This is a genomic window from Gramella sp. Hel_I_59, from assembly GCF_006714895.1.
In the GTDB taxonomy this organism is placed as follows: Bacteria; Bacteroidota; Bacteroidia; order Flavobacteriales; family Flavobacteriaceae; genus Christiangramia.
In genome coordinates this window covers 1499461-1614803 of record NZ_VFME01000001.1, presented here as the reverse complement: position 1 = coordinate 1614803, position 115343 = coordinate 1499461, and the positions used below count along the sequence as shown (strand labels likewise).

Here is a 115343-nt window from a genome sequence, read left to right as displayed (position 1 = left end):
CGCAATTTTTTGAATCGGCTTGCAGCACAGGCATTGAGAAATCCTTCTCCTTTAGGATTCTTTAGACAATTTTTAGTAGAGCATGATGGTGAGAAAAAAGATCTTTTCGATATTAAAAAACGTGGAATCATGCCACTTACAGATGCCGCAAGACTTCTAATTCTGGAACACAGAGTTAAGAACATAAGTAATACTGCGGAAAGATTTGAAAAGCTTGCTCAGCTGGAACCAAATAATAAGGAGATTTACCAGGCTTGCGCCTATTCTTCCAAAGCACTTATTAAATTTAGAACGAAACAAGGTCTTAAAAATAAGGATAATGGCCGATTCATAAATCTTGAGGATCTTGGAAAAGAGGATAAGATCAAATTAAAGCGCTGTTTCAAATCCATTAAAGAAATCCAGGAACTTATCAAAATCCGTTTTGAAACTACTTATTATTCATGATTCGAGAATGGTTTAAAAAAGATCAGCAACCTGAAGATCTGCCAGATTATTTTACCAGGTATCTTTCTTTATTTGATAAGGATAAAGCTGAAGATGTAGCAGACCAACGTTTTGTTGTTTTTGATACCGAAACTACCGGATTCGATATAAACGAAGATCGAATTTTGAGCATTGGCGCAATCGCTATTAAGAATAATAAGCTTAAAGTGAGAGATCATTTTGAAGTTTACCTGAAGCAGGACACCTTTAATCCTGAAACCGTGAAGATCCACGGGATAATCAAAAATGAGCGTTTTGCTCAGTTACAGGAAGCTGAAGCTTTGGAACAATTCATCAAATATATCGGCAATTCCATTCTTGTTGCCCATCACGCCGGTTTTGATAAAAACATGATCAATAAAGCATTAGAAAGAAACGGTTTGCCACGGCTACAGAATAAATTTTTAGATACCGCAATTCTTTATAAGAAGACCAGAATAGCAACAAACTTTATAGATAAGAATAAAGTGTATTCACTGGATGAGATCGCTGAAGATTATAACATCGATCTTACCGATAGGCACACTGCTTCTGGTGATGCATTTATTACAGCGCTCATATTTATGAAATTGATAGCTAAAATTGACGCGAAAAATATCAAGATTCGGAAATTACTTAGGTATAGATATTAAAAAAAGCCCCGTTCTGGGGCTTTATACTTATAATTTTCCTTCAATAATTTCTTCAACAACTTCAGGGTTTAGTAATGTTGAAGTATCCCCGAGATCAGAGGTATCATTGCTTGCGATCTTTCGTAAAATTCTACGCATGATCTTACCGCTTCTTGTTTTCGGTAAACCTTCCACAAACTGAATTTTGTCGGGTTTTGCTATTGGCCCTATCTTATCTGCGATTTGTTGATTGATTTCTTTTCTTAAATTATCGTGATTTCTGGATTCTCCAGATTCTTTCAGAATAACGAATCCGTATAGAGCATTGCCTTTTACTTCATGTGGGAATCCAACTATGGCAGATTCAGCTACCGCAGGATGTTCATTGATGGCATCCTCGATTGGTGCAGTCCCTAAATTATGTCCTGAAACTATAATAACATCATCTACTCTACCGGTAATTCGGTAATAACCAACCTCATCACGCATCGCTCCGTCACCAGTAAAATATTTATTTTCAAAAGCCGAAAAATAAGTATCTCTATATCTATCGTGGTTTCCCCATATAGTTCTTGCCATAGATGGCCACGGGAATTTTATACACAACCTGCCATCAACCTGATTTCCTTTTAATTCATTTCCATGCTCATCCATTAAAGCAGGCTGAATTCCGGGGAAGGGTAAAGTTGCAAAGGTTGGTTTTGTAGGAGTTGCAAAAGGTATTGGAGAGATCATGATTCCGCCGGTCTCCGTTTGCCACCAGGTATCCACGATAGGACTTTTATTCTTACCTATATTATTATCGTACCAGTGCCATGCTTCCTCATTAATTGGCTCGCCTACCGTTCCCAGCACTTTTAATGAAGAAAGATCATATTTATTGACAAAATCGAGTTTCTTCTTCGCTAGAGCCCTAATTGCTGTTGGTGCAGTATAGAATTGATTCACTTTATGTTTCTCAACGATCTCCCAGAATCTACCGTAATCTGGATATGAAGGAACACCTTCGAACATAAGGGTGGTCGCACCATTTAAAAGCGGTCCATAAACTATATACGAATGCCCTGTAATCCATCCAATATCGGCAGTACACCAGTACACATCGTCATCCTGATAATTAAATATATTCTTAAAGGTGTATGCTGAATAAACCATGTAACCTGCAGTTGTGTGCAACATACCTTTTGGTTTTCCTGTAGATCCCGAGGTATACAATATAAAGAGTGGATCTTCTGCATCCATGATCTCAGGAGTACAGGAATCAGCAGCTTTAGACATTTCATCATCCAGCCAGATATCTCTTCCTGCTTCCATATGTACATTTGCTCCGGTTCTCTTAGCAACCAGTACTTTTTCTACATCAGGACAGTTATCAAGTGCCTTATCAACGATACCTTTAAGATCAATCGTTTTATCTCCGCGGAAAGAACCATCGGAAGTGATCATCATCTTGCAGTCGGCATCCTGAGTTCTGGCGGCCAATGCTGAAGCTGAAAAACCTGCGAACACGACAGAATGTATTGCTCCAATTCTTGCACACGCTAAAACTGAATAAGCCAGTTCCGGAATCATAGGAAGATAAATGCATACCCTATCCCCTTTTTCGATTCCGTTCGCTTTTAGAACATTAGCAAACTCACTTACTTTTTTATGTAATTCATTATAGCTGATCTTCAAAGTTTCTTCTGAAGGATCATTGGGCTCCCAGATAATAGCGGTTTTATCTCCCCTGGCGAGTAGATGTCTATCTATACAATTTTCAGTAATATTCAGCTTGGCATTTTCAAACCATTTTACTTCGGGCTTACTAAAATCCCAGCTAAGTACATTGTCCCATTTTTGTCTCCACGTAAAATGTTCTTCAGCAACTTCCTGCCAGAAATTTTCAGGTTCACGGATGGATTTTCGGTATACCTGAAAATATTCCTCCAGGTTCTTTATATGGTAGTTACTCATAAATAATATCGTTTATAAAAGAAGAAAACCGGAATTACCGGTTTTCACTAAAAATATTAAATACTGAGCAATCAGAAAAAGGAACTGCTAAAAAATGATGGTATCAATTACATAATTAATAGAAATGTTCATATTATGAACCTATTAGTTGTGAGATTCAAGATAATCTAGCACATTCTGTTCGATTCTTGCGTCGATATCACTAATATCAGCCTTCTTAAAAGTTTCTCCGGTAATATTCTCGTAAAGCTCAATATATCTTTCAGAAACCGTTTCGATGTACTCATCGCTCATCAAAGGTACTTCCTGACCTTCAAGTCCTTGAAAGCCTTCTGCTATGAGCCATTGCCGAACGAACTCTTTAGAGAGTTGTTTTTGTGCTTCGCCCTTCGCCTGTCTTTCTTCGTAGCCGTCCTTATAGAAATATCTTGAAGAATCTGGCGTATGTATTTCGTCAATCAATACTATTTTTCCTTCGGAAGTTTTCCCGAATTCGTACTTTGTATCTACCAGGATCAGGTTTTGTTGATCAGCAATTTCAGATCCTCTTTGGAATAACTTACGAGTGTAATCTTCAAGCTGAAGGTAATCGTCCTTTGAAACTATATTTTTTGCTATAATGTCTTCTCTGGAAATATCCTCATCATGATCTCCCATTTCTGCTTTCGTAGCCGGAGTGATTATAGGTTTAGGAAATTTATCATTTTCCTTCATTCCTTCAGGCATCTCAACTCCACACAATTCTCTCTTCCCTGCTTTATACTCTCTGGCAGCGTGACCAGATAGATAACCACGAATAACCATTTCAACTTTAAATGGCTCGCAGTTTTTACCGATTGCCACATTAGGGTCTGGTGTTGCTTCCAACCAGTTTGGGACGATATCCGCAGTCTTTTCCATCATTTTAGTAGCGATCTGGTTAAGGATTTGACCTTTAAACGGAATCCCTTTAGGCATCACTACATCAAAAGCTGAAAGCCTATCTGACGCGATCATTAACAACCTGTCATCTTCCAGAGTATATACATCTCTGACTTTTCCTTTGTAGACAGATTTTTGTCCCGGAAATTGAAAGTCTGTTTTTATGATTGTTTTACTCTTCACGAGTTGAAAATTTAGTCGTTGTGTTCAATAGTTTTATAAGCAGATATGATCTTTTTGACCAGTCGGTGTCTAATAACATCTTTATCATCAAGGTAAACCATACCAACACCTTTCACATCTTTTAGCACCAGTAATGCTTCCTTAAGACCAGAAATAGTTCTTCTAGGCAGATCAATCTGTCCAGGATCACCCGTGATCATAAATTTCGCATGTTTTCCCATTCTGGTTAAGAACATCTTCATTTGAGCGTGCGTAGTGTTCTGTGCTTCATCAAGGATCACAAAAGCATCATCCAGAGTCCTCCCACGCATAAATGCTAAGGGTGCAATTTGGATAACACCTTTTTCAATAAACAATTCGAGCTTTTCATGTGGGATCATATCTCTTAATGCGTCATATAATGGCTGCATGTAAGGATCCAGTTTTTCTTTAAGATCACCCGGCAGAAATCCAAGATTTTCACCTGCTTCTACGGCGGGTCTGGTAAGAATGATCCTTTTGACCTGCTTCTCCTTAAGAGCTTTTACCGCCAGTGCTACGCCGGTATAAGTCTTTCCGGTACCAGCCGGTCCAATAGCAAAAACAAGGTCGTTCTTTTTAGTAAGTTCTACCATCCTGCGTTGATTCGCAGTTTGAGCTTTGATCACCTTTCCGCTTAAACCATGAACGATCGTCTCGCCACTTTCTTTAGTAGTTTGATAATCCTCTTCACTTTCGCTGGTGAGAACTCTTTCAATAGTATTTTCGTCCAGTTTATTATACTTTCCAAAATGATCCATTAACATGGAAAAGCGCTTATCGAACTCCTCCAGCATTTCCTCATCGCCAAAAACTTTTATTTTATTACCTCTGGCAACTATTTTGAGCTTGGGAAAGTATTTTTTGAGTAGTTCGATATGTTCGTTCTGTTGCCCGAAGAATTCGCGTGGGCTTATTTCTGAGAGTTCAATAAGAAGTTCGTTCAAAAGCTAGAATTTTAGATGAAGCATTGTGAATTTTTCAGTTAGAATTTATTTGTCCTTCGTATTTGTATGTTCTAATTTTGGGCTGAGAAAAGCGTTACTTTTGACTGCTGTCCTCGAGCGAATCACTAAAATAAAATTTATATTCGCTACCTATACAAACTTAAGGAAAATTACCTGTTTCAGGTTAAAAAAATATTAACAATCGCCTATGGCAATCATCACTTTAACGACCGATTTTGGGGAGAAGGATTATTTCGCTGGAGCGGTTAAAGGTGCTATCTACAATGAGCTAAGTGATGTTAGAATTGTTGATATTTCACATTCGGTTTCACCCTTTCATATTAGTGAAGCTTCCTATATCATCAAGAACGCCTATAGAAGTTTTCCGAAGGGAAGTATTCACATTATTGGGATCGATTCAGAACTTACACCAGAGAACAAACATCTCGCAGTAAAACTGGATGACCACTATTTTATTTGTGCCAACAACGGGATACTTTCTTTATTAGCTTCAGAAATTAGACCGGAGAAAATCGTGGAAATCAATATACATGATAAGATCCAAACCAATTTTCCTGTACTGGACGTTTTTGTAAAAGTAGCCTGTCATATCTCCCGGGGTGGAACGCTGGAAGTAATTGGTAAAAATATCGAGCAAATTAAACACCTCAAACAGTTCGAACCCATTATTAATAGCGAACAGAACCAGATACTGGGACACGTGATCTATATTGATAACTACGGAAATGTAATCACAAATATTTCTAGAAAATTGTTTGAAAGTACTGGCAAAGGCCGGGCCTTTAAAATTAGTGCGCGCAGACATAATTTCGATGCTATTTATGAAACCTACAGTCATGCCATTAATTTTGAAGTAGAGAAGGAAAACAGGAAAGAAGAAGATGGTAAGAAACTGGCAGTGTTCAATTCTGCCGGCTATATAGAACTTGCGATCTATAAAAGTAATCCCAATACAGTGGGTGGTGCGGCCAGTTTATTTGGCCTGGAATATCTCGACACTGTAACCATAAATTTTGAATAGATGTTCGTGAGAATTGTAAAAATGGGCTTTAAGGAAGATAAGATCGAAGAATTTCTGAACAACTTTGAACAGGTAAAATCCAAGATCAGAAATTTTGAAGGTTGTCAATTTCTGGAACTATACCGTGATAAAAACAATAGGAATACATTTTTTACTTATAGTTACTGGGAAGATGAAGATGCCTTGGAGAACTATCGGCATTCAGATCTATTTAAAAAGGTTTGGGCAGAAACGAAAGTTCATTTTAATGCAAAACCCGAAGCCTGGAGTGTTGATAAACTTGTAAGCCTGGACTAAATGTTCGCGATCTTTAAAAAAGAAATACAATCATTTTTTGCAAACCTTACCGGTTATCTGGTTATTGGTGTCTTTCTGTTGGTTAGCGGACTGTTCCTTTTTGTCTTTAATGGAGGTTACAATATTCTGGATAGCGGTTTTGCAGATCTAAAACCATTTTTTGATCTCGCACCCTGGATCTTTATTTTCCTGATTCCTGCGATAAGTATGCGCAGCTATTCCGAAGAAAAGCGCATGGGAACCATGGAGATTTTGCAAACCCGCCCCATTAGTAACTGGGATCTTGTATTCGGTAAATATTTTGGCGGACTAATTTTAGTACTTCTTGCGATCATTCCTAGCTTGATTTACTTGTTAGCCATTGGAGAACTGGGACAGACAGCTTATAATTTTGATACCGGCGCAACTATTGGATCTTACCTTGGTTTGATCTTTCTTGCAGCAAGTTATACCGCGATTGGCACCTACGCCTCCAGTATCACATCTAATCAAATTGTGGCCTTTTTACTCGGCGTTTTCCTTTGTTTTGCCATCTACTATGCATTCGAAGCACTCGCCACCATCAACATTTTTGGAGAATTCACCTATTTGTTGGAATACTTCGGAATAAGTTATCATTATCGTAGTATTAGCCGGGGTGTACTGGATACTCGTGATCTAATATATTTTGTTAGTGTGATAGCTTTATTTCTGAAGTTTACGCAGGTAAATATTTCATCAGCAAAAAACCGAAGATGATCCGTAATAAGAACATATCAAGTTTATTGATTTTCTTGATCATTTTGATCGTGCTTAACATTGTTGCTGCCAATTTTTTTACAAGACTGGATCTTACAGAAGACCAGCGGTACAGTCTGTCTTCAGCAGCCAAAGAGATCGTGGACGATGTCGATTCTCCTATAATCATAGATGTATTTCTTGAAGGCAGTTTTCCTTCGGAATTCAGACGGTTAAAAGAAGAAACAAGGCAAATGCTTGAAGAGTTTGCTGCGTATAATTCGAATATAAAATTCAATTTTATCGATCCTTTAGCTGAAGGTGATGATGCCAATGCCATTGCTGAAGAGTTCTATAAATTAGGGATGACTCCCGCCCGACTCAATGTTCAGGAAAACGGAAAAAACAGCGAAACCATTATTTTTCCGTGGGCTATTGCTAATTTCGAAGATAAAACGGTCAAAATTCCTTTGCTAAAAAATCAGATTGGCGCAAGTGACGAGGAGCGAGTAAATTCTTCCGTACAGCAATTAGAATATGCTTTTGCCGATGGTTTGAACAAACTTATCTACCCAAGAGAGAAAAAGATAGCGGTAATGCGCGGGAATGGAGAACTTCCAGACGCGAGAATAGCCGACTTTATCAAAACCGTGCAGGAATATTATTTCCTGGCACCTTTTACGCTGGATTCGGTTACCAGCAATCCGCAGAAAACTCTGGAAGACTTAAAGTCTTATGACCTGGTGATCGAAGCGAAACCCATAATACCTTATTCTGAAAAGGAGAAGTATGTACTCGATCAATATTTGATGAACGGCGGCAAAATGCTCTGGCTTGCAGAAATGACCAGTATGGAGAATGACAGCCTTTTTAATGAACGAGGTTCAGCACTTGCCCTACCGAGAAATCTAAACCTTGGCGACTATTTCTTCTCTTATGGCCTGCGCATAAATTCAGAACTGGTAAATGACCTTTATTCTGCTCCTATCATTCTTGCGAGTGGAACAGGAAATGAAACACGTTTTAATCCATATCCATGGTATTATAGTCCGCTTACAAGTTCTACAGCCAATCATCCAATAGTCAACAATATTGAAGCCGTAAAATTTAATTACGCCAACCCAATCGATCTTTTGGAGAATGACCTTGAGAAAACTGTTTTACTTAGCAGTTCTCCTAAAACAAAGCTTGAAGGCGTACCGCTGCAAATAGGACTGGATATCATAGGTTCAAAGCCAGTAATGGAAAGTTATAATGCAGGTGAACAACCTTTGGCAGTATTACTGGAAGGCAGTTTTAAATCTGTTTACAGTAATCGATTGAAGCCTTTTGAAACAGCGCATCTGGATAACAGCGAGAACACCAAAATGGTGGTAATCTCTGATGGTGATGTGATCAAAAACGACCTGCAGCAAGGAAAACCACTTGAACTTGGTTTTGAACGTTACACTGGGATGACCTACGGCAATAAAGAGTTTTTGCTAAATACGGTCAACTATTTGCTGGATGATTCTGGACTTGTGGATGTAAGGACAAAAGAGATTAAACTGGCATTTCTAAACAAGGACAAAGTTGCCACGCAACGCGAAATGTGGCAGATCATTGCTATTGCCGCACCATTGTTATTGCTTGCACTGCTTGGTGCTGCCCTTAACTACTTCCGTAAACGAAGATATATACGCTAAACTTCGATAGAAGGCTACAGCTTATTCAATTTGAACATATTAACAATTATTACTGAATAAAAATCTGTAACAATATATTTTACAGCAACTTATCTATGTAAACCAGATAATTTCTGTTAATAAAAACTACAGGTTTAAAGGGTCAATTTATACATATTGAAATATATTTGTAATTGATTCAAAATAAATCAATAAAAGCCGATGAAATTTATTGTATCCAGCAATTACCTGCTGAAACAGCTACAAATACTTGGAGGGGTAATCAATAATAGCAATACGCTACCAATTTTAGATAATTTTCTTTTTGACCTTCAGAATGACGAATTAACTGTATCTGCTTCAGATCTTGAGACTACCATGTCTGCAAAGCTTAAAGTAGAGTCAGATTCAGAAGGAAAGATCGCAGTTCCTGCAAAACTACTTCTGGATACCTTGAAGACCTTTCCGGAGCAGCCTCTAACTTTTGTAGTTGAAGACAATAACACGATAGAATTAAGTTCGAACCATGGTAAATATGCACTTGCATATGCCGATGGTGAAGAGTTCCCGAATCCGGTTGCTCTTGACGAACCTAGTAGCACGATCGTGGAAGCCGATATTCTTTCTTCAGCAATTAGCAAAACAATTTTTGCTTCCGGAAATGACGATCTCAGACCAGTAATGAGTGGTGTCTTTTTCCAGTTTAAGGAAGACGGATTAACTTTTGTAGCGACAGATGCTCACAAGCTTGTAAAATATTCACGTGAAGACATTCAGGCGAATGAAGCAGCAGAATTTATCATGCCGAAGAAACCTTTGAATCTTTTAAAAGGAATTCTGGCAGGAAGTGAATCTGAAGTTTTAATCGAGTACAATGATTCGAACGCTAAATTTACTTTCGATGATACTCAGTTGATCTGTAGGTTGATCGACGGAAAATATCCTAACTACGAAGCAGTAATTCCTAAAGAGAATCCGAACAAACTTACTATTCAAAGAAATCAATTCTTGAGTTCTGTAAGAAGGGTTTCGATTTTCTCTAATAAGACTACGCACCAGGTAAGACTTAAGATCGCCGGAGCTGAATTAAATATTTCAGCAGAAGATGTGGATTATAGCAATAAAGCTGAAGAACGTTTGACCTGTGATTACCAGGGCGACGATATGCAAATTGGTTTTAATTCGCGCTTTCTTATTGAGATGTTAGGAAATCTTACAGCAGACGAGGTGATGCTGGAAATGAGCTTGCCAAACAGAGCTGGAATTCTAACTCCTGTAGATGGGCTTGACCCGGGAGAAAAAATTACCATGCTGGTTATGCCGGTAATGCTTAATAGCTAAACAAAATTCTCAAATCATAGAAAAAGGCTCGTTCGATCGAACGGGCTTTTTTATTCTTATACTTCAGCAATACTATTTTAAAAACTGAATGGTAAGAGGATAATATGGCATTTCTCCATTGCTTACTTTGATCGCATTCAGAATAGGCAGAACAAGCGCCAGCAAACCAACAAGAATTAGTAAAATGATTCCGAGGCCAAACAAGATGATAAGCGGAATACAGATAATACTGTATATAAAAATGCTGATCTGGAAGTTGATGATCATTTTGCCATGCATATCCATCCCTGCTACTTTATCTTTTTGGGTAGCCCATATAATTAACGGAACGATAAATCCCCCTATGCCGGTCACCAGGTCAAGTAACTGACTTAGATGTGTGATGACCAGTAATTGATTGTCTTCTCTCATTTTTTGATTTTTGATGGTTAGTGATGTATTCTACTTAAAAGACGGTAAAAACCTATGTTTGTTACAGAATTTGCTACAGCAATGAATTCTTTCATAAATTTGCCGCATGAAATTGACTGATACTATCGTTGCTCTCGCGACACCTTCAGGAGCCGGTGCCATCGCTGTAATTAGAGTTTCCGGCCCCGATGCCATTAATATAGTAACCCCATTATTCAAAGCTAAAAGCAAGAAGGAACTCTCATCGCAGCCTACTCATACCATTCATCTTGGAAATGTGGTGGATGGAGAGAGAACGATCGATGAAGTACTAGCTTCGGTTTTTCGTGCTCCAAAATCCTATACCGGTGAGGAAACCGTGGAACTATCCTGTCACGGGAGTCCCTATATTCAGCAGGAGATCATTCAGTTACTAATTAGAAAAGGCTGCCGTTCTGCGGAAGCTGGGGAATTTACCTTACGCGCGTTCCTAAATGCAAAAATGGATCTTAGCCAGGCAGAGGCTGTAGCTGATCTTATTAATTCTGAAAATGCCGCTTCTCACCAGATGGCTATGCAACAAATGCGTGGCGGATTTTCAAATGAGATTCAGAAATTGCGTGAAGAACTCATGAACTTTGCATCACTTATTGAACTTGAACTTGATTTTGCCGAAGAAGACGTAGAATTTGCAAACAGAGATCAATTCAAATCCCTCGTTGCAAAGATACAGACTGTTCTTAAAAGACTAATAGATTCCTTTGCCACTGGAAATGTTCTTAAAAACGGAATCCCGGTTGCCATCGTTGGTGAACCAAATGTTGGTAAATCTACATTGCTCAACGCACTTCTAAACGAAGAAAGAGCCATCGTATCAGATATTGCCGGAACCACTCGTGATACGATCGAAGATGAACTAAGTATTGGCGGTGTGGGATTCAGGTTTATAGATACTGCCGGGATCAGAGAAACCCAGGATGTAGTGGAAAGCATTGGGATCAAGAAAACATTTGAAAAAATTGGTCAGGCACAGGTTGTGGTCTACCTGGTGGATAGTTCCCGCATAGAAAATGATGAAGAAAGGTTGAAGCAGGTTTTAATTGAAATTGAGAAGATCAAGAACAAATTTCCTCAAAAACCAATTATAATTATCGCAAATAAAACCGATCGACTGACTTCTGAAGAGCTTGATCATCTCAAGGCCCATTTAGGTTTTATTTCGAATACAAGTTTCCAGCCTTTGTCTGCTAAAACAGGGACTGGTGTGGAAGAACTAAAAGAAAGATTACGGGAATTTGTAAATACCGGAGCACTTAGAAATAGTGATACTATTGTAACTAATAGTAGACATTACGCTGCCTTATTAAAAGCCCTGGAAGAGATCAATAAAGTAGAAGATGGATTGAACGCAGACCTTTCCGGAGATCTTTTAGCCATAGATATAAGACAGGCCTTACATCATTTTGGTGAGATCACCGGGGAAATCACAAATGACGATCTGCTGGGTAATATTTTCGCAAATTTCTGTATTGGGAAATAAACAGAAGATTTTATTTGACCTCAATTATTGACAAATCACATCAAAATCAATGTTAACAATACTTTAAAGTGTTTTAAATACTCTACTCATTTTCCCTTATTTATCTATTGTGCACCTATTTATGCACCTTAAGTGCACCTCGTTGTTAAAACTTATTTACAAGAAGCACAAAGTGCACCTCGTAAACATTTTTGTGCTATCTTTATAGTAAAGACAGTGATATAAAAATTAATCTTAGAAAAAAGAAATTAGCTACCGGCAAGTACAGTCTTTATATTGACTACTATAAGGGCAAAATCCTAGATGAGAACGGAAAATCAAAAAATAATAGGGAATTCGAATATTTAAAAGAATATCTCATTATCCATCCTAAAAGTGCCTTCGAAAAAAAGCAAAATGAAGAAACTCTTTTAAGAGCTGAACAGATTCTTTCCATTCGCCGGGCTGAATATGCCCAGGGGAAATATGGCATCAAAGATAGATCAAAGGATAAATTGTTGTTCCTTACTTATTACGACAAGTTAAAGGAAGAGCGTTATGAGAGTAAAGGCAATTATGACAATTGGGATGCTGCTCAAAATCATATTGAAGACTATTGTAAAAAAAGAAATATAATCTTTGAAGACATAGATGAAGATTTTGTTTTGGGATTCAAAAAACATTTGAATAAAACAGCCAGAACAAAATCAAACACTCCCCTATCTCAAAATTCAAAATATACCTATTATAATAAATTTAAAGCCGCCTTACGTAATGCCTTCGACGATGGCTATATCAGCAGAAATTTTGCCTCTACAGTAAAAGGATTTGCCCAAGGAGAAACTTCAAGAGAATATTTAACTCACATAGAATTACAGGCTTTGGCCAAAGCAAAATGCAAACATCAGGTTTTAAAAAATGCATTTCTATTTAGCTGTTTGACCGGTTTAAGATGGAGTGATATCAATAAGTTAAACTGGAGCGAGGTGCGTGATGAAGATGAAGGCTTTAGACTGATTTTTAGACAAAAAAAGACATCTGGGCAAGAATATCAATATATTTCGGATCAAGCCAGAAATTTATTAGGCAAAAAAAGGAAAGGAAGTGACAGAGTTTTCCAGGGTTTAAAATATGGAGCCCACTTTAATGCTGAAATTCTTAGATGGTGTATGCGAGCTGATATCACTAAGCATATAACCTTCCACAGTGCCAGACATACTCATGCTGTTCTTGTACTTGAAAATGGCGCAGATATTTATACTGTTTCAAAAGTGCTCGGCCATAAGGAAATAAGAACCACTCAGGTTTATGCTAATATTGTAGACAAAAAGAAAAAAGAAGCTGCCTATTTAATACCTGAGCTTCAGATGGATTATGAATTTTGATTTATTTACATACTTAACTAGCCTAGCATTTATTTTTATCTATAGCCGACTGGCTATTCATTATGCACCAGCTATCTTTTTTTACTTTATTAATTCAAATTCCCGCACAACCGGGTATCTGGAGAAACCTCGAATACTTTTTCATCTTATCGGCCTTAGTTTAATGCACCTGATGTTTTCTTTTCATCAATCGTATAGAGGATCAGACATACCAATTCAGTTATTAGCCTTTCTCGTGTTTTCATTAGGTTTATTTTTTTTTGTCATTTCTTGGGGAGAAAAATTTAAATATTCTTTTTCAGAAAAGTTAAAAATCAAAACTGTAAGACCATTCAATAATTTCAACTTATCCATTTCAGATTTTCAAATAAATCATTTGTATAATGATATGGTAAGATTTGATCTACTTGATCAGGAAAAAACTTCTATTGAAGATTTTAGAAATGTTTTTCTTAAAGGCTGGAATAGCCATAGTTCAAAATTGCATTTAAAAATGGATGGTCCTAGTTGTAGGGAATTCTTTAATTATCTAGTTAAAACATTTCCTAATAATTCGATAACGCTTAAAAATCTATTTATAAACTCTGGATTGGTTCTTAGACCTGATGCTAAAAGATATCATTATAACACTCTAAAAAATGCTCCTACTCGAACACCAAATTCTGAACATCACGAAACCTTATTAAAAATTTTTTCAAAGCTAAATTGATTGAATAGACTTTTCAATAATTCGAAACTTCATAATTATCTTATAAATCTCCATTATTAATTTTATATTTCGAAAGTTAAAAAGTGTTAACAATTTTATCTAAAGGCCCTTCACCAATAAATTTAAACAACTACGTGACTTTCAACCGATCTAAAATGCTATTTACGGTAATAGCAACTCTTTACACAGTTTTTGTATTTTCTCAAGACCAAAACATAAGATTCAATGGAAATTCTCCTAGCGCTTTTCGTAAAAATTTAGGGCAGGTACTTGATCAGATAGGGTTACCCAATTCAGATGTGCTTTACCTTCTTCCTACGCCTGGTCTGAATGTTCAGTTAAAAAAAACAGGCTTTTCTTATGATGTTTACGAAAAGGAGCAGTCAAAGGTAAGTAATGATCAGAGGATTAAAAAAGCATATCCCAAACAGATTAAACCCCAGATGGAAAAAAATTCAATGCTTTTCATTCATAGGATTGACGTTAACTTTCTAAATTCAAATCCAGATGTTCAACTGCTTGAGAAATTTCCTACCTCTAACAAGGTGAACTATTATAATTTACCAGGAATCGAGGACGGTATTACTAACGTACCCTCATTTGGTAAGGTTATTTATAGAGAGCTTTATCCAGATATCGACCTGGAATTTTTTACTCCAAAAGACAGGACAAAACCGGTGGAATATAATTTTATTCTTAGGCCGGGAAGCAATATTGAGGATATAAAAATGCAATTTACAGGTGCTGACGTTAGTCTAGAAAATAATATCCTCGAATTCAGAACAAGACACGGCAAGATGAAAGAGATCCTTCCAGCAAGTTGGTTTGGAACTGATAAGAATAAAATACCAGTAAAGATCAATTTTATTCAAATTACGGATTCTGTTTTTGGGTTTAAAATGCCTCAAAGATATAAAGGTGTAGACGACACTCTAACCATTGACCCTACCCCGGTAAGGGAATGGGCTACTTATTTTGGAGGAGAGGAAGATGAATCTTACTTCATAGGAGATGTCAAAACAGATTTAGACGGTAATCCTATTATTACTGGATTTAGTTCAAGCTCTTCTAACATTGCGACAACTGGTCCTCCGGAAAGCCTTTTTGAAAATATGAGATTCGCATTTCTTGCCAAATTTAATCCCTCAGGAACCCTTCTTTGGTCATCCTACAATGGAGGTTTTCAAGGTGCGTATTTTAATAGTATCGCCATAGATAATAGCAATAATATAATTTGCACAGGGGAATCATCAAGTAAAGATAATATTGCCACTACAAATGCCCATCAAACCTCATTGAACGATTCTGAAAACAATGAAAACCATGGTGATGGAATCATTGTAAAATTTAATTCAGCTGGAATTAGGTTATGGGGAACCTATTTTGGCGGAGAGACCATGGATTACCTGACTAGTGTGATCACCGATGAACAGGACAACATTTATACTGTAGGCTCTACCGCAAGTCATCAAAATATATCTACTCCAGGAAGTTTTAAAGAAATCGGTGATGCGTATGTTCACGGCCATTGGAATGGTATCCTTGCTAAATTTGATAAGGATGGAAATCGAATATGGGCTACTTTTTATGCAGGAGAAGAAATTAATGAAGTGACTCTGGACAAACAAGGGAATGTCTATTTTGTTGGTGCAACCTATTCATTTGAAGAGATTTCTACTCCTGGAGCCTATCAGGAAAATCTTAATTATGACGGAATGTCCTGGCCTGATGCATTCATTGCAAAATTTAATTCATCAGGTGAAAGAATCTGGGGTACCTACTATGGGGGTACAGATTATGATTTTGCACAGGGGATAGCAATAGATAGTAATAACGATGTAATAATCTCAGGGGATACACGTAGTGCCACAGATATAGCCACTCCCGGAGCTTATAAGGAAACAAAAAAGTTTGTTGCCGAATGGGACAGCTTTCTTGCAAAATTCGATTCTTCGGGCCAAATCATCTGGAGTACTTTTTATGGTGGAAATGATACTGAATCATGGGGCTACAACAAAGTAGATGTAGATTTGAATAATAACATTTTTTTACTGGGGGATACCAATAGTTCTAATGGTATTTCAACGCCTGATGGATTCCAATCTCAATGGGTGGAAGGCTCAATGGATTTATATCTTACGAAATTCAGCGAAGACGGAGAAAGAATTTGGGGAACCTACTATGGAGGAAATAGTTCCGAATCTTCGTTGAATTTAGACATCACAGATAAAGGAGAAATTTATCTATTAGGCTGGACTTATAGTGATACAGGTATTTCAACCCCCGGCGCACATCAAATTAATCACGGCGGGAAAAGAGATGCTTTTCTAGTAAAATTTAAAGATTGCTTATCTTCCTTTACCACTAATGCTCCCAGCGGAGTTTGCGAAGGAGAGGATTTAAATTTAGAAGCTTCTGGCGCAATATCTTACTCCTGGACCGGACCTAACAATTTTACAAGTACAAAGGCCAACCCTGTTATTTCGAATGCATCAGCAATTAATTCTGGTACCTACTATCTCACTCTTAGCTCCGGTAACGGATGTGATGATGTAAGAGAATTTGAAATTTTTATCACACCCAAACCAGTAATACAGCAACTGACTGATTTAGTTGCTTGTGAAGGAAAGTTTAGTACAGGAATTGCTACTGGTTTTGATCTTTCTGCTGTAACGCAACAAGTAATTGGAAGTCAGACGAATTTGATCGTTTCATATTTAAATGGTAAAGGTGAGGAAATCGAGAAAGATCAACTAAATAATTACATAAACGTTATTCAAGGGCAGGAGACCATAACCGTGAAAGTCGCTAACGAACTTAATCCAGATTGTTTTGACGAAACGAGTTTTAACCTCTTCATTGAACCTATACCAGATAGTTTTATCGTAGAAGATGTTACTATTTGTGACTCGAATAGTGATGGTATTGCTGAAACCAATCTCCAAAAAATTTCAGAGAAACTTACAGTGGGTAATAACAACTTTAAAGTAACTTTTTTTGATGCTAATAATAATGTTATTTCACTTTCACCTAGCGGAATATTCACTAATTCTATTCCCTTCAGAGAAATCATTACCGCACGAATGATAAATATCTCTACAGAATGTTATTCTGAAACAAGTTTTAATATCATTATTGGTCCGGCTCCAGTTGCTAATCCCGTTGAGGATCTAATAGGATGTGATGAGAATGCCGACGGAATTTCAGAGTATTTTGATATTTCTCAAGTGGCCAACAGAGTTGTTCAGGATCAAACCGGTCTAGAGTTAACATATTTTAGCGATGACGGAACTGAAATACTAGATTTTTCATCACCATACACTAATGATCAACCTTTTCAACAAACGGTAATTGTGCGGGTTACCAATCCGGAAACCATGTGTTTTTCTGAAACAACATTAACCTTAAAAACTTCGGAAGCACCAGAAATAAATACTCCCATCACAATTTACGCGTGTGATGAAGGAGGAGGAATTGCAAATTTTAGTACTGCAACTTGGACACAGCAGATCGTTGGAAACCAAACAGGATTAAAAATTTCTTGGTATGATAGCAATGGAAATGCCCTTTCTAATCCTCTTCCTGAGTTTTACCATAATAAAGTGGCTCAATCTGAAACATTAACGGTTAAAGTAGAAGATGAACTAAATCCTTTATGTTCTTCTGAAACGCAGCTTCACCTGGTTGTAAATAAAAAACAGGAATTAAATCTTCAGGATATATATAGCATTTGTGGCCTGGAACCTTCTCTGAAATTAAAAATTCCAGAAAATTTTGACATGTGGGAATGGACCACTGAGGATGGAGAAGTTCTTTCAACTACTTCTGAGGTTGTACTTGAGCAAGAAAGCAATTATGTTCTTAGAGTTGGAACTTTTCAAAATGGTATTTTATGCGAAGAAACCCGCGTTTTTAAGTTAACAAGGTCGGCATTACCTCAAATTAGAGAAATAAACTTCAGAGAGTGGTCGGCTGATAATTATATAGAAATTATTGCCAGTGGAGAAGCTGATCTGGAATATTCCATTGATGGGATCAATTACACTGATAGTAATTATTTCGAAGATCTTACAGGTGGATCATATACTGTTTTCGCTCGAGACAAAAAAGGTTGTGGAATAGCCTCAAAGGAGGTGACTTTATTAGATTACCCCAAATATTTCACGCCTAATAATGATGGATATAACGATTTATGGCAAATTACGGGTATTAACCAGGGCACTGAAGTCCAGATTTTCATCTACGACCGCTATGGAAAACTTCTTAAACAGCTCTCCTCTATCTCGAAAGGATGGGATGGAACCTATAATGGTAAATCTATGCCAGCAGATGATTATTGGTTTAGTGCTCAATTACCCAACGGAAAACTTTACAAAAATCACTTTAGTCTGATTCGTTGAGCCATTTGTTGATTTAAATGGGATGATTCAACACACGAGAAATTCTTTGATCATTTAGTTAATACATTTATTAATAATTCAAAAAACCAGTTTTGGGGTAGATAGCAAAGAATTCCAAAACTATTATCGCGATTTAGCAAAACGGGTAAAGAATCAAGATATAGATTTTTTAATTGTGGTAGGCATGTTCTTAACCGGTTTTGATACACCTACATTAAATACCTTATTCGTTGATAAAAACCTACGTTATCACGGCTTAATACAGGCTTTTTCACGTACCAATCGTATTTACGATGCAACGAAAACTTTTGGAAATATTGTAACCTTTAGAGACTTAGAAAAAGCGACGGTAGATGCGATTACTCTTTTTGGAGATAGTAAAACAAAGAATGTCGTTTTAGAAAAAAGTTATAAAGAATATTTAGAAGGTTTTGCTGATATAACAACAGGTAAAGCGCGTCGCGGTTACGTGGAAATTGTAAACGAGCTAAATGAAAAATTTCCGAATCCTGATGAAATAGAAACAGAAAAAAGAATTTTCTAAGCTTTTTGGGGAATACCTGCGTGTCGAAAACATCTTGCAGAATTATGATGAATTCACCCATCTAAAAGCTCTTCAAGAAATAGATAAAAATGACACAGAGGCTATTGAAGAGTTTAAAGAGGTCAACTTCTTAACTGATGCAGATATTGAAAATATGCAAGGCATTGAGGTGCTTAAAGAAAGAACAGTTCAGGACTATCGCTCTACCTATAATGATATTCGCGATTGGTTTAGAAGAGAAAAGCAAGGGAAGGAAGCCGAAAAATCTAGTATTGATTGGGATGATGTAGTTTTTGAAATAGATTTACCAAAATCACAAGAAATAAACTTAGATTATATTCTTGAATTGATTTTTGAAAATAATAAGAAAACAAAAAACAAAGCCGAATTAGTAGAAGAGATAAGGCGTGTAATACGTTCTAGCATAGGAAATAGAGCGAAAGAAAGTTTAGTAGTGGATTTCATAAATTCCACTGAATTAGATGAAATTAAGGACAAATCTACTATTATAGATGCTTTCTTTGAATATGCACAGAAGAGACAAAAGAAAGAAGCCGAAGAATTAATTGAGGAAGACAAATTAAATGAAGATGCAGCCAAACGCTACATTTTATCTTCATTGAAACGCGAATATGCTAGTGAAAACGGTACAGAGTTAAATTCTATTCTGCCCAAAATGAGTCCTTTAAATCCACAATATTTAACCAAAAAACAAAGTGTTTTTCAGAAAATTTCATCCTTCGTAGAAAAGTTTAAAGGCGTAGGTGGGAAGATTTGAATAGTCTTATAAAGGTTTGTTCATGATTGGATGAATGAAGAATTCTAAAATCAACCTTGTTTAAAACTTACTTTTCTTCAATTTGACGGTAAAGGTACTTCCATGGAAGATTACGATTTGAATCCCAAATATGATTGCCTCTTTACATCTATCGAAGTATGCCTATTTTGTTTTTATTGAGTCAGGCTGGGAAAGCAATTGTTTCCCTTCTATTGCTTTTAAAAAAAATTCATCGACCTTTGTCATTACCTTTAGAAAAATTTATACATACTCTTTTATATTTTTCTAAAGGTAATGATCGCTAGTAATTTTCCGGCATATTTCAACTATTTCTTCACACTAGCACATCCAAAATACACTCTGCAACCCTCATTATAATGTGGATTATAGTAAATTTTCCATATAATTCAGCATAAAAGTATCAAATTACTCATTAAAGTATGGATTTTAATGTATTTTTGAATCCAACCGGTATTTTGACTTATAAATGCTCGATATACTATGGGTTTTAGCATTTAAAATATGGAAGCAATCGTACACATCGGAAAGCTTATTCAACAACGACGTGATCACATGCGTATCACTCAGGAACAATTAGCCGAGATGGCCGATATTGGGATCATTACTTTGTATAAGATCGAGACCGGACAGGCCAATCCTACCTTAAAATCCCTGCAAAAGATCACTGATGTATTAGGTCTAGAGATTACCCTTCAGGTTAAAAAAATATAGCTTAAATGAGACAAGCCGCTATTTTATATAAAGGAACAGAGGCCGGTATGCTCCAACAGAACGATGACGGCGGCTTTACTTTCCGCTATCTGGACAACTGGCTGGCCGATCCGGACAATCCCCCTATTAGTCTTACCCTACCCCGGTCCCAACAGGAATACCATTCCAGATATTTATTTCCATTCTTTTATAATATGATTCCGGAAGGAACGAATCGACAAGCTGTTTGCAAGGCAGAACGCCTGGATGCAGATGACTATTTTGGGATCCTGATGTCTACGGCCCGTTATGATACTGTTGGGGCCATCACCGTTAAAAAACTTAAAGCCTCCGTATGATACCAAAACTTACGCATTGTCCCGGAACCCTGGCCCCAGGTTTTGAGACCTATAGCCGAACCAGCCTAAAACGGGTGTTCGATGGACGCAAGGTGTCCCACATCCTGCCTTATGAGGCCCCAAATTCAGACGCTCCTACGGATAAGTTATTTGAAGAGAATCAAAAGCGGATCTCCATATCTGGGGTCCAGGAGAAATTTTCAGTATTGCTGGAAAAGAACAAGCTACGCCTGATTAAAAAAGGAGAGCGGGGTACCTATATTCTAAAACCAATTCCTAATTCCGGAAAAAAAAGGGACCAGATGCCAGCCAATGAGCATTTGACTATGCAGATAGCGCGGCAGGTATACGGAATCGAGACCGCCGAAAATGCGCTCATCTTTTTTAAAAACGGCGCCCCGGCCTACATCACCAATCGATTTGATGTACAGGCGGATGGTAGCAAAAAGGCCAAAGAGGATTTTGCTTCACTAGCCGGTAAAACCCCACAGACCCATGGGGACCATTATAAATATGGAGGGAATTATCTGGAATTATTTGAACTGATGAAGAAATACCTTCCCGCCTACCGCGTGGAAACACCCAAATTATTTAAACTTCTATTATTCAATTATTTGTTTTCCAACGGAGATGCGCACCTGAAGAATTTTGCGATCTTGGAAACCCCTATGGGAGATCATCGATTAAGTCCTGCTTATGACCTGCTGAATACTCGCATTCATATTGAGGATAGTGATTTTGCATTGGATAGTGGTCTGCTACCGGCCAACCTGGCCCAAACCCATGTCGCCGGACAGTTTAAAGTCCTGGCCGAGCAGGTAGGCTTATCCTCGAAGCAGTTTAATACTATCATGGCTTCCATGCTCAACGGTTCCGATCAGGTAGACACCCTAACTATGACTTCCTTTTTAGATGATAAAACAAAAAGATACTATTTGCAGGCCTATAAGACCCGATTAAAAAAACTAACCAAAGAGTAATTATAAGAGATAATTTGAATTCTGTAAGTGAATGAAATGATATCTCTGTGATTTAAAAGCCTCAAATTAGCTTTTGACCGACGAATATATTTTCTACATTAATAAGGGAGAAATTACCGGTAAAATCATCAATGATTACATTTTTGGTAATATTTTGTGACTTCTTTTCAATATGTTGCAATGGCCATGTACCTAGATTACACCTCGTTTTTCGCTAAGCCCAGTAAAACAGGGAACTGATAACTTATTTGTTGGGAAGTAAATTTACCAGAGGAATTATTAAAACTCTATAAACCCTTATCTATTAATTTTAAATAACATTCTTCTGCTATACAAATGCAAAGAATACAAACTAAATTAGAGTTTGTATGTCGACTCTATTTCATATAGATTTTGTGATAATAAAAAAAGAGGTGCCAAATACAGGCACCTCCTTTCTACTTAGTAAACCAAACAATCTAAGTAATACTCTGTATTAATTATTCATCATCATGATCATCGTGGTCATCGTCGTCGTGATCATGATCATCATGGTCATGATCACCTTCGTGACCTAGCATGATTTCTACAAATGCTTCTTCCTGGTTTCCGGCAGCATCTACAACTATGACTCCTAAATGGTATTCCCCTTCAGCAATTCCTTCAAGAATAGCGATGTGTTCGTGAGCTTCGAAACTTGTTGGATTCCCATCAATTTGAAATGTTTGCTGATAAGACCAAGGCTCTTCTGTTTCCTGCTTCACAACAGAGTGCGTATGTCCATCAAAATTATTGTGAATATCTACTTTATAGGAAGCGAGACCGTCATTATCAGTAAGGTCGATATCAAAATGCAGCTCTCCGCCAATTTCGAAGGCTTCACCATCTTCCGGTTCACTCATCACAATTGTTGGTTTTTGACTATCTAAAGCGTCGTCATCATCACTACATGCGGTGAATGCGGTTACAGTAAGTAGTACGGCTAAAATTTTAAAATAATGTTTCATTTCTTTAATTTTTATAATTTATTCGTTTTGTCTTTATGTGTTTAATGCAATTCTTAATACTTCGTGTTTACTGGTGGTCCCCGAATATCAAAGCTGAATTTTGTTGCTACAACCTGGCTAATTCTAACATCAAATAATTTTTTTTCCTTTTCTGAAACTTTTCTGAAAAGATCCGGCCTATCATAACCCGGCAGCAGACCTTTATATTCAGCATGTATAAAATGCTCACACCAATGACGGATATTTTGCTGCTCAATTTTGAACTTACCTACTTCATGAAAATCTGAATGATCATCCAGAACAAAGTGGGCAGTACGCAATAATGGTCCAGCAATAAGCAGAAGAATTAATAATCGGCTGATATGTGTAATAGTAGAAATCATTAACTGCCAAACGGTATTTTAATGTTCAGCTGAATATTTCTACCCATTTCTGGAATCTGGAGTCTTCTGTAGAAACTGGTATGATTGAAATACTGTTCGTTTAAAAAATTGTCTACTCTAAAATTAATATTAGCTCTAAAACCATTCAAATTTATCTCATTCTGCCATTCCAGTCCCCAAAGAGAATAACCTGGAGTGACCAGCTCACCTTGAGCAATGCGATCCTGTTCCATGACCAGTCTGTTATTGATGCTGATCTCAGAAAAATTAAAAATTTCTGAATCCAGGAATAACTCGTAACCTACTTCGGTAAAAAGATTATTTGCCGGTGTAAATGGAAGCGGAAAATTTCTGGATTTATCTGAAGTTAGTTGCCTATTATGTAAATATTCTCCAGCCAGGTTGAAATGCCAGCGACCAATCTCTTTGATGATGGCTACTTCTATTCCGCTAAGCAACGCTTCAAATTGGGTATATTGAAATAACTGTCCTGAATGAGGAAGAACGGAAAATGTTCCAGTTGGTCTTAAGAAGATATAATTATTGAAGAAATAGGCATACGGACTCAAACTGATATTCCAGGAATTTTTAGAATAATTAAGGTTTAAATCGGCCATAAAACCTTGTTCCGGTTTAAGATCTGGATCTCCCTGCTCATGCCTGAAAGAACCGTGGTGGATTCCATTGGCTCCAAGCTCGATGGCCGTAGGTAAACGAAAGGCTGTACCAAGGTTTATTTTTGAGCTCCAACTTTCATCGAAAGTATGATCCCAACCCATTCTAGCGTTAAAACTGCTAAAATTCCGTTTGACTCCTTCACTACGTTGAGCGTAAGAATTCGCAAGTTGTTCAGTTTGACCATTTCTTATCAGAAATTCATAAAGGTTCGGGTCATAATTGCTTTGCATATCGATTGTTCCGTAATCGAACCTGAGACCTAAAGTCCATAGATTGCGGGCAGAAGGTTCGTATTCATGAATACCGAAAATGGCGTAATTCCCGGCTTGATACTCCGGTAACAGAAAATTAAACCCACTAATTTCATTATCCTTCCAGTTTAGATCAACTCCCAACTGCGTCTCATTTTGACGATTAAAGCTATGATGATAAATGGCTCTGGTTGTATAAGTTTTCAGGTTAAAATCCAGTTCAAGATTTGGATCAACTTCTGGAGGTTCCTGTCCGCCATAATGCGTATGGAATAAGCTCCATTCCTGCCTGTGGTTTTTCTGGTAGGAAAGATCCAAATCCAACTGACCATTTTCATAGAAAAACTTTGTGTTGTTGATGACTTTGAAATGGGTTACACGTTGAAAAGGTTCTTCAATATTTCTTAGATCTCCATCAGGTTGAACGCGGCTTATATCAGGAATTCCGTGAGAACCGGGAAAAAAACCTGATTTTTGATACACTTTGCTAATACTTATCGTAGTTGAAAAATCATCTTCGACAATTCCGGCCTGTGCATACCAATCCAGCTCTTTTCCTGCAGTATTCTTCAGCTTCTCATCAAATATCGGAATGTTGAAATTAAGATATGAAATCTCTTCCGTAGGAAGACTATAGTCTCCGAAGGATATTCCCGTAAACTTGGCTTTGAAAAACCAATCGTTTTCAGAATAGGCTAGTTTCGCTGAAGTTCCAAGGCTATTATTTACACTTTGAGCAAAACTGTAAATGCTTCCTGAGAAACCTTCCGAAGGAATTGAGTTGTTATTGATTCGAACTACTCCGCCAATCGCATCACTTCCGTAGGCAATAGAACCTACGCCTTTTACGATCTCCAGGTTTTCCACATTCAACGCGTCGATCTCAAGACCGTGATCTGCTCCCCATTGCTGACCTTTCTGTTTAATTCCGTTTTCTGCCACTGCAACGCGGTTAAGGCCTAAACCACGAATGATAGGCTTGGATGCCCCTGAACCTATTTGCATAGCATTAAATCCAGGTATTCTTTCAAGGCTCGAGGCTAAAGAACCATTAAATTGCTTCTCGAGATAATCATTATCTACATATACAACCTGCTGACTGGTCTTTTTATGCACGTGACCTTCTAATAAAACTTCATCAAGGCCAGTAACAGATTCAGCTAAACTCAAACTAAGAATGAGATTCTCGTCCAGATCTATAATAGTATCAAAATCCCTGTAACCGACCATAGAAACATGGACTTCATAGTTACCGCTCTTTAATTTTGTATTGTACTCCCCCTCTTTCGAAGTCCAGAAGTACTTTCCGTTAATTTTAACGTAAGCGCCATCCAACGCATCCCCTGTTCTATTCTTAACTGTACCAGAAAGCCTATAATCATTGGCATTCTGAGCAAACAAGTTGAAAGTAAACAGGGATAAGATCAATCCTATCCAGAAAAGTTTCATTTAGTAAAACCGTAAATAATTAATGTGAAAAAGCCTGAAGCAAAAATTCTTCAGAAATTAAAAATCACTAGTTAAACACGGAAGTATGGTGGGGCCCTTAAGGAAAAATAGGGATCTGGAGAATTCCAGACAGTTTGAGTAAGAGATAGAGAATATACAGTCTCTTTCAAAGGAATAAAAAGCTCAAAAGAAAGAAATTCAGGATTATCGAAACCTGAAAAATGAAAATCGCAAATTTTACAATCCATTCCAGAAGTCACAATATTCTTGTCAGTTTTCACAAGATGCTGGTGATCTTCTAAATTTGAGTTATTAGATATAGAATGCTCAAAGATGTGAACATATGGAGATACCAGCGCAAAAATAACTAGTAGCGCAGTTAGTATTGAAATATGTCCAGTTGCTTTTTGCATGGTTGACAAATATACACACTACTATATTCTGACAAAATGTAATTGCTTAAAAATTATTCTGATAAGAGCATAACAAGTCTGGCACCTCCTATCTGATTAAATCGTTATAGAGTTCAAAACTCACTTGGAATATGAAATATGAATTTTTGAAAAGGTTTTAGAACATTGATCACTGAATTCTTTATAAAAAAAAAGCCGCTGATAAACAATCAGCGGCTTTATGTATTGATCTCTGTAAATTAACTAGAAGTATTCGAGCTATTTAATTTTTCAATAATAGTCTCGTGTTCCTTTTCCATTTCCTTATGATCTTCTTCCATACTACTATGTTCATCCATTAATTTAGTATGGGTCTTAATCATTTCATCGATCTGGGTTTTCTTCTCAGAATCTGACTTTCCATTGAAATTTGCCTTCATTTCCTGATGATCTTCAATGATTTGATCATGACTTTTAATAATTGCGTCGTGCTGTTCCAGTATTGTGCTATGTCGCGCTACCTCATCGAATACAGTAGAATCCTGGATGTTTGCAGATCCCAATCGCTCGTTTACTTCCTGATACTTCATTCTCATTTCATCATGATTATTCTTGAAATCAGAATGTACCTTTGAAATACTGTCGTGTTGACGATTTAGTTTGTCGAATTGTTCTGAAAGTTCTTTGTTGTTGCTGTTTTCGCATCCTATTACTACTAAGAGGAGAGCGAAAAGACCGATTAATTTTTTCATAACATTTTAAGCTTTTGATCAAAACTACTAAAACATTAATATTTAAGGTATTAAAGGAATGGTAACATTAATTAAAGGTTTCAAAAGATACATTGTCTGAGAAAGCAACCAGACCTCCTAAATTCAGTTTTCAATAATACTGTAGAAAGCTTTTTAAGCCTATCTCATAAAGATTCATTTAACTTAGATTTTATCGTGATGTAATCTTTATGAGTTCTAATGTCCTGGAAGAAATTATTTTTGAACTTTTTCTTTCAGTTAAGTGAATTCTCCGACGAAAGAACACAAACAAAAATGGTGAGATTTTTATTGCTATTTTTTGTGTTAATTTCTTGTACCTTTTTTGTACCTCGTAATTTTACCTAGCAATAGCAAGGGTTCAATATTTCTGTATTGGGAAATAAAAAGAAGATTTGATATGGAATGTAGTTTACGAACTTCTTTTTTCTATGATTACCCCTTGCTTTCTTCAATTTCTCCTTCCCATTCTGAAGAAATAATATCGTCTTTTTTGATCAGATTTCCTGAAGTCGTAATTTTATATTGATCGCCATCAATATTTTTAAGTTCCCAGATAATATGTTCTGCTTCCGGAAATTCTTTTTCTCCCTTCAATTGATCTTCAAATAATCTCCTAACGATATTCCTTTCAGATAGTCCATTATTGAGTAACCTTAATACCATCTCCTCTGTTAAGGAGGTTTCATTATCATTATTTAGTGATTCTATGGAGCACTCTATAATTGTTGCACTAGAGCTTGGAAATTTGCCGTTATAAGCTTTAAAAAGTAATTGGTTAATATGAAACAAAGTTGATTGCAGTTCAATTTCCGGATATTCCTCGCAAACTGTATCTACTAACATATCATTAGAGATCTGGTCTATTTGGCCTTCAGACAGATGCTCTCCAAGTTTATATTCCAGAACTAATTTTGCTGCTTCAGCAGGTTCAAAATCTGTGATGGCCATAAACAGTAACTCCCTTAAATTTTCATTTTTAGAATCATCCGCATTAGGATAATCAAACCTTTCCAGCAATTGAACATAATTTTCATTAGTCCAATATTCTCTAATCTCATCGACCATCTGAACGTTCTTCACCTCTATTTTATACTTCATCTTAAAATTTTTCAGTCTTTATATTTACTTATTCTCCATGATACTCATTTTTTAATGTGAATAGAGTATTAAAGAATAATTTCTTTAGAAATAATCAATAATAATTAAAGTCAAATAGATATTATATAAACACCTAATATCTATTTCAAGGAGCAGTTGTCAGAATATTTTCTTTACCACTCCAACTTCAGGAGGTTCAGAAGTATTTATAATCACAAAATCTACAACACCCAGTACCAGTTCCTCTTCAGTAATCACATCAACTTTCCATTTACCTTCTCTAAGGTTCTTTTTATAAGTATAGCCACGAAAACCACTATCACGACCACCGGCAACTTCAAAGCCAAGATCATCAGTTACTTGCCATGTTTCGGTTTCGGGATCAAAATGTTGCCAACTATGGAATATGGGCTTTTTTAAATCTGTAGGTGCAAAAACGGAAGTAAATACATAAACTCGTTGACCTTCGTTCCGATGAAAATTAATGTCATGTTTACGCCAGAATACATACCATTGATTCCTCTGGTAAGTAACTATGTACTCATTATTTATTTTTCGCACATTATGAGCCACCAACCCTGTATCTAATGCCAGCGGAACTGGTGGAATAAGATTGAAATAGTAAAAAACATTGATTGATATATAAATTGAAAGGATAAGACTAATCAGTCTTCGTAAACTTAACTCCGTTCGTGTAGCTGAGCTTGAACTATAAATAAACATGATAAGAGCTAAAGTACACCCCAAACTTACAAGTCCAGAAATGATAAAAATAAATGTATTCATTTCCCTGATGAGTGTGGGAATCATAAAGGCAAAAAAGATGAAACTTATAAAAAAATAAACACTAAACTGAAGGTATTTATTCGATATTTTCTTTTTAAGAAACTCGTTTGCAAATAAGAGCAGAACCAGCAATATGAAGAAAAACATAGTTTTTGACAGAGAAACACTCCTGAAAAAATAGATAACAAAAGCACTTGAAAGTGCGCCAAAGAAAAACTGTATAGCTAGCGGAAAATATTCGTGATAACGCCTGATAAATGAACCTTCCCACCTTTCCTCATCTACGACATTATATAAATAAAGAGTGATTGTGACTAAGGTCATGTGCGAACAAAGAACCAATGTATCGTACATACGGTCTATTCTCCCTAATGTTAGGGTATCAAAGATAAAACCACCCATAAAAAAAATAATGGGAGCATACTTTTGATTGCGAGTAATGTACCTTCCAAAAGCACTTTTCTTATATTTTACTAGAGCTCTTTTCATAAAATTTTAAGTAGCGGCAAATTTAGCGTAAAACTCAATCGGGATATTAGCTTTAACTTTAATAACAAGCATTCTTATTGCTTTCAGGGTTAATTCTTGCACATATTTGGCGTTGGAAGAAGTCTATTAATTATAATTGATAAGTGTTCTGTTATTTACTATTGTATAATCTAGTTTTAACATGCTAATTTCAGTAGATTCCAGTATCATGCTTATTCTTCCAAAAATCTTAGGTTTTTATATAAATAGGGGTGCCAATAACCTGTACATCCTTTCAGCCTGGACAATCAAACAATCTAAGAAATACTGTATACTATTCTACTAATACTTATTGTCATCATCACCTAATGGCCTAGAACGATCTTTATGAAAGCTTCTTCCAGTTTTCCGGCAGCATCTCTATAGCGATGACTCCTAAGTGGTATTCTCCATTCCGCAAAACAATCAGGAATAGTGATGTGTTCTTGAGCTTCGAAACTTTTATAAAATATATTAATCCCAAAATTTTGTTGGAAAGACTACCACTCTTCTGGTTCCTGCTAAACGACAGAATACCTATGCCCATCAAAGTAATTATGAATCTCCGTTTTGTAGGATGTGAGACTTTTATTTTCAGTTAGGTCGATATCAAAATGCAGCTCTCCGTCATTTTAGATTTAGAAAGCTTTAGAATAATATATATAATCAGATATTTAATTCCTTGATATCTGCACTCCTAAGTGATTTCACCAACGAAGAAATAGAAACAAAAATGGATAAATGCTAATTAGAATTTTCAGGTTGTATTCTAGCACATTTTTTTTTCGTCGGAACTTTTACAGCAATCGCATTGTCTAATAGACCAAGTTTAAGACTTATAATAACTATTCTCCATCTGTTTCTGTATTTTCAGCGGCTTTTAACTGTTCTTGAGTATTTAAATTCTGTAGAACCTCTGTATTCTCTAGTGCGTTTAGATCTAACATAACATGGGATTGCCGGGTTATAAAATCCTGCATTTTTAATTCATCAGCTAAAATAGCTTTCTCGACTTTTTCTTTCAAAGATTTCGGGTAGCAGGCAAATAGCGGAGTAATTCGCTCGGAATCTGTAGCCACAGTTATTTTTCCAGCTTCAGCTAAGGTCATCAAACTCTGAATTGCTTCTTCGTTGATGGAAGGCATATCGCAAGCCAGCAATAGAACCATTGAAGCATTAGAATATTCAAGAGCAGTATATAATCCCCCTAGTGGTCCTTTCTTCGGAATAATATCGGTATACAGAGGTTTACCGAATTTTAAATATTCCTGATTACTACTAATAATACTAGTTTTCAAGTCTAATTTATTGAGAAGCTTTATAATATGCAGGATCATGGGCGTTCCTTTAAAATTGAGCAGACCTTTATCTGTTCCCATTCTTCTGCTTTCTCCTCCAGCAAGTATAAAAACCTCGATCGCTTTTTTTCTTATCACTTTCAAATAAATTTCAGAATATAAAAATAAGCTAATTCAGAATTGACAAACTTCAGTTTCCATGTCTGGTTTTCTATTACTGAACAAATTTCTAGATCACCATATTCAGGTTAAAACCCAGGTTATGCTAATCGATTATTGTTCCTCATCATTCATAAGTGACCACTAAACCATAAAAGCATCTTAAAACCTATATTTCCATGATTGTTCCTAATATAAATTTAAATCTTTAAGCTTAACTTTAAATGATTGCTGAAAACAGTCCATACCAAATAAAATTAGATTAAGATGAAAATAAGGATTCGAGGAAATTCTGTGAGATATAGATTAACGAAAGATGAAGTGGAGCTTTTATGCAGAGAAAAATCTATTGAAGAAAGAACTAATTTCTCAAAACTGGATTTCATATACGAAGTAAAGGTTACTGATACTGAGCAACTGGATATTCATTTTTCTGATAATAAGATCACTTTAAAAATTTCAGATTCACTGATACAAAATTGGGAAACTAACAACCGGGTTGGATTTTCTCATTCCGTAGTAACTTCAAATGGCAAAACTATAGATGTCTTACTCGAAAAAGATTTTACCTGTCTGGAAGATCGTGGTGAAGACGAATCTAATAATTACCCTAACCCTAAATCTCTTGCACTCTAGATGGAAAAGAAAATTGATAGAAACGTAAATCACAGAGGACCGGTTAATTTTCAGGAACTTGAATTTAAAGATCCAGTTACCCATGCTGCAGGAAAACTGGGGATTAGAGAAACCGTAAAGCATACCTTCAAAGAAATGGGCGTGGTAGATTCTATGCGGGCTCTCTTCACCATCAATCAGCAGGATGGTTTTGATTGTCCTAGCTGTGCCTGGCCAGATCCTGAACATCCTTCCAAAATCGGAGAATATTGCGAGAACGGAGCAAAAGCGCTGGCAGATGAAGCGACGCATAGTCATATTGATGCCGCTTTCTTTCAGAAATATTCAGTTGAAGAACTTTCAGAATTAAGTGATTTTCAGTTAAATAAATTCGGCCGACTTATAGAACCACTGGTTTTACGTGAAGGCAGCATTCATTACGAAAGCATTTCCTGGCAGGATGCCTTTGAATTAATTTCCGAAGAATTGCGCGGTTTAGATTCTCCAAACGAAGCTATTTTCTATACTTCTGGTCGTTCCAGTAATGAAGCTGCCTTTCTATACGGAATGTTTGTTCGAGCTTACGGAACTAACAATATGCCAGATTGCAGCAATATGTGCCATGAATCTAGCGGAGTCGCCCTTGACGAAACCTTGGGGATTGGAAAAGGAAGTACCAAACTAGAAGATTTTTATGAAGCCGAAGTGGTGATGATCGCGGGGCAAAATCCTGGAACCAATCATCCAAGAATGTTGTCTGCACTGGAAAAGTGCAAAGAAAACGGAGGTTATATAATTGCTATAAATCCATTAGAAGAGACAGGACTGGTTAATTTTAAAAATCCCAAAAACGTAAAAGGATTGATTGGCGGCGGAGAAGATATTGCCGACTTGCATTTAGCGGTAAATATCAACCAGGATATTCCTTTGGTAAAGTTGATACTCAAACGTCTTGCTGAAAAAGATGCTTTAGACCATACAGTTTTTGATCATGAATTTTTAAAGGAATACACCCAGGGATATGCTGAATTAATAAACGACCTGAAATCTTTTAATGAAGATGAATTACTGGCATTAACGGGAGTTTCTAATGAAAAAATTAATCAAGCCGTAGAGGTGCTTGCAAAGAAGACCAAAATTATTGTCTGTTGGGCCATGGGACTTACTCAACATAAAAATGGAGTGGAGACCATTCGGGAATACGTGAACCTATTGCTTCTAAAAGGGGCTATTGGGAAAGAAAATGCCGGTACCTGTCCCGTGCGCGGGCATAGTAATGTACAGGGAGATAGAAGTGTGGGGATAATGCACTTTGTAGATGAAGATCTCAACGAGCGCATTAAGGAACATATGGGATTCAATCCGCCAACAGAAAAAGGGATCGATGTTGTAGAATCTATGGAGGCAATGCACGACGGAAAGGCCAGTGTTTTCATCGCTTTGGGAGGTAATTTCTTGATGGCCGCTTCAGATACTGATTATACCGCACAGGCACTCAATAATTGTAAGCTAACAGTCCAAATTAGTACGAAGTTAAACCGCTCGCATTTAGTTACAGGGAAAAAAGCATTGATTCTGCCTACTTTCGGAAGGTCTGAAAAAGACGAGAAAAATGGTAATCCTCGTTTCCTGACTATGGAAAGTAGTATGGGGAGAATTAGACAATCTAAAGGGCTTTTAAAACCTGCGTCCAGCAATATTATGAGCGAGCCTGAAATTATCGGGAATCTAGGTCATACTTTCTTCAAAGGAAATCATCCGGTAGAATGGAAAGCAATGGGAGAAGATTACGAACTTATTCGGGAAAAAATCGATCTGGTAGCAAAAGGATTTGAGAAGACCAGTGAGCGATCTAAAGGTTTTGGATATTACCTTCCTAACAATGCGCGGCACAGAGATTTTAGTATGTTGCCGAATGGCAAAGCACAGATCACCTTAAACAAACTTCCAGACCACCAGTTACAGGAAGATGAATTGATGTTGATGACCATTAGAAGTCATGACCAGTTTAATACCACTATTTATGGCTTAGACGATAGGTATCGCGGAGTATATAATGAGCGCCGGGTTATATTTATAAATGAAAAGGATATGGAGAAGCGCAATTTGAAGAAATTCGAAATTGTGAACTTAACCAGCACCTATGACGGCAAGAAAAGAACCGCCTACAAATTTAAGGTGCTGCCTTATAAGATCCCAGCTGGTAATATCGCAGCATATTTCCCTGAAACCAATCCTTTAGTTCCTTACAACCATTTTGCAGAGCGTAGTAATACGCCCATTAGCAAATCTGTAAAGATTCGAATTGAAAAGGATAGTTAATAATCAGCGTAGACAACATATTAATTATTGTCTATAGAACTAACTTTAGTATCCAAATCTAATTGGTATAAGGAAGCTATTTAAAAACGGGAATAAAATCATAATCTTCAGAGTTCAGCTCGAACCTGAAGCCTGAATGTTATGAAAATTAATCATGTCCTTCGGAAGTAAAATTACACTGATAGATATTTCCGAAGTGATGGAACTTTTAAAGTTTATTAAAATTGAACTATTTTAGAGATAGAACCACCTGTTTCCAGATGCTTACTGTCTTTTCAGGCAACTAAAAGTTTACATAATTCTCTGGTCATAAAACTAAATTCATAATGATAAGCAACAATTATAATTATATCCTGAGTACGATCTTCTTTCTTAGTTCCATCACCTTCAGTTATGCTCAGAAAGTTCCTGATTTTATCAATCCCAAAGATCTGAAAAATGTAAAATTTAAATGCCTGGAAGAATCTGAAGTGTATTCCGAAGAGGAACAAAAGTATATCGATATTTTATGGGATGAATCCCTGCAATATCTTAAAGCCTATGCGGTGGCTTTAACGACCTCTCCAAATGGAAGTTCGTGTATTGACTCAGACGTGGCAACTTATGAAACTGTAGATGGAATTAGTCAGTTATGTGTGATGGAGCGTCGCGATATGCAATTAATGGTCAAAAACATCTACCAAATCCTGCACAATTCTGAAGCTGCAAAAGCATGCTTCGCTGCCAGAGGAAATGTTGACTGGCTCTATAGTCCCGGCGGTAAACTGGAGGCAAGGTCTGAAGTCGCAAAATGGCTTGACAGGACTACTTTTCAAGAATTTTTTGAAACTAAAGTTAGCGATCCAGATGTGAAAGCTAAAGGTTATACCTTCTCTGAGAATTTCTACAAAATGGTGACCGGTGAAAAGGTGAAGACTCCTCGAAATTTCCCTTATGATGTAAGTGCCAGATCACTACCAAATCTTTGGGCATCTGTAGGCTGGTTCCCAATGTATGCTGAAGAAAGTGACAGGAATCAAAAAAATTCCGCAAATGTAAGAGGTGGATATGCTTATGCTGAAATTCTGGGACATTGGGGATTGTTACGTATTGAAGAGATTAACGGACAAAAAGTTGGTGCAGAGGTTGGAATGACCGTTCAGGCTGTAAACACTCTATATCCATACCATAACCACGCTACTTCTGAATTGTATTATACGATGCGCCAGCCATCCTGTGTAAATCAATTTAAAACTTTTGCCATCAGGGATACTAACGAAAAGTTGACAACCATTTCAGAAAATGAAAATGAACGAGTTGTTCAGTTTGATACGGGAATGCCTGATGAATTCAGGATGTGGACCACTTCATCGTATGATCGGGATCCCTTAGTTTACTTTTACGAAAACACTATTCATGCATTCGAAATTGACGGGGACTGTGAAGAAGATCCGGAAGAAAATGCGCTGGTATCCATATGGGCACGTTCTGATGCTCATGAAAAGCTCAATGACTACGGAACTACAAAGTTGTGTGAATGTGCTGAAGAACCTGGCAAACCAGCCGCCAGAGGTGAAAAAATACAATGTCAGCTAACAAAGCTGAAGTATTAGATAATTTTTATTGAACCTTAAGAAATAGAGCGCAACATTTGTTTTAAACGATATAAAAGAACGCCGTGCCATAACCGGATAATTAAGACTTTAGCCTATATTTAAAGAAAAAGTTATGTTCGGTTTATTTAAAAAGAAATCTGAAGTTGAAAAATTAAATTTAAAGTACAAACAACTTCTTGAGGAAGCTCATCGCTTATCTACTAGTAATAGAAAATTGAGTGACGATAAAATGCATGAAGCGAATGAAATTTTGAAAGAAATTGATAAGATAAAATCAGCAGAAAAAGGTAACTGAGAGGTTCATATCAGTAAGAACTGTACTGTATGATAAAAAGATTTTTACAGGCAAATTTGGTTTGGGAAATTGGTCAGCTGGCACTCGCAGTTTTTCTGGCCAGCCTTGGACTAAAAGCTTTTTTGCTTCCTAACGGCTTTCTTGATGGCGGAGTAACCGGAATTTCAATTCTACTAAGCAAACTCACAGGGATAGAAATTTCTATTATTCTGCCAATCATTAGTATCCCATTCTTTGTGATAGGCTGGTTTACCATCTCACGAAAAACTGTGATACGGTCAATCATTTCAGTACTTGTACTTTCCCTCATCATTCATTTCGAGAACTTTCAATCCATAACAGATGACAAATTGCTTATTTCCATATTCGGCGGTTTATTTCTGGGTGCAGGAATTGGCCTGGCTATAAAGAATGGCTCTGTTCTGGACGGGAGCGAGATCCTGGGTATTTTCCTCAATGAAAAAACAGGAATTTCCATTGGTCTTATCATTTTCTGGTTCAATGTGGTGCTTTTTTTACTGGCTAGTTTACTATTCTCGATCGAGGTCGCCATGTACTCTGTGTTAACCTATATTATTACTGCAAAAACTATAGACCTAATTCTGGAAGGCTTCGAGGATTATGTCGGACTCATGATCGTTACTGAAAAATCTAAAGAAATGCAGATCGCTTTGCTTAAGAATATAGGTCAGGGATTAACGATCTATAACGGTAGTAAAGGTTACGGAAGTCAGGGAGAAAAGCAGGATCTAAAGATTATCCATACGGTTGTAAACAGGATAGACACCAAAAAAGCATACAGAATTTTGCATGAGGTGGATACGGATGCTTTTGTTATAGAATTTGATGTAAATAGGGTTTCTGGAGGCGTTCTTCGGAAATATTTAACCAGAAGTAAACAAAGAGAGCTCTCCCCTACTTTGTTTAGGAATAATGAGATCGATATTTGATATTATTTATTTCTGAAGCTGGCCCGATAAATTTCAGAAGAACTGAATATTAAAATATTCCGAAGTATAAGTGATCATTTATATTAGAAACAGTTAGAATTTTATTGTGATTTATCAACTTCAGAATTTGCTCCGTCCCGTGACATCATATCCCCTAATAAAATCTTCGGCATTCGTCTGCAAAAGCTGGATTGGCTTGAATTCTTACTATTTCTTAAACTTTCTAATTAAGTATTCTGGGATCCTCAGTTTTTATATATTTTCGCTAAATGCAAATTTCAAAGTATTTTCTGATCTACCTCTGTATTTGTCTAAGCCTGACCGCTTGTGACCAGGCTTCTGATAACAGTTCAGAAGAAATCGAACCTGGCAGCGGAGAATATTATTTTCAGCAAGGATTAAAATCAAAGTTGCCAGCAGAAATGCTTGCTAATTTTAAATATGGTCTGACCTCTTCCAGGATCGACAATGATACAGTGCATCTCAAGTTATTGGATGGCGTTATCTATAGCTTTAATCAATTAAGGTATTATGACAGCTCTCTGGTCTATTCCTCAAAAATGATCGATCAATCCAGGATCTATGAAAATATTCATTTTGAAGCCACAGGTTTTTACCGTAAAGCTATTATTCATCGCTCTCTAAACGATTATAAAGAATATTTTAGAAATGCATTTATCTCCAGAAAATTACACCTTATGGATGGAGATTCTGCGAAGGCAGGGCGCAGAACTATAGAAATGGCTGATGCACAAAGCAGATTAACAGATTATACCGGAGCTCAACAAACTGCTGCTGAAGCCCTCAAACTACTGGATCCCATTGACTCCACTTACTTTAGTACCGCTTACAACATTATTGCAACAGCATATCGTAACCAGGGTTTCCAAAGTGATGCCATACGTGAATGGAGAAACGCTCTTGCATTTGCTGCTAATATCAAAGACAGCTTAAGTAATCTTAACAATATTGCACTTTCTCTTCAGGATCAAAAGAATTACGATGAAGCCATAGCTGTTTTTAAAAGCATCCTGCGTAGATCTGATTCAACGAATATTCTCTCTAAGGCCAGATTCTTAGATAATCTGGCTTACACCAGGTGGTTGCAGGATTCTACCGCTAATATGGAAGTTGAATTGCTGGAAGCAAGGAATATAAGGCTTCTAAATAATGGCAAAAATGGCCTGCTCGCCAGTTATGATCATCTGGCGAATTATTACCGGAATAGTGATGAGAATATTTCAAAACTCTATGCAGATAGCCTGCTTCTTACTGCGAGGGAACTCAATAGTAAATCGGCTCAATTAAATGCCATAGAAAAATTGATCCAGCTATCGCCGTTGGAATCGATCAAAGAACTATCAACACGCTATATTCAGCTGAGTGATAGCATACGTACGGAAAGTATTCAGGCAAAAAATATGTTCGCTAAAATTACATTTGACGAAGAACAGAAAGAATTAGAGATCGATCAATTACAGGATCAAACTGCTCTACAGGCTATAGAGAAAGAGCAACTGCAGGACCAGATTATCATATTATCATTAGGAAGTTTACTGGTCTTAGTTAGTGGTGGATTCGGCTTCTATTACTTAAGACAAAGACATACCAGGGATAAAATTCGCGAAGCGCATCGTACAGAATCCAGGATTTCCAAAAAAATCCACGATGAACTGGCAAACGATGTCTACAATGTTATGAGCAGTATGGATACGATTGCAACCAATATGCTCATGGATAAGCTGGAAAATATCTATAACCGGACACGTAATATTTCCAGGGAAAATAGCAGTATTCCAACAGGACCAGATTTCCTTCCCCATTTACTCTCCACGCTTAGTTCCAGTTTACCAGCAGATGCCAGACTAATTCTTCGTGGGGAAAACAGCATCAACTGGAAAAGCTTAAGCCCGGAGAAAAAGATCATTCTTTACCGTGTTCTTCAGGAGATCATGATTAATATGAACAAGCATAGTGAAGCCAGTTTGGTAGCTATTGTATTTTCCGAAGAAAACAAAAATTTACAGGTTCAATATTCTGATAATGGAATAGGTACTTCACGTCAAAGTCTGAAAGCCGGTAATGGTTTTCTTAATATGGAAAACCGTATTCTTTCTATCAAAGGAAAACTTAATTTTGAAACTGAACAGGAAAAAGGATTGAAGGTTTTAATCCAGGTTCCCATATAATTTTCACATGTTTAAAAAAGTTCTGGTTGCTGAAGATATGGACAGTATAAATCATGCTGTCGCTTTTATTTTGAAAGATTTGAAAATTGCACAGGTAGATCACGCGCAATATTGTGATAAAGCTTGGCTTCTGGCAAAAAAAGCCATTCAGGAAGGCAAACCTTATGATCTTCTAATTTGTGATCTTTCCTTCAAACCAGATTACCGGGAAGAAAAACTGACTTCCGGAAAAGAACTGATCTCGGCATTAAAACTCGAAGATCCTCAACTTAAAGTTATCGTGAACTCGATAGAAGACCATCCTCAAACGGTCAGAGAACTCTGGGCAAGCGGAAATATAGATGCCTATGTTTGCAAAGACCGTAGTGGATTAAAAGAATTGAAAGAGGCGATTCTGAATTTGAATGAAGGTGAAAATTATAATTCTCCGTCAATCGAAAAGATCCTTAACCAGAATAATGTGCTTACTTTAAATGATTTCGAGATAAATATTGTGAAATATCTGGCAAATGGTTTTACCCAGGACGAAATTCAAAAGGAATTAAAAGATAAGAATATCAGGCCAAGTAGTAAAAGTGCGATCGAAAAAAGGCTGAAGGAATTAAGGGATGAATTTAGAGCGAATACGAATCCGCATTTAATATCTATCATGAAGGATCTACAATTAATCTAATAGTGGTGCCTTATAAAAAACATGGAACGTCCCGCATGATTAATTTGTTCTTCTAATAATACAATCCTGCTACAATTTACTATTGGAAGTGAAATAATACTGAAAAGAAATTATAGCTATTTATTTTCAATTTCGTACAACAACCTATCGTGCACTGCGAATTCTCTAAGTCTACTTTAAGCAAGCGATAAATATTTAAAAAAAGTTTAACGCCGCACAGCCTGAATTTCAGGTACATCTTCCTAAATTCTGCTCATAAACTAAAATTTAATTACGTCCACCATTTTCCTTTTAACTCCCTTTGCTTTTAGAATGTTGAGAATCAAATCTTATCTACTCCATTTTCCAAGTTTGGCATGTTCAGAATGAACTTCAGAAGAAAAATATTGACGTTCTTATTTTAATTCATTTCAAAACTTCAAAACATTCAGTATGAAAGACATGGATAATCCAGACAATCTAGCAAAATGTCCATTTAGAGGAACAAGGGTTGGCGGAGCAATTGGCTCGAAGCCGCAGCTAGATGATTGGTGGCCCAACCGACTACAGGTTGAATTATTACATCAGGAATCGGCGGTTGCGAATCCTTTAAGCGATTTCGATTACAAAGAAGCCTTCAATAAAATTGACCTCGAACAGCTTAAAAACGAAATAAAGCAATTATTGGTAGAATCCAAAGACTGGTGGCCTGCAGATTATAATAACTATGGGCCTCAAATGATACGAATGGCCTGGCACTCTGCCGGTACTTATCGTATTGCCGACGGTCGCGGTGGAGCTGGACAGGCTTTACAACGCTTCGGCCCTATCAATTCCTGGTGGGATAACGGGAATATTGATAAATCAAGAAGACTTATCTGGCCAATCAAACAAAAATATGGCGCATCTATTTCCTGGGCAGATCTTATCGTTCTTACCGGGAACTGCGCACTGGAAATTATGAACTTCCCCACATTTGGTTATGCCGGTGGTAGACGCGATGCCTGGGAGCCAGATCGTAGTACCTACTGGGGACCAGAATTCTGGAATGGCAAACCATTTAAAGAATCTAAAGTTGGTGAGTACTATGATGGACATCCTGAAGAGATGGTAACCCAGAAGCTTCGTTGGAAAGGAGAACCTTCAGATCCAAACCGTGATCTGGAAAATCCTCTGGCAGCCACACATCAGGCCTTAATATATGTAAATCCTGAAGGTCCGGGAGGAAATGGGGAGCCTATGGATTCTGCGATGGCAATTCGGGAATCATTTAAGCGTATGGCTATGAATGATGAAGAAACCGTCGCTCTTATTGCTGGTGGACATGCCTTCGGAAAAAGTCACGGTATGGTTAGCGCAGATAAAATTGGACCTTCCCCGGAAGCTGCTCCTTTGCAGGCTATGGGAATGGGATGGCAGAATCCAGAAGGTACAGGTTTTGGGAAATATACGATGACCAATGGAATTGAAGGTTCGTGGACACCAGATCCAACCAACTGGGATAATGACTATTTGATAAATCTCTTCAAATTCGATTGGAAAAAGACCGAAAGTCCCGCAGGTGCTGTGCAATGGACTCCGGTGGATGAAAATGCTCCAAAAACACCAGATGCTCATGAAGCAGGGAAATCGAATGATTTGATGATGATGACTTCCGATATCGCATTAAAGGTAGATCCAGAGTATCGCAAGGTGTGCAACAAATTCCTGAATGATTTTGAGTATTTTACTGATGCTTTTTCAAGAGCATGGTACAAACTTACCCATAGAGACATGGGACCTAAAGATCGTTATCTAGGGCCTGAAGTTCCGGAAGAAGACTTGCTGTGGCAGGATCCGATCCCGAAGATAGATTATGATCTCATTGATAATAGTGATATAGCTGATTTAAAACGAAAAATCCTTGATACCGGTTTAAGCGTGTCTGCTTTGGTTTCAGCAGCATGGTCCTCTGCAGCCATCTATCGTAATAGTGATAAACGTGGTGGTGCCAATGGAGCACGTATAGCCCTGGAACCTCAGAACAACTGGGACCTTAACAGGCCAGATGAATTGAACAAAGTTCTTGAAGCATACAAAGGCCTGAAATCTGATTTTGATAACAACCAGAGTGGAAATAAAAAAGTTTCACTAGCAGATCTTGTGGTTCTTGGTGGTTGCGCCGCCATAGAGAAAGCGGCAAAAGATGCTGGATTTGATATTCAAGTGCCTTTTACGCCGGGTCGTAATGATGCAACCCAGGAACAAACCGATGAGGAAAGTTTTGACTGGTTAAAACCGGTTTCAGACGGATTCAAAAATTATCACAATGATAAAGTTGGATACAATGTGCCGCCGGAAAGAATTTTCCTGGACAGAGCGCAATTGCTCACGTTAAGCGCACCAGAATGGACCGTGCTTACAGGTGGATTGCGTGTCTTAGAACAAAACTTTGATCGTTCCAGACATGGTTTATTTACAGACCGTCCAGGTGTTCTTACCAACGACTTCTTCAAGGTACTTCTAAGTATGGACTATGAATGGGTGCCACAAAATGACGAGGAAATGATTTTTGATATTAAAGATCGGGGAAATAGAAATGTGAAATACACCGCTACTCGTTGTGATCTTATTTTTGGATCTAATGCTCAGCTAAGAAATATTGCTGAAGTTTATGGTGCTGAAGATGGAAAAGAAAGATTTGTTCGTGACTTTGTAAAAGCCTGGGATAAAGTTATGATGCTGGACAGATACGATGTTAAAGACGATTAAGTAGAAATATTTAAATAATAAGATGCCCGATTACTTAAGTTTTCGGGCATTTTTTATGTAATCGTGATAAATCCGCATAATAAATGGCCATTTCTATTCCGTACTCGTCTTTTTCTGGTTGTATCGGTATGCGCTTTTCATAATTTTCTGAAAGTTCAGCCGTAATAGCCAGGCACATTGCATCTAACAAATCATCTTTTGCTACCTCCTTGCGTCGATATTCCTTTAAACCAAGTTTGTATAATTTTTCAGCTTCGGGTTTAAATTGCGATAATATGTGCAGCCTTTCAAAAATTCCGTTTTCAGTTTTCTTCGTGTATTTTAAAGGCTTTCCATCGTTTAAGAACTGAAAGGAAATTTCTGGATGTGATTCTTTAATATTATTTCGTTCTTGTTTATTCTGAACCAAAAACTGATCTATTTCTTTGATCTTAGAAATAATGAACCAGGTCTGCTTTGAAATACCTTTGCCTAAAATGGCTTTATTAATATGTGAAGCTTCCGAATATGTTTCGGCTTGGAGACTTTCTCTGCAAGGCACAGGAAAAATGCTTGATTTCCTGTTCTTCGGAAGGAACTGTCGGGCCAGTTCCTCGCAATTTCGCAACTTATTTTTTTCGCTCTTCAGGCCAATTGGAATATCAATAAAGATTAAAGCCTGAGCTGGATAGAAAGATATAAGGTTCTCTAAATTTTCTACCGCAGTAATCTCTTCCGTAGAAAAACAAACTGAAACCCAGCCAAATTTACAACCGTCCACACCTATATATCTCATATTTCAACAACTTATAACATGACAGCTACAAATTCAGTATAAATATGACCTTTTTTAAATACATTAGAGCCTTAAGAAGAAAAACATCATAATTTTTAAAAGAAATAGATAATTATGAGTCAATATGACCTGGAAATTAAAAATGCAAGAATAGAAGGTCATGAAGATCTTGTGAACATTAGAATTCTGGATGGAGAAATCGCTAAGATTGTTTCAGTATTCGAAAATTCTTCAGAAGATATTACTACCATAAATAGTTATGATGCCAGAGGTCATTTCGTTTCTCCGGGCTTTTTTGAGAGCCATATTCATCTCGATAAAGCGTGTATTCTGGACCGTTGCACTATTGAAGAAGGAACTTTAGAAGAAGCAGTAGAACAGACCGGTAAAGCCAAAAAATCATTTACAGAAGAAGACGTATATCAACGCGCCGCGAAAGTAGTTGAAATGGCAATCAAAAAGGGAACTATGGGAATGCGAACCTTCGTAGAAACCGATCCCAAAACGGAACTTCGATCTCTAAAGGCTATTCAAAAAGTCAGGCATCAATATGCATTTGCTATCGATATGGAAATCTGTGCTTTCGCCCAGGAAGGACTTACCGGGAGGAGTGCTACCCAACAGCTTATCAAACAGGCACTGGTAAATGGCGCAGATTTGATAGGCGGCTGCCCTTATAAGGATGAAGATCCTTCAGCACATATAGAAATGATCTTTGATATTGCCCAGGAATATGATGTAGATGTTGACTTTCATCTTGATTTTGATCTGGATCCTGAAAATTCCAGTATTCCGAAGATTGCAGAGGAAGTGAGAAAACGAGCGTATCAAGGTCGAGTTTCAATTGGTCATATCACTAAAATATCAGCAATGACCGCGGAGCAAAAAAAGAGAATGTTCAGTTTATTATTGGAAGCTAAAATTACTCTCACCGTTTTACCGGCAACCGATATTTTCCTGAATGGAAGAGATTACGAGAAATTAATCCCACGCGGAATGGTAAATGCCAATGAACTCGCTAATTTCGGGATAAGAACTACCATTTCCAGCAATAATATTTTAAATGCTTTTACACCATTTGGAGACGCTTCACTTCTTCGCATGGGTAATATGTATGCGAATATTGCTCAGATTGCCAAAGATGATGAACTGGAAGAAGTTTACAGGATGATAGGCGAAAATGCCGCGCTTTTAATGGGTATGTATAAGCCTATAAAAGAAGGTTCACCGGCAACTTTACTCATACTGGAAACTAATTCTTCTATCGATGCCGTACGAAGTATTGCCCAGCCAATTGCAGGTTTTAAAAATGGTAAGCAAACATTTACCAACGAACCTGCGATAATCTTAAAAACTGAATAACAACGAATATTACAGAATGATCCCAGATTATTAATCGGGATTTATTTTTTTTAAATAGTAATAGTAATGATAAAAGTAGTCATCATCGACGATGAATTAAGTGCTCAAAATGTACTTGAAAAAACACTTCTAAGGCATTTCCCCAACAAATTTAATATTGTAGCTAAATGCCATTCTGTTGACTCTGGCGTTATTGCTATCAATAACTACGCACCTGAATTGGTTTTTCTTGATATTCAGATGCCGGAAAAGAGCGGTTTTGAATTATTCAAGCAGTTCGAACTTATTAATTTTGAAGTGATCTTTACCACCGCACATAATCGTTTCGCCGTTCAGGCTATAAGGCAAAGCGCTCTAGATTATATCCTGAAACCCATCAATCATATTGACCTGGGAGATGCGATCAAACGTTTTGAGGAACGCAAAAGAAAATTATCTACTAAAGATAAACTGACGTTACTACTCGAGAACCTGAATGTAAATGATCAAAATATAGCAAAACTGGCCTTCCCAACGCTGGAAGGTTTTGAGCTGATTCATTCCAACCAGATCCTACATTGTAAGGCTGAGAGTAATTATTGTTCGATCAAAGGTATTGATGGAACTACAAAAACTGCCACAAAAACACTTAAGTTTGTAGAGGAAATCCTCCCTTCAGCATTTCTAAGAATACATAAAAGTTATGTTATCAACCTGAACTTTGTTGTGCGCTATCATAAAGCGAACAAGGAAGTTGAGTTAACCAACGGGGAGAAACTTCCGGTTTCCTTCCGTAAAGAAGAGGAATTCATCAATGCTATCTTACAAAATCAATAGAAGCTTTATAGGCCTTCTTTTTTGTGTCCAGTTCATCTGGGCCCAGAACTTTCCCTCCAGAAACTATTCTGCTGCGAATGAATTACCGAATAATGCAGTCCGCGCATTGTTCGTTGATAGCAATAATGTGCTATGGATAGGTACCGAGAATGGAATTGTAAGTAAGCAAAATAATATTTTTCAAAGCTATTTCGAAGAAGATGGTCTCGCCCTGAATAGCTGCTGGGCGATCACTGAAGATATGCAGAACAGGATCTGGTTTGGAAGTTATGGTGGCGGGATCAGTGTTTTCGATGGTGATGATTTCAAGAATCTCTCCACAAAAGACGGTCTAGTTCATGATGAGATCGTCCATCTTTTCCCATACGAAGACTACATCTACGTTGGAACCAGTGATGGTGTCTCAAGAATTGATATAAATACATTCGACATTCAGTCCTGGAAAAATGAAGGATCTGAGGCTCTACTAAGAGTTTCCGGATTTTTCGAATTTGAAAAGGAACTATATGTTACAACCTATAGAACTGGAGTTTTTAAAGTTACTTCGGAAGGGTCTTTCAGCTTAAAACAGGCAAACGATCAAAAGTATATATATGCTGCTTTCGTTGACAATAACAGCATATTCAGTAGCAATAAGGGGCATTATATAAAATCTGAAATTTCAGAATATATCCAACCGGGGAAGCTTACTTCAAAAGAATTTGGAAGTTCAATAATCTGGGACTATGTAAAAACGAGGGACTCTATTATCTATGCCGCAGCCTGGGGAATTTATGATAGTAACGGAGGTATATTTGAGCTGAACGAAAATTTCAGTAATCGCTCAAAATCTTTTGGGATAACGGGAAAAGACGCATTTTCGCTTGCTTACGACGCGTCTTTTGAAAGATTATACGTAGGAACATTGAACTCTGGACTTTACGAGATCCAGTTAAAGCCTTTGGTAAGATTCCTCGAACAGAGCGGCCATCATTATCAAGCTTTTGCTGCGATCAATGGAACTTCAGCTTATATGATGAACGAGGGGATTCAGTTAAAGTCTGCAAATGAACAGATCAATATTCCTTTGAGAAAGTTCAAGAATTGGCAGCAGAATTATATTAATACCACCTCGACAGTCCTTCCGAAGCATGAAGATCAATTTTACGAACTGGATCATTCTACCGTGGCCAGCGATATTCAGTTCTATGATATCAAAACTTCAAATAACCTTTATTGGATAAATTCTAATATTGGCTTATTTGCAATTAATACTGATGGATTACTGCACTCCTATTTACCATTGCATTCAGAAGAGATCAATTTCACGAATGATGGGAAATTGATCGAAACCAATCCGTATGGAGGTGTTCGAATTTACGACGATCCGATAAAACTGTCCTACAAATATTATGCACAAGACCACAAGGATACACCAACTATGGTGGTAAGCAGTTTGCAAACTGAAAATAAAACCTATTTCACATCAGTATTTTCTGGTCTTTATAAATATGAAAATGGCCGATTCCAATCTTTTCTGAATTCTAAAATCTGGAAGGAAAAAAATCTTCGCCATATTGTATCTCACAACGACAACCTGGCTGTTTCCAGTGAATTTGGTGATGTATACATTATCCGGGATAGGCCTAAAGCCTTTGAAATAGTACGCAAAATACCCCGAGCCAGTATTCAGGGAAACACCATTTCGTTTCTAAACTCTTATGGCACAACTCTAATTATTGGGACCGAACGTGGTATAACGCTGGTCGAGAAGGACAGATTCATCATTCTGGACGAAGAACAAGGCCTGGAACAGCCGTTTTTCAGCAGTAAAATCGAAAACGATGAATTGCATATTGGAAGTGAAAATGGGATTTTCAGGGTTAATATCGAAGAAATTCTTGCTTCGTCAAATCGTGTAACCGGCATTCAGCTAAAAGATCTATTTGTTAATAACAGTGAATACAATCTACCTGAAAATACTTTAAATGATCTCGATCTTGATTACGATGAGAATACAGTGCTGCTCAGCTTTTCTACTAATGCTCATCCATATCCTAAGAAATTACAATATCAATACAGGCTAAATCAGGATGAAGAATGGAGTACTCCAACCTCCAATTCTGAAATTTTATTGCCATACCTTCCAGCTAATAAATATGAGGTCCAGGTTCGTGTTCTGGATTCCAGTACAGGATTAAGATACTCTCAGAACGTTCTCAACTTCAACATTAAACCACCATTCTGGAAAACCTGGTGGTTCTTTACCTATATTTTTCTAGCACTAATGGCGATCGTTTACGCGATCTATAAATACGAACTTGCTAAGAACAAACGATTCGAACGGCAAAAGCGTGCTATCCAAAGGAGGTTTGAAGAAACTAAAATGGAAGCTTTACTCGCTCAAATGAATCCGCATTTTATCTTCAATGCTATGAATTCCATTCAGAATTATATTATGGATAGCGATATTGATAACGCCACGATATTCCTGGGTGATTTTGCCAAACTCATTCGCCTTAACCTTGATCACTGTACCAAACCTACGATTTTACTGGTTGAAGAGATCGAATATTTACAATCTTACATACGGGTTGAAAACACTCGGATGAATAATGCCGTAGAGGTTAATTTTGAGTTGGATCCTACGATCGACACTTATGATGTAGAGGTTCCTACCATGATTCTTCAAACATTTGTCGAAAACGTATTTGTTCATGCATTTACCGTTGAAAGCATAGATCCAAAACTGGATATAATTTTTAAAAAGCTGGATGAGCATGCTCTGTGCTGCAAAATCATCGACAATGGTTCTGGTTTTTCGGCCGCTGGAAAGAATCCGCTACATAATTCCAAAGGTTTAAGCTTAGTGAAAGAAAGGCTTGTCCTTTTAGGCTATGAGATTGAAGATGCGCTGCACATAGAATCTGAGCCTGGAAAAGGAACCGTAGTTAGCCTGAAATTACATTTGCAACGATAACTTAAGAAATCGATACGTTTACTAATTCAGTAATTTTATACTGAACATAAGTTATAAATTCACCAACAATTAGATGGCGGTAGCTGCTATATAAGATTTAACCATCTAATTGTATTTTATGAGTAGGGTCATAAACTATAATTGAATTACAGTTGCCGCTTTTCTAACTTTTTTACTTCCAGGATTTAGAACCTGAATCATTATTTCCTTCTGAAATGAAACTTCTACAGTTTTCATTTTCATCCATAAAGTTTTAGTTTTCCTAATATCCACATAGAGAATTGCGATCGTAATCTTTCTTAAAATAAGTCATTTAAAGTATATTCCCGCCTATCTAAAATTACAGGTAATGGAAAATTCTAAAGTGACAAAATATATACAAAACATACTCCCGAACATTCCCGAAGACTGGGTAAAATTAACTACACACAGGCTGGATATATATAATGAGGATCTGGCTAAAACCGAGTTTCTGGACAAGTTTGAAGATTTATACGCCAACAATGATCATAGCGCTGAAAAACTAGCTGAGTTACCAACCGCATATGATTATATAAGATTAGGGCATCCGCTTTCCTCTATTCTGGAATGGTACGTGGGTAAATTGAATGCTTTGAATTCTGATCATATTATAGGTTTCTCCTCTCAAACTACTCCCCTGCTCGCTGTACTGCGGAAGAATTTATTTGATAAGAAAAGCACCCGAATTATCTATTCTGAAATTCTTCCGGAACATTTCAATTTTGAGCTTTTCCGAAGTGTCTATGGATATGAATTTGAGACATTACAGATCAAAGAAGGTGAAACACTTCCAGATTTTGACGGTAGTAGCATTTATATCACTTCCAAAGCAGATCTTAAAGAGTTGAAAATTGATCAAAACATTGGTTTTCTGCTAAGTCTTCAGCAGGATTTAGGTAGTGTAATTATTGTAAATGGAGAAAACAACACTTCCTATATTTCCGAAATTCAGCACGTACGCAGAAGAGAAACGATCTCGATGACTCCGGCAGACACTCATAAATTGCTACATAAGCTGGTAAACCTTTCTTCCGAAGAGAATTCGGATAAAAATGATGACAACCTTAAAAAAGTGATTGAAGAAGTTCAGAAGATCACTGCGACAAGTTCAAAAGTTCTTGTAGGTTCTTGTGGTCTTTCCATGCAATACGCGATCATGATGGGGCTTATCGATGACGCGATGGCCAAACATCCAGGGAAAGGCATTCGAATTATCGTGCCACCAAACTGTTATGGGGGAACTAATGATCAGGCTCGTCGTGTTGCTGCCTGTCTGGATAATGTTGAGATCATGGATCTACCTGTAGATGGCGATAATGATATGGTCCAGAGCACCGATAAGGTACTAGCTCAGGCAGCGAATGAAAATGCAGTGCCGTTGATCATTGCTGAAATTCCTACAAATCCGCGTGTTGAAGTTCCTGAACTTAATAAATTACAGGAGGTTCTGGCGAAAACCCGAAAGACTGCAGATGGTGAAGTTGCTGTAGACCCGGTATTTATATTGGATCAAACCTTTTGCCCGAATGTACAGTTTTGCGGTGAAGATGGTATTCTTTCCAGGATCAGAATAATTTCCTACGTGAGTGGATCCAAATTCCCAAGTGGTGGAAAATGTACCGCTGGTTATGCTGTGGCGAATCAAAAAGCTGCCGAATTGATGGATAAGATCGATACGCATTTGAAAGTATGCGATAATGAAGCAACCTCACTGCAGGTCGAAATTCTGGCGGAACAATTACCGTCCATGAATCAGAGAATTGCTGATGCCTATAAAAATACCCGTGAATTTGTAAATTTCATCAAATCTGAACTTCCCGGTGCAAAGATCAATTTTGTTTCTGAAGAGTTAGCTGCTGCTGGTTTTACACCTTCAGTATTTTCTCTTGACCTTCCTACAAAAGGAGAAACCGCTGCAGAACGTGAATCTTTCAAAAGATCCCTGAATCAAAAACTGATCGATATGATGATCACTAGGATTCCTGAAGAAAGCAAGTATTGTGTAAGTTACGGCCAGTTAAAAGGTTGTTACTGGACGATACCGGCGACCTCAACTCAGGGTACCACAAAAGAAGATGACAAGGATTACATCGCGCGGGTTTCGGTTTCACCAGACCTTGACCTCGAGATGCATAAAAAAGTATTTTCGCAGTTCGTGGAAGATATCAAATAGAGCTAAAGCTCAATTATTTAAAGATCCGGTACGAGATTAAATCTTCCTACCGGATCTTTTTTTATAATAGCGTTACTTCAGCTCTAAACCGATTCCAATTTTCTCCAGTAAATATGGGTTATGGTCGATCACCAGAATATCATTTTTAATACTTAGATCTTTCAGAATCTTTAGGAGCAAATCTATATCTTCATAATGTAAGCCAGTGCTGGGTTCATCAAGTATATATAGTACATCTTTGCTACCCTGCAACAACCAGTTCAGCAACAATAGACGCTGCTTCTCTCCTGAAGACAGGCTTTGAATAGGTTGATCCAAATTTAAATGACCAAGACCTATTTCCTGAAGTTTTTCCAGAACCTCCCATAATTTCTGAAGGTCACCATGTTGCTTCAACCAAAGCTCAAAGCCATGAAGATCCAGATTAAGCACCTCAGCGATATTCTTATTATAAATCGTATGTTCCAGAATTTCTGGGTTGTACCGCTGTCCCTGACAGGTTTCACAGGTTTCCACAGCATTGGCAGTAACATCAAGACTCGTTTCCACGTAACCCTTTCCTCTACAATCGGGACACTGACTCGTCTTCGTTTTATACGAGAAATCCTTAGGTTTCAATTTCGAATTTTCAGCAATGATCTTTCCAATATCCATTAGAATATCCAGGTAAGAAACCAGTAAGGTGGCGGAATGTGATCTTAATTTCTTTGCTTCAAAATAATGGGCATTTTTATAATTTTCAGGATACTCTATTTGCTCGCAATAAATCGGGTTCCTATTTCGAATGGAAGGGATTATGATGTCCTTAACCAGCGTTGTCTTACCAATCCCACTTTTTCCGCTTAGTGCAGTGATCCCTCCTACTGGAATATCAATAAGATCGCGTTGCAAAGTGTAACGTGAAACACCCTTTATCTCAATTTTTCGCTCGCTTTCTGAAGTAAACTCGAAACCGAACTCCTCTTTTTTGAAATAGGCATGGGTTCTTTCTTCCTTTACAAAGTCTGCTGGAGTTCCCTGGAAAGTAATTTGACCGCCATTTTTCCCAGCTTTTGGACCAATTTCAATAAGCTCAGACGCCGCCTGAATGATCTCCTTATTATGTTCTATGACGAGTACAGTATTTCCTTTGGCTACCAATTCCTGCAGAATCGCTATAAGATCCGGAATATTATGCCCCGAAAGTCCTGCGGAAGGTTCATCCAAAAGATAAGTAACTCCCTTCAACGGACTATTTAATTGCGTTATCAAAGCCACCCGCTGGTTTTCACCACCAGATAAACTTTGAGATTTTCGGTTTAACTGAAGGTGATCTATATGTAGCTGAGTACCCCTGTGTATCGTATTTTCAAGAAATGGCTGAATCTTTTCAACTAATTCCTGATCGATTTCCAAATATGTGTTTGCATTTTGTATCCACTGATCAAGCCCGGAAAAATCAAGGTTCTTGATCTCACGAATTGAAAGTCCTCCAATCTCAAATTTCAATCTTTCCGGTTTAAGTCCACTTCCGAAGCAATTGCTACAAATAGCCGGTGTAAACAGAGCGGTTAAATTTTCAATAAATTTATTTTTTCGGGTCTTATAATATTCCTGCTTGAGGTAATTATCCAGCCCTTCCCATTTCATTTTGATCTGCTGAGTTCCTTCCCTGGTTTTGGTTCTGAACTTCCACTGCGTTTCCCAAACTTCTTCTCCGGTTCCTTCGAAAATGATCATCTTCTGTTCTTCGGAAAACTGGTTGAACGCAGTATTTCGGTCAAAACCATATTCCTGCCCTACTTTTTCGAGTATTGCCATATACTGGCTGTCTCTCTGCCCATAGTAGGAAAGCGCTTTATTATGTTCAAAAACTCCTTCTGAAACACTTAGATTAGTATTGGGTGCAAGCTTCTTCACATCCGGAAGCAGTTCCTCACCCAGGCCATCACAGATCTTACATTTCCCAAGTTCATGATTGTTGGAAAAATGACTGGCTGAAAGTTCTTCTCCCTCAAACTCAGCTTTTCGGGAAAAAGCAAATCTTAAAAGCTTATCGATTCCAGTTTGCTTGGCAAGATCAGACCTGTTTGTGAAATTAGGCACTTTTCGGGTCACGCAGATCGTGGGAGTTAATCCGTCAATTTGATCAACTTCCATTTGGAAGTTTACCCCAACCCTCGACTGTTGATATGCTGAAAATTGCCGAGTCATTTCCTGCATCCCATACGCATGCACCGTATCTATAAGCAGGGAAGATTTCCCAGATCCCGAGATGCCTGTGACTACGCTCAAGGTATTCTTCTGCAATTCCAGATCAAGATCCTTTAAGTAGTGTGTACGAGCTCCCCGTATCCTGATCTCATCTGTTTGCTGGATCTCTAACTCTGGTTTTGAAGTTACCAATGCAGCTTGTGAATTATCGAAATAAGCGTCTGCTTGCATTTTAAAAAGTTCATGATTTTCAAAACAAACGATACCTGCTGTCTGTTCCTTTAGCTTATGCAAAGCAGTAATTAATTGGCGAACATTACGCTGATGCAGTCCAATGCTGGGTTCTTCAAGTATTAAAATATTGTCTCTGGAAGGTTTGGCAAAATGCTTGGTCAGTTTGATTCGCTGGGCTTCTCCTCCAGATAAGGTATTGGAAGGTTGCCCTAATTTTAAATATTCCAGTCCGAGGTCCTTCATCAGCTTGAGAATATTCAATATTTTCCGGTCTGCTGCGAAAAAATCGATTGCTTCCAGGATGCTTAGATTGTAGATATCTGCAATGTTCTTCCCATACCATTTAACTTCCAGCACTTCCTTTTTAAAGCGTTTACCTTTGCAAACAGGGCAAACCTGGTTGATTGTTCCCATCACATTCATGGAAAGACTTATCACCCCAGCACCTTCACATTCCTCACATCTGCCTGATTTGTTATTAAATGAAAATGAAACTTTAGCTAATTTGCGAGTTTTTGCATCATCAGATTTTGCCAGAAGATCACGAATTTTATCGGCTAAGCCAGTATAGGTCGCAGGATTGGAACGCGGAGTTTTACCAATGGGCTGATCACTTACTGTAACAAGCTTCAGATCTCTTTCTTCTGAAATTTCCTGAAGCTTCTTTTCGATCGCTTCATTCTTCCGACTAATAACTGTCAGTCGTCCTGTTTCCGCAGTTATCGTAGCTATTGAATTACTTGAAACATCTGAAGAATCTTCTTCCGAAGCATTCATTTCCGCCAGAGTAGGACTACTGTTGGAATCAGATTTTAAAAATTTTTCTATTGAACCGTTAAAGATGATCTCTCCTCCATTTTTTCCGGCTTCAGGACCTAATTCTATGATCCAGTCGGCTGAGCGAATAAAATTAAGGTCATGCTCTACGACCATGACCGTATTTCCCCTGGCGATCAATCTTTGTAGAATATGACGTAGATGCTTTTGATAATTTTCTGCCAGACCAATGGAAGGTTCATCGAAAATATATAATATACCCTGCAGGTTGCTGTTTACCTGTTTGATCAACTTAACACGTTGTGCATCACCAGAAGAGATTTTAGAGCTTGGTGTACTTAGACAGTATTCACCCATTCCTAATTGTACCAGATCGTCGAGTTGAACCTGGATCTTACTAACCAGGTCCTGTTCTCCACCCTTAAGTTCAAGGCTCCCTAAAAGTTTATGTAATTCACTGAGTGGAATTTCCATCCATTCAGCAAAATTTCTGTTTTGCCACTTGAATTTCAGGTGATCTGGTTTGATCCTGGCGCCTTGACATGCGGGGCAAATACTAGAACTGGCGAACCTCAAAATGTTCTTATTTCGATCTCTTCTAAGAATATCCTGCATTATTGGCAGCATTCCTTTATAATATCCTTCCTCTCTTGGTTTCGCCTTAAAGCCTTCCCAACGTAATCTTGATTCTAGTGTATGTTTTCCGTAGAAAACTTTAAGGCGATCGCTTCCATTCAGGACGACATCTTTCTGCTCTTCTGTCAAATCTTTCCAGGGAATATCCACGCTAAAACCATGCGCGTGGCAAACTTTATCAAGTTCTTCAACAGTGATTTGAGAATAGACGATATAACCACCCGGTAAAGTGGTAGTGATGGCGCCTTCTCTTAAAGTCTTATTTTCATCTCCAACCAGCTTTTCAATATCGATATATTCAGCTTCACCAATTCCGCGACAGTTTTCACAGGCTCCTTTAGGATGATTAAAGGAAAATAAAGATTTGCTCATGGGTTTACTTGCGGAATAACGGGCGAAAATTATTCTGAAGACCGATGCCAGTTCAGAAAGGGTTCCGAAGGTGGTATTAATGGATTGAAACCTTTTGGATTGTTCTACTTTAATAACCGGAGGAAGATCCTCGATATCATCAACTTCCGCAGTCGGAATAAGATTCGCATTCTGTTGATTATATACCGGCAAACTTTCCAGGAAGAACCTGTAACCTTCATTGCCGATAACTCCCATGGCCAGCGATGATTTTCCCGAACCTGAAAGTCCGGTAAGAACTATCAATTTATTCTCAGGAATCTCAAGGTTAAGATTCTTCAGGTTATTCTGGTAAGCATTGATAATGCGCATAGATCTGTCTTTCTTTTTCAAAAATTAAAGATATAGAGAATCTTAAAGCTCATCAACCTATCTGCGTCTTATTGCTTTCGGACTATTTTAAAACATAATTGTGTTAATCACTGGTACGAAAGCTCCCATCATCCTATGAAATTTGACTAAATTCACTTTTTTGGAAGACACTCTATAGAAGTGTATTTTTGAAACCTGTGAAGTGGTTGCTCCTACTAGCAACTTCGATAATATGATTGCATGAGAAAAGCCGAAATACCGGACAATGAAGACCTGAGATTGCGAAGTGTGAGACAACTTGGCCTGCTAGATTCACTTCCGCAGGAATCATACGATAATATTACCACGCTGGCCAGTGAGATTTGTGGTACACCTGTAGCGTTACTTACCATTCTAGATAAAGACATTCAATGGTTTAAGTCTAAGAAAGGTCTGGGAGCAGATCAAACCGGTCGCGATGTATCATTCTGTGGACATGCAATTCTGCAACCTAACGAGGTTTTCGAAGTAGACAATGCGCTGGAAGATACTCGATTTGAAGACAATCCCCTGGTTCTCGATGAGGAAACCCATTTTAGATCCTACGCCGGAGTTCCAATTTTAAACAAGCAAGGTCTACCGCTTGGAACGCTTTGTGTGATCAACAAAACACCTAAGAAACTAAGTATACATCAAAAAAGATCTTTGATCGCTCTGGGCAAACAGGTAGAGATCCTATATGAATATCACCTTCAAAACACCGAACTAAAAAAGGCACAAAATAATCAGCTTGAAAATAATAAGATCCTTCGCGAATTTGCTGGTAACGTAAGTCATGATCTAAAAATGCCCCTGGCGAACATGATCATTACCTCAGATATCATAAAGGCGAAATACGCCAGCGTACTCGATGATAAGGGAAAAGAATATCTCGATTATATTAAAAATTCCGGATTAAAATTAAGTGAATACATCACTGGTTTACTGGAATATTATTCTGAAGATGGTTCAAAGGCTTCGGAAGTAAAAGAATTCTTTCTGAATGATCTACTTGAAGATACCATTGATCTATTGCACATAGATTCCAATTGTGATATTCGCCTTCCGGAAGAAAATCTCAATATTCTGGGAAATCGTGCAGGATTAGGACAAATAATGATGAACCTGATTAGCAACAGTTTAAAATATAATGATGCTGAAGAGATCGTGATCGATATAGACTGTATTGAGAATGAAGAGTTCTATCATTTTTCTGTTACCGATAATGGGATTGGTATACCTGAAGAAAACCTGGATCAAATCTTTGAGCTATTTACTGTCATTAACGTAAATGGTACACCAGATGAGCGAGGTCATGGAATTGGACTAAGCACAGTGCAAAAACTGGTGGATACCATGAATGGAGAAATTTCGGTAAAAAGCAAACTTAATAAAGGTACTACCTTTAACTTTTCCATTTCAAAACCTGAATTTAACCAAATTCAAGCAAATTAAAATTCATAATCTTCCATCCATCTTCAAAATTCGAGATGAAAATGGAAGGGTCAGTTCTGTTAAGGATTTTAAAAGACAGACCACTTACTGTTATAATTCTGCTAAAATCTTTTCAACCGCAAACAAGCGCGTGAATACCGCACAACCGTTTCATTTTTACTTGGTAATTTTAATATAACCATATTAATAAATCAATTCAAAGATGAGCGAGAAAGAGAAGGATAAGAAGTCCCAGGATCTCACCAGGGATACCAAGAATGCTGAAGGTAAGACAATGACCACCAACCAGGGTGTCAAGGTAAATGACACCAATAATTCCCTAAAGGCGGGGGAAAGAGGAGCTACACTTCTGGAAGATTTTATTTTAAGAGAGAAAATCACCCATTTTGATCATGAAAGAATTCCGGAAAGGATCGTTCATGCAAGAGGAAGTGGTGCTCATGGATATTTTGAACTATATGAAAGTATGGAAAAATATACCAAAGCTCCTATTTTTACTGACACCAGCAGAAAAACACCCGTTTTCGTAAGATTCTCAACAGTGGCAGGTTCTAAAGGTTCTGCCGACCTGGCGAGAGATGTTCGCGGATTCGCCGTGAAATTTTATACTGAAGAAGGGATCTTTGATCTTGTAGGAAATAACATGCCGGTATTCTTTATTCAGGATTCCATGAAGTTTCCTGATCTAATTCATGCTGTAAAGCCTGAGCCAGATCGCGAAATACCACAGGCGGCATCTGCTCACGATACGTTCTATGATTTCGTTTCCCATACTACAGAAACCTTGCATAACCATATCTGGGTCATGAGTGATCGTGCGATTCCAAGAAGTTTACGAATGATGGAAGGTTTTGGAATTCATACTTTCAGACTAGTTAATGCTGAAGGTAAATCTCACTTCGTTAAATTCCATTGGAAGCCATTATTAGGTACACATTCAGTTACCTGGGATGAAGCAGTGAAAATTCACGGAGCAGATTCCGACTTCCATAGAAGAGATCTTTGGGATGCGATTGATGCGGGACACTTTCCAGAATGGGAACTTGGACTACAGATTATTCCTGAAGAAGATGAACATAAGTTTGAGTTTGACATTCTGGATCCAACAAAACTGATCCCTGAAGAAATGGTGCCGGTACAACGTATTGGTAAAATGACCTTAAATCGTAACCCAGACAATTTCTTTGCAGAAACTGAGCAGGTTGCATTTCACCCAGGGCATATCGTACCCGGAATAGATTTTTCTAACGACCCATTATTACAAGGTAGATTATTCTCATATACAGATACACAGTTGTCAAGGCTTGGAAGTCCTAACTTCCACGAATTACCAATTAACCGTCCTGTGAACGAAACGCACAACAATCAGCGTGACGCTCATATGAGAATGACGATCAACAAAGGTAAGACGGCATATTTCCCTAATTCCATAGGTGGAGGTTGTCCTCATCTTGCAAAATTGGCTGAAGGCGGATTTACTCCTTATGAAGAAAGAATTGACGGTAGAAAGACGCGAGCTAGAAGCGAGAGCTTTAATGACCATTATTCTCAACCAGCGCTCTTCTACAGAAGTTTAACCGACTGGGAAAAGGATCATGTTGCGGATGCTTATACTTTCGAAATAGGAAAATGTACCTATGATCATATAAAGGAACGTATGCTTTATATCATCAACCAGATCGATGAGGATCTTGCGGCTAAAGTTGCTGAAGGATTAGGTATGGAAATTCCGAGTAAGGTTGATGGTCCGGTAAACCAGGCTATTGGAGCAGATGCCGATGTAGAAAAGCATCAACCGCCTAAGAAAAAGAATTATCTGGATAAATCTGAAGCACTTAGCCTTACTCATCTAAAATCAGATAGTATTGCTACACGCCAGATCGGTTTTCTTGTTGGAAATGGATTTGATGGTGAATCTATGGGGAAAATGAAAAAAGCTCTAGAAGATAAAGGAGCGATGGTTCAATTGCTGGCCCCTCATGGTGGTACTGTAAAGTGTGATCAGGGCAAAAGTCATAAAGTGGACGCAGCTCTATTAACTACGGAAAGTGTTCTATTCGATGCTATTTATATTCCAGGAGGCACTAAAAGTCTGGAAGCTTTAAACAAATCTCCTAAAACGGCAAAATTCATCAATGAAACTCTGAAACATTGCAAAGCGATTGCATTGGATAAGGAAGTGATGGAAAAGATCGAAAATACTTATCTGGATAAGTTCAAGGAAGATGTCGCAGTTTTGATCGATAAAACTCCAGCAAAGTTCATTGAACAGATCGCAGCTCACAGAAACTGGTCTAGACAAAAAGAAGCAATGTCTATACCTGTTTAATTGTATTTAGGAAGAAAAACCGCTGGTGAAAACCAGCGGTTTTTTTATTTGAACATATAAGGATCTCAATAATTTTAAAAGTATCTAGTTATGGAAAAATGGTTTGACTTAACGTTGGATTCTGCTTTAGCAATTATAATTTCCTGTCTGGGAATTTATATATCGATCATTATATATACCAGAATCTTCGGAAAAAGGAGCTTTTCGAAAATGTCAAGTTTTGATTTTGCGATGACCGTTGCTGTAGGGTCGATGCTGGCCACTACGGTACTGTCTGATTCTGTAACGCTTCCGGAAGGAATGATCGGACTCTTCTTTATATACCTGTTTCAATTAGTGGCAGCATACCTGAGAAGATGGGACTTTTTCAGAGAAGTAATAGACAATTCTCCGCTACTCTTAATGGATGGAAAAGAAATATTACATGACAATCTTACCAAAGCCAGAGTTACGGTAACCGACCTTCGTTCTAAATTAAGAGAAGCAAATATCGTAGAACTGGAAGATGTAAAAGCAGTAGTTTTTGAAACAACTGGAAATATTGTAGTGATTCACTCGCATGATAACAGACCGGTAAACGACTGGCTTCTTAAAGATGTTCTGAGGAAATAATTAACTGGACTTCTACTGATTCCTTTGAGTATCATTAATTTCCGTAGAAGTTAAACTTTTGGTAAGTCTGTAGCCATTACCATTCATTCAACTTACATTTGAATCGTGCACGACATAATCGTGTGTAGAACAAATATTATGAAGAATTATATTCAAACTACTACCCTGCAGAATATCTTCCGAATACTACTTTCGGTTTTCATGATCTACGCAGGATTCAGTCATTTAAGTTTTAACCGCGTGGATTTCCAGGCGCAAGTTCCAGACTGGGTGCCAATGAGTAAAGATCTTGTGGTTATACTTTCCGGGATCTTAGAAATGATCCTGGGTCTTGCCTTACTCTTCTGGAAGAATCAGCGTGTTAAGGTTGGCTGGTTCCTGGCAATTTTCTTTGTATTGATCTTTCCCGGAAATATCGCGCAGTATGTAGATGGTAAAGATGCTTTCGGAGTTCTGGATTCAGATAGAGCAAGACTTATAAGATTGTTTTTTCAGCCTGTACTTATAGCCTGGGTTTTATGGTCTACCGGCGCATGGACAGCCTGGAGAAATTCTAAGAAATGATAATGATGGAAAAAAATGAGAATCTAAAATTAGAAAATCAAATTTGTTTTCCCTTGTATTCTGTGTCCAGATTGATCACAAGGGCATACAAACCTTACCTGGACACCATGGGTCTAACCTACCCTCAGTATCTGGTATTGCTTGTACTCTGGGAGAAAGATGAGCAAACCGTTAATCAGATTGGGAAAAAGCTATTACTCAACACTAATACTTTGTCACCTCTCATTCAGCGTATGCAGAAGAATGGTTTACTGTTACGTACCCGTTCTTCCGAAGATGAAAGGACAGTAAGAGTCAATTTAACCAGAAAGGGACTTGACTATAAAGAACAAGCCAGGAATATTCCTAAAGATCTGCTTGGGAAACTACTCAATGAGGACGTGCAGGTTACAGATGTTATGCTATTGAAGAAAACACTCGATTCCTGGATTGAGATATTGAATAACGAAAAGGAAATAAATATAAATTCAGAAAAATAAAAATATGAAAGCACTACAAATAAAGAAATACGGAGAAATTAAAGACGGTCTTGAATTTGCTGAAACCAGCAAACCCGAAATAGCCGATAATGATGTATTAGTTGCTGTAAAAGCTGCTGCTCTTAATCCAATAGATTACAAATTGGTTCAGGGTCATCTAAAAGATATGCTAAAACTTGATCTTCCTACCGGGATTGGCTATGATATGAGCGGAGAAATCGTAGAAATTGGGAGTAAAGTTAAAGACTTTGAAGTTGGAGATGAAGTTTATGGTCGTGTCCCACAAGAGTACATGGGTACTGTAGCTGAATTTGTAGCCGTAGATGCTAACGTGATCGCACATAAGCCTGATAATGTGACTTTCGAAAAAGCTTCCTCTTTGCCGCTTGCCGGACTTACTGCAATGCAGGCGCTACAAAAGGCAGATATCAAGAAAGACGATCGTATCCTCATCCATGCAGGTTCTGGTGGTGTGGGTAGCTTTGCGATTCAGTATGCCAAATCTATAGGTGCTATAGTCTATACGACCACGAGTGATACCAATGTGGAATGGGTAAAAGCGCTTGGTGCAGATAGAGTAATCGACTATAAGAACGAAGATTATAAGGAAGTTGCGAACAACCTTGATATCGTCTTCGACACTCTGGGTGATCAATATACATTTGATGCTTTCGAAATCATTAAAGATGGCGGAAAAGTTACAAGTATCGTTGGACCGCCAGATGAAAAAACTGCAGAGCAAATGGGAATGACCGACTATCAAATGCCGGAAAAACTCAGCAAACTTATTAAAGATAAGTCTGCTCAATATACCTTAACCTGGATGCAGCCCAATGCACCTCAGCTTAAAGAAATCAAAACGATGGTGGAAGACCGAACAATTAGACCGGTTATTGACCTGGTTTATTCTTTCGATAAAGCAGTGGAAGCTTTCGAATACCTTGCCACGGGTAGAGCCCAGGGTAAGGTTATCGTAAGTCTTGCTGAAACCTTCGAAAACAAGTAAATAATTTAAAAATTGTTAATTAAAAATAATAGTTATGAGTAAAGGAAAAAATGTATTAGTTGCCGGAGCAACCGGAACTACAGGAAAAATTATTGTTGATTTACTTAAAAACTCTTCAGAATATGAGCCAATTGCCATGGTAAGAAAAGAAGAGCAGCAAAAGGAGTTCGAATCTCAGAATGTAAAGACTATTCTGGGTGATCTGGAGAAAGACCTGAGCCAAACTACTCAAAATGCACACAAAGTGATCTTTGCGGCTGGTTCTGGCGGTAAGAACGTTATTGGTGTAGACCAGGAAGGAGCTAAAAAACTTACTGATGCTGCTAAAACTTCAGGAGCCTCAAAATTTGTGATGTTAAGTTCTATGGGAGCAGATGATCCTTCAGTAAGCGAAGATCTGCAAGAATACCTTCAGGCAAAACAAAATGCAGATGAGCATTTAAGATCCAGTGGTATTAATTACACTATTGTAAGACCAGGTTCATTGAATAACAAGGATGCTTCTGGAAAGATCAGACTAGAAGAAAAGTTTTCAGAAATGGGTGAGATTTCTAGAGCAGATGTTGCCCGTACGTTGGTAGCTGTTCTGGAAGATGATGTAAGAAGTAATCAAACTTTTGAAATTCTTTCCGGCGACACTGAAATCAACAATGCTGTAAAGGCATAATTAACCAACATATTTGAAAAGAACTGAATGAACTTCAGTTCTTTTCTGTTTTAAATAATACGCTATGAAAAAATTATTACTCTTACTCCTGATCGTTCTTTCCCAGAAAGTAACAAGCCAGGAGCCGATAGTTTCTCAATCTGAAGTAGAAAAAGTGACGGCTTTTAAGGGGCAGCAGGTTACAGGAATCAGCCTTAGCCAGGCAGGAAGGATCTTCGCGAATTTTCCAAGATGGCGAAAGAACGTCGAGCATTCAGTTGTGGAGATGGGTAATAACAAGAAGGCTGCACCTTATCCCAATGCTAAATGGAATTCCTGGAAAGTTGGAGAAAAGGATCAGGACTCCATATTTGTTGCGGTGCAATCTGTTATTGCTTCTGAAAATGAATTGTTTGTTCTGGACACCAGAAATCCGCTTTTTCAAGGGGTGGTGAATAATCCACGGATATTCGTTTTTGACCTGGAATCAGATAAACTGAAGCATATTTACGAATTAGGAAAAGATAGTTTCTACAGAGATTCATATATCAATGATTTGCGTGTTGACAGAACGAACGATCATATTTATCTTACAGATTCAAATCACGCTGGATTAGTAGTTATAGATATGGCAACTGGCGCAAGTAAACGAGTATTAAGCGACCACTACTCTACCCTTGCCGAAACTGATGAGTTAACGATCAATGGGGAACAGTATAAAAACACGATCCATTCAGATGGAATTGCACTGGATGAAGCTGAAGGTCTACTTTACTACCATGCCTTAACGGGGTATACGCTTTATTCTGTTCCAACAAAAACTCTTCGCGAAGGATCTAAAGAAGATATTCAGAAATCTGTAAAGGAAGTTGCTAAAACCACTGCACCAGATGGAATGATTCTAAATTCCGATGGAATGCTTTACTTGGCAGATCTCGAAAATAATGCGATCATGAGATATAATACGAAATTAGGAGAGCAGGAAGTCCTTGCACAGGGTGAAAAAATACGCTGGGCAGATACTTTTAGTCTTTATGATGGATATTTATATTATACGAATTCCAGGATCAATGAAGTGAGAGGAGATATTTCAGATATGAAATTCAGCATTTACAGGATTAAGCTATAGATTGTAAAATCTTTATAAAAAAAGCAGATCAATAATTGATCTGCTTTTTTTATGCTTTCTCTGCATGTAAACATTTGAATCGAAGATTTCCCGCATCTGTGTACTTGAGTCGGATCTTGTAATTCAAAGGGCGGTCTTCTTTATGAAATTCTCCCGATTCAGGATCAAAACCGCCATCTGTGGTGATTGATATACTTTTTACATGGTCTGCTTCAATTCTATTTAGAAATTTAAATTCTTTCTTGCTCAGTTGTTTATTGGACAGGATTGAGTTGATTGTTTGCAGGTGTTTGGCTGTTGTATTCATAATATCATTTTTCGTTCGACATCTTCTCTTTTTCGTTCTTTATTTCTTCTTTTTTCTCTTCCTCTTCTTCTCTGGTAATCAATCTATGGTCGTTTTTAAGACCAACTATGTGAATGATCGCTGTAATAGTCGTATAAAGCATCAGTACAACCGTGATCATCATTCCGCTTAAAACTGAAGTACAGAATAAGCTTATCCAGTAAATGGACGAATACCAGTTTAGAGGTACATTATCTGCTTCTGTGATCTGAATATTAAATAGTTGAAACATTACAATTGCACTAACTATTAGCACGGTATCAAGTTTTGCGATATCCAAAACCTGATGGTAATGCTCGCTTTTAAGTTTCGATTCAGTTCCTGTACTTATTCCCAGTAGCGTTAATAGCAAGGTTAGTATCGTGGCAGAGGCAAGAGTGATCGTATTACAAAGCATATTTAGACCACTATGAGAGGATTCAATAAGTTCTTTAGCTTCATAACCGGAAAGCTGACCTAACAGAAATATTCCTATGCCTGTGAATACGGTAGCTACAATTCCGCCATAAATTGCCTTTCTGTTTTCCTTAAAAAAATTTCTCATTGCTCCTGATTTTTTTACTGGTGAAATGGACAAACCCAATCATTTTCGGTAGCTTTACCACTATATTGTTTTGCTTCACTTGATGATCCAAAGTCTTCTAACATTGGATTCATATTTCCCTGTAATTCTTTATCTCTGGCTCTAATTTTATCACGCACCTTTTCATAAGCTCCCATGTCCCTCAATTTCTCAAATTGAACATGCAGGTTAAAGGCAATCGAAGGATACGGACTTCTACGAGCCTGTCTCGAACTATTGGGATGCATACCTACAATATAGAAAGATCTTCCGGCAATACTGAAACTGAAATTATCATCCTCTGGATCTCTGCTTACGGAAGGATCCCAATCTTTCGTATCGATTTTCTCAATTTCTTCTAATTGCTTCCATAACAATTGCTCAAATTCATCTTCCGTAGCGATATTGGAATCAGGAAAAACAGCGATAAAAGATTTAAAGTCATTTGTTTCAAAATCATACTCAGCGATATAATTCTTAAGGTCTTTGAGCAAAGCTTCGGTTTGTGAAGGTTCACCCAACTGCCCGTATTTTTTAGTTTTTACATGTTCCTGGCTAAATACTGTTTGCGCCATGATACAAGGATGGTCTTCGTCAAGGATCCAATGTTCAAATTTCTCTTTCGTTTTCATCATCATTCAATTTTTATTTCTACATATAGGCAGCCTCTGGCTGGTAAGACTGCTCAATTAAATCATTATCTGGCTGCTTCAGTATTTCAATAGTACTTCCATTTGCCTGCCATTGGATTAAACCAAGCTTAGTAAATTCTTCTAGCCAGTTCTCCATCACCGATCGTTCCCATTTCTCATAAAATATTCGTGCATTTATAACAATCGCTTCTACCTGATGAACTGGTGGCGAGTGCACCGGATGTTGCTGGTGATAGACTTTTGCCGGTGACAACAGCAAGGGATAAATACTTTTAAGCTTACTAATCTTCATAGCCATATCTGTATCTTCTGCACCGTAGCCAGTAAATTGCGCATCAAAACCTTCCAGTAATTTAAAAAGCTGCTTCGGAATATAAAATGCCAGGCTCCAGAAAAGCATATAATCACTAGCCTCGGCTAGTTCTTTGATCTCTGGCCTGGCAGGATGCGCAGCGCTAAGTTGTTTCAAATCGTTCAACTCAAAATCCTGCGGAATTTTACTCTCAAGATAATGTGGATTACCCATAATCAATGTTTTATGAGCAAGACCTTGCGTGATCATATCATCAAAAAAATCTGGATGAGGAATACAATCAACATCGAGAAATATCAAGTGATCAAATTTGGCATTTTGAGCTCCTATATTCCTTGCTTCAGCTATCGGAAGATTTGGGCCTTTGGAACTAATTTCCGAAATCTTTATAGGTAAATCCTGAAAAGTGGATAAATCTGGCAAATCATCAATCGCCACAATTCTAATTTCATCTGGCTGCAGACTACTTCTTTTGACACCCTGTAGTAAATTATATAAATGTGCTTCCCGCCCCTTCACAATCGTGATCACTGAAAATTTTATCTTATTCTGCATGTTCTTCTTGTTGTTGGTTTGCAAATAGTTCTGGAATTAATGGTAACCGATCATAGTTCCCATCTAAATGGTTTTTCAATTTACTAATGGCACTAAGGTCATTTTCCACATCCCATGTTCTGTGCTTTAAGATTTCTAAATCTTCCAGTTCAACTATAGAATTTGGATCAATCGCCAGATCATGCTGGTAAAGATGGAATGCCGTAGTCTCCTGTTCTTCATAAGGTCTTTCTTCCGGGATCGCCACAAAAGCTTTCTTAGCCTGCAAAATTTCGGTTACGGAGTTGAGTCCGCAATTCGCCACCACAAGATCAGCCTGCTCAATTAAATTCTGAAAGTTTTGAACATAACCACAATTCCTGATCCTGAAGTTGTTGAAATTTTCCTCCGGCATCCCGACAATTTTGATCTCTGCGGAAGCAAATCGTTCCGGAAGAATATGGATCGCTTTAATAAGCCTATCATTACCTCCTCCTCCACTGATCACGAGTATGTTATTAACTTCTTCTGAAGTAGAAGCTATTGGTTGCCCGATCTTACGATCTGTAATAAAGCCTAGATAAATAGTTTTCTTCCGAAGCCAATCAGGTGTTTGCCCACTTTCAAATTCTTCAGGGTAATAAGCAAGGACAAAAACAGCACCTTGAAAAGCCTGTACATGTGCCGCATCATCCCTGTGACCTGGAAGTTTGACGTAAGCATAAGGTATTGAAGACGCCCTCATCAAAGCTGCAATTTCTACACTTACATCCACGATCATTAATTTGATGTTCCTTTTCACAACTTCCCTTAGGATCTGAGCGCTGCGCAACTGAATAGATCTTTGTCCCACCGGACTGTAATGCAGATAATCTGGTACTGGAATCTGATTATCAGTAAATGCCGTGCCATCTGGATTTTCATCTGGCAATTGCACGAATTGCCCTTTCAAAGCCTCAGGCTTCTTTAGACTACTAAAAGTGCAAATTTCATCTTCAAAAACCTTTGCGAACAAGCGGGCAAAATTGAGATGACCACTACCATGCTGATGTGCGTAATACCCAATCATACTGCAACTTTTTTCAGGTTTTCGGATATCATTTTCTCATACAGATTTTCATAGGCATCTACCATCTGCCCTTTATCACAAAAATCTATAGCTCTCTCACGGCAATCATTTCTGTCAAGCTTCGTACAGGATTTGATTGCATTTACAAATCCTGCTTCATCCTCAAGTTCGACCAGAAAACCGGTTTCTTTTGTCAGGATTTCCGGGGCAGCTCCTACATTAAAGGAAACAACTGGCGTTCCACAAGCGAGTGATTCAGCAATTACGAGTCCGTAAGGTTCATCCCACACACTGGTAAATAAGGTTGCTTCAGAAGAACCAATCAATTTGTTCAATCCTGTATGCTTTAGGTGTCCAATATATTCGACTCCTTCCAGCTCTAATCTCGGCTCCACATATTCTTTGAAATATTCAGAATTGCTTAGTGGTCCGGCCAGAACAATCTTCTTATTGGCTTTTAACGCGTAATCAATAGCCAGATGTGGTGCTTTTTCCTTGCAAATACGACCAATCCAACAAAGTTTATCTACTTCAGTAGATTTAGAAAAAGTCCACGCAGTGGTGTCTATTCCGTTGTAGACTACATTTTTTTCCGGAAGTAAGTGAGCATAAGTCTCGCCTAATTTTTTACTTACCACGCTAAATTTTTCACTATGATCTCTTCCGGAGATATTTTCCAGACCAGAGTGAATGCTATCAAAGACCGGTGTATGAAAAGAAGTCAGAAACTGGTGCCTGCTACTAGCTCCCCAGATAATTGGTAATTCATGCATACTATGGTTGTGCACCACATCGTAATCTATGGATTCAATGATCTCCAGTACATTTCTATACATAAGTTCATCAATTTTGGATTCGGTCAACTCATTATTTGCAACCTGAACAATATCTAGAGATGTCACATCAAATTGAGGGTCTGAACCAGATAGCGCATACAAATGAACTTCGTGTCCTCGTTCCATAAGTGTTTGCACCAACTGGTGAGTGATCATTTCCAAGCCACCGGCATATGGCTCGGCAATTGGAAATTTATTATGCGCGAGAATGGCTATTTTCATCTGGAAGTATTTTTAGTTGGTTAATGGTTTTAGGTGTAAATTCAGAATAGAGGTAAATTCCTGATAGAAGAAAAAGCAAGCTAACCTGAAGGCTATACATGGCAATTCCGGTTTTTCCCACGGCAAATAATAAAATGGTCATGATAAGCAATAGTGCCGGAATCCTGAGCGGAATATGTTTGAGACTGGAAACCTTTGCAAACTTGCTGGTTGTTACAAAGCTGGCTGGCATTCCTAGCAAAGCCATAATTGGTGAAAAAGCCATCTCAAAACTCAGTGCAATATGGATTAGAAATGCTTTAAAATTATACTGAAAGGTGTTTTTAGAATTAGACAGGAATAAGAATAATTTACCCAACACGTAGATACTAAACTGACTCAGGATAAGCATAGGAATCCAGTCTGAAATCTGCCAGTTCGTAAATATTTCTGCCAGGATATAAACTAAACTGAATAAGATAGGCAATGATAATAAATTCACCCAGGCAGATAATTGCATGAAAACTGATAGCTTACACTGGTCTTTCACACGAACACTGCAAAATTTTAAAAAACACTGAGTATTTCCATATACCCAACGATGTCTTTGTTTGCGTAGATCTGCAATACTTCCAGGCATAACTCCCACCCCTAAAATTTCATTTGAAAAATAAGTAGTAAACTTTTCAGACAGGAATTTAATTCCCAGGTGTGCATCTTCTGTAAGCGATTCTGTAGGCCAACCTGATACAGAAAGTAGTGATTCTACTCTAACCATACTCAAGGTGCCGGTTGGTAAAGTGCTAAGACTACGATTTCCAGCTTGGGCATACCCGCTAAAAAAGTGTTCCAATTCGTTGAATAAACCATGGCGTTCATGATGAAGTGTATAATGCTGAGGAAACTGAACCACTGCCGCATCTGTACCATCAATCGCCGCTACAGCCTTAGAAAGACTATCTGGTCTCAAAATATAATCGGCGTCTACAGTGAATATATATTCTGTATCGGGATGCATTATTTTTAAACACTGGTTTAAAGCGCCTGCCTTATATCCAACAAGCCTGTCGAAATGTTTGAAGATCACTTTTTCAGGATATCTGTTACAAAATTCCCGAACCGGTTTCCATAGTTTTATATCTGAAGTATTATTATCTAGCACTACGATCTCGTAATTCTCATAGTTTAACTGAAGAGCCGCTCGAACTGTTTTGATTACCAAATCTGAAGGTTCATTGCAAGTGGCAATATGTATTGAAACTCTTGGTGAACTCCGAAGCCTCGAAGATTTTGAACTGATTTTATTCTGGCGACGGCAGAATCTAATCCTTACCACAGATTCTACAAACATTAGAAGACTTAGAAAGCTCAGAAATAACATCAAAGTTGATTCAAAACCAACTACAAAATAGGATAGTACCATCACAAAGATCATGATGTAACTAAGCATTAAAATGTTTTGAGATACTTTCAAAATTTCCTTTTCTTTTTACGAATTTGGTGGAAGTAGCGCGTGAATGTGTGCGGTTTTACATTTGAGCTTAACGATATTCTTCTAATTAGGAAAGGTTTAACTTCAGATTCCTGCAGGAATAGAGACTTGTTAATATTTTAGTATTACAAAAATCGACCACCAAAAATGCAGACCGTCAAGATCGCTGAAACTTCAGCAAAATCTATATTAAAAAAATTAGCATCAGCTTTCGATACTGACTATTCAGAGAACTATGGAGAAGCCTATATAGAGTTTTCAAACGAGCATGGAGATGGAATAATTTCAGGTATCAACTTCCCGAGTGGCGTTGGAATTTTCAGATTTGAAACCCAGTTAAAGGAAAACACCTGCCTCAATTTTCATGGAGATCTGGTGCATCCCTTTAAATTTATATACGTGCTTGAAGGACGACTGGATCATAGTTTTCATAACGAGGAGATTGTTCATCATATTGAAAAGGATCAATCGGTGATCATTGGCGCGCACAGTGGCAGCGGGAATAAGATCATGTTTCCAGGCGGGATGACTATTTCAGTAGTTATGCTGGATGTGGACAGGAAGAAATTTGTGGATCAGCTCACATTTCCACTGGAAGAGATGGACGACATCTATCACAGGATCTTTGCAGATACGAATGCCATTCGTACTCTTTATCACCATACGCAATACAGTCTTAAAATGTCTCATCTCATCCAGGAGCTAAGAGATTTTACGACGCCCGGACTGGAAAGGGTCAGCTATCATGGTGCAAAAGCACTGGAGCTTCTTACATACATGCTTATGCTCTACCGGGATGATAGTAAACCAGAGGACCATCAAAATGTACTCAGGCAAAGAGATCTTGAAAAGGTAAAACAGGTGATCTTTCAAATTGATAAAAACATCGCAGAGCTTGGCAATATTATTTCCCTGGCACAATCGGTTGAGATTACCGAAACTAAATTACAGGAAGGGTTTCAAATACTTTTTAATTGCACAGTTCATGAATACATTCAGCGCAAGCGGATGGAAACTGCGATGCTTTTATTACTGAAAACCAATAAGACCATTAGTGAGATCGTATACGAAGTCGGACTAAACAGCCGAAGTCATTTTTCCAAGATCTTTAAAGAAAAGTATGGAATGACTCCAACTGCCGTAAGAAAAAAAGATAAAGTATGATCGTTAATTCTAACGCTGAAGGCTGGGAGATCTTCTCACATTCTGCACATGGATTGCTTGCGGGTAAAATTGCAGACGAACTGAAGCAAGATATTAAAGGTAGAAACTGGGTCGCTACTTTAACTGCGATCGTAGAACATGATGACCGGCAATTAAACTTCAGAGAAAAGGATTACCTCACTAAAATTGGAACTCCGCAGGATTTTCTCGATGAGGACAGAAATATCAACGAGATCATTAAAAGAAGTCGCAGGTTACTCGAACAAGCCAGGCTCAAGTCAAGTTGGGTAACGATTTTAGTAATGAAACACCTGGAGTTCTTATACCAGGATCTTTCCGAAGAAAGCAAAATGATCCATCGCTTTATGAACGAGATCAGTGTGGAAATAAAGGATCTCATGAAAGTAAATTCACTAAATGATCGTGAGGTACATGAACTTTACCAGATCATGGTATTTGCAGATAGATGTTCACTTATTCTTTGCCAGAACGGAGTACCTGCAAAAGATCGCGAATTAGAGATCAATACAAGTATTCAAAACAGGAAGTATGTGATCTCAAGAAATGAACATGACGAAATATTTATACATCCCTGGATCTTTGAACAGGATTCTTTTGAATTAAGTTGTGAATATAAAATGCTGGAGAAGGCCTCATTCTCTGGAAACAAAGAATTTGAAGATTGCCTACGGAATACTCCAATCAGCTTGAGGCATTGGAAAATTAGTAAACTGAAATGATTCTTCTTAGAGCTCAGCAGATTCTTTATATATACTAATGTAGTTAACTGAAATTTTCTAGTGATCTTAGTAATGCTAACCATTGCAAAAAAGGCATGAATATGAAAACTACGTCTGATATTGAAAAGTTTTGGAACAGGTTTATAATTTCCAACCCAGATTATTGTTCCAAGGCAATTCCGCAATCCTACTATTTTTGTGATAATAAAAAGGACGCAGATGAGTGTGCAGACCTGGTTGTGCAGGATATTAAGAAAGCCACAGCTACTTCCCTTTGGTATTTCGAGCAGCATAACGAAATATTACCGAAAATTGGTGATCTCGCAATTGTAACAGACTGGACTGGAAATCCCAAAACAATCATCGAAACTACTAAAATAGAACATGTAGCTTTTAATCAAATTACCGCGGAAGTTGCAGAGATTGAAGGAGAGGGAGATAAGTCGCTTAAATATTGGAAAGAAGTACATCAGGCTTATTACGAAAGAGAAATGGAAACTTACAGTGATGAATTTGATGAGAATATGATCATCGTTTGTGAATATTTCAGAAGAATATATAGTGAAGTTTGATTTTCGAATAGTACAATCAATGAAACTATAACTGCTTCGCATTATTCCAGGATAGATCAATGAAATAGTAGTGTTAAGACTATAAAACAGTGATTGTGCAAGTAATGTCTTGTGATATTAAAACCTGAATGATAAGGTTTTCTTAAAGCTTATGGAGTAAACTAAACGATTGGTTAGATTTGCACCAGCATTATGGCAAGATCCAAAAAATATAATGAGACAGAAGTAGCAGAAAAGGCAATGAATCTTTTCTGGAAAAACGGTTATGCCAATACATCTATGCAAATGCTCGAGAAAGAAATGGGAATTAATAAGTTCTCTATCTACTCCAGCTTTGGCAATAAAGATGGTCTATTTCTAAAAAGTCTGGATTGCTATAAGTCAAGATTGTTCGTTCTAATCGATAAGCTTGTAAAGTCAACAGAAGGCATTCCCGCGATCAAGGAATACTTCTACGACTTCGTCGATTTTACGAGAGACACTAAAAATGGTAAAGGTTGCCTGGTTACCAATACTGCGAATGAAATTGGTTTAGAAAGCGAAGAGCAAATTCCGCAGGTTTTAAAGAGTTTTACCGATGAGATCAAACAGGTTTTTGCTGATAAACTTAAAATTGAAAGAAATTACAATCTGGAAAAGATTGAAGAACAGGCAGATTACCTATTGATATCGATGTTCGGACTTTCCTCTGCCACCAGAATTTTTTCTGAAGAACAATTGAGACATTACATAGAGAACATATTTAAAAACATATAAAAAAATTTATCTTAAAACTAAACGATCGTTTAGATAAGATTAATTCTTTAATTAAAAATTGATAATTATGAATACTGAAAAGAACACAGACGTTTTAACTGTACACACGAAAGAATCTGCTCCTGAAGGAGGGAAAGAACTTTTAGAAAAATCTGAAAAAGCTTACGGTTATGTACCTAATCTGCATGCGGTACTTGCAGGTTCACCACAACTACTGGACGCTTACCAACAATTGCATGAGCTATTCTCTAACTCTTCATTTGACAAGGATGAACTAACTGTAGTATGGCAAACAATTAATGTGGAGCATGAATGTCATTATTGCGTTCCAGCTCATACAGCTATCGCCAAAGCGATGAAAGTGGATGATGCTATTAGTAATGCTTTACGTGATAAAACTGAACTACCTTCTGAAAAGCTTGAAGTTCTAAGAAATACGACGCTTACTCTTACTAAGAATCGAGGAAATATCTCTAAATCTGAGATCCAGAAATTCTATGATGAAGGTTATTCTCAAAGACAATTGCTTGATATCGTACTAGGACTTTCTCAGAAAGTGATTAGTAACTATACCAATCATATTGCAGAAACTCCAATCGATAAAGGTTTTGAGCCTTTTAAGTGGAACGCTTAATTTTACATACATATTTTAAAAAGAGCAGCCCCAAAAGGCTGCTCTTTTTTATGCTTTCAATTTAGGTTTATCCGACTCACAGCATTCCTGGCAAAGTTTTACGTTTTCATATTCCTGGTTCGCCTGTGTAAGGATCGTATCAACATCATTTCCTCTTCCTATTTCCACTCTTCCACTCTCATCAGGTAACAATTCACAGTCATCCAGATGTAGTACATGATACTTACCAAATCTTAATCGCTTTTCAACATAAAAAATGTGGATTTTCTTACCATTTCTAAATAGGCTAAATAGAGTATCGAAGAGTTGCTGTACATTCATACATTAGTTTATGGTAATTTAACCGCTTTGTTTTGAATTGGTGTTTCTGCTATTTTAAATAAAGTGAGTTCGCATTATCTCTTTGTTAAGGGCGCGGGTTTTATTATCCAAAGCTCTTTAGGTGACCAATGTTACTTTAGCTTTCAATCTGCAATCCTATCTTTGTATTATCAAACACTACAATCATGAAAATCGAACAAATTTATACTGGATGCCTGGCTCAGGGCGCATATTATATAGAGAGTGAAGGAGAAGTCGCTATTATAGATCCGTTAAGGGAAGTTCAGCCTTATCTGGATAGGATAACTGAAGCTGGCGCAAAACTCAGCTATATTTTTGAAACACATTTTCATGCCGATTTTGTTTCGGGACACGTAACACTTTCAGAAAAAACAAATGCTCCCATTATCTACGGGCCAGAGGCGAATCCAGGGTTTGACGCTATTCTTGCTGAAGATGGACAGGAGTTCAAACTAGGTAAGCTGAAGATTAAAGTGCTGCATACTCCGGGACATACCATGGAAAGCACGACCTATCTACTGAAGGATGAGAATGGTAAGGATCATGCCTTATTTACGGGAGATACGCTTTTCCTTGGAGACGTTGGTCGTCCTGATCTTGCTCAGAAAGCCGCCAGTATGACCCAGGAAGAACTCGCAGGAATATTGTATGATAGTCTTAGGGAAAAGATCATGCCGCTTGCAGATGATATTATAGTATATCCTGCCCACGGTGCAGGTTCTGCCTGCGGAAAGAATATGATGAAGGAAACAGTGGACACGCTTGGTAATCAAAAGAAAATGAATTACGCTTTGAGAGCAGATATGACCAAAGCTGAATTTGTGAAAGAAGTGACTGATGGTTTACTACCTCCTCCTGCCTACTTTCCAATGAATGTCAAGCTGAATAAAGAAGGTTACGAAAGCATCGATAAAGTGATGGCTAAAGGCTTACAGGCACTAAGTCCTGAAGCATTTGAAGCGGCAGCGAATGAGACTGCTGCGGTCATGCTGGATATTAGACACCAGGATGAATTTGCAAAATCACATATTCCTGGCTCCATATTTATAGGTCTTGATGGCAGTTTCGCTCCATGGGTGGGCGATCTTATTAAAGACATTGCACAAACAATTCTACTAATTGGTGATGAAGACAGAATTGAAGAAGCTATCACCAGATTGTCCAGAGTTGGTTTCGATAATACCATTGGCTATCTTAAAGGTGGTTTCAAATCGTGGATCGATGCTTCTAAGGAAACCGATACTGTGGAAACGATCAGTGCGATAGACTTGAAGACAATTGTAGAAGACGCACCTGTTTTTGATGTAAGAAAACCAGGCGAATTTCAATCTAAACACTTGCCTAACGCAGTTCACACAGCTCTTTCCGAAATAAATGAGCACCTTTCAGAATATCCTGAAAATGAGAAATTTTATCTTCATTGTGCCGGCGGTTACCGGAGTATGATCGCTGCTTCAATTTTAAAAAGCAGGGGAATTCATAACCTTGTCGATGTACAGGGTGGTTTTAAAGCCATCAGGGATGCCGGTCTCAAAACGACTAACTACGTGTGTCCTTCTACATTATAAGCGATACACTACTAAATATATAAGGCGGTCTATTTGATCGCCTTTATTTTTGTAGAACCAGGGTAGTCATCGCTCTAATATCCTGAACATTCGTAGTCTTTATAGGTTCCAGCAATTTAAGATCGTATTTGTCCAGCAATTGGGAAATAGTCTCTCTGTCTAAATAAAAGCCTGCTTTTCTATCATTATAAGAATCAGATAATTCTTCTGTAGCTTCCAGCAAACCAATATTAGAAGCTGTTCTAATTAAAATACTTCCTGTAGGCTTCAAAACTCTTATCAATTCTGAAAACATTTTATAAAAATGATTTTCATCTTCAGCAAAATGAAGTACAGCGCTGCAAATCATATGATCAAAATGAGCATCTGGAAATGGTATTTCTGAAAGCCTTGCATGCATCAAATTCTCCTTTAAATTTGGAAAGATTTCCTGCGCTATGCTCAATCTTTCCAGATCCATGTCAATTCCCCAAATATCATAATCAAAACCGGCGAACCATCTTAGATTTCTTCCTTCACCACATCCTGCATCAAGTATTCTATCATTTCTCCTATACTTCTGCTTCATGATCCGGTCGATCAGGTAGATATCCATGTTTTGTATGTATTTAAATATTTGTGATTCTTCCATCGGAGTCTTATTTTCGAAACAAAGATAGAGAAGCAACTTATGTTACTCAACAGGTGGCAATTCTATCTTACTTTAGCAAAAAAATTAAATGAACCTCTTCCAAAGATTATTCCGAAGTCAGCAAAACAAAAATCACAACATAGTCAGGTTAGATCCGGTTGATTTTAAAAAAGCTATTTCAAAAAATTCCGGGAAACTTATCGATGTGCGTACGAAAAGAGAATTCGCTACCGGTGTAATTCCCGGCGCGATCAATCACGATCTTATGCAAAAGAATGATTTTCTACAGGCATCATTTCATTGGTCCAAATCTGAGCCTGTTTATCTTTACTGTCAGTCCGGAATGAGAAGTATGAAGGCTGCCAGGCTTTTATCCCGCAATGGTTTTACAAAGATCTATGATTTAAGAGGAGGAATCTCAGGATATGATCTCTAAAAAAAATTCATGAGAAAAATAAATTACGCAATCTTCTTATTATCAATTTTAGGTTTTTCATTTGCAGGGCATGCCCAGGATAGAAAGGAATACGGCAGCTGGAATGCTGCATTTGTAACTAAGAATATTGGCGAAGACTGGCATGTAAGGCTCGAATATCATCATCGTACCACTTCTTTTCTTAAGTATCACGAACAAACTGTAATTCGGCCGTCTGTCGATTATCGACTTGATAGTATTTTTAGTTTTGCTGCCGGGTATAGTTATCTGCATAATGATCAAAATATAAACATCGCCAAACCAGATTTTTATGAGCATAATCTCTGGCAACAGGTTGCACTGTCCCACGAAATTGGTTCAATGAATTTTAATCATCGATTGAGAGTAGAGGAACGTTTTATCGATGCGATCGTAGAGCGTGATGGCCAGGAACTTATTGATGGTAGTAATTACCGAACCCGACTAAGATACCGCTTGACAGCCAGTATAGGTGTCTTGAAAAATCCTAATATATCTCTGGTAGCCTATGATGAGTTATTTCTAAATTTTGATTCCGGAATCTTACCGGACACGGTGGATCAAAACTGGGTGTTTATAGGTCCACGAATAGGCATTGCGAAAGGCCTGAATATTACTTCTGGTTATCACTTTATAATCTTACCGCGATCTGGAAATGATCTGCACAGGCATATATGGGATACTATTTTAAGTTACACTTTCTAAAATGACGCGCCTAGGGAATTTGCAGGTGAAGGATTACTTTTTCGTTAGTCTGCAGCTGCTATTATTCATTACTTATTTCATACCAGTAGATCTCTTTAGAATAGAGCTCTCAGGTTGGTTAAGAATGATCACCTTGCTTCCCGGCATCTTTGGAATTGGGTTGGCTTTATTTACACTATTTCAACTCAGAAATATGTTGTCTGTTTTCCCTACACCAGTAGATAGCGGTAAATTGATTACCAGTGGTGCATTTTCGATATCCAGGCATCCAATATATACTGCAATAATTCTCTCTGCTTTTAGCTTCGGAATCTTTTCTGAATCGGAATTTAAACTTATCATCACCGTGTTGCTACTCATATTATTCTACTTCAAATCAAATTATGAAGAGAAACTTTTACTACTGAAATATCCGGAATATGCAAATTATAGAAAGAATACCAGAAAGTTTTTATAAAAAAAGCCACTCTGCAGAGTGGCTTTTATATTCAGCAGCTTTAAAGACTACTTTTTTGTACTCAATGAATATTGAAGTCCGATAGTTCCAGCAAGCTGGTTTTTCATCTGAATACCATTCATTTCCTGGTATAACGGTAGCTTTACTTCAATGCCCACTCTTAGGTTCTTTAATGTACCGGTTGGCACATAAAAATTACTTCCTAAACCCAGATCTAACTGACTTCTACCCGAATTGATAGTATCGAATAAAGGCATCATCATAGGGTTCATTGCTGCATCTACTCCATCGATCTCCTGTTGATCGAAGTAACTTAAACTACCTGAAACACTCCAGCTTTGAAATAGACTATAAGCTGTCCATGCGACTGCATCAAATCGATTTCCTAAAGTATAATCCTGAGAATTTTCACCTAATCTAAATTTGAATTTTGGCTGGAAACCCCAGGAAAGTTTATCAGTTTGTCCAAGATAAGTAACTCCTACTGTTGGATCTAGCGTACCACTACCCAGTTGCATAGGGTATGCAAGTCTAGCATTTTCCATCATTGGCGTATCACCGGACTGCTCTAGATCGCCGGTAGGAATTGACACACCAATATTCGTGTGCATTTTTTGCCTGTTCTTATCATAAAAGTTCACCAGCGCATTTACGGCGATATCACCAAATCCTGAAGATTCTGTAGTGAAATTTATACCCATTTTAGATCTAAGAACCATATCGTTATCAATATAGTTCAGCATAGCCGCAAGGGTTACTTTATTGGAAATGGCGTACATCGCTCCAAGCATATGCATATCCATACGCATATCTTGAGGAACCGCCATATACCTGTCGAATGCCTCTGCATTTTCGATCTCACCACTACCATTTATCAAACCGTCCATCCACATTGGTATATATCGGTATGAGAGCATAAACTCACCTTTGTTATGAGTATGATCACCCATAATACTAATTGGTGCATGTCCATCTGCCCTGTCACTACTCCACTTCTCCTGCGCTACCATCATGTTTGAGCACATCAATACTGATCCCAGAAAAGGGATTAAAAATTTCTTCATTTCTTAATATTATAAGTTGACTTATTTTTTACACGGAAAGCAGAAAATTCCGCGGAGGAGGAGAAGGAATTTCGGTAATATATTCTGTAGCAACTATTTTGTAATCAGGCAATACCTTACTAGAACCTGTAACGAATTGATTTGTAAATATTTTAATTCCCTGATGAAAATAGAGCGGAAAAGGTTTATACCTGTAATCAACCAGTTGTTTTTCTGAAGTATCATTCTTGATAATAGAACTTTCTGAAAGCTGATCTTTTAGATAACACTTACCATCACATTCAAGCTCGGGTTTATCCTTATTGATACATAGAACCTCTACTATATAATCGTAATTGATAAAATATTCGAAAACCGGAACTACAGGTGCAAGCATGCTCCAGATAAAGAGGGAAAGTACGAATAGACTGAAAGACTTTTGCATGGCCATTTTTCCGACCGCAAAGATACTATGAACAATGGCTTGAAACTTAAATTTCCTTGGAAATTGTAATGATTTCGAATGTTAATTTATTCCAGTATTGCCAGAACCTGCGTAAGTTCAGCGCGAGTGTTCCAGAGTTTCTCCTGTACGCTAATCTGCTTCAATCGTGCGCTTATTAGACTTTTTTCCCGGGTATTGACGAGAAAAACAGAACTTTCACCAAGTTGCAGCTTTCGCTCTTCAGCATTAAGCATGATTTCGTAATTTTCTACCAGTTGATTGATCATCAATACCTGCTCCTGGTAGGAAAGAAATTGCTCTTTCAGCGCTCTTATTTTATTCTGAAGATTGAGCTGTTCACTATATAATTCTAATTCTGCATCCTGAAGTTTGATCTTCGATTTTTGTAGATCTCCGCGTTCTTTCCGAAGAAATAAAGGAATACTGAAGTTTACACCCACCTTATAATTCTCATTGACAAAACTTCTTAAAATATCGGGATCACCACTTAAAAAATTATATTCCAGATCCAGCTTTGGAAGTAATTTATTCGCCTTCAATCTTCTGTCAAATTCCAGAATTTCTACTTTATACTCCAATGACCGAATTTTTGGGTGCGTGGTAATTTCAGTATCGCTTAAGAACTCGGCAGGAATCGTGCTATTCTCGAACAACGCATGCTCGGGATACACACGCTCCCTAATGACCAAAGGTGTGTTATTTTCAGCCCATAAATAAGTTCCTAATTGCTGAGAGGCTTTGAAAAACTTCAATCGTGCCTGCTCCAGACTCAGCTTACGGTCCTGTATTTGAATATCGGCTTCCAGGGTATCAATAGCCGGCTTATCCCCTACTTCAAAGCTGGACAGGATTCCGTCATATCGAAACTGCGCATTCTCAATAAAGTTATTGTAAAGCTTAAGCTCCCGATACGCACTAATCCAGTCAAAATAAGCTACAGATGCTTCATACAGAATCTTGTTCACCGCCAATTGTTGATCTGCAATAGACTGCTGCTGGTAGGCTTTTGCTTGTTTCAATGCAGCCATTCGCTCATTGATGAACAAACCCTGTCCTATAGGCACAGATATTCCTGCTGCAAATAAACCATCATCTGGCACCGTGTTTTGCGGATTCAAATAAAAACCTTCGTTCTGTTCAAATTTTGCCTTCAGTTCAACTCCATACCAGGTTGGGATCTTGAAAGCCGCATTGAATAGATCGAAATAACGGGTATCCTTAAAGTCCTTTCGATCGTAATTGGCCTCGATCTTCGGGTCAAATCCACCTCTAGCCTTCAGCAATTCCGCATCACCAAGATCGGTTTTCAGCCTGGCTTGTCTAACTACCGGATGAAAGGTTTTAACCATCTGCAGGTATTCTTCAAAATTCAGAACAATACTATCCTGAGTCTGGCCATATTGTAACATAGGCAGAAGCAGTAAGGCAATAAGAAATGTCTTTTTTAAACTCATTGCTTCTTGTCGGTTTGAGTTTGACCTTCCGGAGTATAATAATTTGGAGGGAAACCATTTAAATGTCGCCATAATTCATACCAGATAGGCACGTCTTCCAGTAGCGCCAGGGTATTCGCTCCAGAGCCCACTCTTAAAGCATCTGGCCAATCGTGATCGTTTTCATCTGGTGCCAGTAATACTCTGTACTTTCCATTCGGACTTATAAAATTCTCTATAGCGACCACTTTTGCTCCGTAAGTACCGTAAGACACATTCGGCCATCCACTAAAAACGATCGCAGGCCAGCCATCAAATTGTACTCTAACCTCCTCGCCTTTATGTAATAATGGAAGATCAATTGGTTTCACAAATGTTTCCACGGCAAGGTCATAATCTGAAGGCATGATATTCACCAGCTGCTCTCCTTCTTTAAAAGTTTCGCCAATCCCGGCTTTGATTGCCTTATTAATATAACCGTTCTGCGGAGCTTTGACGTAATAAAGATCCTGCCTCATTTCATAATTAGTATAGGCATTCTCCAGTTTACTCACTTCAGCCTGGGCATCGAATTTCCCTGACTCTGCAGAAGATCGATCACTCTGAGTTTTGGAGATCTTGTCGCTATATTCTGCAGCAGTACGATTAATTTCGATTCTGGCATTAATAATATCGTTTCTACTCGCCATCAATTTATTCTCTTGCGAAATCAGTTTCGCCTGAGTTTCCTGCAGTTTAAGTCGCTTTTCTTCTACATCTGTCATCGCTTTCAAACCCTCTTCCTGAAGAGTTTTAGTACGATTAAACTGAGTTTCAGCAATGCTCAAATTTGTTTTTGCCGCCTGCAGATCAATGCTATCGCTTTTTGTTTTCAGTTTTGCCTGTTCCAATTTGTTTCTTGCCTGTTCCAGCTTAAGTTCTCGTTCCTGTGCCAGGGCCTGTAACTGCGTGCCTAGAGCAGAGATCTTTTGATCATAGGATTTCAGGGAATTAGACTTGGAGGCAACCTGGTCTCCAGTTCTTTCTACAAGTGATGGATCAAAATATTCGTTTTTGACTTCGGTAATATGTAGGATCGTATCTCCTTTTTCCACATAATCTCCCTCATTTACATACCATCTTTCGATCTTACCCGGAATCACTGATTGGATTGTTTGTGGTCTTTGCTCCGGACTTAAAGTCGTTACAGAACCATTTCCCGATATCGTCTGGGTCCACGGAAGGAAAAGTACGATCACTCCAAAGATCGCAGAGAACTTGAGAAACCTGTTAAAGTATTTAAAGTGTCTTGTGTGCAGAACCTTTTTCCCGGCTTTGAATTGCCTTAGGTCAACCTGCTCATTCAATGGATTTCTAGTTATGTTAAGCATAGTCTTTAAAGATTAGATTCAAGTTTACCATCCCTTAGAATGATATGACGATTACAACGATTCTGCCATACTTCATCTCCACTAGCGACTATAATAGACCATTGTTGATCTTCAGACATTAAATGATCTACAATACGCTTCTCCTCTTCATAATCGATTTGATGTAAAGGTTCATTCAGAATTAACAATCTTGGGTTCCGTAATAACGTCCTGGCCAGAATGATCTTCTTGGCGACCGTATGCGGTAATTTCATTCCCTCTGGATAGATCAAAGTTTCCAGCCCATCGGGTTGCTGACGAACGAATTCTTTTAAGCCGGTTTTATCCAGTACCGAAAAAATTGCTGAATTGGTAATAGTATTATCAGCGAATGTAAGGTTCTCTAATAATGTACCTTCAAACAATGACTCCTCTGTAAGCGACTGTCCAAGCAGACCATGATAATAGTTGAGATCTATATTCTTCAACGAAATTCCATTCACATATATCTTTCCCTGAGTTGGTTCTATCAATCCTGCGATAATCCTAAGTAATAAAGACTTCCCGGAACCATTTGGACCTTTCAGGAGTATCTTCTCACCAGCCCTAATTGTCAAATTAATATCTTTTAGAACTTCCTGTCCATCAGGAGTTTTGAAACCAATATTCTTAAGTTCTATTTCCAGATCTTTATGTTCAGAAAAAGAAGTGTCCCCTCCAGATCTTTCCAGTTTCTTGTCTACTACTTCTCCAAGTTTTTCAAGGGAAGTCAGTAAATCGTAAAAGTTTTCCAGTCCCATGATCATTTTCTCTACAGAACTAATGATCAATAAAATAATGATCTCTGCAGCTACAAACTGACCAATATTCATTTGCTGATTAAGCACGAGGAAACCTCCTATTAAAAGTAAACCGGCAGTCACGAGAGTTTTAAAACCAACCATTTGAATGAACTGAAGCTTAAGCACCTGGAAGTGGCTCTCACGTTCTTCAAGATACTTAGTTACAAGTGCGTCATTCTTCTGGATGGCATGTTTGGTTTTTCCAGCTACTTTGAAACTAATTAAAGTTCTGGCTACTTCCTGAATCCAGTGAGCGATCTTATACTTCATCTTGGATTCCTTGATACTCGTATTCAAACCTCTTTTTGCGGTGAATCTGAATACCAGATAAATTAGAAGTACCAGTAATATTCCGTAGAAAATAAAGAAAGGGTGATACAGCGAAAGCAAAATTAATCCAAAAACGATCTGTAAAATCGCGGCTGGAAAGTCCAGAACCAGTTTGGCGATTCCCTTCTGAATGGTGATTACATCAAAGAATCTATTGGCAAGCTCAGGAGGATAAAAGTTCTCAAGCTCAGACATTTTGATCTTTGGAAATCTATAGGTAAATTCAAAAGATGCCCTGGTAAATATTTTTTGCTGAATATTCTCAAGAATCCTGATCTGCATTAGCTGAAGCACTCCTACAAAAGCAACCCCCAGAGTCACTAAAATTACCAGAATTATCCATGAAGTCGTAATACGAGCACCCTGAATAAGGTTTACAATAGCCTGGATTCCTAATGGTACCGAAAGGTTTACCAATCCGGCGAAAATTGCATAATAAAGAATTTGCAGAAAATCTTTTTTATCAAGCTTTAGCAGGCCAACGAAGCGCTGCCAGGCGGTCATTTTTTCTTCAGCCATTGAGTTCAATTTTTAGGGTATTGATCACGAGGTCTTTAAAATAATTGGATACACTTTTCTTTTCTGAACAGTCTGTTATCGACTGAATATGGTCTTTTAGAAAATGCTGATGTAAAGCGCCATCCAGAACCATGCTGGAAAGGCTAAGAGAATATTCATAATCTGAAGATACTTCAGAAATCATTTCCGCAATTCTGGTAACCAGTCTTTTGTAAATGGAAAAATAACCTTCTTTATTATCTGTTTCCACCTCTTTGGTAAGATAAGATTTTGAAGATTCATTGATGATAATATGGTTCAAGGCAACCTCATTTATATGCTGAAACCTAAAATCCTGAACAACAGGATGCGTAATCACTTCGATGGCTTTCAGTAATTTTTCATTGGAGTCTGAAATGCCATAGGTGGACATGGTCAGCTGAAATTCTTTCCATCCCCAGAACCAGTTGGTTATATAAACCAGGAACTTATGTTTGTTCTCAAAATAACGATAGATAGAGCTTTCGTTTGATTTTATCTGAACACCTAGCTTTTTAAAGGTGAACTTCTCAAAACCTATATCATCAATGAGAAGGATTCCCTGCCCTACAATTTTTTTCCCTAACTCACTGGACTCAGGATCTTTCAGAAATAATTCTGAATTCACCGAAATATTTATGTTCTGATATAATTTATCCACCTAATCTTATTTCAGGCAAATCTAATAGTAATACTATTAATATATGATAGTTTATATCTTAATTAACAGTTGTTAAGCTCTCATGAGGTGCAAAAAAACCCGGAAAATTTTCCGGGTTGTTATCTTAAACTTCCTAAACACCGGGTTCAAGCGGTGCTTCGATTAGTTTCTCAGGTGTTATAGGTAATTCTCGCATTCTCTTACCAGTAGCGTTAAAAATGGCATTTGATAACGAAGCGGCGACACTCGTAATTCCCAGTTCCCCAATTCCTTTGATTCCCATTTTGTTCGCGATCTTATCTTCCTCCGGCAGGAAAATGACATCAATGTTCGCCATATCCAGGTTGACAGGTACATGATAATCTGCGAAAGAACGAGTTATAAAATTCCCGAAATTTGGTTCCACATCTGTCTTTTCGGCGATAGCCATACCTGCTCCCATGGTGAGACCACCAATTATTTGTCCGTATGCAGTTTTGGGATTTAAGATCTTTCCGGCAGCTCCAACATTTACCATTCTTTCGATCCTCCACATTCCTGTATCTTTATCTACCCACACTTCAGCGAAGTTGGCACCAAAAGAGAATACAGAATGTTTTTCAAATTCCGTGGAAGGCTCTGCCATCCCGGTCATTTCAAATTTAGTGATCTGGTTCTGCTTCAAAAGTTCAGTTAAAGCAACCTCCTCATCTTTAGGAATACTTCTATTATCCTTTAGTTTCATGACTGCATTCTCACAGGCAGCTCTCGCTCCATTACAGTAAGATGCGGCACCCCACGATCCTCCAGATCCAGGAGTTACCGGGAAGTTAGAATCTCCAAGCTCTACCTTGACCTGTTCTACAGGAATTCCAAGATATTCCGCAGCAGTTTGAGCCACGATTGTATAAGTTCCTGTACCAATATCGGTCGCATCCATTTGTATAGTTGCTTCTACCTTATCTTCTACAAGTTCCAGAAGTACTTTTGCGTGAGTTTTGCGATAAGGCGAATTTCTGGAAGCTGCGCTAACACCATAACCTACAAGCCAGTTTCCTTTTACATTAGTTCGAGGTTGATCCTTACGATCTTTCCACCCAAATTTTTCAGCGCCAATGCGTAAACATTCTACCAGCAATCGGGAGGAAAAAGGTTGGTTCTTATGAAGATCTGTTTGAGTATCGTTTTTAATTCTGAACTCTAACGGGTCCATTTTTAATTTCCAGGCCATTTCGTCCATCGCAGATTCCAGTGCAAAACTTCCGGTTGCTTCTCCCGGAGCTCTCATGGCAAAAGGTGTTTGCAGGTTCATGGGCATTAGCCGCTCAGTCACCTTTGCATTCGGACTGTTATATAACATTTTTGAAACCATTCCGCAGGGTTCCTGGTAAACAAGATTAGGTGAAGTATGCGACAGGGTATCATGAGATAAGGCTGTCATGGTTCCATCCTTTTTAGCACCAATCTTCATCGTTTGCTCATTCTTCTGTCTAAGACCTGTATTAGTGAACATCTGGGTTCTGGTCACTGTTACCTGCACAGGTCTGCCCACTTTTTTAGCCGCCATAACCGCTAAGGTTACATGTCGTTCTACGTTAAGTTTGGAACCAAATCCTCCACCAACATAGGCTGCGATCACTCTCACATCCTTCTGCGGAATCTGGAAAGTATCTGAGATAGCAATTGTAGCATCTTCCACCATTTGCTGACTAGCATACGCTGTTACCTTACCATTATTCCACTCGGCGATAACCGCATGAAGTTCCATGGGATGATGATGTTCGATAGAAGTGATATAAGTCTGCTCAACAACCTCATCTGCCTCAGCAAGTCCTTTTTCCATATCACCACGAGAATAATCTGAATCCTCACTTGGAAAAAATGCATTATCCCGTTGTTTATCAAAATGTATCGCAGGATCACTTGCCTTACTATATTCGAATTTAACCAGTCTTGCAGCATATTGAGCCTGCTCAAAAGTTTCAGCAACCACAACCCCTACGTATTCTCCATAATAGTGCACTTTATTACTCTGAAGTACCGGTGCAATTGTATCTGTAGCGATCTGATATCGATCTTTCTTGAAGTCATTAAGCTTTTCAGCATTCTTATGAGTGATTACCGCCAGTACGCCGGCAGAATTTTCTGCTTCCGTAGTATCTATAGAAACAATAGTTCCTTTCGCTATGGTACTATTGATACCCTGTGCGTAAACCTTATTCTCTATTGGAAATTCTGAAGCATACGTAGCTTTTCCGGTAACCTTCAAATGTCCTTCTACTCGGTCTATAGCTGCACCAACTCCAGTTTTGTTCATTGTCTTCATCTTATAATTTTTTGAAATTGGTTATGCTGTTCGATTTTTAGCCTGCTCCAGTGCCCGCACTATAGCTTTCTTACCCATCTCGACCTTGTATATATTCTTCTCAAAAGGTTTGGCATCTTTTAGAGCCAGTTCCGCTGCCTTTTCAAAATTTTCGGTATTTGCTTTTTTACCCTTCAGAAAATCTTCAGCTTCTGAAAGTTTCCAGGGTTTATGAGCGACTCCGCCCATAGCCAGACCTACTTTGGAAATCATACCATTTTGAATAGATAATCCTGCTGCGACTGAAATAAGCGCAAAAGCATAACTGGAACGCTCTCTAATCTTCAGGTAATAGTAATTATCAGAAAACTCCGGAGAAGATAAATGTATCTCAGATATCAATTCTCCTTCTTCTAGAGTAGTATCTTTTTCAGGTCTATCTCCGGGCAATCTATGGAACTCGTTAAATGGAATTCTGCGACTGGAACCGTCTGTCTTTTGAACCTCAACTTCAGCTCCCATCGCGGCAAGGGCAACACACATATCTGAAGGATGTGTAGCGATACATTCCTTGCTATAACCAAAAATTGCATGAGTTGCATTCATTCCATCAATTGCACCACAACCAGAACCTGGTTCTCTTTTATTGCAAGGCATCGAAGTCTCGAAAAAATAGGGACATCTGGTTCTTTGCAGTAAATTACCACCATTGGTAGCCATATTCCTGATCTGTGCAGTTGCAGCAGATAGCATCGCCATGGACAATAATGGGTAATTCTGACGGATATCCGGATGATTCGCAGTATCAGAGTTATTTAGCATACCTCCAAGACTCCAGCCTCCTGACTGATTCTTTTCAATTTTTTTGAACTCAAGATTGTTCACATCCACTAATTGATCTGGACGTTCAACATCTTCTTTCATTAGATCCACCAGATTAGTTCCTCCGGCCAGGTAATGTGTCGTTGCAGTAGTTTCCTGCAAAGCTTCCTGTGTATTTTTGGCATTCGTATAAGTGAATGGTCTCATATCTGGTTGGTATTAAGCGTTCTTTGCATTTTCCATTTGTTCCTGGGTAGCAAATTCCCAGGTTGGCATTTCACTATCTCCGGAATGAACTTCCTTAAAGGCCTGTACAATATTATTGTAAGCACCACAACGGCAAATATTTCCAGACATGCGCTCTCTGATTTCTGCTTCAGAAAGTTTCAGGTCTTTTTTGATAGTTTTCAGATCTTCAGTTAAATAGCTGGCTTCTCCATTTTTAGCTTCCTCGAGTAATGCTACAGAAGAACAAACCTGTCCAGGAGTACAGTATCCACATTGGTAGCCGTCATGTTTTACAAAAGCTTCCTGCATAGGATGAAGTTTCCCATCGCTGGCAAGACCTTCTACCGTGGTGATCTCTTTATCGTTGCAGGTTGCTGCAAGAGTTAAACAGGATAATTTTCTTTTCCCATCGATCATCACTGTACATGCCCCACATTGGCCATGATCACAACCTTTTTTAGTTCCGGTAAGAGCAAGACGTTCCCTGAGTGCATCCAGCAAACTCATTCTGGAATCGATATTTAGTGGTTTGCTAATATCATTCACGCGCAAATTCACTTTTACCTCATTTAATAAAACCCGTACTTCTTCTGGAAGGTCTTCCATATTGCTGGCAAACAGGTCATTTGTAAAATATGATGTTGCCCAGAGACTCATACTCGCCACTGAGACCTGCTTTAAAAAGGTTCGCCTTGAGGAACCTTTCAGCCCCATTTCATCAAAAACCTTTTTTTCATCATCAGTGAAGTCATCTGCCTCAACCTTGGCTTTCCATTTGTCTAAATCTTTCATGTAATTATTTTTGGAGGTAAGTCTACCCTTTAAAATTACAGAATTTAGACTTGGGAAATGTTACTGATCTGTTAATAGCCAGCATTAATCAATGATTCAACACTCTTTTTAACCAAAGTTTATAATTAATAGAAAAATATCAGATGCTTAGATCAAGTCCAAACTTTAGGATAAGTCTCAGTCCAACATAAAACACCAGGACAGCAGTCAAAATCCCGAGGACTTTTAAGTTAAATTTTTTACTGCTTAGATAAGAACCAATTATTCCCCCTAAAACTACAGCTATGATTAATTTAAAAAGCAGATCTGTATCAAGTTTAAAAGTATCAGCCATATGTAGTCCCACTAATCCAGCGATACTATTTACGAGTATAAATACTGAAGCCAGGGAGGCGATGACCCGTGTATCTTTCCATCTCATTAAATTAAGTACAGGTGAAAGAAAAATTCCTCCTCCAATACCAGAAATACCTGACAACAATCCAATACCTCCACCCAGAACTGCTTTCTTAAGATTGGTGAATTCCGTAGATATCTGCGCAGATTTCCAAAATCGGAGACACATAAAAATGCCTGCCAGTAAAAGTGCAAACCCAAGAATTATAAAGAAAATATCCTGTGATAATTTTATCTGCGCACCCAGGTAGGCAAGGGGAATACTCAGTACAAAAAATGGCCAGAGAATACGTGGTTTTAATACACCATTCCTCGCAAAAACAAGGGTGCTAATAGAAACAACGCAAATATTCAACACCAAAGCGGTGGAGCGAATTTCGTAGAAATCGGCCATGAAAAGGCTAAGTATAGCCAGGTAACTGGAACCTCCACCAAATCCAACCGAACTATAGAATAGTGCGATAAAGAAAAATAACAATGGCAAGTATTCCAGAGGCATCTTATGAGATCAGAAATGTTTTAATTAATGAACCTTTCTCCATTTTTTCGAAGGCTTCAACATATGCCAGGGCGTTGCCTTTTGCCATTGAACCTATCATGGAAGATCCCTGAGCGTTTAAAATTTCTACCGAATTATTGTCAATATTAGCTTTCAAAAAAACCGGACGGTCTCCCCTATTCTCGAAATCAGTGGAAATTGGCAAATTGAGTTCAAGCAATCCTTTACCTAGTAGTCCGCTAAGTATTTGTAAGAGTGGTAGCACATAGATATAAAAGCAACTAAGCGAAGACGCGGGATTTCCGGGCAGCGCAAATACGAATTGGTTTCCTTTCTTTCCAAAATATAAAGGTTTTCCAGGTTTTTGCTTCACCTTATAGAATAGCTCTTCTACCCCATTTTCCTCCAGCGCCTGCTTTACAAAATCGTAATCTCCTACTGAAATTCCTCCTGAAAGAATCAGTACTTCCGTATTTTGTAAAGATTCTGAAATGCCAGTTTTGATCAATTCAAAATCATCCTTGATCTTCCTGCTTGCTGAACTGGAAAATCCTTTGCTTTTCAATGCCGCTTCTATAGCACCACTATTGGATTCATAGATCTGCCCAACTTGCAGTGATTCTCCGGGAGCGACCAGTTCATTCCCGGTGGTAATCAATTGAATGATCGGTTTCTTAAATACCTTGATTTGATTTAGTCCCAGGCTGCCTAACATCCCAATTCCGGCAGCGGTAATTTGATAAGACTTGCTAAATACCAGTTCTCCTTTCTTTAATTCTTCACCTTTCTTTCGAATGCACTGGCCTACTTTTGGTAATTCCTCAAGGATAAGTAAGTTGTGATCTACCTTAGTTTTTTCCTGCATGATCACTGCGGAAGTACCCTCTGGAACTTTTGCACCGGTAAAGATTCGAACAGCTTCACCGATCTTCAGCATAAACTCCTGAGAATCACCTGCAGCAACTTCACCAACGATCTTATATTCTTGCTGAAGTCCGCCCAAAGCATAACCATCCATAGCCGAATTATCAAAACCCGGCAGATCAAAACCTGCTTTTAAATCTTCAGCCAAAACTCTGTCAAGTGAATCTTTAAGACTCACTACTTCAGAATCTAGTTGCACATCCTGTGACCTGATAATTTCTAATGCCTCCTTAATTTCTACCATTATCCTCCTATTGAGATCATAGACCGGTTCTGTTCATAATGCTCTGCATCCATTTTCACATCCATACCATCTCTGGAATGTTTCTTGGATTTAATGGCGTTTAAGATAATCGGACTTAGTTCTTCACCGGCTCGCATAGGACTAAGCAGATCGGTTTCAGAATTGGCGAAAAGGCAGTTTTTCATTTTTCCATCGGCAGTAACTCTAATCCGGTTACATTCGCTGCAAAAAGGATTGGTGATCGTGCTAACAATGGCAAAGCTTCCAGTATGACCAGCCACTTTAAAATTTGTACTTGTACTATGCTTTGGGTTTTCGAGTACTTCGATCTTCCCAAATTTTTTCTCAACCGTATCCAGTATTTCCTGTTTACTCACTCCCTTACTCCAGTCCCATTCATTTCCTTTAAATGGCATGAATTCTATGAATTTCACAACCAGATTCTTATGCTTTGTAAGTGCAATAAAATCATTGATCTCGGCATCGTTTACTCCTTTTATCAGCACTATGTTAAGTTTGATGTGCATGCCCATCTCCAGTGCCTTCTCCAAATTAACCATTATCCGGTCATAAAAATCCCGCTTGGTGATAAAAATAGACCTTGCTTTATCCAGAGTATCAAGGCTGAAATTGATCTTTTTTAAACCTATTTTCTGAAAGAGATCCAGATATTTATCCAGTACAATACCGTTTGTAGTGATCTTCAAGGTCACTCCCAATTTGGAAAGTTCCTCCACGAGATAACCAAAATTCTTACGAACCAAAGGTTCACCGCCCGTAAGCCGAATAGTATCGACTCCAAGATCTCTAAAGCTAGTTGCCAGACTAATAATCTCTTCCAGGGTCATAATACTGGGTTTGTCCATTAGCTGAATTCCATCCTCAGGCATACAATAAAAACATCTCAAATTACAGCGATCTGTAAGTGATATCCTTAAATAGGTATGTGGTCTTCCAAAATTATCTACGATCTGCTTTCTTTCTTCAATCATGTCTCTTTCCTTCTAAAACTTTAAATGCATGCAAAACATGCGGAAATATGGCAGCCATGCATTCTGCAGCGCCTTTGGTGGATCCTGGAAACGCAAGTACAAGCTTCCCGTTCATAACACCTGCTACAGATCTTGACAGCATAGCAAAAGGCATACGCTGTTGTCCATAACTTCTAATTTGCTCTTCCACACCAGGCAGACTTTTGTCCAGCCATTCCCTAATTACCCCGGGAGTGTTATCCCTTTCGCTTACCCCAGTGCCACCTGTAAAAATTACCAGGTTTCCTTCGGCATTTTCCAAAGCTGTCTTTATTTCTGAAGGTTCATCTGCAATGATAGATTTTGTGCCAGGAATGTCTAGGTCCTTCAGTTTGGAAAGGATCACTTCTCCAGCCTTATCCTCGCCATTCCCTTCAGAAATAGTATCGGAACATACAATCACACTGGCCGTAATCCCTTCAGAATTAATTTTAAAAGAAGATTTACCGCCTTTTTTTTGCTGTAGTTTTATACTGCCAATCTCCACCTGTTTATCGATGGGTTTCAGCATATCGTATAAGGTCAGCGCGACGATACTAGCGCCATGCATAGCTTCGACCTCAACACCGGTTTTATAGATCGTTTTCACCTCTACCGAAATATGGATCTCAAGGTCCTTAATCTCATAATGAATACCAGTATATTCGATCGGTAAAGGATGACAATCTGGAAGCAGGTCTGGAGTTTTCTTCACCCCTAAAAGTCCGGCAGCCTTAGCCATTTCGAAAACATTTCCTTTAGGCACCGTATTATTTCGAATCGCCTCAATGGTTTCTTCCGAAGAAGTTTTCACAATCGCCAAGGCCGTTGCTTCTCTCAGCGTATTTATTTTGTGTGTTATGTCTACCATTATTTATTTACTTTCCATTGGTGAGAATCGTCTCCAAAAAGTTCCTTTCCAAAAATTGGTGCTTTCGCTTTGATCTCTTCCACGAAAAAATTACAAGCTTCTATCGCTATCTTTCGATGTGCCGAAGAAGTGAACACGAACAAACAGATTTCGCCAGCATTAACCGTACCCATACTATGATAAATATGAGCGCAGGTGATATCGAACTTTGAGAAAGCTTTTTCCCTTATTTCGTGAAATACCTGTTCCGCCATTTCTTCGTAAGCACTATATTCTATAGCCTGAACTATTTTACCATCCACCTCATCTGCCCGAATCTGACCAAGAAAGATACTATGTGCACCAATATTGGTCTTGGACTGATGATTCGCGATGGATTTCGCGATCTTTTCAGGAGGAATTGCTCCCTGTAAAAATACCTTTTTAGGTTTTTTTTTATCCATTTATAATTGTTTGAACTCCACCGGAAACATTTTTAAGATTCCCGAAATGAAATTTATTTTCTAATAATTCCTTTGCGCGCAGACTTCTAATTCCAGACTGGCAAAAGACCTGTATTTCTTTATTCTTAGGAATCTCTTCCACACGTTTCTCCAATTGCTGAAGTGGGATTCTAAGTACATTTTTAGATTCGATCAACGGCTCTTCATGCGATTCTCGAACATCCAGGTAAAACTGATCTGTATCTTTTAAAACACAGTTAGTGGCCATACTTTGAATACCTTTTTCCAGTATCATTGTGATCTGCTCCGGTCGTTTTTTTATCTCAATAAGTTGATCCTGCTGAAGCATCAAATTCTGAATTTTAAGTTTTCCAGATAATATCGTTCCGGTTCCCAGGATGATTTTCACAGCTTCCATGGCCTGGTACATTCCGAAAATCCCAGGTAACATGCCAAGGGTTCCCGTAATTTCACAACTTATATTTTCACGCGCTATCTTCGGAAAAAGACATCGATAACTTGGTCCGCCTTGATAATTAAAAACAGAACACTGACCTTCATGTTTATAAACCGAAGCATAGATCCAAGGTTTGTCTTCCAGTAAGCAGGCATCGTTTATCAGGTACTTGGTTTCAAAATTATCGGTCCCGTCAATGATCAGGTCGTAATTGGCGATTAGTTGGCGGGCATTAGAAGCATTTAGTCTTTCATCGTAAATATCCAGGTAAACATCTGAATTTAAAGCCTGTAATTTTTCTGCTGCTACTTCTACTTTTTTCCTACCGGTATCAGCTTGAGCATACAATGTTTGCCTGTGTAGATTTGTGATAGATACGCTGTCATGATCAAGCAATCCAAGTCGGCCTATCCCAGCGCCTGCAAGATAAGTTGCAGCGGGACAGCCAAGGCCGCCCATCCCAATAATTAGAATACTGGCATTCTGGAGCTTCTCCTGTCCGGAAATCCCAATATCCTCCAATGTTATCTGCCTGTCGTATCTCATCCTCCGGCGAAAGGAGGTAGAAATGCAATCTCGTCTCCTTCTTTTAAAGTTTTATTTTCATCAAGTTGCTGATTTACTGCTACCTGAATGGTCTCAGAATCATCAAATTTATATTCCTCGAATACTATTCTTTTGAGTTCTGCTAGTGTATCTGCACTCTCCAATTCTTTATATTCTTCCTGTAAGCCTGCAGTTTCAGCGAGTTTTCCGAAGTATTTAAGTTTAAGCTTCATGCTCTAGTTGTTTTAAAAGTTGCAAATCTTTTTCAGTATCAATGTCTACTATACCTTTTTCAAATGGCACCAATTGGTAATTAGTAAGTCCGTTCTTAATCAAATCTCTCGCACCACGATCACCTTCGATCTTAAGCAAGTGCGGGAAAATTTCCCTGGAAAATATAGCTGGTACGCCCGGTATTTTCTGGTATTCTGAAAAACTTGCCAGGCAATTTGACTTTAAGTGCTTATCTATAAGTTCTTGCAAAACCAACTCACTTATAAATGGCTGATCTGAAAGCAATACCAGAACATTCTCAATAGCAGGATGTAATTTTTGAATTTCTTCCAGTCCCTTTTTGAGGCTTGTGGACATGCCTTCCTGCCAGTTATTATTGACTAAAAGTTTGTGATTTTTCAGATCAACCTCGTTTAAAATTTTCTCCTCATTTGCGCCCAAAACAATTATTTTTTCTGAAAAATCTAAAGCTTCAGAAACATCGATACTATGCTGCAGCAGCGTTTTATTTTTGAATTTCACCAATTGTTTTGGCTTTCCCAACCGCTTACTAGAACCTGCAGCGAGAATTAGAACGGCAATATTTGATTTTTTCCCGTTCATATCTTAAATACTCAATATTTCTAAAGTTCTTCTTTCGTGAATTGGCGAATTTTTATGTTTTAAAGATTTAGCGCTGGAAGCGGTTAGTTTTGCCTGAATTTCTGATAGAATAGATAAACCTATCTCAGCTGGCGTTTCAGCTCCTAATTCCAAGCCTATTGGCGCGTGAATTCGATCTTCATCGACATTAGAGATTTGTATCCCTGCGTGATTTAGATCATCCTGCATACGTTCCCATTTTTTAAGCGGACCGAGAATACCTATATAAGGAACTTCTCTTTTATTAAGCAATAATTTAAGGACTGCGAGATCATAATTGTAATTATGACTCATAAGTGCAAAACAGGTTCTTTCATCTATCTCAATATTCTCCAGAGTATCTTCCGGCCTGGTCACGATCACCTGACAACCTGAGGAAAATCGGTTTGTATTCGCATGAGTTGGCCTGCCATCTGCAATAATGATCTTCCATCCTAGAAGCTCTGCCTGGTTGGCCAGAACCATCGCATCATTCCCTGCACCAATCAGAACTAATTTAATTGCTGGCTTATAAAACTGGATATAGCTTATACAGCTGTTTCCATTTTTCTTCAATTTTAAAATATCAGATCGCTTTTTCTGAATAACTTCTGAAGCTTTAAATAAAACATCTTTATCTATTTCAGCTGAAGTGAAGATTTTATCTTCAGAATAGATCAAAGCAGTAGTTCCAGGTTGGAAATTGCTTTCTTCCAGATCGAATTCCACCAGAATTGATGCATTTTCCTCGGTTTTTCTTGCAATTTGAAGCAATTCGCAAGCATTATGCTCTTTATCAAAATCAATCGCTTCAAATAATACCTTTATGATCCCGTTGCAACCTAATTGCGCACCAATTACAGCATCATTTTCATCACTGGTATCATAAGTAACAAGCTTATTCTTTTGCTGATGCATAGCATGCAGAGCTTTCCGAAGTGCATCGCCTTCAAGACATCCCCCGCTAATCGCCCCGGTGAGATTACCAAATTCATCTACTAACATTCTTGCACCAGCTCTGCGATATGAAGATCCTTCCACATGAACTACTGTCGCCAGAACACAGGATATTTCTTCAGCTTTCAGCTTGTTGTATTCCGCTAAAATTGCATCAATTTCTCTCATACCAGGCTGGTTTTTCTAATACTATTGATCGCAGTTTTAATATTTTCGAATGCCAGGTTCAGATCTTGCCGGGTTGTACTTTTACCCAGACTAATACGATAGGTAGCCAGCGCCAGACTTTCTTCGATTCCCATAGCGGTTAAAACATGTGAAGCTTCTATTACATTAGAAGTGCAGGCTGAACCTCTCGAAATCGCGATCCTGTTCATTCTTCGATAAAGTGCATCTCCATCAACATTGTGTACACTAAGGCTAGTGGTATTTGGAAGTCGATCCTGATCTTTGGCATTTATTTGAACATCCTCTAAACTCTGCAGCTGCTCTTCAAAATCATTACGTAGCAATAACATTCCTTCTGAAGTTTCTTGCAATTGCTTACTTGCCAATTCCGAAGCAAACCCAAATCCTACCACTGCTGGAACGTTCACAGTTCCCGGTCTCATACCGTTTTCCTGATTTCCTCCATACATATACCTGGCTAAGTCGGTTTTAGATGAACTGTAAAATGCACCTGCTCCTTTAGGTCCATAAATCTTATGAGACGAAAAAATTGCGATATCTATTCCCATAGCTTTTATATCAACCTCAATTTTACCGACTGCCTGGGTGATATCGCTCATGACCAAGCTACCATTCTGATGCGCCAACTTTGAAATTTCAGAGATATCCTGGATAACCCCGGTTTCGTTATTGGCGAGCATCATCACTACCATACTGGTATCTGGACGCAGCAAATTTTGAAATTGTTCCAGATCGACTATTCCGTCGCAATTGACCTCTACATAGCCAATTTCATACCCATCCTTTTCTAAAGCATTTAAGGTTTCCAGAACTGCTTTATGCTCGGTTCTACAACTAATGATATGCTGTCCTTTATTCCTGTTTTCTTTTGCAAACCCGAACAAGGCTAGATTAGCTGCTTCTGTAGCTCCTGAAGTAAAAGTAATTTCTGAAGCTCTGGCATTAATCAGATTGGCCACTTGCTTTCTTGCTTGCTCTAATGCTTCACTGGCATCCCAGCCAAATGCATGATCACTATGAGGATTTGCAAAATTTTGAGTAAAATATGGTAGCATCTTTTCCAACACCTGTTCGTGAACCGGAGTTGTGGCATTATGATCAAGGTATATTTTCGCGGGTTTTAACAAATGCTTTGAGCGTTATGTATTTAAATATATATCGGACTTTAAAACTATGAAAGAAGGCTTTAAATTTCTCAGTTTTAGTTTTAATTTAAGATTTTAAGTAGCTGCTTCTCTTCTTCTGTAACCTCTTGCAGTTTTTGCTGAAGTTTATTGTAGGCTTCCATTACTTCTTGTGCATGCATAGTCACTTCAGCACCACCTCCAGTCTTCCCACCTTTTCTCAATATCACCAAAGGTTGTTCAGAATGCATATTCAACTGCCGAATCATCTCCCAGGCTTTACGATATGATAACTGCATTTTTTCAGCTGCTTTGGACAAACTACCTTCAGCTTTAATATTCCGAAGTAATTCATGCGGACCGGGACCATAGAATTTATCTCCACTAGTCTCGATCCAGCATTTCACCTTGATACTTTTCATAGATATCAGGTTTTAAGATCGCCCTGCAACCCAGTAATAAATGGTTGCTTATAAAACCTTTTTCCGGTTGCTTTATAAAGTGCATTCGCCAATGCTCCCTGAACAGGTGGGAATGGCGGCTCACCCAATCCTGTTGGATCAATCCCATTCTCTACAAAATGAACATCGATCTTTTTAGGGGCTTCTTTATGTCTTATGAGTCGGTAGCCATCAAAATTGTTTTGTTGCGGAGCTCCTTCAGCAAAGGTCATTTCACTGAACAAAGCATGACCAATTCCATCGATCGTACCACCTTCCACCATGTTCTTAGCAGCTTCAGGATTTACCACGATTCCGCAGTCAACGGCGCAGGTCACTTTATCGATAAGTGGCTGATTATTCTCAACGGTCATATCGAGGATCTGGGCGACATAAGAATTATGGCAATAATAGGCAGAAACCCCTCTGGCCATCGTTGAATTCGAATTCCAGCCTGATTTATCCCTGGCCAGTTTCAAAACTCCGGCATACCTCTCCGGATCATAATCATTGTTTTCGCCAACTGGCTTATTTTTCGCTTTTTCCAGCATTTCTAATCTGAATTCAATAGGATCCTTATCCATTTCTTCAGCAAGTTCATCGAGGAAAGACTGCTCGGCCCCAGCAATAAAATTCGACCTTGGTGCTCTAAAAGCTCCAACGGAAATATTGGATTCTACCACCCAGCTTTCTGCCAGGTAATTATCAATAGCTCCTGCCGGAAATCTATTGGCGAAAAGCGGACTTTCGGGAATACCTCCCGCAGTAACATGGAAAGCGGTTAATTGCTTATTAGCATCCAATGCTGCCTTATAAGTTACATGATAAGCCGGCCGGTATACACCGTTTGTCATATCATCTTCACGTGTATAAACCAGTTTGATAGGAGCACCCACCTTTTCTGAAATCACCGCTGCTTCGACCAGAAAATGACCGTAAAGTCTTCTTCCAAAACCTCCACCCATTCGCGTCATCTGGATGTCAATATTTTCAAGATCCAAACCAAGACGCTTCTGTACGCTTTTTTCAGCATATTCCGGAGTTTGTATAGGACCAATTAATTCCGCTTTTCCATTGGAAACATTCGCGAAAAAATTCATGGGCTCCATACAATTATGCGCCAGGAACGGGCAGGTATAAGACCTCTCGATCACTCTCGCCGCATTCTTAAATGCTTTTTCAGGATCTCCATCTTTTCTTACAACTTCAGCATTTTTACTACCTGCTTCTGCCATTAATGAGTTGTGTATATCGCTACTTTCGAGTCCGCTTGCATCCTGCATTCCAGCCGACTTCTCCAGAATCTCGATTTCTTTGGTAAGTTCAGGATTAAGATCCCATTCAACATCCAGTTCTTTTCTTGCCTGCATCACCTGCCAGGTGGTTTCTCCAACGATAACGACAAGTTTCGAGAACGAGCCAACATCACTCCATTCCTTCTCCATGTCTTCAGGATAGGTATCGATGGTGAAAATATCAGTAATACCAGGTAGGCCTTTAGCCTTTTCAGCATTCATATTTTTAAATTCCATTCCAAAAGCTGGTGGCTGCATCACCATTGCGATAAGCATTCCATCTCTTTGGGTGTCCAGTCCATATAAAGGCTGCCCGGTCACGATCTTTCTGGCATCTACATTTTTTCTGGATGTACCAATGATCTTGAAATCTGTATTTTCCTTTAAGCTTACTTCCTCAGGAACTTCAATCGAGGCAGCCGATTTTGCAATGTCTCCAAATCCAATTTTCTGTCCGGATTTGGCATGTTCGATCATACCATTGTTAACCGTAATTTCTTCCTGAGGGACTTCCCACTGTTTTGCAGCCGCTGCAACCAGCATATATCTTGCAGTGGCACCGGCTGTTCTTAAAGATTGCCAGCCCTGTCTAATAGATTGACTCCCTCCAGCAAGTTGCCTTGTAAAAATTTCAGTATTTAGCGGAGCCTGCTCTACAATTACATTATTCCAGTCGACATCAAGTTCCTCTGCCACGATCATAGGCATAGAAGTCTTTACATTCTGACCAATTTCAGGATTTGGTGAATAGATGGTTACGATACCATTATCCCCAATTTTAAGATAGCCGTTCAATTCGAACCATTCGTCTGGCATTTGCATCGCCAGTTCTTCACTGCCTTCTTCCGCCGGGCCTTTACAAGCCATCCAGTTAAAGCCAATTATTAGTCCGCCACTAGCGATAGAAACACTCTTTATAAAGGATCTACGTCCAAATGTTGTTTTTACTTTACTCATGTTGATCTTCTTTGACTATAATTAAACTGCCTGAGAACTGGATGCTGTTTTGATGGCTGCTTTGATTCGGGTATAGGTTCCACACCTACAAACGTTCCCATTCATAGCATTCTCTATCTCAGAATCTGTAGGATTGGGATTCCGGTTCAGCAGTGCAGTTGCAGACATGATCTGGCCAGCCTGGCAGTATCCACATTGCGGAACATCATGTTCCAGCCAGGCTTTCTGAACGGGGTGATCTCCGTTTTCAGAAAGACCTTCGATTGTAGTAATTTTATTTCCTGCTGCCGAAGATACCGGCAGCTGACAGGATCTTATAGCATTGCCATTAAAATGCACAGTGCAAGCGCCACATTGAGCGATTCCGCAGCCAAATTTTGTGCCTACCAGATTCAAATGATCTCTCAAAACCCATAGTAATGGTGTATTGGGATCTATATCAAAAGAATGTTCTTTATCATTAATGCTAAGAGTAATTGCCGCCATTTCTTAAATTTTCCTAAAAATTACGCAATTATCCAAAGCGAAACTAGCATTCTGAACATTTAGGAAGCTTTTTTATTATCAGGAACTAACAAGAATTTAACCAGTCTAATTGATTTATATCAACTTGATACGCTAGTTACATGCTTAAATTTGTGCTAATTAATTCTCTGACTGAACATTAAGTTGGAACTTGAGAATAAACCAAAAAAATATTATTATGAAAGTTTTATTTGTACTTACATCACACGATAAATTAGGAGATACTGGAAACAAAACTGGTTTCTGGATCGAAGAATTCGCTAATCCATATTATAGCCTGTTAGACAAAGGTGTTGAAATTACTGTTGCAACTCCAAAAGGAGGAAAGGCACCCATTGATCCTACCAGTGATTCTGAAGATAATCAAACGGAAGATACCAAACGATTCAAAGACGATGAAGCTGCGCAGAAAGTGATCAATAATACGCATAAGCTTTCTGATGTTAAGGAGCAGGATTTTGATGGAGTGTTTTATCCAGGAGGACATGGACCACTTTGGGATCTATCTAATGATGAAAAATCTATTAAGCTAATTGAGAGCTTCAACGAAGCTGGAAAACCAATTGCATTTGTATGCCATGCGCCTGCAGCTTTGAAAAATGTGAAAGCGAAGGATGGTAACGCTCTTGTAAAAGGTAAAAAAGTAACCGGATTTACAAATTCTGAAGAGGAAGCGGTTCAACTAACCGATGTTGTACCATTCTTAGTAGAGGATATGCTAAAGGAAAATGGAGGAATCTATTCCAAGGAAGCTGACTGGAATGAGTATGCAGTTACAGACGGTCATTTGATTACAGGACAAAATCCGCAATCTTCTGGAGCAGTTGCTTCCAGATTATATGATATGCTGAAATAAGAATTTAATTCTACAGAAAGAAAAGCCTCTGAAAGATCAGAGGCTTTTTTTTATTTCTTTTTTGGAGGTAAGTCAAAAGCTATTGCTTCGTGCTCAAAATGATTTCGATGAGCTCCGTCACAAAATGGCTTATTTTTCGACAATCCACATCTACATACTGAAACCAGGTCTCTTCCACCCAGGTCATATATATTACCATTCTTATCTACAATTTCGAAATCTCCTTCTACTTTAAGGGATCCATTACTATTGACTGTTAATTTTGTTTTCGACATAATTTCTATTAGTTGAAATACGAAGATACTTCAAAGCAGGTTTAGACTCTTTCTATTTTAGGTGCTTGCTTGATAAACTAAGCAAAAAGAAAAAAGCTTCTGGAAAGAAGCTTTTTTCGAAGGTGAACATTATTAAAACAGATCTATAGGCAAGGTTAGATTTCTAAAAGTAACAGTTCAAATTCATTTTAAAATGATAGAATTGAGAGCGGCTAGAACGTTTATACCATTAATAATCAAACAATTAATAGATCAAGGCTAAAAATAGCGATTAATTTAGATTGATGATAAGTGAACAATAGTTAAAATTACGAGCTAGGACTTTCATTTCTATGGTTTGGAGATTCCGGTTAGTTCTCGAAAGGTTTACCTTTTATAAGAGACATAGGAATTAATGAAAAATTTACCCCAATTCATTTTCCTGCTATTCCACACACTTTTTATCGGAATTGCAGTATGCGAGAGTCAGGAGAACCTCTATCAGCTTATACCGCTGGTGATGATCACTACGTTGCTTCTATACTTTTATCTTCATAATTTTTCGAAAAGTAAGGAACTGGCAGAAAAGGATATACAGATACCGACGATCATATTTGCTATTTTAGGTGGACTTGCAACTTTTCTTCTACAGGATCAATTTGAACTTTCAGCGGTACTCTCTGCTGGAATCATTGGCCTTTTCGGCGGGATTATACCTAAGATCATAAATAAACCTTTGACTAAGATCGCTTCGCCGGCCATATATTGTGGTGCTTTTGTTGGAATGACTCCTCCGGTTTTGGCAGGTAATTATCTATTTATAATACTAGCTTCATTTTTCGCTGGCTCTATACTCATACTTACACGTGAGAGTTTTAATGGTTATGCTGGAAAACTTGGTAGTATCGCATTTGCAGGAGTAAGCCTGGTAAGCCTTTTAAGTTATATGCTACTATGATGAATTTATTACTCATAGTAGCATGTAGCGTACTTTCGGGTCAGCTCACGTATACCTTAAATAATAGTTTAAATCTGGGTGCTGTCATTGCGTCTTCTCTGGTGAGCATTTCAGGAGGATTATTGATCTACACTCCATTATCTGAAGTTCTGCAAGAAACTTTACCTCTGGTTATTATGGGTGCAAGCTTTGTTGGAATGGCTTCGGAAGAGATCGCGTCCAGAAACCGCATTATTATCTTATCCTCTATTTTCTTCGGAATACTATTCTATTGTACCGGAGTTTTCTTTGAAGGTTTTGGTGGAAGTTTAGGAACCACAGCTGCGATCGCATTTTTCGCCAGCCTGGGATTTCAGCAATTAGTTTTTAAGAAGGGGTTCTAAAGTTTCCCAGATATTTTCCACTAAAATTGGCTGAGCTTCGGCCGTTGGATGAATCCCATCCTGCTGATTAAGTTCCGGATCGCCAGCGACACCATCCAGTATAAATGGTATCAAATAAATATTTTCTTTTTTGGCAAGCTCTGGAAATAGGTTTCTGAATTCTGTAGTATAATCTGCTCCAAGATTTGGTGGGATCTGCATTCCGGCAAGAATGATCTTAGTTTCTGAATTTTTCTCCTGAACATAATCTACGATCTTATTTAGATTAGACCTGGTTTCAGCCAAAGGAACACCGCGTAATCCATCATTCGCACCAAGCTCCAGAACAAAAATCTCCACATTCTGTTTTAGCACCCAATCGATTCGGTTCAATCCCCCAGCGGTAGTCTCTCCACTAAGCCCTGCATTGATCACCGTGTAATCAAACCCAAGAGAATCGAGTCGCTGCTGAATTAGATTCGGGAAAGCTTCATCGGTCTCAAGCCCGTAGCCTGCAGTAATACTATCTCCAAAAAAGAGGATCGTTTTAGAATTTTCTTCTTCTGAATTATCCTCAGATTCTTCAGTAGCAGATTTCTCTTCAGCTGCAACCGATTTTTTTTCGTTTCCGCAGGATAGATTCAGCAGTAAAACTAAACTAAGCGTAAAGATTTGAAAGCTTCGAAAGATAGGTGCAGTATTCATAAAATCATTTCTTATTTTGTTGGTCCGAGTAAAGAAAATTAAAAGAACTAAGATGGCAAAAATTTTAAGGGTTGAAAATCTCAGCAAAACCTATAATAATGGTAGTAAAAAGCTGGTCATCCTGGACAAGATCAATTTTGATATTGAAGAAGGAGAAACTTTTGCTATCGTTGGCCCTTCAGGTAGTGGGAAAACAACTTTACTTGGCCTGAGTGCAGGACTTGATCGAAGTGATGAAGGCACTATAGAACTCTGCGGCGAAAATCTAAGTCAACTTGATGAAGATGGTCGCGCTGCCTTGAGGAACAGGCATGTTGGATTCGTATTTCAGAACTTTCAGCTTATCCCAACCCTTACGGCTCTTGAAAATGTTGCTGTTCCATTGGAACTTCGTGGAGATTCGAGTGCAGAACATGAAGCCACAGCCCTTCTGGAAAAAGTTGGTTTAAAGGATAGAATGCATCATTACCCAACACAATTATCTGGAGGGGAACAACAGAGAGTTGCACTTGCCCGGGCATTTTGTAATAAACCCAGGATACTTTTTGCAGATGAGCCAACGGGCAACCTGGATGAAGCTACTGGACAAAATGTGATCGATCTGCTTTTAACACTGAATAAGGATTTGGGTACAACCCTGGTAATAGTTACCCATGATATGGAACTAGCGCAGAAAACGCAGCGAATTCTTAAGCTTCGAGGGGGAAAAGTTCAGGAACTACAAACCCAGGTTTAATATGAGTTCAGAAAGATCCAGCGCTGGTTTTCCTTGGCTATTAAAAATGGCTTTAAGGGATGGGAAAGCTAGCAGTCGAAAATTGTTTTTATTTATCGCATCGATCGTACTTGGAATTGCTGCGGTAGTTTCAATACAATCTTTTAGCGCTAACCTCAAACGGAATATCTCTCTACAATCGAAATCCCTGATGGGTGCCGATTATATTATTGACAGCGATAAACTTCCTACGGAAAAAGTTTACGGTATTATCGATTCTCTTGGAGGCGCAGAAGCAAGAGAGATTAGCTTCGCCTCTATGGCAGCTTTTCCTGGGAACCAGGGAACAAAATTAATGCAGGTTCGGGGAATAGAAGGTGGTTTCCCATTTTATGGAGAAATTGAAACTACACCTCCCGAAGCAGGAAATAATTTTAAAGAGTCTGAGGTTGCCCTGGTGGATGCCACGGTCATGCTACAATTGGGACTTGAAATTGGCGATTTTGTAAAAATTGGAAATACAAGTTTGGAAATTGGCGGAGCATTAAACAATGTTCCTGGCAGTTCCAGCATTTTTAGTTCTATAGCTCCTCCTCTACTGGTGCCCTTTTCTGCCATAGAAAAGTCGGGACTGGTCCAAACCGGTAGCCGAATTGATTACAGGTACTATTTTACCGCTCCGGAAAGTCTTGATATGGAAAAGTTTGATGAAGAACTTGATCCTATACTTGATGAGAACGATGCAGATCTGGACACTCACCTATCTACTAGTCAGAGATTAGGGAGACGTTATGAGAATTTTGCAAAGTTCCTAAACCTGGTTGCTTTCATTGCGCTATTACTTGGTTGTGTTGGAATAGCCAGCGCCATACATATCTATATAAAAGAAAAAGTTGCATCGATCGCTATTTTAAAATGCCTGGGAGCTTCCAGAAAACAAAGTTTTCAAATCTTTTTGATTCAGGTAATCGTTATTGGATTGATCGGGTCTGTAATTGGAACCCTCTTAGGACTCGGATTGCAGGAATTATTTCCCTACTTGTTGCAGGATCTTTTGCCGGTAGAAATAGATCTCCAAATTTCACCTCTTGTAATTCTTACAGGAATTATTCTTGGGGTAAGCATGTCGGTTCTTTTTGCTTTATACCCACTACTTACTACCCTAAATATATCTCCTTTGCAGACTCTACGCATGCAGCAATCTGCAGGATCGAACAAAAAGTATAAAATCTTGGTGTCAGTCGCAGTCATAATTTTCATCTGGATCTTTGCATTCTGGTTACTCGATAATTGGTTATATGCGATCTGGTTCGTTCTGGGCCTGGCAATCACCTTTGCTATTTTGAGCGGATTTGCAGCTTTGATCATGAAATTGCTGAAAAGGTATTTTCCGAAGAACTGGGGATTCCCGGCAAGACAAAGTGTTTTAAATCTTTATCGGCCACAAAATCAAACGCTCATTCTCATTCTTGCTATTGGAATTGGAACATTTTTAATAAGCACTTTATACTTTACCAGGGATCTGCTTCTGGCTCAAACTACATTGGAGAGTCAGCAGAATACTCCAAATATGATCTTGCTGGACGTTCAAAGTGAGCAAAAAGAAGAGGTTGAACAGGTAATGGACAGTAGCAACCTGGAGCTTTTACAGAACATTCCCATTGTCACTATGCGTGTTATTGAGCTGAAAGGTAGAAGCGCGAACGAAATTCGCAAGGATACCAGCAGTACGATCAATAACTGGGTTCTGGATCACGAATTCAGGACTACCTACAGGAACTCTCTTGCTGAAGGTGAAGAAATTCTGGATGGAAAATGGCAAGCTAATTTTAATGGAGAAGGTCTTATTCCAATCTCTATAAGTGATAATCTTGCTGAAGATGCCGAGGCCACAATTGGAGATCAAATGATATTTAATGTTCAGGGTGTTCAGCTGGAAACTGAAGTTGCGAGTATTCGTAGAGTGGACTGGAGTAATATGCAGATCAATTTTTCAATTTTATTCCCGACCGGTGTTCTGGAGGATGCTCCGCAATTCACAGTAATGACAACGCGGGTTGAAGACGATAATTCTTCAGCGAAGCTTCAGCAGAAACTGGTACAGCAATTTCCTAATGTGACCATTATCGATCTAAGACAGGTTCTAAAAGTTGTGGAAGAAATTCTTGGTAAGATTTCCTGGCTAATCAATTTTATGGCATTTTTCAGTATTCTTACTGGTATCATCGTACTCATTGGTGCAGTTAGAACCAGTAAATATCAAAGAATTCGCGAGAGTGTACTACTAAGAACCCTTGGTGCCAAGAACAGGCAGATCTTAAAAATCCTGGGGCTGGAATACTTATTTCTGGGAATCCTGGGAAGCCTTTCCGGAATATTACTTTCCTTGATCTCCAGTTTTCTAATTGGTTATTTCCTGTTCGATACTACGTTTATACCTTCATGGATTCCATTTTTAGTAGTGTTCCCTGCGATTACTGCATTGGTGGTAATTATTGGACTTGCGAATAGTTATAGTGTAGTAAAAAGTCCACCTCTGGCTGTACTTCGGAAGGAGTTAGGATAAATTAAATTGATGGTGTTCAAAAAGTCAATATGAATTTAACAATTCTTTAGCCATGATAGTTTAAGCCGCTGTGTACCTTGTATGAGTTAACAAGCTAACTCGATTTTTATGAAGACTTATCATTTAGAAATAAATGATGTGGATGATTTTATTCCTGAACTTGCGAAGACTGTAGGAATAGATCATTCGGAACACCTCGGCGAATTCTCTCTATTTATACCTGACTCTATTGGCGATGGAAACATTCGTGGAATTAATTTTCCTAATGGTATAGGTCTATATATGTATCATGTGACGGTTCGTGAAGACACAGAACTTAGAATTTCCCACCCAACTATAAAGCCGATTCGCTTTATCTATTGTCTGGATGGAATGATTGGAAGTAGTTTTGATTTTATAGGTGCTGAAGACCTCGTAAACGAACATGAATTTGTGATCGCCGCTCCAAAAAGCAAGGAGACTTATAATATTACCTTGAAGAAGGATATAGAAACCACGCTCTGTTACCTGGAAATTGATCGTTTAAAATTTCAGGAATATTTTAGTTTTGACCTTCATGAACTTGAGCCAATTTTCTACAAACTATTTAGTGATGTACAGGCTCATAATCGGGTTTCAACTTTGGGAAACATTAGTCTTCAAACTAGCCAGATTATTAAAGAAATTAAAACATCTGATCTTACGGGTTTTCCAAGGATTAATTTTGTGGGAGCAAAATCTCTGGAGATCCTGAGCTATATGCTGAATCGTTTTAAAAAGGAGGATCAGCAAACCCAGAATGAACTAAAAGATAAAGACCGGGCGGCTGTAGAAAAAGTTGTTAAGTATATAGATTCCAATCTCGCCCAGGCTGGAACCGTGAACGAACTGGCACAGATTGCCGGCGTTAACACGAACAAACTTCAGGAAGTTTTTCAGAAGGTATATGGGAAAACCGTGAATGAATACGTGCGGGATATACGCCTTACAAAGGCTCTACATATGCTTTCTTCAGGAAAAAAGAACGTTAGTGAGGTTGTTTATGAATTAGGATTATCCAGCCGAAGTTACTTTTCAAAGATCTTCAAGAAAAAATACGGAGTTTCTCCAAGGAAAGTACTTTCCAAAAATGAATTACCAACTAAATAATTTTTAATATTAATAGACTAACCGGGATTTTCAAAGCATCGCTTTGGTCCGGGTTTTGTATGTTAACAGACTTCGAATAAATAAAGAATATGAAAAAGAAATTACGAACAGGCTTGAGTATGATTGCGCTATTTGCGATAATAAGTCAGTCCAGTGCTCAGGAAAATAATCAGGAAATTATGCAAAATCCATTGCTAAAAGAATGGCAGGGCCCTTATGAAGGAGTTCCGGCTTTTGACAAAATGGAAGTTTCACTTGTAAAGCCAGCTATTCGGAAGGGAATGGAATCCCATCTGGAAGAAATTAACCAGATCGCTAACAATACTGCTGAAGCTACCTTTGAAAACACCATTATTCCAATGGAAAAAGCAGGTAAGGAACTGGATCGTGCTTTTACCTATTATGGTATCTATAGCAGCAATGTTTCCAGCCCGGAATTTAGAGCAGTTCAGAAAGAACTGGCTCCAGAGATTTCAGAATATTCCTCAAAAATCAGTCAGAATGAAGCTTTATTCAAACGAATTAAAACGGTCTATGAGAATTCTCAGCAGAAGCCGTTAGATTCCGCAGAACAAAGAGTGATCGATCTTGTATATGAAGAGTTCGCTATGCAGGGAGCAGACCTAAGTGAGGAAGACAAAAAGCGTTATGCAGAGATCAACAAGGAACTTTCTGCATTATATACTAAGTTTTCAAGCAACGTATTGGCAGATGAAGAGAACTATGTGATCTATCTTACAAAAGATCAAACTGGTGGACTGCCTGAATCATATGTGAAATCTGCCGCTAAAGCTGCTGAAGACCGTGATCATAAAGGTTCATATGCAGTTACCAATACAAGATCTTCCATGGATCCATTTCTTACCTATTCTACGGAAAGAGAACTGCGTGAAAAGGTATGGAAGAACTACTATTCACGAGGTGACAATAATGATGAATTTGATAACAAAGAAACCATTCAAAAGATCCTGAAGCTTAGAGATGAGCGAGTAGAATTACTTGGTTTCGATAATTATGCGCAGTGGCGTTTACAGAATCGTATGGCAAAAAATCCTGAAAATGCCATGGATCTAATGATGCAGGTATGGCCAGCGGCTTTGGCAAGAGTTAAAGAAGAGGTAGCAGACATGCAGAAGGTTGCAGACTCTGAGAATGCCGATATAACTATTAAGCCATGGGATTATAGATTCTATGCTGAAAAAGTTAGAAAAGAAAAATATGATCTGGATAGTGAAGAAGTAAAACAATACCTGGAATTAGGCAATCTGACTCAGGCGTTATTTTTCACAGCTGGTGAATTGTTCAATTTTGCCTTTACTCCAGTAGAGAATAATAGTGTGCCCGTCTTTCATGAGGATGTGAACGTTTGGGAAGTAAGCGATAAAGATTCGGGTGAAATTGTAGGATTATGGTACTTGGATCCATATGCGCGACAGGGAAAACGCTCTGGAGCATGGGCAACTACTTACAGAGGTTATACCAAGCTAACAGGAGAAAAACCAGTATTGGCTTCTAACAACTCCAACTTTATTGAACCTGCTCCGGGTGAACCAGTACTTGTTTCCTGGGATGATGCTGAAACATTTTTCCATGAATTTGGTCATGCCCTGCACTTTTTATCGGCTAATGTTGAGTATCCTACCTTGAACGGTGGCGTACGTGATTATACTGAATTTCAATCGCAATTACTGGAGAGATGGTTGTCTACAGACAAGGTGATCAACCAGTTTCTAAGACATCATGAAACCAATGAAGTGATTCCTGAAGCATTGGTTGCAAAGATCAAGAAAGCTTCTACTTTCAACCAGGGATTTGGTACGACCGAATTTTTAGCTTCTGCGATCATGGATATGAAGTATCATACGACAGATCCAGACAAGATCGATCCTGCAAAATTCGAAAAGGAAACTTTAAAAGAGCTTAATATGCCGGAAGAGATCGTAATGCGTCATAGAACGCCTCATTTTGGACATGTGTTCTCCGGTGAAGGTTATGCTTCCGGTTATTACGGATATCTATGGGCAGATGTCTTAACTGCTGATGCTGCGGAAGCTTTTGCTGAAGCTGAAGGTGGTTTCTATGATAAGGAAGTTGCTCGCAAGCTGGTGAAATATCTTTTTGCACCTAGAAATGCGATGGATCCTGCAGATGCTTACAAGAAATTCCGTGGAAGGGATGCCGAAATTGATGCGTTGATGCGTGATCGTGGTTTTCCTGTTCCTGAAAGTTCAAAAACCACTGAAGATTAAATTCAGAACTTGTACTAATAGAAAATGCCCTGAAGTTTCAGGGCATTTTTTGTTTTAGATTTATGTCTTATAATCTTACTGACTATCTATTAAGCATTACTCATTCCGCTTTTAATACTTTCAGCAATACTGATAGTACGCTTTACCTGATGCGTTATAGAAGTTTTTGATTGCTCGTCAAGATTATCCACTCCTCCTTCAGAACTAAAACCGTAGGGATTTCCTCCAGTTTTGAATAGTTCTTCTGAGGTATAACCCGGAGCGGCAACGATAGCTCCCCAATGAAACATGCTTTTATATAGTGTAAGAAGCGTAGTTTCCTGACCACCGTGTGGATTTTGTGCACTGGTCATACCTGAAACGACTTTATTAACTAATTTTCCTTTACTCCATAAACCTCCTGTGGTATCAAAAAATGCCTGAAGTTGAGAAGGTAAATTTCCATATCTGGTAGGAATACTAAAAATTATCGCATCTGCCCAATCAAGATCATCGAGCTTTGCAACCTCAACATCCTTGGTTTCCTGATAATGTTTTTTCCACGCATCATTAGATTCAATAGCTTCCATTGGAGCAGTTTCCTTTAATTTTCGGAATCGAACATCATGATCTCCATTTGACTTTGCGGCTTCAGATGCCCACTTCGCCATTTGATGATTAGTACCGGTTGCACTGTAATAAATTATAGCAATTTTCATAAATAAGGTTTTAAATTTGTCTCCTATTAACTTAAGCAGATTAGTTTAAAACGAGTTTTAAAGTTTTGATAAATCTTCTATTGTTTACAAAATTTATGACTTCAGATTATCACAGACATTTTAAGATCTATAAACCATACGGTTATTTGAGTCAGTTTATAACCAACCAGAGAAAGGGAGGAAAACATAAACTTCTGGGAGAGCTTGGTGATTTTCCTGAGGGCACCATGTCTATTGGAAGATTAGATAAAGATTCTGAAGGACTATTATTATTGACGACAAATGGTAAGCTTAGCACCAAGGTTACAGCCGGTGATAGTGAAAAGGAATACTATGTACAGGTTGATGGTGAAATTTCAGAAGAAGCCATTGCAAAACTTCGCAATGGTGTTGAGATAGGTATACAGGGTAGTAACTATCAAACTAAGGAATGCAAGGTTTTCAAATTGGAGACAGTACCAGAATTTCCAAAAAGAAGCAAACCAATACGGGACGAACGTCATGGGCCTACAAGCTGGATAAGTATTACCCTTACCGAAGGCAAGTTCAGACAGGTAAAGAAAATGACCGCGGCAGTTGGCTTTGCCACCTTAAGACTGGTACGGGTGCGTATCGCTAATGAAAAACTCGGTAATTTAGATAGTGGTGAAGTACGAGAAATAGAACGCGTTAGTTTCTAATATCCCATCGCTTTACCCGTATAGCTTCTGGAATCGGCAGAACCCTGATAAACACCAGTTTCAGGATCTATAATAATTCCCATAGCTCTACCTTGTGAAGATCGCGTTCCTGTTTCATGTCCGTAGGTTTTTAAGATCTCTATCGTATCTTGTGAAAAACCCCATTCTTCAAAAGTGATCATATCAGGCAACCATTGATGATGAAATTTTGGTGATTCGATAGCTTTTGCAATATCCAGATCATAATCTACAACGTTTAAAATCACTTGTAGAACAGTATTGATAATAGTTCGGCCACCTGGTGAACCAATAACAATATAAGCTTTATCATTTTTCGATACGATGGTGGGGCTCATACTGGAAAGCATTCGTTTTCCGGGAGCGATTTGATTAGGCTCTGTTCCAATTCTACCTTCTGAATTTGTTAAGCCGGGAATCGCATTAAAATCTCCCATTTCGTTATTCAGAAGAAAACCTGCGCCTTCTACCACGATCCTATTTCCATAGGAATGTTCCAAAGTATAAGTTAGTGAAACAGCATTTCCTTCTTTATCAACAACCGAGATATGCGTAGTTTCTTCACTTTCATACTGAAGATGTTTCTTATTGAAATTCGCAGAATCACTTACGGAAGCTCTCTTTTCTTTAATTCCTGAACGTAAGTTACGAGCATGTGATTTCGATAAAAGTGAATCCAATGGCATTTCCGGATTAAATTGCGGATCTCCGAGAAATTGCGCTCTGTCCGCAAAAGCTAGTCGCATTGCTTCACTAATATAATGAATACTCTGAGCGCTGTTAAGACCGTGTCCCTGAAGATTATAATTCTCAAGAATGTTTAGCATTTCTATGATCGCAGTTCCACCAGAACTTGGAGGAGGCATCCCGATAATTTCATTTCCGCGATAAGTTCCAACGAGTGGTTCTACTTCTTCTGACACATAATCTTCCAGATCTTTTTTGGTAATTATACCATTAGTCTTCTTCATAAAATCATGAATTAGCTGGGCAGTTTTACCCCTATAAAAACCATCAGCTCCATGATCACGGATTCTAATAAGAGATTCAGCTAGATCTTTCTGAATAATGGTATCGCCCGTTTGGTAAGCTTCTCCATTGTTATTCAGGAGAACTGCAGCTGTACTAGCATATTCTGCTTTGTTCTCGTAAACCCATTCAGAAAACCTGGCTAGATCGGGATATACCGTGAATCCATTCTGGGCAAGTTCGATCGCAGGTTGAACAAGGCTAGCCCAATCCATTGTTCCATAGCTGGAATGTGCCTGAAATAATCCAGCAACGGTCCCCGGAACACCTGCAGACAATGTCGTTTCATGATTCGAGTTATCTTTGACTTTACCATCTTCTCCCAGGAACATGGTTTTTGTAGCTTTTTGGGGAGCCTTTTCTCTAAAGTTGAATCCGGTTGCCTTATTTGCATTCGGTTTATAAAGTAAAAATCCTCCGCCACCAATATTACCAGCAGAAGGCAAAGTCACCGCTAATGTAAAAGCAGTTGCTATAGAAGCATCGATAGCATTTCCTCCTTTTTTGAGTATTTCCACACCTGCTTCTGAAGCCAGATAATGAGAACTTGCTACCATCCCGTTTTCGGCTTCCACGGGAATCCTTCCCGATTGTGCCTGCAGATCAAGTTGTTGAACTGAGAGAAATACAAGTAGAAGTAATTTTATCTTATACATAGCAAGGCGTTTTAATGAAAAAAGTCCTGAAAAGGACTTTATAATTTTATTAATTCAATTTTGAATGCTTCTTCAAACAAATCAAAAGTTTGTTGAGCCTTTCTGGCCGCAATTTCTTTTTGATCTTCTGAAAAGTCCTTATTCCGAAGAAACTTTAGAAATTCATTCCAGCTTTTGATCTGGTCTCTTTTTCCACTGAAAAATTGTTGATCCGGCAAATGTTCAAGATGAGGACAATTCTTCAGTTCCTTCCCTATCATCAAACCTCCCATCGCAGAACCTTCTACAACATACGCTGCACCTACAGCTTCTGCTTCATTATCACAATGAAATTCAAGAGAAGTTTCAGCCTTATCAATTCCAAGGCTCGCAAGGTCGAGTCTAATCGCATCAGTTTTAGTGGAAGTATAATCATTTAGATATTGAGCGATGCTCTCTTCCGTAGCAGCATAAGCAGCAAAATTCTGGAGCAGGAGCAATTTATACTCTTCTTCAGTAATACTGTGATCCATGATCTTGTTAGCAAGATTTTGACCTTCCAACGCCTCGTGTTGGGCTTTGGTTGCTTCCCGTAATTTATTCAGCATCTTTCCTATCTGTATCAAAATTACCAATGGCTTCCCTGATCTTACTAATATTCTCTTTCTGAGCCTGATCTTCAGAATTCATTTTATCCAGGTAATCATAGATCTTGTTCACCGTAATTTTATTCTGGCGAATTATACTTCTGAGCTCCTGTTTCTGAGTCATATTGATTACTAACTTCTTCAGGAGAGGTTCCAGTTTTTCACCTAGATTATTGATATTCTTTTTGAGAATATAACCTGAAGCTCCATTTAAAATAGTATTTGCAGCTAATTCTTCGTCGTTAATTGTGCCCGTAATAAAGATAAATCCAATAGAATCGTCAAATTCCTGTACGGTAGTTAGTACATCCAGACCAGTACAATTAGGTAGATTATAATCTGAAAGGACTACATCTGGTGCGAAGTTCAAAAGTAATTGTTTACAATCCTGTAGATTGTCTGTGGTTTCGATCACAGGTTCCTCTACGATCTTTGAAATTTGTCTTTTAATGAGAAAAATATCATTCTCATTATCTTCAACCAGCAGTATGTTAAGTTTTCTGTGGATCATGATTGTACCTATATCTAAAGCGAAAATAAACTAAAACCAAGTATGAAACAATTGCTAAAAGTTAAACATGAAAGTAGAAGGTTGAACCCTTACCAGGTTCGCTCTCTGCCCATATCTTACCATTATGTTTTTCGATAATTTTATTCACGATCGCCAATCCAATTCCTGTTCCCTGGTAATTATCTCCCGAATGTCTTGAAAAAAGATTGAAGATCTGCTCTTTATATTTTGGATCAAAACCAATCCCGTTATCCTTAATATAATATACGGTTGTATTACCATCCAAATCATATCCAATTTCAATTGCTGGACTGGAACTTCTTTCACTGTATTTTAACGCATTGGCAATAAGATTTGACCAAACCTGAACAAGCATCCTTCTGTCACCCACCATTTTTGGTAGAGAATCATCGATACTAACAGACGTAGTTCTATAGTTTGATTTTAAATTGAAGGATTTCAAGATATCGCTCACCATGTTATCTGTGGAGACGACTTGTTTGCTGATATTTTCATTTGAAACCCCCGCAAAAGAAAGAATATTATCTATTAGATCCTGCATCTCCTGAACCGAAGATAGGATCGTGTCAACTGCCATTCTCCCCTCTTTATTCAGGCTGCTGAAGTGATCTTCCTTTAGAATATGAGCATAGCCATCCACACCACGAAGAGGTGCTTTTAGATCATGAGAGAGACCCTGACTGAAGAGTTCCAGTTCCTTATGAGCAGTTACCAGCTTCTCATTAAGATTATCTATGTTACGTTTTTGATGATCAAGAATGACGTAATTAACGTTTTTGCTGAGTTTTCTGGCTCCGCTCAATTCATAATCATTCCAGGAAGTTGCTACACCGCTCAAATCCTCGGTCCACTTCTGAAAAGATTTACGCGGAGTCAGCCGCTCTTTTTCTGAATCGTAGAATGCCTTGTTATTGGGATCACCACCCCAGTCAATTTGCTGAATTACTTCTGGACGAAACCAGATCAAATAGTTCTTATTGTCATTTCCCAGTCGCGAACTTAAAATACCCGAACCAGTTGCTTTGTAAGCTTTAGCTTCCGGATGCAAGCTTAATAAATTCTTAGTATGGAATATATTATCCTGTTGTTTACTCAAAAACTTTTTGATGAGCGTTTTCACTTCTTTTTTGGATGGTGTCTTTCCAACAAGCTTGATCTTACCATCTATCACGACTGCAGCTCCAGAAGATTCAATAAGATCTGTAAGCTTAAGTTCATTGGTTGCGAGTCCCTTTTTGATGGAATCCTGTTTCAAGACCTGTTCCATCAGTCGTCCTGCGACCTTTTCTATCTCTCCTATTTTATTTAAAAAAGTATTCGAATTCTTGAGTGAAAGTTCATTCGAAAATATCTGGATTAGAAATTCACAGGTTTGCCGCTCGTAGTAACTCACAAATTTAGCTTCCCGATGATGGCAGGCTAAGAGACCCCATAATTTCCCATTACTGATCAAGGCAGCGGTCAAACTCGCGCCAATGCCCATATTTTGAAGATATTCAATATGGATTGGAGATACTCCCCTTAGTTTAGATTTTGAGATATCCAGAGGTTCCCCACCTACTGGTGAAATTTGAGGAACTATTTTTACTGGAGCATAATTAACGTCAGAAATGATACGTACCCTGTTCTTAAAGAATAATTGTCTCGCCTGCTTTGGAATATCACTCGCTGGATACTGCAGTCCCAGAAAGGCTTCCAGATCTTCATTCTTTGCTTCTGCGATCACCTTTCCATTCCACTCGTCATCGAATTTATAAACCATCACGCGG

Annotated in this window: 103 protein-coding genes and 1 pseudogene (2 of these 104 only partly in view); 52 read left to right on the top strand and 52 right to left on the bottom strand. The window is 38.3% G+C overall.

What is annotated here, in order from left to right:
• Window positions 1-447: the final stretch of a DUF294 nucleotidyltransferase-like domain-containing protein gene (locus JM79_RS07315; protein WP_141877524.1), read on the top strand. Its footprint begins 1476 nt before the window's first position; 447 of the gene's 1923 nt are visible here — the last part of the coding sequence; its start codon lies off the left edge, out of view; it ends in the stop codon at window positions 445-447.
• The gene (locus tag JM79_RS07310; RefSeq protein ID WP_141877523.1) at window positions 444-1118 is read left to right on the top strand and encodes a 3'-5' exonuclease; all 675 of its coding nucleotides are present in this window, start codon (window positions 444-446) and stop codon (window positions 1116-1118) included. Before JM79_RS07315 ends, JM79_RS07310 begins: the two co-directional genes overlap by 4 nt.
• Window positions 1119-1145: 27 nt before the next feature.
• On the opposite strand, the gene acs is transcribed toward JM79_RS07310, so the two are convergent.
• The 3 genes from acs to JM79_RS07295 form a co-directional block, all read right to left on the bottom strand.
• Window positions 1146-3053 carry an acetate--CoA ligase gene (gene acs / locus JM79_RS07305; protein ID WP_141877522.1) on the bottom strand — a complete coding sequence of 636 codons (1908 nt, stop codon included), beginning with the start codon at window positions 3051-3053 and terminating at the stop codon, window positions 1146-1148.
• A 144-nt stretch (window positions 3054-3197) separates the two neighbouring features.
• Window positions 3198-4157: a phosphoribosylaminoimidazolesuccinocarboxamide synthase gene (locus JM79_RS07300; protein WP_141877521.1), complete on the bottom strand. Its 960-nt coding sequence runs from the start codon at window positions 4155-4157 to the stop codon at window positions 3198-3200.
• An 11-nt stretch (window positions 4158-4168) separates the two neighbouring features.
• Window positions 4169-5122, bottom strand: coding sequence for a PhoH family protein (locus tag JM79_RS07295; protein ID WP_141877520.1), 954 nt, complete (start codon window positions 5120-5122; stop codon window positions 4169-4171).
• Window positions 5123-5330: 208 nt separating this feature from the next.
• On the opposite strand from JM79_RS07295, the gene JM79_RS07290 reads away from it, so the two are divergent.
• The 5 genes from JM79_RS07290 to dnaN all read left to right on the top strand — a co-directional run bounded on the left by JM79_RS07290 (window position 5331) and on the right by dnaN (window position 10183).
• Window positions 5331-6164 carry an SAM-dependent chlorinase/fluorinase gene (locus JM79_RS07290; protein ID WP_141877519.1) on the top strand — a complete coding sequence of 278 codons (834 nt, stop codon included), beginning with the start codon at window positions 5331-5333 and terminating at the stop codon, window positions 6162-6164.
• The gene (locus JM79_RS07285) at window positions 6165-6461 is read left to right on the top strand and encodes an antibiotic biosynthesis monooxygenase family protein (RefSeq protein ID WP_141877518.1); all 297 of its coding nucleotides are present in this window, start codon (window positions 6165-6167) and stop codon (window positions 6459-6461) included.
• Window positions 6462-7199: a gliding motility-associated ABC transporter permease subunit GldF gene (gene gldF, locus JM79_RS07280; protein WP_141877517.1), complete on the top strand. Its 738-nt coding sequence runs from the start codon at window positions 6462-6464 to the stop codon at window positions 7197-7199. It begins immediately after the preceding gene.
• Window positions 7196-8863, top strand: a complete 1668-nt coding sequence (gene gldG / locus JM79_RS07275) for a gliding motility-associated ABC transporter substrate-binding protein GldG (protein ID WP_141877516.1) — start codon at window positions 7196-7198, stop codon at window positions 8861-8863. Before gldF ends, gldG begins: the two co-directional genes overlap by 4 nt.
• A gap of 201 nt (window positions 8864-9064) precedes the next feature.
• Window positions 9065-10183, top strand: coding sequence for a DNA polymerase III subunit beta (gene dnaN, locus JM79_RS07270; RefSeq protein WP_141877515.1), 1119 nt, complete (start codon window positions 9065-9067; stop codon window positions 10181-10183).
• Window positions 10184-10255: 72 nt separating this feature from the next.
• Here dnaN and JM79_RS07265 read toward each other — a convergent pair whose 3' ends face one another.
• Window positions 10256-10594: a DUF4870 domain-containing protein gene (locus JM79_RS07265; RefSeq protein WP_141877514.1), complete on the bottom strand. Its 339-nt coding sequence runs from the start codon at window positions 10592-10594 to the stop codon at window positions 10256-10258.
• Window positions 10595-10700: 106 nt separating this feature from the next.
• On the opposite strand from JM79_RS07265, the gene mnmE reads away from it, so the two are divergent.
• The 8 genes and pseudogenes from mnmE (at window position 10701) to JM79_RS07225 (ending at window position 21958) form a co-directional block, all read left to right on the top strand.
• Window positions 10701-12113, top strand: a complete 1413-nt coding sequence (gene mnmE / locus JM79_RS07260; protein ID WP_141877513.1) for a tRNA uridine-5-carboxymethylaminomethyl(34) synthesis GTPase MnmE — start codon at window positions 10701-10703, stop codon at window positions 12111-12113.
• A gap of 221 nt (window positions 12114-12334) precedes the next feature.
• Window positions 12335-13477, top strand: a complete 1143-nt coding sequence (locus tag JM79_RS07255) for a site-specific integrase (protein WP_141879197.1) — start codon at window positions 12335-12337, stop codon at window positions 13475-13477.
• Window positions 13478-13649: 172 nt separating this feature from the next.
• Entirely contained in the window at window positions 13650-14186 is a 537-nt protein-coding gene (locus tag JM79_RS07250) for a hypothetical protein (RefSeq protein WP_141877512.1), read from the top strand.
• Window positions 14187-14629: 443 nt separating this feature from the next.
• Entirely contained in the window at window positions 14630-18586 is a 3957-nt protein-coding gene (locus JM79_RS07245) for a T9SS type B sorting domain-containing protein (RefSeq protein ID WP_185739467.1), read from the top strand.
• A gap of 82 nt (window positions 18587-18668) precedes the next feature.
• Window positions 18669-19908 (top strand): annotated as a pseudogene (locus JM79_RS07240) (type I restriction endonuclease subunit R); the annotation flags it as partial.
• A 522-nt stretch (window positions 19909-20430) separates the two neighbouring features.
• Window positions 20431-20640 (top strand): helix-turn-helix transcriptional regulator, encoded by a 210-nt coding sequence (locus JM79_RS07235; protein WP_141877510.1) that lies wholly within the window; start codon window positions 20431-20433, stop codon window positions 20638-20640.
• Window positions 20641-20645: 5 nt separating this feature from the next.
• Window positions 20646-20978, top strand: coding sequence for a HipA N-terminal domain-containing protein (locus tag JM79_RS07230; RefSeq protein ID WP_141877509.1), 333 nt, complete (start codon window positions 20646-20648; stop codon window positions 20976-20978).
• Window positions 20975-21958 carry a HipA domain-containing protein gene (locus JM79_RS07225; RefSeq protein ID WP_141877508.1) on the top strand — a complete coding sequence of 328 codons (984 nt, stop codon included), beginning with the start codon at window positions 20975-20977 and terminating at the stop codon, window positions 21956-21958. The genes JM79_RS07230 and JM79_RS07225 overlap by 4 nt, the downstream gene beginning before the upstream one ends.
• Window positions 21959-22437: 479 nt before the next feature.
• Here JM79_RS07225 and JM79_RS07220 read toward each other — a convergent pair whose 3' ends face one another.
• The 8 genes from JM79_RS07220 to JM79_RS07180 form a co-directional block, all read right to left on the bottom strand.
• Window positions 22438-22944, bottom strand: coding sequence for a DUF4625 domain-containing protein (locus JM79_RS07220; protein ID WP_141877507.1), 507 nt, complete (start codon window positions 22942-22944; stop codon window positions 22438-22440).
• A gap of 53 nt (window positions 22945-22997) precedes the next feature.
• A complete protein-coding gene (locus JM79_RS07215; protein WP_141877506.1) occupies window positions 22998-23327 on the bottom strand; it encodes a hypothetical protein in 330 nt (109 codons plus the stop codon).
• The gene (locus JM79_RS07210; RefSeq protein ID WP_141877505.1) at window positions 23327-25705 is read right to left on the bottom strand and encodes a TonB-dependent receptor; all 2379 of its coding nucleotides are present in this window, start codon (window positions 25703-25705) and stop codon (window positions 23327-23329) included. The genes JM79_RS07215 and JM79_RS07210 overlap by 1 nt, the downstream gene beginning before the upstream one ends.
• Window positions 25706-25776: 71 nt before the next feature.
• A complete protein-coding gene (locus tag JM79_RS07205) occupies window positions 25777-26118 on the bottom strand; it encodes a hypothetical protein (RefSeq protein WP_141877504.1) in 342 nt (113 codons plus the stop codon).
• Between the two features lie 239 nt (window positions 26119-26357).
• The gene (locus JM79_RS07200) at window positions 26358-26849 is read right to left on the bottom strand and encodes a hypothetical protein (RefSeq protein ID WP_141877503.1); all 492 of its coding nucleotides are present in this window, start codon (window positions 26847-26849) and stop codon (window positions 26358-26360) included.
• A gap of 453 nt (window positions 26850-27302) precedes the next feature.
• Window positions 27303-27968 carry a hypothetical protein gene (locus JM79_RS07195; protein ID WP_141877502.1) on the bottom strand — a complete coding sequence of 222 codons (666 nt, stop codon included), beginning with the start codon at window positions 27966-27968 and terminating at the stop codon, window positions 27303-27305.
• Window positions 27969-28127: 159 nt separating this feature from the next.
• The gene (locus JM79_RS07190) at window positions 28128-29243 is read right to left on the bottom strand and encodes a DUF2914 domain-containing protein (RefSeq protein ID WP_141877501.1); all 1116 of its coding nucleotides are present in this window, start codon (window positions 29241-29243) and stop codon (window positions 28128-28130) included.
• An 863-nt stretch (window positions 29244-30106) separates the two neighbouring features.
• A complete protein-coding gene (locus tag JM79_RS07180; protein WP_141877500.1) occupies window positions 30107-30697 on the bottom strand; it encodes a molybdenum cofactor guanylyltransferase in 591 nt (196 codons plus the stop codon).
• Window positions 30698-30985: 288 nt separating this feature from the next.
• On the opposite strand from JM79_RS07180, the gene JM79_RS07175 reads away from it, so the two are divergent.
• From JM79_RS07175 to katG, 8 genes are all read left to right on the top strand, one after another.
• On the top strand, window positions 30986-31354 hold the full coding sequence (locus JM79_RS07175; protein WP_141877499.1) for a hypothetical protein: 369 nt from the start codon (window positions 30986-30988) through the stop codon (window positions 31352-31354).
• Window positions 31355-33655, top strand: a complete 2301-nt coding sequence (locus JM79_RS07170) for an FdhF/YdeP family oxidoreductase (protein WP_141877498.1) — start codon at window positions 31355-31357, stop codon at window positions 33653-33655. It abuts the gene before it with no gap.
• Between the two features lie 326 nt (window positions 33656-33981).
• On the top strand, window positions 33982-35247 hold the full coding sequence (locus JM79_RS07165) for a dimethylsulfonioproprionate lyase family protein (protein ID WP_141877497.1): 1266 nt from the start codon (window positions 33982-33984) through the stop codon (window positions 35245-35247).
• Window positions 35248-35362: 115 nt separating this feature from the next.
• Entirely contained in the window at window positions 35363-35545 is a 183-nt protein-coding gene (locus JM79_RS07160) for a Lacal_2735 family protein (protein WP_026915823.1), read from the top strand.
• Between the two features lie 29 nt (window positions 35546-35574).
• Window positions 35575-36495 carry a YitT family protein gene (locus JM79_RS07155; protein ID WP_141877496.1) on the top strand — a complete coding sequence of 307 codons (921 nt, stop codon included), beginning with the start codon at window positions 35575-35577 and terminating at the stop codon, window positions 36493-36495.
• Window positions 36496-36764: 269 nt separating this feature from the next.
• The gene (locus JM79_RS07150) at window positions 36765-38684 is read left to right on the top strand and encodes an ATP-binding protein (RefSeq protein ID WP_141877495.1); all 1920 of its coding nucleotides are present in this window, start codon (window positions 36765-36767) and stop codon (window positions 38682-38684) included.
• A gap of 7 nt (window positions 38685-38691) precedes the next feature.
• On the top strand, window positions 38692-39357 hold the full coding sequence (locus JM79_RS07145) for a response regulator (protein WP_141877494.1): 666 nt from the start codon (window positions 38692-38694) through the stop codon (window positions 39355-39357).
• Window positions 39358-39789: 432 nt separating this feature from the next.
• On the top strand, window positions 39790-42087 hold the full coding sequence (gene katG, locus JM79_RS07140; RefSeq protein WP_141877493.1) for a catalase/peroxidase HPI: 2298 nt from the start codon (window positions 39790-39792) through the stop codon (window positions 42085-42087).
• Window positions 42088-42121: 34 nt separating this feature from the next.
• On the opposite strand, the gene JM79_RS07135 is transcribed toward katG, so the two are convergent.
• Window positions 42122-42862, bottom strand: a complete 741-nt coding sequence (locus JM79_RS07135) for a DUF429 domain-containing protein (protein WP_141877492.1) — start codon at window positions 42860-42862, stop codon at window positions 42122-42124.
• A 114-nt stretch (window positions 42863-42976) separates the two neighbouring features.
• Here JM79_RS07135 and JM79_RS07130 point away from each other — a divergent pair, with 114 nt between their 5' ends.
• From JM79_RS07130 to JM79_RS07115, 4 genes are all read left to right on the top strand, one after another.
• Window positions 42977-44224 (top strand): amidohydrolase family protein, encoded by a 1248-nt coding sequence (locus JM79_RS07130; protein WP_141877491.1) that lies wholly within the window; start codon window positions 42977-42979, stop codon window positions 44222-44224.
• Window positions 44225-44290: 66 nt separating this feature from the next.
• The gene (locus JM79_RS07125; RefSeq protein WP_141877490.1) at window positions 44291-45040 is read left to right on the top strand and encodes a LytTR family DNA-binding domain-containing protein; all 750 of its coding nucleotides are present in this window, start codon (window positions 44291-44293) and stop codon (window positions 45038-45040) included.
• The gene (locus JM79_RS07120; protein WP_141877489.1) at window positions 45018-47999 is read left to right on the top strand and encodes a histidine kinase; all 2982 of its coding nucleotides are present in this window, start codon (window positions 45018-45020) and stop codon (window positions 47997-47999) included. Before JM79_RS07125 ends, JM79_RS07120 begins: the two co-directional genes overlap by 23 nt.
• A gap of 349 nt (window positions 48000-48348) precedes the next feature.
• A complete protein-coding gene (locus JM79_RS07115; protein WP_141877488.1) occupies window positions 48349-50193 on the top strand; it encodes a cystathionine beta-synthase in 1845 nt (614 codons plus the stop codon).
• Between the two features lie 72 nt (window positions 50194-50265).
• Here the strand turns inward: JM79_RS07115 and JM79_RS07110 are convergent, their stop codons facing one another.
• Window positions 50266-54777, bottom strand: a complete 4512-nt coding sequence (locus JM79_RS07110; RefSeq protein ID WP_260443394.1) for an ATP-binding cassette domain-containing protein — start codon at window positions 54775-54777, stop codon at window positions 50266-50268.
• Window positions 54778-54996: 219 nt separating this feature from the next.
• Between JM79_RS07110 and JM79_RS07105 the strand changes: the two genes are divergently transcribed.
• The 8 genes from JM79_RS07105 to JM79_RS07070 all read left to right on the top strand — a co-directional run bounded on the left by JM79_RS07105 (window position 54997) and on the right by JM79_RS07070 (window position 62994).
• A complete protein-coding gene (locus JM79_RS07105; RefSeq protein WP_141877487.1) occupies window positions 54997-56229 on the top strand; it encodes a GAF domain-containing sensor histidine kinase in 1233 nt (410 codons plus the stop codon).
• Between the two features lie 202 nt (window positions 56230-56431).
• Window positions 56432-58558 carry a catalase gene (locus JM79_RS07100; protein WP_141877486.1) on the top strand — a complete coding sequence of 709 codons (2127 nt, stop codon included), beginning with the start codon at window positions 56432-56434 and terminating at the stop codon, window positions 58556-58558.
• 90 nt (window positions 58559-58648) lie between these two features.
• On the top strand, window positions 58649-59170 hold the full coding sequence (locus tag JM79_RS07095) for a YetF domain-containing protein (protein ID WP_141877485.1): 522 nt from the start codon (window positions 58649-58651) through the stop codon (window positions 59168-59170).
• A gap of 138 nt (window positions 59171-59308) precedes the next feature.
• Window positions 59309-59734, top strand: a complete 426-nt coding sequence (locus JM79_RS07090; protein ID WP_141877484.1) for a DoxX family membrane protein — start codon at window positions 59309-59311, stop codon at window positions 59732-59734.
• Window positions 59735-59736: 2 nt separating this feature from the next.
• On the top strand, window positions 59737-60213 hold the full coding sequence (locus tag JM79_RS07085; RefSeq protein WP_260443393.1) for a MarR family transcriptional regulator: 477 nt from the start codon (window positions 59737-59739) through the stop codon (window positions 60211-60213).
• 4 nt (window positions 60214-60217) lie between these two features.
• Window positions 60218-61219 (top strand): NADP-dependent oxidoreductase, encoded by a 1002-nt coding sequence (locus JM79_RS07080; protein WP_141877483.1) that lies wholly within the window; start codon window positions 60218-60220, stop codon window positions 61217-61219.
• A gap of 34 nt (window positions 61220-61253) precedes the next feature.
• Window positions 61254-61886 (top strand): SDR family oxidoreductase, encoded by a 633-nt coding sequence (locus JM79_RS07075; protein ID WP_141877482.1) that lies wholly within the window; start codon window positions 61254-61256, stop codon window positions 61884-61886.
• A gap of 64 nt (window positions 61887-61950) precedes the next feature.
• Window positions 61951-62994 (top strand): L-dopachrome tautomerase-related protein, encoded by a 1044-nt coding sequence (locus JM79_RS07070; protein WP_141877481.1) that lies wholly within the window; start codon window positions 61951-61953, stop codon window positions 62992-62994.
• A 49-nt stretch (window positions 62995-63043) separates the two neighbouring features.
• Here JM79_RS07070 and JM79_RS07065 read toward each other — a convergent pair whose 3' ends face one another.
• The 7 genes from JM79_RS07065 to JM79_RS07035 are packed head-to-tail and all read right to left on the bottom strand — an operon-like array spanning window position 63044 to window position 68958.
• Window positions 63044-63301 (bottom strand): hypothetical protein, encoded by a 258-nt coding sequence (locus JM79_RS07065; RefSeq protein ID WP_141877480.1) that lies wholly within the window; start codon window positions 63299-63301, stop codon window positions 63044-63046.
• A gap of 4 nt (window positions 63302-63305) precedes the next feature.
• Window positions 63306-63884 carry a hypothetical protein gene (locus JM79_RS07060; protein WP_141877479.1) on the bottom strand — a complete coding sequence of 193 codons (579 nt, stop codon included), beginning with the start codon at window positions 63882-63884 and terminating at the stop codon, window positions 63306-63308.
• 14 nt (window positions 63885-63898) lie between these two features.
• Complete coding sequence (gene gntA, locus JM79_RS07055; RefSeq protein ID WP_347707204.1) at window positions 63899-64540, bottom strand: guanitoxin biosynthesis heme-dependent pre-guanitoxin N-hydroxylase GntA; 642 nt, start codon at window positions 64538-64540, stop codon at window positions 63899-63901.
• A 13-nt stretch (window positions 64541-64553) separates the two neighbouring features.
• The gene (locus JM79_RS07050) at window positions 64554-65423 is read right to left on the bottom strand and encodes a glycosyltransferase (protein WP_141877477.1); all 870 of its coding nucleotides are present in this window, start codon (window positions 65421-65423) and stop codon (window positions 64554-64556) included.
• On the bottom strand, window positions 65413-66471 hold the full coding sequence (locus JM79_RS07045) for a glycosyltransferase (protein ID WP_141877476.1): 1059 nt from the start codon (window positions 66469-66471) through the stop codon (window positions 65413-65415). The genes JM79_RS07050 and JM79_RS07045 overlap by 11 nt, the downstream gene beginning before the upstream one ends.
• Window positions 66468-67529, bottom strand: a complete 1062-nt coding sequence (locus tag JM79_RS07040; RefSeq protein WP_141877475.1) for a glycosyltransferase — start codon at window positions 67527-67529, stop codon at window positions 66468-66470. Before JM79_RS07040 ends, JM79_RS07045 begins: the two co-directional genes overlap by 4 nt.
• The gene (locus tag JM79_RS07035; protein WP_141877474.1) at window positions 67504-68958 is read right to left on the bottom strand and encodes a glycosyltransferase family 2 protein; all 1455 of its coding nucleotides are present in this window, start codon (window positions 68956-68958) and stop codon (window positions 67504-67506) included. The genes JM79_RS07040 and JM79_RS07035 overlap by 26 nt, the downstream gene beginning before the upstream one ends.
• A 189-nt stretch (window positions 68959-69147) precedes the next feature.
• On the opposite strand from JM79_RS07035, the gene JM79_RS07030 reads away from it, so the two are divergent.
• The 5 genes from JM79_RS07030 to JM79_RS07010 all read left to right on the top strand — a co-directional run bounded on the left by JM79_RS07030 (window position 69148) and on the right by JM79_RS07010 (window position 72866).
• The gene (locus JM79_RS07030) at window positions 69148-70164 is read left to right on the top strand and encodes an AraC family transcriptional regulator (protein ID WP_141877473.1); all 1017 of its coding nucleotides are present in this window, start codon (window positions 69148-69150) and stop codon (window positions 70162-70164) included.
• Entirely contained in the window at window positions 70161-70904 is a 744-nt protein-coding gene (locus JM79_RS07025; RefSeq protein ID WP_141877472.1) for a DUF3891 family protein, read from the top strand. The genes JM79_RS07030 and JM79_RS07025 overlap by 4 nt, the downstream gene beginning before the upstream one ends.
• A gap of 101 nt (window positions 70905-71005) precedes the next feature.
• Window positions 71006-71476 carry an ASCH domain-containing protein gene (locus JM79_RS07020; RefSeq protein ID WP_221625444.1) on the top strand — a complete coding sequence of 157 codons (471 nt, stop codon included), beginning with the start codon at window positions 71006-71008 and terminating at the stop codon, window positions 71474-71476.
• A gap of 192 nt (window positions 71477-71668) precedes the next feature.
• Complete coding sequence (locus tag JM79_RS07015; protein WP_141877470.1) at window positions 71669-72232, top strand: TetR/AcrR family transcriptional regulator; 564 nt, start codon at window positions 71669-71671, stop codon at window positions 72230-72232.
• Between the two features lie 67 nt (window positions 72233-72299).
• On the top strand, window positions 72300-72866 hold the full coding sequence (locus JM79_RS07010; protein WP_141877469.1) for a carboxymuconolactone decarboxylase family protein: 567 nt from the start codon (window positions 72300-72302) through the stop codon (window positions 72864-72866).
• Between the two features lie 48 nt (window positions 72867-72914).
• Here the strand turns inward: JM79_RS07010 and JM79_RS07005 are convergent, their stop codons facing one another.
• Complete coding sequence (locus tag JM79_RS07005) at window positions 72915-73187, bottom strand: hypothetical protein (RefSeq protein WP_141877468.1); 273 nt, start codon at window positions 73185-73187, stop codon at window positions 72915-72917.
• Window positions 73188-73372: 185 nt separating this feature from the next.
• Here JM79_RS07005 and JM79_RS07000 point away from each other — a divergent pair, with 185 nt between their 5' ends.
• Entirely contained in the window at window positions 73373-74776 is a 1404-nt protein-coding gene (locus JM79_RS07000; protein ID WP_141877467.1) for an MBL fold metallo-hydrolase, read from the top strand.
• A gap of 43 nt (window positions 74777-74819) precedes the next feature.
• Here the strand turns inward: JM79_RS07000 and JM79_RS06995 are convergent, their stop codons facing one another.
• Window positions 74820-75407, bottom strand: a complete 588-nt coding sequence (locus tag JM79_RS06995; RefSeq protein WP_141877466.1) for a class I SAM-dependent methyltransferase — start codon at window positions 75405-75407, stop codon at window positions 74820-74822.
• Between the two features lie 88 nt (window positions 75408-75495).
• Here JM79_RS06995 and JM79_RS06990 point away from each other — a divergent pair, with 88 nt between their 5' ends.
• The 3 genes from JM79_RS06990 to JM79_RS06980 are packed head-to-tail and all read left to right on the top strand — an operon-like array spanning window position 75496 to window position 77023.
• The gene (locus JM79_RS06990; RefSeq protein ID WP_141877465.1) at window positions 75496-75843 is read left to right on the top strand and encodes a rhodanese-like domain-containing protein; all 348 of its coding nucleotides are present in this window, start codon (window positions 75496-75498) and stop codon (window positions 75841-75843) included.
• A gap of 9 nt (window positions 75844-75852) precedes the next feature.
• Entirely contained in the window at window positions 75853-76566 is a 714-nt protein-coding gene (locus JM79_RS06985; RefSeq protein ID WP_141877464.1) for a DUF2490 domain-containing protein, read from the top strand.
• A gap of 1 nt (window position 76567) precedes the next feature.
• Window positions 76568-77023, top strand: a complete 456-nt coding sequence (locus JM79_RS06980) for a methyltransferase (protein WP_141877463.1) — start codon at window positions 76568-76570, stop codon at window positions 77021-77023.
• A 47-nt stretch (window positions 77024-77070) separates the two neighbouring features.
• Here JM79_RS06980 and JM79_RS06975 read toward each other — a convergent pair whose 3' ends face one another.
• From JM79_RS06975 to JM79_RS06870, 22 genes are all read right to left on the bottom strand, one after another.
• On the bottom strand, window positions 77071-78087 hold the full coding sequence (locus JM79_RS06975) for a transporter (protein WP_141877462.1): 1017 nt from the start codon (window positions 78085-78087) through the stop codon (window positions 77071-77073).
• Window positions 78088-78115: 28 nt separating this feature from the next.
• Window positions 78116-78511, bottom strand: coding sequence for a hypothetical protein (locus JM79_RS06970; protein WP_141877461.1), 396 nt, complete (start codon window positions 78509-78511; stop codon window positions 78116-78118).
• Window positions 78512-78597: 86 nt separating this feature from the next.
• Window positions 78598-79986, bottom strand: coding sequence for a TolC family protein (locus JM79_RS06965; RefSeq protein WP_141877460.1), 1389 nt, complete (start codon window positions 79984-79986; stop codon window positions 78598-78600).
• Window positions 79983-81335 (bottom strand): HlyD family efflux transporter periplasmic adaptor subunit, encoded by a 1353-nt coding sequence (locus tag JM79_RS06960; protein ID WP_141877459.1) that lies wholly within the window; start codon window positions 81333-81335, stop codon window positions 79983-79985. The genes JM79_RS06965 and JM79_RS06960 overlap by 4 nt, the downstream gene beginning before the upstream one ends.
• 5 nt (window positions 81336-81340) lie before the next feature.
• On the bottom strand, window positions 81341-83005 hold the full coding sequence (locus JM79_RS06955) for an ATP-binding cassette domain-containing protein (protein WP_141877458.1): 1665 nt from the start codon (window positions 83003-83005) through the stop codon (window positions 81341-81343).
• On the bottom strand, window positions 82998-83684 hold the full coding sequence (locus tag JM79_RS06950) for a TetR/AcrR family transcriptional regulator (protein WP_141877457.1): 687 nt from the start codon (window positions 83682-83684) through the stop codon (window positions 82998-83000). The genes JM79_RS06955 and JM79_RS06950 overlap by 8 nt, the downstream gene beginning before the upstream one ends.
• Window positions 83685-83817: 133 nt before the next feature.
• Window positions 83818-85989 (bottom strand): xanthine dehydrogenase family protein molybdopterin-binding subunit, encoded by a 2172-nt coding sequence (locus JM79_RS06945; RefSeq protein WP_141877456.1) that lies wholly within the window; start codon window positions 85987-85989, stop codon window positions 83818-83820.
• A 21-nt stretch (window positions 85990-86010) separates the two neighbouring features.
• Entirely contained in the window at window positions 86011-86997 is a 987-nt protein-coding gene (locus JM79_RS06940; RefSeq protein ID WP_141877455.1) for a xanthine dehydrogenase family protein subunit M, read from the bottom strand.
• Window positions 86998-87009: 12 nt separating this feature from the next.
• Window positions 87010-87810 (bottom strand): 2Fe-2S iron-sulfur cluster-binding protein, encoded by an 801-nt coding sequence (locus tag JM79_RS06935; RefSeq protein ID WP_141877454.1) that lies wholly within the window; start codon window positions 87808-87810, stop codon window positions 87010-87012.
• 139 nt (window positions 87811-87949) lie between these two features.
• Entirely contained in the window at window positions 87950-88705 is a 756-nt protein-coding gene (locus JM79_RS06930; RefSeq protein ID WP_141877453.1) for a sulfite exporter TauE/SafE family protein, read from the bottom strand.
• Between the two features lies 1 nt (window position 88706).
• Window positions 88707-89873 carry a molybdopterin molybdotransferase MoeA gene (locus JM79_RS06925; RefSeq protein WP_141877452.1) on the bottom strand — a complete coding sequence of 389 codons (1167 nt, stop codon included), beginning with the start codon at window positions 89871-89873 and terminating at the stop codon, window positions 88707-88709.
• A complete protein-coding gene (gene moaA / locus JM79_RS06920) occupies window positions 89873-90865 on the bottom strand; it encodes a GTP 3',8-cyclase MoaA (protein ID WP_141877451.1) in 993 nt (330 codons plus the stop codon). The genes JM79_RS06925 and moaA overlap by 1 nt, the downstream gene beginning before the upstream one ends.
• Complete coding sequence (gene moaCB, locus JM79_RS06915) at window positions 90858-91754, bottom strand: bifunctional molybdenum cofactor biosynthesis protein MoaC/MoaB (protein WP_141877450.1); 897 nt, start codon at window positions 91752-91754, stop codon at window positions 90858-90860. Before moaCB ends, moaA begins: the two co-directional genes overlap by 8 nt.
• Window positions 91754-92197, bottom strand: a complete 444-nt coding sequence (locus tag JM79_RS06910; protein ID WP_141877449.1) for a molybdenum cofactor biosynthesis protein MoaE — start codon at window positions 92195-92197, stop codon at window positions 91754-91756. Before JM79_RS06910 ends, moaCB begins: the two co-directional genes overlap by 1 nt.
• Complete coding sequence (locus JM79_RS06905) at window positions 92190-93200, bottom strand: HesA/MoeB/ThiF family protein (protein ID WP_141877448.1); 1011 nt, start codon at window positions 93198-93200, stop codon at window positions 92190-92192. The genes JM79_RS06910 and JM79_RS06905 overlap by 8 nt, the downstream gene beginning before the upstream one ends.
• Window positions 93197-93433 carry a MoaD/ThiS family protein gene (locus JM79_RS06900; protein WP_141877447.1) on the bottom strand — a complete coding sequence of 79 codons (237 nt, stop codon included), beginning with the start codon at window positions 93431-93433 and terminating at the stop codon, window positions 93197-93199. The genes JM79_RS06905 and JM79_RS06900 overlap by 4 nt, the downstream gene beginning before the upstream one ends.
• Complete coding sequence (locus JM79_RS06895; protein ID WP_141877446.1) at window positions 93423-94037, bottom strand: nucleotidyltransferase family protein; 615 nt, start codon at window positions 94035-94037, stop codon at window positions 93423-93425. Before JM79_RS06895 ends, JM79_RS06900 begins: the two co-directional genes overlap by 11 nt.
• 3 nt (window positions 94038-94040) lie before the next feature.
• Window positions 94041-95180, bottom strand: a complete 1140-nt coding sequence (locus JM79_RS06890) for an XdhC/CoxI family protein (RefSeq protein WP_141877445.1) — start codon at window positions 95178-95180, stop codon at window positions 94041-94043.
• Window positions 95177-96328: a cysteine desulfurase family protein gene (locus JM79_RS06885; protein WP_141877444.1), complete on the bottom strand. Its 1152-nt coding sequence runs from the start codon at window positions 96326-96328 to the stop codon at window positions 95177-95179. Before JM79_RS06885 ends, JM79_RS06890 begins: the two co-directional genes overlap by 4 nt.
• 80 nt (window positions 96329-96408) lie before the next feature.
• The gene (locus JM79_RS06880; RefSeq protein ID WP_141877443.1) at window positions 96409-96747 is read right to left on the bottom strand and encodes a LysR family transcriptional regulator; all 339 of its coding nucleotides are present in this window, start codon (window positions 96745-96747) and stop codon (window positions 96409-96411) included.
• Window positions 96748-96752: 5 nt separating this feature from the next.
• Window positions 96753-99017: a molybdopterin cofactor-binding domain-containing protein gene (locus tag JM79_RS06875; protein WP_141877442.1), complete on the bottom strand. Its 2265-nt coding sequence runs from the start codon at window positions 99015-99017 to the stop codon at window positions 96753-96755.
• Window positions 99018-99038: 21 nt separating this feature from the next.
• Window positions 99039-99503, bottom strand: coding sequence for a (2Fe-2S)-binding protein (locus JM79_RS06870; RefSeq protein ID WP_141877441.1), 465 nt, complete (start codon window positions 99501-99503; stop codon window positions 99039-99041).
• Between the two features lie 217 nt (window positions 99504-99720).
• Between JM79_RS06870 and JM79_RS06865 the strand changes: the two genes are divergently transcribed.
• Window positions 99721-100398 carry a type 1 glutamine amidotransferase domain-containing protein gene (locus JM79_RS06865; RefSeq protein ID WP_141877440.1) on the top strand — a complete coding sequence of 226 codons (678 nt, stop codon included), beginning with the start codon at window positions 99721-99723 and terminating at the stop codon, window positions 100396-100398.
• 50 nt (window positions 100399-100448) lie between these two features.
• Here the strand turns inward: JM79_RS06865 and JM79_RS06860 are convergent, their stop codons facing one another.
• Window positions 100449-100673 carry a CDGSH iron-sulfur domain-containing protein gene (locus JM79_RS06860; RefSeq protein ID WP_141877439.1) on the bottom strand — a complete coding sequence of 75 codons (225 nt, stop codon included), beginning with the start codon at window positions 100671-100673 and terminating at the stop codon, window positions 100449-100451.
• 394 nt (window positions 100674-101067) lie between these two features.
• Here JM79_RS06860 and JM79_RS06855 point away from each other — a divergent pair, with 394 nt between their 5' ends.
• Together JM79_RS06855 and JM79_RS06850 are read left to right on the top strand one after the other, a co-directional pair.
• Window positions 101068-101610: a hypothetical protein gene (locus tag JM79_RS06855; protein ID WP_141877438.1), complete on the top strand. Its 543-nt coding sequence runs from the start codon at window positions 101068-101070 to the stop codon at window positions 101608-101610.
• Window positions 101607-101993, top strand: coding sequence for a hypothetical protein (locus JM79_RS06850; RefSeq protein WP_141877437.1), 387 nt, complete (start codon window positions 101607-101609; stop codon window positions 101991-101993). The genes JM79_RS06855 and JM79_RS06850 overlap by 4 nt, the downstream gene beginning before the upstream one ends.
• Here the strand turns inward: JM79_RS06850 and JM79_RS06845 are convergent.
• A complete protein-coding gene (locus tag JM79_RS06845) occupies window positions 101970-102677 on the bottom strand; it encodes an arylesterase (RefSeq protein ID WP_141877436.1) in 708 nt (235 codons plus the stop codon). The two genes, JM79_RS06850 and JM79_RS06845, sit on opposite strands and share 24 nt — an antisense overlap.
• A gap of 52 nt (window positions 102678-102729) precedes the next feature.
• On the opposite strand from JM79_RS06845, the gene JM79_RS06840 reads away from it, so the two are divergent.
• From JM79_RS06840 to JM79_RS06825, 4 genes are all read left to right on the top strand, one after another.
• Entirely contained in the window at window positions 102730-103413 is a 684-nt protein-coding gene (locus JM79_RS06840) for an ABC transporter ATP-binding protein (protein ID WP_141877435.1), read from the top strand.
• A 1-nt stretch (window position 103414) separates the two neighbouring features.
• On the top strand, window positions 103415-105958 hold the full coding sequence (locus JM79_RS06835; RefSeq protein ID WP_260443391.1) for an FtsX-like permease family protein: 2544 nt from the start codon (window positions 103415-103417) through the stop codon (window positions 105956-105958).
• Between the two features lie 108 nt (window positions 105959-106066).
• Complete coding sequence (locus JM79_RS06830; RefSeq protein ID WP_141877434.1) at window positions 106067-107086, top strand: AraC family transcriptional regulator; 1020 nt, start codon at window positions 106067-106069, stop codon at window positions 107084-107086.
• 89 nt (window positions 107087-107175) lie between these two features.
• The gene (locus tag JM79_RS06825; protein WP_141877433.1) at window positions 107176-109335 is read left to right on the top strand and encodes a M3 family metallopeptidase; all 2160 of its coding nucleotides are present in this window, start codon (window positions 107176-107178) and stop codon (window positions 109333-109335) included.
• An 89-nt stretch (window positions 109336-109424) separates the two neighbouring features.
• Here the strand turns inward: JM79_RS06825 and wrbA are convergent, their stop codons facing one another.
• A complete protein-coding gene (wrbA, locus tag JM79_RS06820) occupies window positions 109425-110033 on the bottom strand; it encodes an NAD(P)H:quinone oxidoreductase (protein ID WP_141877432.1) in 609 nt (202 codons plus the stop codon).
• A 95-nt stretch (window positions 110034-110128) separates the two neighbouring features.
• Here wrbA and JM79_RS06815 point away from each other — a divergent pair, with 95 nt between their 5' ends.
• Entirely contained in the window at window positions 110129-110713 is a 585-nt protein-coding gene (locus JM79_RS06815) for a pseudouridine synthase (protein WP_141877431.1), read from the top strand.
• Here JM79_RS06815 and ggt read toward each other — a convergent pair.
• The 4 genes from ggt to JM79_RS06795 form a co-directional block, all read right to left on the bottom strand.
• Window positions 110710-112416, bottom strand: coding sequence for a gamma-glutamyltransferase (gene ggt, locus JM79_RS06810; RefSeq protein ID WP_141877430.1), 1707 nt, complete (start codon window positions 112414-112416; stop codon window positions 110710-110712). The two genes, JM79_RS06815 and ggt, sit on opposite strands and share 4 nt — an antisense overlap.
• A 38-nt stretch (window positions 112417-112454) precedes the next feature.
• On the bottom strand, window positions 112455-113003 hold the full coding sequence (locus tag JM79_RS06805) for a biliverdin-producing heme oxygenase (protein ID WP_141877429.1): 549 nt from the start codon (window positions 113001-113003) through the stop codon (window positions 112455-112457).
• Complete coding sequence (locus tag JM79_RS06800) at window positions 112993-113553, bottom strand: response regulator (RefSeq protein WP_141877428.1); 561 nt, start codon at window positions 113551-113553, stop codon at window positions 112993-112995. Before JM79_RS06800 ends, JM79_RS06805 begins: the two co-directional genes overlap by 11 nt.
• 61 nt (window positions 113554-113614) lie before the next feature.
• A protein-coding gene (locus tag JM79_RS06795) for an ATP-binding protein (protein WP_141877427.1) crosses the window boundary here: on the bottom strand, window positions 113615-115343 show its 3' portion. The gene runs 485 nt beyond the window's last position; only the last 1729 of its 2214 coding nucleotides appear in the window; its start codon lies beyond the right edge, outside the window — the gene reads right to left on this strand; the stop codon is at window positions 113615-113617.

Bases quoted from the DNA above. Each gene is read 5' to 3' on its own strand.
- JM79_RS07010 (WP_141877469.1), top strand. From the start codon at position 72,300: ATGAATACTGAAAAGAACACAGACGTTTTAACTGTACACACGAAAGAA.
- JM79_RS06860 (WP_141877439.1), bottom strand. From the start codon at position 100,673: ATGTCGAAAACAAAATTAACAGTCAATAGTAATGGATCCCTTAAAGTA.
- JM79_RS07145 (WP_141877494.1), top strand. From the start codon at position 38,692: ATGTTTAAAAAAGTTCTGGTTGCTGAAGATATGGACAGTATAAATCAT.
- mnmE (WP_141877513.1), top strand. From the start codon at position 10,701: ATGAAATTGACTGATACTATCGTTGCTCTCGCGACACCTTCAGGAGCC.
- JM79_RS07070 (WP_141877481.1), top strand. From the start codon at position 61,951: ATGAAAAAATTATTACTCTTACTCCTGATCGTTCTTTCCCAGAAAGTA.
- JM79_RS06875 (WP_141877442.1), bottom strand. From the start codon at position 99,017: ATGAGTAAAGTAAAAACAACATTTGGACGTAGATCCTTTATAAAGAGT.
- JM79_RS07250 (WP_141877512.1), top strand. From the start codon at position 13,650: ATGTTTTCTTTTCATCAATCGTATAGAGGATCAGACATACCAATTCAG.
- JM79_RS07225 (WP_141877508.1), top strand. From the start codon at position 20,975: ATGATACCAAAACTTACGCATTGTCCCGGAACCCTGGCCCCAGGTTTT.
- JM79_RS07200 (WP_141877503.1), bottom strand. From the start codon at position 26,849: ATGAAAAAATTAATCGGTCTTTTCGCTCTCCTCTTAGTAGTAATAGGA.
- JM79_RS06835 (WP_260443391.1), top strand. From the start codon at position 103,415: ATGAGTTCAGAAAGATCCAGCGCTGGTTTTCCTTGGCTATTAAAAATG.
- JM79_RS06990 (WP_141877465.1), top strand. From the start codon at position 75,496: ATGAACCTCTTCCAAAGATTATTCCGAAGTCAGCAAAACAAAAATCAC.
- JM79_RS06840 (WP_141877435.1), top strand. From the start codon at position 102,730: ATGGCAAAAATTTTAAGGGTTGAAAATCTCAGCAAAACCTATAATAAT.
- JM79_RS06995 (WP_141877466.1), bottom strand. From the start codon at position 75,407: ATGGAAGAATCACAAATATTTAAATACATACAAAACATGGATATCTAC.
- JM79_RS06890 (WP_141877445.1), bottom strand. From the start codon at position 95,180: ATGAGAGAAATTGATGCAATTTTAGCGGAATACAACAAGCTGAAAGCT.
- JM79_RS07090 (WP_141877484.1), top strand. From the start codon at position 59,309: ATGAAGAATTATATTCAAACTACTACCCTGCAGAATATCTTCCGAATA.
- JM79_RS07290 (WP_141877519.1), top strand. From the start codon at position 5,331: ATGGCAATCATCACTTTAACGACCGATTTTGGGGAGAAGGATTATTTC.
- JM79_RS07060 (WP_141877479.1), bottom strand. From the start codon at position 63,884: ATGAGAAATTTTTTTAAGGAAAACAGAAAGGCAATTTATGGCGGAATT.
- JM79_RS06985 (WP_141877464.1), top strand. From the start codon at position 75,853: ATGAGAAAAATAAATTACGCAATCTTCTTATTATCAATTTTAGGTTTT.
- JM79_RS06865 (WP_141877440.1), top strand. From the start codon at position 99,721: ATGAAAGTTTTATTTGTACTTACATCACACGATAAATTAGGAGATACT.
- JM79_RS06870 (WP_141877441.1), bottom strand. From the start codon at position 99,503: ATGGCGGCAATTACTCTTAGCATTAATGATAAAGAACATTCTTTTGAT.
- gntA (WP_347707204.1), bottom strand. From the start codon at position 64,540: ATGATGATGAAAACGAAAGAGAAATTTGAACATTGGATCCTTGACGAA.
- JM79_RS06945 (WP_141877456.1), bottom strand. From the start codon at position 85,989: ATGAAGACAATGAACAAAACTGGAGTTGGTGCAGCTATAGACCGAGTA.
- JM79_RS07095 (WP_141877485.1), top strand. From the start codon at position 58,649: ATGGAAAAATGGTTTGACTTAACGTTGGATTCTGCTTTAGCAATTATA.
- moaA (WP_141877451.1), bottom strand. From the start codon at position 90,865: ATGATTGAAGAAAGAAAGCAGATCGTAGATAATTTTGGAAGACCACAT.
- JM79_RS06925 (WP_141877452.1), bottom strand. From the start codon at position 89,873: ATGGTAGAAATTAAGGAGGCATTAGAAATTATCAGGTCACAGGATGTG.
- JM79_RS07080 (WP_141877483.1), top strand. From the start codon at position 60,218: ATGAAAGCACTACAAATAAAGAAATACGGAGAAATTAAAGACGGTCTT.
- JM79_RS07025 (WP_141877472.1), top strand. From the start codon at position 70,161: ATGATCGTTAATTCTAACGCTGAAGGCTGGGAGATCTTCTCACATTCT.
- JM79_RS06855 (WP_141877438.1), top strand. From the start codon at position 101,068: ATGAAAAATTTACCCCAATTCATTTTCCTGCTATTCCACACACTTTTT.
- JM79_RS07190 (WP_141877501.1), bottom strand. From the start codon at position 29,243: ATGAAAAGAGCTCTAGTAAAATATAAGAAAAGTGCTTTTGGAAGGTAC.
- JM79_RS06980 (WP_141877463.1), top strand. From the start codon at position 76,568: ATGACGCGCCTAGGGAATTTGCAGGTGAAGGATTACTTTTTCGTTAGT.
- JM79_RS07230 (WP_141877509.1), top strand. From the start codon at position 20,646: ATGAGACAAGCCGCTATTTTATATAAAGGAACAGAGGCCGGTATGCTC.
- JM79_RS07150 (WP_141877495.1), top strand. From the start codon at position 36,765: ATGCAAATTTCAAAGTATTTTCTGATCTACCTCTGTATTTGTCTAAGC.
- JM79_RS06965 (WP_141877460.1), bottom strand. From the start codon at position 79,986: ATGAGTTTAAAAAAGACATTTCTTATTGCCTTACTGCTTCTGCCTATG.
- moaCB (WP_141877450.1), bottom strand. From the start codon at position 91,754: ATGGTAGACATAACACACAAAATAAATACGCTGAGAGAAGCAACGGCC.
- JM79_RS06955 (WP_141877458.1), bottom strand. From the start codon at position 83,005: ATGGCTGAAGAAAAAATGACCGCCTGGCAGCGCTTCGTTGGCCTGCTA.
- JM79_RS07085 (WP_260443393.1), top strand. From the start codon at position 59,737: ATGATGGAAAAAAATGAGAATCTAAAATTAGAAAATCAAATTTGTTTT.
- JM79_RS07020 (WP_221625444.1), top strand. From the start codon at position 71,006: ATGAAAACTACGTCTGATATTGAAAAGTTTTGGAACAGGTTTATAATT.
- JM79_RS07165 (WP_141877497.1), top strand. From the start codon at position 33,982: ATGATAAGCAACAATTATAATTATATCCTGAGTACGATCTTCTTTCTT.
- JM79_RS07000 (WP_141877467.1), top strand. From the start codon at position 73,373: ATGAAAATCGAACAAATTTATACTGGATGCCTGGCTCAGGGCGCATAT.
- JM79_RS07120 (WP_141877489.1), top strand. From the start codon at position 45,018: ATGCTATCTTACAAAATCAATAGAAGCTTTATAGGCCTTCTTTTTTGT.
- JM79_RS06960 (WP_141877459.1), bottom strand. From the start codon at position 81,335: ATGCTTAACATAACTAGAAATCCATTGAATGAGCAGGTTGACCTAAGG.
- JM79_RS07155 (WP_141877496.1), top strand. From the start codon at position 35,575: ATGATAAAAAGATTTTTACAGGCAAATTTGGTTTGGGAAATTGGTCAG.
- JM79_RS06880 (WP_141877443.1), bottom strand. From the start codon at position 96,747: ATGAAAAGTATCAAGGTGAAATGCTGGATCGAGACTAGTGGAGATAAA.
- JM79_RS07065 (WP_141877480.1), bottom strand. From the start codon at position 63,301: ATGAATACAACAGCCAAACACCTGCAAACAATCAACTCAATCCTGTCC.
- JM79_RS06830 (WP_141877434.1), top strand. From the start codon at position 106,067: ATGAAGACTTATCATTTAGAAATAAATGATGTGGATGATTTTATTCCT.
- JM79_RS07030 (WP_141877473.1), top strand. From the start codon at position 69,148: ATGCAGACCGTCAAGATCGCTGAAACTTCAGCAAAATCTATATTAAAA.
- JM79_RS07210 (WP_141877505.1), bottom strand. From the start codon at position 25,705: ATGAAACTTTTCTGGATAGGATTGATCTTATCCCTGTTTACTTTCAAC.
- JM79_RS07170 (WP_141877498.1), top strand. From the start codon at position 31,355: ATGGAAAAGAAAATTGATAGAAACGTAAATCACAGAGGACCGGTTAAT.
- JM79_RS07135 (WP_141877492.1), bottom strand. From the start codon at position 42,862: ATGAGATATATAGGTGTGGACGGTTGTAAATTTGGCTGGGTTTCAGTT.
- JM79_RS07105 (WP_141877487.1), top strand. From the start codon at position 54,997: ATGAGAAAAGCCGAAATACCGGACAATGAAGACCTGAGATTGCGAAGT.
- JM79_RS07015 (WP_141877470.1), top strand. From the start codon at position 71,669: ATGGCAAGATCCAAAAAATATAATGAGACAGAAGTAGCAGAAAAGGCA.
- JM79_RS06930 (WP_141877453.1), bottom strand. From the start codon at position 88,705: ATGCCTCTGGAATACTTGCCATTGTTATTTTTCTTTATCGCACTATTC.
- JM79_RS07040 (WP_141877475.1), bottom strand. From the start codon at position 67,529: ATGAAAATAGCCATTCTCGCGCATAATAAATTTCCAATTGCCGAGCCA.
- JM79_RS06800 (WP_141877428.1), bottom strand. From the start codon at position 113,553: ATGATCCACAGAAAACTTAACATACTGCTGGTTGAAGATAATGAGAAT.
- dnaN (WP_141877515.1), top strand. From the start codon at position 9,065: ATGAAATTTATTGTATCCAGCAATTACCTGCTGAAACAGCTACAAATA.
- JM79_RS07130 (WP_141877491.1), top strand. From the start codon at position 42,977: ATGAGTCAATATGACCTGGAAATTAAAAATGCAAGAATAGAAGGTCAT.
- JM79_RS07310 (WP_141877523.1), top strand. From the start codon at position 444: ATGATTCGAGAATGGTTTAAAAAAGATCAGCAACCTGAAGATCTGCCA.
- JM79_RS07005 (WP_141877468.1), bottom strand. From the start codon at position 73,187: ATGAATGTACAGCAACTCTTCGATACTCTATTTAGCCTATTTAGAAAT.
- katG (WP_141877493.1), top strand. From the start codon at position 39,790: ATGAAAGACATGGATAATCCAGACAATCTAGCAAAATGTCCATTTAGA.
- JM79_RS06815 (WP_141877431.1), top strand. From the start codon at position 110,129: ATGACTTCAGATTATCACAGACATTTTAAGATCTATAAACCATACGGT.
- JM79_RS06825 (WP_141877433.1), top strand. From the start codon at position 107,176: ATGAAAAAGAAATTACGAACAGGCTTGAGTATGATTGCGCTATTTGCG.
- wrbA (WP_141877432.1), bottom strand. From the start codon at position 110,033: ATGAAAATTGCTATAATTTATTACAGTGCAACCGGTACTAATCATCAA.
- JM79_RS06970 (WP_141877461.1), bottom strand. From the start codon at position 78,511: ATGCAAAAGTCTTTCAGTCTATTCGTACTTTCCCTCTTTATCTGGAGC.
- JM79_RS07235 (WP_141877510.1), top strand. From the start codon at position 20,431: ATGGAAGCAATCGTACACATCGGAAAGCTTATTCAACAACGACGTGAT.
- JM79_RS07195 (WP_141877502.1), bottom strand. From the start codon at position 27,968: ATGAAGTATAAAATAGAGGTGAAGAACGTTCAGATGGTCGATGAGATT.
- JM79_RS06845 (WP_141877436.1), bottom strand. From the start codon at position 102,677: ATGAATACTGCACCTATCTTTCGAAGCTTTCAAATCTTTACGCTTAGT.
- JM79_RS07215 (WP_141877506.1), bottom strand. From the start codon at position 23,327: ATGATTTCTACTATTACACATATCAGCCGATTATTAATTCTTCTGCTT.
- gldF (WP_141877517.1), top strand. From the start codon at position 6,462: ATGTTCGCGATCTTTAAAAAAGAAATACAATCATTTTTTGCAAACCTT.
- JM79_RS06905 (WP_141877448.1), bottom strand. From the start codon at position 93,200: ATGAGATACGACAGGCAGATAACATTGGAGGATATTGGGATTTCCGGA.
- JM79_RS07125 (WP_141877490.1), top strand. From the start codon at position 44,291: ATGATAAAAGTAGTCATCATCGACGATGAATTAAGTGCTCAAAATGTA.
- JM79_RS07245 (WP_185739467.1), top strand. From the start codon at position 14,630: ATGGAAAAAAATTCAATGCTTTTCATTCATAGGATTGACGTTAACTTT.
- JM79_RS06850 (WP_141877437.1), top strand. From the start codon at position 101,607: ATGATGAATTTATTACTCATAGTAGCATGTAGCGTACTTTCGGGTCAG.
- JM79_RS06910 (WP_141877449.1), bottom strand. From the start codon at position 92,197: ATGGATAAAAAAAAACCTAAAAAGGTATTTTTACAGGGAGCAATTCCT.
- gldG (WP_141877516.1), top strand. From the start codon at position 7,196: ATGATCCGTAATAAGAACATATCAAGTTTATTGATTTTCTTGATCATT.
- ggt (WP_141877430.1), bottom strand. From the start codon at position 112,416: ATGTATAAGATAAAATTACTTCTACTTGTATTTCTCTCAGTTCAACAA.
- JM79_RS07115 (WP_141877488.1), top strand. From the start codon at position 48,349: ATGGAAAATTCTAAAGTGACAAAATATATACAAAACATACTCCCGAAC.
- JM79_RS07285 (WP_141877518.1), top strand. From the start codon at position 6,165: ATGTTCGTGAGAATTGTAAAAATGGGCTTTAAGGAAGATAAGATCGAA.
- JM79_RS07075 (WP_141877482.1), top strand. From the start codon at position 61,254: ATGAGTAAAGGAAAAAATGTATTAGTTGCCGGAGCAACCGGAACTACA.
- JM79_RS07050 (WP_141877477.1), bottom strand. From the start codon at position 65,423: ATGCAGAATAAGATAAAATTTTCAGTGATCACGATTGTGAAGGGGCGG.
- JM79_RS07175 (WP_141877499.1), top strand. From the start codon at position 30,986: ATGAAAATAAGGATTCGAGGAAATTCTGTGAGATATAGATTAACGAAA.
- JM79_RS06895 (WP_141877446.1), bottom strand. From the start codon at position 94,037: ATGAACGGGAAAAAATCAAATATTGCCGTTCTAATTCTCGCTGCAGGT.
- JM79_RS07160 (WP_026915823.1), top strand. From the start codon at position 35,363: ATGTTCGGTTTATTTAAAAAGAAATCTGAAGTTGAAAAATTAAATTTA.
- JM79_RS07265 (WP_141877514.1), bottom strand. From the start codon at position 10,594: ATGAGAGAAGACAATCAATTACTGGTCATCACACATCTAAGTCAGTTA.
- JM79_RS06805 (WP_141877429.1), bottom strand. From the start codon at position 113,003: ATGCTGAATAAATTACGGGAAGCAACCAAAGCCCAACACGAGGCGTTG.
- JM79_RS07045 (WP_141877476.1), bottom strand. From the start codon at position 66,471: ATGATTGGGTATTACGCACATCAGCATGGTAGTGGTCATCTCAATTTT.
- acs (WP_141877522.1), bottom strand. From the start codon at position 3,053: ATGAGTAACTACCATATAAAGAACCTGGAGGAATATTTTCAGGTATAC.
- JM79_RS07100 (WP_141877486.1), top strand. From the start codon at position 56,432: ATGAGCGAGAAAGAGAAGGATAAGAAGTCCCAGGATCTCACCAGGGAT.
- JM79_RS06900 (WP_141877447.1), bottom strand. From the start codon at position 93,433: ATGAAGCTTAAACTTAAATACTTCGGAAAACTCGCTGAAACTGCAGGC.
- JM79_RS06975 (WP_141877462.1), bottom strand. From the start codon at position 78,087: ATGAAGAAATTTTTAATCCCTTTTCTGGGATCAGTATTGATGTGCTCA.
- JM79_RS07220 (WP_141877507.1), bottom strand. From the start codon at position 22,944: ATGAAACATTATTTTAAAATTTTAGCCGTACTACTTACTGTAACCGCA.
- JM79_RS06935 (WP_141877454.1), bottom strand. From the start codon at position 87,810: ATGAAAGATTTAGACAAATGGAAAGCCAAGGTTGAGGCAGATGACTTC.
- JM79_RS07205 (WP_141877504.1), bottom strand. From the start codon at position 26,118: ATGCAAAAAGCAACTGGACATATTTCAATACTAACTGCGCTACTAGTT.
- JM79_RS06940 (WP_141877455.1), bottom strand. From the start codon at position 86,997: ATGAGACCATTCACTTATACGAATGCCAAAAATACACAGGAAGCTTTG.
- JM79_RS07035 (WP_141877474.1), bottom strand. From the start codon at position 68,958: ATGCTTAGTTACATCATGATCTTTGTGATGGTACTATCCTATTTTGTA.